The sequence below is a fragment of the Pseudomonas sp. Root569 genome (assembly GCF_001427465.1).
Lineage (GTDB): Bacteria > Pseudomonadota > Gammaproteobacteria > Pseudomonadales > Pseudomonadaceae > Aquipseudomonas > Aquipseudomonas synxantha.
In genome coordinates, this window is record NZ_LMGQ01000026.1 from 171,303 (window position 1) to 284,723 (window position 113,421).

The 113,421-nt window shown below is 59.5% G+C and carries 106 protein-coding genes and 1 pseudogene (1 of these 107 cut by a window edge); 58 read left to right on the plus strand and 49 right to left on the minus strand.

Translation table 11 applies throughout. The features are described 5' to 3' along the window. Positions 1–1,584: the 5' portion of a tRNA uridine-5-carboxymethylaminomethyl(34) synthesis enzyme MnmG gene (gene mnmG, locus ASD70_RS22995; RefSeq protein ID WP_046072612.1), read on the minus strand. Its footprint begins 309 nt before the window's first position; 1,584 of the gene's 1,893 nt are visible here — the first part of the coding sequence; the start codon lies at positions 1,582–1,584; its stop codon lies beyond the left edge, outside the window. 564 nt (positions 1,585–2,148) lie between these two features. Here mnmG and ASD70_RS23000 point away from each other — a divergent pair. The 3 genes from ASD70_RS23000 (at position 2,149) to ASD70_RS23010 (ending at position 6,121) form a co-directional block, all read left to right on the plus strand. Further along, positions 2,149–2,655, plus strand: coding sequence for a sigma-70 family RNA polymerase sigma factor (locus ASD70_RS23000; RefSeq protein WP_056847518.1), 507 nt, complete (start codon positions 2,149–2,151; stop codon positions 2,653–2,655). Continuing rightward, complete coding sequence (locus tag ASD70_RS23005) at positions 2,655–3,599, plus strand: FecR domain-containing protein (protein WP_056847519.1); 945 nt, start codon at positions 2,655–2,657, stop codon at positions 3,597–3,599. Before ASD70_RS23000 ends, ASD70_RS23005 begins: the two co-directional genes overlap by 1 nt. An 83-nt stretch (positions 3,600–3,682) precedes the next feature. Beyond that, complete coding sequence (locus ASD70_RS23010; RefSeq protein ID WP_046070214.1) at positions 3,683–6,121, plus strand: TonB-dependent siderophore receptor; 2,439 nt, start codon at positions 3,683–3,685, stop codon at positions 6,119–6,121. Between the two features lie 19 nt (positions 6,122–6,140). On the opposite strand, the gene mnmE is transcribed toward ASD70_RS23010, so the two are convergent. From mnmE to rpmH, 5 genes are all read right to left on the minus strand, one after another. After that, positions 6,141–7,511 carry a tRNA uridine-5-carboxymethylaminomethyl(34) synthesis GTPase MnmE gene (mnmE, locus tag ASD70_RS23015; RefSeq protein WP_056847520.1) on the minus strand — a complete coding sequence of 457 codons (1,371 nt, stop codon included), beginning with the start codon at positions 7,509–7,511 and terminating at the stop codon, positions 6,141–6,143. A gap of 79 nt (positions 7,512–7,590) precedes the next feature. Beyond that, positions 7,591–9,276 carry a membrane protein insertase YidC gene (gene yidC, locus ASD70_RS23020; RefSeq protein WP_043048230.1) on the minus strand — a complete coding sequence of 562 codons (1,686 nt, stop codon included), beginning with the start codon at positions 9,274–9,276 and terminating at the stop codon, positions 7,591–7,593. 2 nt (positions 9,277–9,278) lie between these two features. Continuing rightward, positions 9,279–9,524: a membrane protein insertion efficiency factor YidD gene (gene yidD, locus ASD70_RS28645; RefSeq protein ID WP_019816912.1), complete on the minus strand. Its 246-nt coding sequence runs from the start codon at positions 9,522–9,524 to the stop codon at positions 9,279–9,281. Then, complete coding sequence (gene rnpA / locus ASD70_RS23025) at positions 9,517–9,921, minus strand: ribonuclease P protein component (RefSeq protein WP_056847560.1); 405 nt, start codon at positions 9,919–9,921, stop codon at positions 9,517–9,519. The genes yidD and rnpA overlap by 8 nt, the downstream gene beginning before the upstream one ends. Positions 9,922–9,937: 16 nt before the next feature. Further along, complete coding sequence (gene rpmH, locus ASD70_RS28650; protein WP_003213577.1) at positions 9,938–10,072, minus strand: 50S ribosomal protein L34; 135 nt, start codon at positions 10,070–10,072, stop codon at positions 9,938–9,940. A 585-nt stretch (positions 10,073–10,657) separates the two neighbouring features. Here rpmH and dnaA point away from each other — a divergent pair. Genes dnaA through gyrB form a run of 4 tightly spaced genes read left to right on the plus strand, consistent with a single transcriptional unit; the run spans position 10,658 to position 16,863 of the window. Then, positions 10,658–12,175, plus strand: coding sequence for a chromosomal replication initiator protein DnaA (dnaA, locus tag ASD70_RS23030; RefSeq protein ID WP_046070216.1), 1,518 nt, complete (start codon positions 10,658–10,660; stop codon positions 12,173–12,175). A gap of 38 nt (positions 12,176–12,213) precedes the next feature. After that, positions 12,214–13,317, plus strand: a complete 1,104-nt coding sequence (dnaN, locus tag ASD70_RS23035; RefSeq protein ID WP_005783345.1) for a DNA polymerase III subunit beta — start codon at positions 12,214–12,216, stop codon at positions 13,315–13,317. 20 nt (positions 13,318–13,337) lie between these two features. Next, entirely contained in the window at positions 13,338–14,441 is a 1,104-nt protein-coding gene (gene recF, locus ASD70_RS23040) for a DNA replication/repair protein RecF (protein WP_003187251.1), read from the plus strand. Between the two features lie 4 nt (positions 14,442–14,445). Beyond that, positions 14,446–16,863 carry a DNA topoisomerase (ATP-hydrolyzing) subunit B gene (gene gyrB, locus ASD70_RS23045; protein ID WP_046070218.1) on the plus strand — a complete coding sequence of 806 codons (2,418 nt, stop codon included), beginning with the start codon at positions 14,446–14,448 and terminating at the stop codon, positions 16,861–16,863. 97 nt (positions 16,864–16,960) lie between these two features. Here gyrB and ASD70_RS23050 read toward each other — a convergent pair whose 3' ends face one another. Next, the gene (locus ASD70_RS23050) at positions 16,961–17,683 is read right to left on the minus strand and encodes a response regulator transcription factor (RefSeq protein ID WP_046070219.1); all 723 of its coding nucleotides are present in this window, start codon (positions 17,681–17,683) and stop codon (positions 16,961–16,963) included. A 391-nt stretch (positions 17,684–18,074) separates the two neighbouring features. On the opposite strand from ASD70_RS23050, the gene ASD70_RS23055 reads away from it, so the two are divergent. Then, the gene (locus ASD70_RS23055; RefSeq protein ID WP_056847521.1) at positions 18,075–20,354 is read left to right on the plus strand and encodes a CHASE2 domain-containing protein; all 2,280 of its coding nucleotides are present in this window, start codon (positions 18,075–18,077) and stop codon (positions 20,352–20,354) included. Between the two features lie 181 nt (positions 20,355–20,535). Here ASD70_RS23055 and ASD70_RS23060 read toward each other — a convergent pair whose 3' ends face one another. From ASD70_RS23060 to glyQ, 4 genes are all read right to left on the minus strand, one after another. Then, positions 20,536–21,306 (minus strand): lysophospholipid acyltransferase family protein, encoded by a 771-nt coding sequence (locus tag ASD70_RS23060; RefSeq protein WP_046070221.1) that lies wholly within the window; start codon positions 21,304–21,306, stop codon positions 20,536–20,538. Between the two features lie 82 nt (positions 21,307–21,388). Next, entirely contained in the window at positions 21,389–21,928 is a 540-nt protein-coding gene (gene gmhB, locus ASD70_RS23065; protein ID WP_162252760.1) for a D-glycero-beta-D-manno-heptose 1,7-bisphosphate 7-phosphatase, read from the minus strand. Further along, positions 21,928–23,982, minus strand: coding sequence for a glycine--tRNA ligase subunit beta (gene glyS / locus ASD70_RS23070; RefSeq protein ID WP_046070222.1), 2,055 nt, complete (start codon positions 23,980–23,982; stop codon positions 21,928–21,930). The genes gmhB and glyS overlap by 1 nt, the downstream gene beginning before the upstream one ends. Next, a complete protein-coding gene (gene glyQ / locus ASD70_RS23075) occupies positions 23,979–24,932 on the minus strand; it encodes a glycine--tRNA ligase subunit alpha (RefSeq protein ID WP_003187265.1) in 954 nt (317 codons plus the stop codon). Before glyQ ends, glyS begins: the two co-directional genes overlap by 4 nt. Before the next feature lie 81 nt (positions 24,933–25,013). On the opposite strand from glyQ, the gene ASD70_RS23080 reads away from it, so the two are divergent. Together ASD70_RS23080 and ASD70_RS23085 are read left to right on the plus strand one after the other, a co-directional pair. Then, positions 25,014–25,571 (plus strand): DNA-3-methyladenine glycosylase I, encoded by a 558-nt coding sequence (locus ASD70_RS23080; protein ID WP_043048256.1) that lies wholly within the window; start codon positions 25,014–25,016, stop codon positions 25,569–25,571. A gap of 40 nt (positions 25,572–25,611) precedes the next feature. After that, a complete protein-coding gene (locus tag ASD70_RS23085) occupies positions 25,612–26,499 on the plus strand; it encodes a lysophospholipid acyltransferase (protein WP_014716285.1) in 888 nt (295 codons plus the stop codon). Positions 26,500–26,633: 134 nt separating this feature from the next. On the opposite strand, the gene ASD70_RS23090 is transcribed toward ASD70_RS23085, so the two are convergent. The 5 genes from ASD70_RS23090 to def form a co-directional block, all read right to left on the minus strand. Next, a complete protein-coding gene (locus ASD70_RS23090) occupies positions 26,634–26,945 on the minus strand; it encodes a hypothetical protein (RefSeq protein ID WP_046070223.1) in 312 nt (103 codons plus the stop codon). An 18-nt stretch (positions 26,946–26,963) separates the two neighbouring features. After that, entirely contained in the window at positions 26,964–28,337 is a 1,374-nt protein-coding gene (trkA, locus tag ASD70_RS23095; protein WP_005783380.1) for a Trk system potassium transporter TrkA, read from the minus strand. A gap of 22 nt (positions 28,338–28,359) precedes the next feature. Then, entirely contained in the window at positions 28,360–29,670 is a 1,311-nt protein-coding gene (rsmB, locus tag ASD70_RS23100; protein WP_056847522.1) for a 16S rRNA (cytosine(967)-C(5))-methyltransferase RsmB, read from the minus strand. Further along, positions 29,667–30,620: a methionyl-tRNA formyltransferase gene (fmt, locus tag ASD70_RS23105; protein WP_046070225.1), complete on the minus strand. Its 954-nt coding sequence runs from the start codon at positions 30,618–30,620 to the stop codon at positions 29,667–29,669. Before fmt ends, rsmB begins: the two co-directional genes overlap by 4 nt. A 69-nt stretch (positions 30,621–30,689) precedes the next feature. Then, positions 30,690–31,196: a peptide deformylase gene (gene def, locus ASD70_RS23110; RefSeq protein ID WP_046070226.1), complete on the minus strand. Its 507-nt coding sequence runs from the start codon at positions 31,194–31,196 to the stop codon at positions 30,690–30,692. Positions 31,197–31,331: 135 nt separating this feature from the next. Here def and ASD70_RS23115 point away from each other — a divergent pair, with 135 nt between their 5' ends. The 3 genes from ASD70_RS23115 to ASD70_RS23125 all read left to right on the plus strand — a co-directional run bounded on the left by ASD70_RS23115 (position 31,332) and on the right by ASD70_RS23125 (position 33,907). Beyond that, positions 31,332–32,108 (plus strand): hypothetical protein, encoded by a 777-nt coding sequence (locus tag ASD70_RS23115; RefSeq protein ID WP_046070227.1) that lies wholly within the window; start codon positions 31,332–31,334, stop codon positions 32,106–32,108. Positions 32,109–32,171: 63 nt separating this feature from the next. Continuing rightward, positions 32,172–33,275 (plus strand): DNA-processing protein DprA, encoded by a 1,104-nt coding sequence (gene dprA, locus ASD70_RS23120; RefSeq protein ID WP_056847523.1) that lies wholly within the window; start codon positions 32,172–32,174, stop codon positions 33,273–33,275. A 74-nt stretch (positions 33,276–33,349) separates the two neighbouring features. Further along, on the plus strand, positions 33,350–33,907 hold the full coding sequence (locus ASD70_RS23125) for an L-threonylcarbamoyladenylate synthase (protein WP_043048265.1): 558 nt from the start codon (positions 33,350–33,352) through the stop codon (positions 33,905–33,907). Positions 33,908–34,012: 105 nt separating this feature from the next. Here ASD70_RS23125 and ASD70_RS23130 read toward each other — a convergent pair whose 3' ends face one another. Then, positions 34,013–34,990 (minus strand): quinone oxidoreductase family protein, encoded by a 978-nt coding sequence (locus ASD70_RS23130; protein ID WP_056847524.1) that lies wholly within the window; start codon positions 34,988–34,990, stop codon positions 34,013–34,015. Between the two features lie 160 nt (positions 34,991–35,150). On the opposite strand from ASD70_RS23130, the gene hemF reads away from it, so the two are divergent. Together hemF and aroE are read left to right on the plus strand one after the other, a co-directional pair. Continuing rightward, complete coding sequence (gene hemF / locus ASD70_RS23135) at positions 35,151–36,083, plus strand: oxygen-dependent coproporphyrinogen oxidase (protein ID WP_056847525.1); 933 nt, start codon at positions 35,151–35,153, stop codon at positions 36,081–36,083. Continuing rightward, positions 36,083–36,901, plus strand: a complete 819-nt coding sequence (gene aroE / locus ASD70_RS23140) for a shikimate dehydrogenase (protein WP_046070230.1) — start codon at positions 36,083–36,085, stop codon at positions 36,899–36,901. Before hemF ends, aroE begins: the two co-directional genes overlap by 1 nt. A gap of 114 nt (positions 36,902–37,015) precedes the next feature. Here aroE and ASD70_RS23145 read toward each other — a convergent pair whose 3' ends face one another. The 3 genes from ASD70_RS23145 to betC all read right to left on the minus strand — a co-directional run bounded on the left by ASD70_RS23145 (position 37,016) and on the right by betC (position 41,190). Next, entirely contained in the window at positions 37,016–38,584 is a 1,569-nt protein-coding gene (locus tag ASD70_RS23145; RefSeq protein WP_056847526.1) for a SulP family inorganic anion transporter, read from the minus strand. A gap of 158 nt (positions 38,585–38,742) precedes the next feature. Continuing rightward, positions 38,743–39,657 carry a choline ABC transporter substrate-binding protein gene (gene choX, locus ASD70_RS23150; protein WP_046070232.1) on the minus strand — a complete coding sequence of 305 codons (915 nt, stop codon included), beginning with the start codon at positions 39,655–39,657 and terminating at the stop codon, positions 38,743–38,745. An 18-nt stretch (positions 39,658–39,675) separates the two neighbouring features. Beyond that, positions 39,676–41,190 (minus strand): choline-sulfatase, encoded by a 1,515-nt coding sequence (betC, locus tag ASD70_RS23155; RefSeq protein ID WP_056847527.1) that lies wholly within the window; start codon positions 41,188–41,190, stop codon positions 39,676–39,678. 103 nt (positions 41,191–41,293) lie between these two features. On the opposite strand from betC, the gene ASD70_RS23160 reads away from it, so the two are divergent. From ASD70_RS23160 to ASD70_RS23185, 6 genes are all read left to right on the plus strand, one after another. Next, positions 41,294–42,244 (plus strand): choline sulfate utilization transcriptional regulator, encoded by a 951-nt coding sequence (locus ASD70_RS23160; protein ID WP_056847528.1) that lies wholly within the window; start codon positions 41,294–41,296, stop codon positions 42,242–42,244. Between the two features lie 30 nt (positions 42,245–42,274). After that, on the plus strand, positions 42,275–42,601 hold the full coding sequence (locus ASD70_RS23165; RefSeq protein ID WP_043048273.1) for a DOPA 4,5-dioxygenase family protein: 327 nt from the start codon (positions 42,275–42,277) through the stop codon (positions 42,599–42,601). Positions 42,602–42,777: 176 nt separating this feature from the next. Next, the gene (locus ASD70_RS23170) at positions 42,778–43,737 is read left to right on the plus strand and encodes a 2-dehydro-3-deoxygalactonokinase (RefSeq protein WP_056847529.1); all 960 of its coding nucleotides are present in this window, start codon (positions 42,778–42,780) and stop codon (positions 43,735–43,737) included. Position 43,738: 1 nt separating this feature from the next. Further along, the gene (locus tag ASD70_RS23175; RefSeq protein ID WP_056847530.1) at positions 43,739–44,359 is read left to right on the plus strand and encodes a 2-dehydro-3-deoxy-6-phosphogalactonate aldolase; all 621 of its coding nucleotides are present in this window, start codon (positions 43,739–43,741) and stop codon (positions 44,357–44,359) included. A gap of 48 nt (positions 44,360–44,407) precedes the next feature. Next, entirely contained in the window at positions 44,408–45,556 is a 1,149-nt protein-coding gene (gene dgoD, locus ASD70_RS23180) for a galactonate dehydratase (protein WP_046070237.1), read from the plus strand. 198 nt (positions 45,557–45,754) lie between these two features. After that, positions 45,755–47,059: an MFS transporter gene (locus tag ASD70_RS23185; protein ID WP_046070238.1), complete on the plus strand. Its 1,305-nt coding sequence runs from the start codon at positions 45,755–45,757 to the stop codon at positions 47,057–47,059. A 33-nt stretch (positions 47,060–47,092) separates the two neighbouring features. On the opposite strand, the gene ASD70_RS23190 is transcribed toward ASD70_RS23185, so the two are convergent. The 3 genes from ASD70_RS23190 to trpB form a co-directional block, all read right to left on the minus strand. Next, on the minus strand, positions 47,093–48,751 hold the full coding sequence (locus ASD70_RS23190; protein WP_056847531.1) for an FAD-dependent oxidoreductase: 1,659 nt from the start codon (positions 48,749–48,751) through the stop codon (positions 47,093–47,095). Positions 48,752–48,943: 192 nt separating this feature from the next. Next, positions 48,944–49,753 (minus strand): tryptophan synthase subunit alpha, encoded by an 810-nt coding sequence (trpA, locus tag ASD70_RS23195; protein ID WP_046070240.1) that lies wholly within the window; start codon positions 49,751–49,753, stop codon positions 48,944–48,946. Further along, positions 49,754–50,980 carry a tryptophan synthase subunit beta gene (trpB, locus tag ASD70_RS23200; RefSeq protein ID WP_046070241.1) on the minus strand — a complete coding sequence of 409 codons (1,227 nt, stop codon included), beginning with the start codon at positions 50,978–50,980 and terminating at the stop codon, positions 49,754–49,756. 110 nt (positions 50,981–51,090) lie between these two features. Here trpB and ASD70_RS23205 point away from each other — a divergent pair, with 110 nt between their 5' ends. Next, a complete protein-coding gene (locus tag ASD70_RS23205; protein ID WP_056847532.1) occupies positions 51,091–51,987 on the plus strand; it encodes a LysR family transcriptional regulator in 897 nt (298 codons plus the stop codon). Between the two features lie 8 nt (positions 51,988–51,995). Here the strand turns inward: ASD70_RS23205 and ASD70_RS23210 are convergent, their stop codons facing one another. Beyond that, positions 51,996–52,322, minus strand: coding sequence for a DUF883 family protein (locus ASD70_RS23210; protein ID WP_003170746.1), 327 nt, complete (start codon positions 52,320–52,322; stop codon positions 51,996–51,998). A 157-nt stretch (positions 52,323–52,479) separates the two neighbouring features. Here ASD70_RS23210 and ASD70_RS23215 point away from each other — a divergent pair, with 157 nt between their 5' ends. Together ASD70_RS23215 and ASD70_RS23220 are read left to right on the plus strand one after the other, a co-directional pair. Continuing rightward, a complete protein-coding gene (locus tag ASD70_RS23215; protein WP_005783406.1) occupies positions 52,480–52,695 on the plus strand; it encodes a dodecin in 216 nt (71 codons plus the stop codon). Positions 52,696–52,810: 115 nt separating this feature from the next. Further along, positions 52,811–53,035 (plus strand): DUF1161 domain-containing protein, encoded by a 225-nt coding sequence (locus ASD70_RS23220; RefSeq protein WP_043048282.1) that lies wholly within the window; start codon positions 52,811–52,813, stop codon positions 53,033–53,035. Between the two features lie 58 nt (positions 53,036–53,093). Here ASD70_RS23220 and ASD70_RS23225 read toward each other — a convergent pair whose 3' ends face one another. Continuing rightward, positions 53,094–54,095: an LLM class flavin-dependent oxidoreductase gene (locus tag ASD70_RS23225; protein ID WP_056847533.1), complete on the minus strand. Its 1,002-nt coding sequence runs from the start codon at positions 54,093–54,095 to the stop codon at positions 53,094–53,096. A gap of 218 nt (positions 54,096–54,313) precedes the next feature. Here ASD70_RS23225 and ASD70_RS23230 point away from each other — a divergent pair, with 218 nt between their 5' ends. Beyond that, positions 54,314–54,745, plus strand: coding sequence for an OsmC family protein (locus tag ASD70_RS23230; RefSeq protein ID WP_043048284.1), 432 nt, complete (start codon positions 54,314–54,316; stop codon positions 54,743–54,745). A gap of 206 nt (positions 54,746–54,951) precedes the next feature. Beyond that, positions 54,952–55,191, plus strand: coding sequence for a DUF1161 domain-containing protein (locus ASD70_RS23235; RefSeq protein ID WP_046070244.1), 240 nt, complete (start codon positions 54,952–54,954; stop codon positions 55,189–55,191). On the opposite strand, the gene ASD70_RS23240 is transcribed toward ASD70_RS23235, so the two are convergent. After that, a complete protein-coding gene (locus ASD70_RS23240) occupies positions 55,192–55,614 on the minus strand; it encodes a PA0061/PA0062 family lipoprotein (protein WP_046070245.1) in 423 nt (140 codons plus the stop codon). It abuts the gene before it with no gap. Positions 55,615–55,724: 110 nt separating this feature from the next. On the opposite strand from ASD70_RS23240, the gene ASD70_RS23245 reads away from it, so the two are divergent. Continuing rightward, positions 55,725–56,768, plus strand: coding sequence for an aminopeptidase (locus ASD70_RS23245; protein WP_046070246.1), 1,044 nt, complete (start codon positions 55,725–55,727; stop codon positions 56,766–56,768). Positions 56,769–56,801: 33 nt separating this feature from the next. On the opposite strand, the gene ASD70_RS23250 is transcribed toward ASD70_RS23245, so the two are convergent. Together ASD70_RS23250 and ASD70_RS23255 are read right to left on the minus strand one after the other, a co-directional pair. Then, the gene (locus ASD70_RS23250) at positions 56,802–57,461 is read right to left on the minus strand and encodes an HAD family hydrolase (RefSeq protein WP_046070247.1); all 660 of its coding nucleotides are present in this window, start codon (positions 57,459–57,461) and stop codon (positions 56,802–56,804) included. Next, complete coding sequence (locus ASD70_RS23255; RefSeq protein WP_056847534.1) at positions 57,458–58,000, minus strand: gamma carbonic anhydrase family protein; 543 nt, start codon at positions 57,998–58,000, stop codon at positions 57,458–57,460. The genes ASD70_RS23250 and ASD70_RS23255 overlap by 4 nt, the downstream gene beginning before the upstream one ends. 54 nt (positions 58,001–58,054) lie before the next feature. Here ASD70_RS23255 and prlC point away from each other — a divergent pair, with 54 nt between their 5' ends. From prlC to ASD70_RS23295, 8 genes are all read left to right on the plus strand, one after another. Beyond that, on the plus strand, positions 58,055–60,154 hold the full coding sequence (gene prlC, locus ASD70_RS23260; RefSeq protein WP_177342330.1) for an oligopeptidase A: 2,100 nt from the start codon (positions 58,055–58,057) through the stop codon (positions 60,152–60,154). Continuing rightward, positions 60,151–60,426: a YheV family putative zinc ribbon protein gene (locus tag ASD70_RS23265; RefSeq protein ID WP_017528719.1), complete on the plus strand. Its 276-nt coding sequence runs from the start codon at positions 60,151–60,153 to the stop codon at positions 60,424–60,426. Before prlC ends, ASD70_RS23265 begins: the two co-directional genes overlap by 4 nt. A gap of 227 nt (positions 60,427–60,653) precedes the next feature. Then, complete coding sequence (locus tag ASD70_RS23270) at positions 60,654–61,406, plus strand: gluconate 2-dehydrogenase subunit 3 family protein (protein ID WP_046070251.1); 753 nt, start codon at positions 60,654–60,656, stop codon at positions 61,404–61,406. A 2-nt stretch (positions 61,407–61,408) separates the two neighbouring features. Continuing rightward, on the plus strand, positions 61,409–63,193 hold the full coding sequence (locus tag ASD70_RS23275; RefSeq protein WP_056847535.1) for a GMC family oxidoreductase: 1,785 nt from the start codon (positions 61,409–61,411) through the stop codon (positions 63,191–63,193). A gap of 12 nt (positions 63,194–63,205) precedes the next feature. Further along, complete coding sequence (locus tag ASD70_RS23280) at positions 63,206–64,504, plus strand: cytochrome c (protein WP_046070253.1); 1,299 nt, start codon at positions 63,206–63,208, stop codon at positions 64,502–64,504. Positions 64,505–64,585: 81 nt separating this feature from the next. Beyond that, the gene (locus ASD70_RS23285; protein ID WP_056847536.1) at positions 64,586–65,644 is read left to right on the plus strand and encodes a PA0069 family radical SAM protein; all 1,059 of its coding nucleotides are present in this window, start codon (positions 64,586–64,588) and stop codon (positions 65,642–65,644) included. A 226-nt stretch (positions 65,645–65,870) separates the two neighbouring features. Continuing rightward, positions 65,871–66,599 (plus strand): carbonic anhydrase, encoded by a 729-nt coding sequence (locus ASD70_RS23290; RefSeq protein WP_043048302.1) that lies wholly within the window; start codon positions 65,871–65,873, stop codon positions 66,597–66,599. 85 nt (positions 66,600–66,684) lie between these two features. Next, positions 66,685–68,232 (plus strand): SulP family inorganic anion transporter, encoded by a 1,548-nt coding sequence (locus ASD70_RS23295; RefSeq protein WP_056847537.1) that lies wholly within the window; start codon positions 66,685–66,687, stop codon positions 68,230–68,232. A gap of 68 nt (positions 68,233–68,300) precedes the next feature. Here ASD70_RS23295 and ASD70_RS23300 read toward each other — a convergent pair whose 3' ends face one another. Then, positions 68,301–68,948, minus strand: a complete 648-nt coding sequence (locus ASD70_RS23300; RefSeq protein WP_046070261.1) for a hypothetical protein — start codon at positions 68,946–68,948, stop codon at positions 68,301–68,303. Positions 68,949–69,317: 369 nt separating this feature from the next. Between ASD70_RS23300 and coxB the strand changes: the two genes are divergently transcribed. The 4 genes from coxB to ASD70_RS23320 are packed head-to-tail and all read left to right on the plus strand — an operon-like array spanning position 69,318 to position 73,607. After that, positions 69,318–70,445, plus strand: coding sequence for a cytochrome c oxidase subunit II (gene coxB / locus ASD70_RS23305; protein ID WP_056847538.1), 1,128 nt, complete (start codon positions 69,318–69,320; stop codon positions 70,443–70,445). A 58-nt stretch (positions 70,446–70,503) separates the two neighbouring features. Further along, positions 70,504–72,087 carry a cytochrome c oxidase subunit I gene (ctaD, locus tag ASD70_RS23310; protein ID WP_043048306.1) on the plus strand — a complete coding sequence of 528 codons (1,584 nt, stop codon included), beginning with the start codon at positions 70,504–70,506 and terminating at the stop codon, positions 72,085–72,087. 45 nt (positions 72,088–72,132) lie between these two features. After that, positions 72,133–72,684 carry a cytochrome c oxidase assembly protein gene (locus tag ASD70_RS23315; RefSeq protein ID WP_046070263.1) on the plus strand — a complete coding sequence of 184 codons (552 nt, stop codon included), beginning with the start codon at positions 72,133–72,135 and terminating at the stop codon, positions 72,682–72,684. A 35-nt stretch (positions 72,685–72,719) separates the two neighbouring features. Beyond that, positions 72,720–73,607 (plus strand): cytochrome c oxidase subunit 3, encoded by an 888-nt coding sequence (locus tag ASD70_RS23320; protein ID WP_043048310.1) that lies wholly within the window; start codon positions 72,720–72,722, stop codon positions 73,605–73,607. 3 nt (positions 73,608–73,610) lie between these two features. Here the strand turns inward: ASD70_RS23320 and ASD70_RS23325 are convergent, their stop codons facing one another. After that, positions 73,611–73,814: a twin transmembrane helix small protein gene (locus ASD70_RS23325; protein WP_046070265.1), complete on the minus strand. Its 204-nt coding sequence runs from the start codon at positions 73,812–73,814 to the stop codon at positions 73,611–73,613. Positions 73,815–73,846: 32 nt separating this feature from the next. Between ASD70_RS23325 and ASD70_RS23330 the strand changes: the two genes are divergently transcribed. The 5 genes from ASD70_RS23330 to ASD70_RS23350 are packed head-to-tail and all read left to right on the plus strand — an operon-like array spanning position 73,847 to position 77,770. Next, complete coding sequence (locus ASD70_RS23330) at positions 73,847–74,611, plus strand: SURF1 family protein (protein WP_046070266.1); 765 nt, start codon at positions 73,847–73,849, stop codon at positions 74,609–74,611. Continuing rightward, entirely contained in the window at positions 74,577–75,161 is a 585-nt protein-coding gene (locus ASD70_RS23335) for a hypothetical protein (RefSeq protein ID WP_056847539.1), read from the plus strand. Before ASD70_RS23330 ends, ASD70_RS23335 begins: the two co-directional genes overlap by 35 nt. Before the next feature lie 10 nt (positions 75,162–75,171). Continuing rightward, on the plus strand, positions 75,172–76,251 hold the full coding sequence (locus ASD70_RS23340) for a COX15/CtaA family protein (RefSeq protein ID WP_056847540.1): 1,080 nt from the start codon (positions 75,172–75,174) through the stop codon (positions 76,249–76,251). Beyond that, on the plus strand, positions 76,239–77,138 hold the full coding sequence (gene cyoE / locus ASD70_RS23345; protein WP_056847541.1) for a heme o synthase: 900 nt from the start codon (positions 76,239–76,241) through the stop codon (positions 77,136–77,138). The genes ASD70_RS23340 and cyoE overlap by 13 nt, the downstream gene beginning before the upstream one ends. Next, complete coding sequence (locus ASD70_RS23350) at positions 77,135–77,770, plus strand: SCO family protein (protein WP_046070269.1); 636 nt, start codon at positions 77,135–77,137, stop codon at positions 77,768–77,770. Before cyoE ends, ASD70_RS23350 begins: the two co-directional genes overlap by 4 nt. Before the next feature lie 184 nt (positions 77,771–77,954). Here ASD70_RS23350 and ASD70_RS23355 read toward each other — a convergent pair whose 3' ends face one another. From ASD70_RS23355 to ASD70_RS23365, 3 genes are read right to left on the minus strand one after another with little or no spacing between them, the layout of a single operon-like run. Next, positions 77,955–78,725, minus strand: a complete 771-nt coding sequence (locus ASD70_RS23355) for a MetQ/NlpA family ABC transporter substrate-binding protein (RefSeq protein WP_046070270.1) — start codon at positions 78,723–78,725, stop codon at positions 77,955–77,957. 51 nt (positions 78,726–78,776) lie between these two features. Further along, positions 78,777–79,451 carry a methionine ABC transporter permease gene (locus tag ASD70_RS23360; protein WP_005783435.1) on the minus strand — a complete coding sequence of 225 codons (675 nt, stop codon included), beginning with the start codon at positions 79,449–79,451 and terminating at the stop codon, positions 78,777–78,779. Then, positions 79,451–80,458 carry a methionine ABC transporter ATP-binding protein gene (locus ASD70_RS23365; protein WP_046070271.1) on the minus strand — a complete coding sequence of 336 codons (1,008 nt, stop codon included), beginning with the start codon at positions 80,456–80,458 and terminating at the stop codon, positions 79,451–79,453. Before ASD70_RS23365 ends, ASD70_RS23360 begins: the two co-directional genes overlap by 1 nt. 265 nt (positions 80,459–80,723) lie before the next feature. On the opposite strand from ASD70_RS23365, the gene katE reads away from it, so the two are divergent. Next, a complete protein-coding gene (gene katE, locus ASD70_RS23370; protein WP_056847542.1) occupies positions 80,724–82,865 on the plus strand; it encodes a catalase HPII in 2,142 nt (713 codons plus the stop codon). A 114-nt stretch (positions 82,866–82,979) separates the two neighbouring features. On the opposite strand, the gene ASD70_RS23375 is transcribed toward katE, so the two are convergent. Genes ASD70_RS23375 through zur form a run of 4 tightly spaced genes read right to left on the minus strand, consistent with a single transcriptional unit; the run spans position 82,980 to position 85,770 of the window. Next, a complete protein-coding gene (locus ASD70_RS23375) occupies positions 82,980–83,699 on the minus strand; it encodes a PA5502 family lipoprotein (RefSeq protein WP_046070273.1) in 720 nt (239 codons plus the stop codon). Positions 83,700–83,736: 37 nt separating this feature from the next. After that, on the minus strand, positions 83,737–84,525 hold the full coding sequence (znuB, locus tag ASD70_RS23380; protein ID WP_056847543.1) for a zinc ABC transporter permease subunit ZnuB: 789 nt from the start codon (positions 84,523–84,525) through the stop codon (positions 83,737–83,739). After that, complete coding sequence (znuC, locus tag ASD70_RS23385) at positions 84,518–85,288, minus strand: zinc ABC transporter ATP-binding protein ZnuC (protein WP_046070275.1); 771 nt, start codon at positions 85,286–85,288, stop codon at positions 84,518–84,520. Before znuC ends, znuB begins: the two co-directional genes overlap by 8 nt. Then, positions 85,288–85,770 (minus strand): zinc uptake transcriptional repressor Zur, encoded by a 483-nt coding sequence (gene zur / locus ASD70_RS23390; RefSeq protein WP_043048330.1) that lies wholly within the window; start codon positions 85,768–85,770, stop codon positions 85,288–85,290. Before zur ends, znuC begins: the two co-directional genes overlap by 1 nt. Positions 85,771–85,828: 58 nt before the next feature. Here zur and ASD70_RS23395 point away from each other — a divergent pair, with 58 nt between their 5' ends. Next, complete coding sequence (locus ASD70_RS23395; RefSeq protein ID WP_056847544.1) at positions 85,829–86,758, plus strand: zinc ABC transporter substrate-binding protein ZnuA; 930 nt, start codon at positions 85,829–85,831, stop codon at positions 86,756–86,758. A 36-nt stretch (positions 86,759–86,794) separates the two neighbouring features. Here the strand turns inward: ASD70_RS23395 and ASD70_RS23400 are convergent, their stop codons facing one another. Continuing rightward, positions 86,795–87,748, minus strand: coding sequence for a homoserine kinase (locus ASD70_RS23400; protein ID WP_056847545.1), 954 nt, complete (start codon positions 87,746–87,748; stop codon positions 86,795–86,797). Between the two features lie 56 nt (positions 87,749–87,804). Beyond that, positions 87,805–88,095: a DUF2782 domain-containing protein gene (locus ASD70_RS23405; RefSeq protein ID WP_016978788.1), complete on the minus strand. Its 291-nt coding sequence runs from the start codon at positions 88,093–88,095 to the stop codon at positions 87,805–87,807. A gap of 74 nt (positions 88,096–88,169) precedes the next feature. Here ASD70_RS23405 and polA point away from each other — a divergent pair, with 74 nt between their 5' ends. Continuing rightward, positions 88,170–90,965, plus strand: a complete 2,796-nt coding sequence (gene polA, locus ASD70_RS23410) for a DNA polymerase I (protein WP_046070278.1) — start codon at positions 88,170–88,172, stop codon at positions 90,963–90,965. Positions 90,966–91,232: 267 nt separating this feature from the next. Here polA and yihA read toward each other — a convergent pair whose 3' ends face one another. Next, positions 91,233–91,874: a ribosome biogenesis GTP-binding protein YihA/YsxC gene (gene yihA, locus ASD70_RS23415; RefSeq protein ID WP_043048336.1), complete on the minus strand. Its 642-nt coding sequence runs from the start codon at positions 91,872–91,874 to the stop codon at positions 91,233–91,235. A gap of 303 nt (positions 91,875–92,177) precedes the next feature. Here yihA and ASD70_RS30040 point away from each other — a divergent pair. The 6 genes and pseudogenes from ASD70_RS30040 to ASD70_RS23445 form a co-directional block, all read left to right on the plus strand. Next, positions 92,178–92,288: pseudogene (locus tag ASD70_RS30040) on the plus strand (cytochrome); the annotation flags it as partial. A 33-nt stretch (positions 92,289–92,321) separates the two neighbouring features. Further along, entirely contained in the window at positions 92,322–92,948 is a 627-nt protein-coding gene (locus ASD70_RS23425; protein WP_046070280.1) for a c-type cytochrome, read from the plus strand. Positions 92,949–93,117: 169 nt separating this feature from the next. Continuing rightward, complete coding sequence (gene dsbA / locus ASD70_RS23430) at positions 93,118–93,753, plus strand: thiol:disulfide interchange protein DsbA (protein ID WP_046070281.1); 636 nt, start codon at positions 93,118–93,120, stop codon at positions 93,751–93,753. A gap of 10 nt (positions 93,754–93,763) precedes the next feature. Beyond that, positions 93,764–94,642, plus strand: a complete 879-nt coding sequence (locus tag ASD70_RS23435; protein ID WP_046070282.1) for an endonuclease/exonuclease/phosphatase family protein — start codon at positions 93,764–93,766, stop codon at positions 94,640–94,642. Next, a complete protein-coding gene (locus ASD70_RS23440; RefSeq protein ID WP_056847547.1) occupies positions 94,639–96,702 on the plus strand; it encodes a GGDEF domain-containing protein in 2,064 nt (687 codons plus the stop codon). Before ASD70_RS23435 ends, ASD70_RS23440 begins: the two co-directional genes overlap by 4 nt. A gap of 88 nt (positions 96,703–96,790) precedes the next feature. Continuing rightward, complete coding sequence (locus tag ASD70_RS23445; protein ID WP_056847548.1) at positions 96,791–97,567, plus strand: N-acetylmuramoyl-L-alanine amidase; 777 nt, start codon at positions 96,791–96,793, stop codon at positions 97,565–97,567. A gap of 94 nt (positions 97,568–97,661) precedes the next feature. On the opposite strand, the gene ASD70_RS23450 is transcribed toward ASD70_RS23445, so the two are convergent. Together ASD70_RS23450 and algB are read right to left on the minus strand one after the other, a co-directional pair. After that, positions 97,662–99,449 carry an ATP-binding protein gene (locus ASD70_RS23450; RefSeq protein ID WP_046070285.1) on the minus strand — a complete coding sequence of 596 codons (1,788 nt, stop codon included), beginning with the start codon at positions 99,447–99,449 and terminating at the stop codon, positions 97,662–97,664. A gap of 10 nt (positions 99,450–99,459) precedes the next feature. Beyond that, positions 99,460–100,806 (minus strand): sigma-54-dependent response regulator transcription factor AlgB, encoded by a 1,347-nt coding sequence (gene algB / locus ASD70_RS23455; RefSeq protein ID WP_046070286.1) that lies wholly within the window; start codon positions 100,804–100,806, stop codon positions 99,460–99,462. Between the two features lie 391 nt (positions 100,807–101,197). Here algB and ASD70_RS23460 point away from each other — a divergent pair, with 391 nt between their 5' ends. The 5 genes from ASD70_RS23460 to ASD70_RS23475 all read left to right on the plus strand — a co-directional run bounded on the left by ASD70_RS23460 (position 101,198) and on the right by ASD70_RS23475 (position 105,572). Further along, positions 101,198–101,482, plus strand: coding sequence for a hypothetical protein (locus ASD70_RS23460; protein WP_056847561.1), 285 nt, complete (start codon positions 101,198–101,200; stop codon positions 101,480–101,482). A gap of 78 nt (positions 101,483–101,560) precedes the next feature. Beyond that, on the plus strand, positions 101,561–101,725 hold the full coding sequence (locus ASD70_RS28655; protein ID WP_003187386.1) for a DUF1328 domain-containing protein: 165 nt from the start codon (positions 101,561–101,563) through the stop codon (positions 101,723–101,725). A gap of 2 nt (positions 101,726–101,727) precedes the next feature. After that, positions 101,728–102,195 (plus strand): inhibitor of vertebrate lysozyme family protein, encoded by a 468-nt coding sequence (locus tag ASD70_RS23465; RefSeq protein WP_046070287.1) that lies wholly within the window; start codon positions 101,728–101,730, stop codon positions 102,193–102,195. 717 nt (positions 102,196–102,912) lie between these two features. Next, positions 102,913–104,244, plus strand: a complete 1,332-nt coding sequence (gene gltP, locus ASD70_RS23470) for a glutamate/aspartate:proton symporter GltP (RefSeq protein ID WP_043048349.1) — start codon at positions 102,913–102,915, stop codon at positions 104,242–104,244. A 98-nt stretch (positions 104,245–104,342) separates the two neighbouring features. Continuing rightward, positions 104,343–105,572 (plus strand): nucleoside recognition domain-containing protein, encoded by a 1,230-nt coding sequence (locus ASD70_RS23475; RefSeq protein WP_046070288.1) that lies wholly within the window; start codon positions 104,343–104,345, stop codon positions 105,570–105,572. A gap of 92 nt (positions 105,573–105,664) precedes the next feature. On the opposite strand, the gene ASD70_RS23480 is transcribed toward ASD70_RS23475, so the two are convergent. The 7 genes from ASD70_RS23480 to ASD70_RS23510 form a co-directional block, all read right to left on the minus strand. Then, on the minus strand, positions 105,665–106,276 hold the full coding sequence (locus ASD70_RS23480; protein ID WP_056847549.1) for an ABC-type transport auxiliary lipoprotein family protein: 612 nt from the start codon (positions 106,274–106,276) through the stop codon (positions 105,665–105,667). Beyond that, positions 106,273–107,211, minus strand: a complete 939-nt coding sequence (locus ASD70_RS23485; protein ID WP_056847550.1) for an MlaD family protein — start codon at positions 107,209–107,211, stop codon at positions 106,273–106,275. The genes ASD70_RS23480 and ASD70_RS23485 overlap by 4 nt, the downstream gene beginning before the upstream one ends. A gap of 1 nt (position 107,212) precedes the next feature. Then, entirely contained in the window at positions 107,213–108,016 is an 804-nt protein-coding gene (locus tag ASD70_RS23490) for an ABC transporter ATP-binding protein (RefSeq protein ID WP_014716351.1), read from the minus strand. Beyond that, positions 108,013–109,161, minus strand: coding sequence for an MlaE family ABC transporter permease (locus ASD70_RS23495; RefSeq protein ID WP_056847551.1), 1,149 nt, complete (start codon positions 109,159–109,161; stop codon positions 108,013–108,015). Before ASD70_RS23495 ends, ASD70_RS23490 begins: the two co-directional genes overlap by 4 nt. Before the next feature lie 54 nt (positions 109,162–109,215). Beyond that, positions 109,216–110,247, minus strand: a complete 1,032-nt coding sequence (locus ASD70_RS23500) for a DUF5924 family protein (RefSeq protein WP_043048357.1) — start codon at positions 110,245–110,247, stop codon at positions 109,216–109,218. A 67-nt stretch (positions 110,248–110,314) separates the two neighbouring features. Continuing rightward, positions 110,315–111,700 carry a M16 family metallopeptidase gene (locus ASD70_RS23505; RefSeq protein ID WP_056847552.1) on the minus strand — a complete coding sequence of 462 codons (1,386 nt, stop codon included), beginning with the start codon at positions 111,698–111,700 and terminating at the stop codon, positions 110,315–110,317. Between the two features lie 58 nt (positions 111,701–111,758). Continuing rightward, on the minus strand, positions 111,759–113,417 hold the full coding sequence (locus ASD70_RS23510; protein ID WP_056847553.1) for a Na/Pi cotransporter family protein: 1,659 nt from the start codon (positions 113,415–113,417) through the stop codon (positions 111,759–111,761). Positions 113,418–113,421 lie beyond the last annotated feature (4 nt).

Here is a 113,421-nt window from a genome sequence, read left to right on the forward strand (position 1 = left end):
GCCTGTTACTTCGACCAAGCCAGCGTAGTCGATTTCCGGACGGGACAGCAGGTTCAGCAGGTTGTACTCATGGGTCAGAGGCGTGCCGAATTTTTCCGCAATCGCATCGCCTTGTTCGGTGCCCGGGCGAACCCAGGTACTTTTCAGGCGTTGCTCTTCGAGCGTGATGCTTTCGCGTTTCTTGCAGAACGCAGCCCAACGCGCGTCATCAACCAGGCCCAATTCACGACCTTTTTCGGTCAAGCGCAGGTCCGCGTTGTCCTCGCGCAGGATCAGGCGGTATTCGGCCCGGGAAGTGAACATCCGGTACGGTTCCTGGGTACCGAGGGTAATCAGGTCGTCGACCAATACACCGATATAGGCTTCATCGCGACGCGGGCACCAGCTGTCTTTGCCTTGTGCGCGCAATGCAGCGTTGGTTCCGGCCAGCAAACCCTGGGCCCCGGCTTCTTCGTAACCGGTGGTGCCATTGATTTGCCCGGCAAAGAACAAGCCGCCAATTACCTTGGTTTCCAGGCTGTATTTCAAGTCACGCGGGTCGAAGTAATCGTACTCAATGGCGTAGCCCGGCCGCACGATGTGCGCATTTTCCATACCGCGGATCGACTGCACGATCTGGATTTGCACGTCGAACGGCAAGGAAGTGGAAATCCCGTTCGGGTACAGCTCATGCGTGGTCAGGCCTTCGGGCTCGATGAAGACCTGGTGGCTTTCCTTGTCGGCAAAGCGGTGGATCTTGTCTTCGATCGACGGGCAATAACGCGGGCCAATGCCTTCGATCACCCCGGAATACATTGGCGAACGGTCGAGGTTCGCGGCAATGATTTCGTGGGTCCGTGCGTTCGTGTGGGTAATCCAGCAACTGACCTGCTTCGGATGCTGCTCCTTGGAGCCCATGAACGACATGACCGGAATCGGCGTGTCACCGGCTTGCTCGGTCATCACCGAGAAATCCACAGAACGCCCGTCAATACGTGGCGGGGTCCCGGTTTTCAGGCGACCAACTCGCAGAGGCAATTCACGCAAGCGTTTTGCCAGGGCGATCGACGGCGGATCACCGGCGCGACCACCGGAATAGTTCTGCATGCCAATGTGGATAAGCCCACCGAGGAAGGTACCGGTGGTCAGCACGACGGATTCTGCGAAGAAACGCAGGCCCATTTGGGTGACCACGCCTTTCACGACGTCCTGTTCGACGATCAGATCATCGGCGGCTTGCTGAAATATCCACAGGTTCGGCTGGTTTTCCAGGGTTTCACGTACGGCCGCCTTGTACAGGATGCGGTCAGCTTGAGCCCGGGTTGCACGCACCGCCGGGCCTTTGCGGCTGTTGAGTACGCGAAATTGAATACCACCTTTGTCGGTAGCCATGGCCATCACGCCGCCAAGGGCGTCGATTTCCTTGACCAGGTGGCTTTTGCCAATCCCGCCGATAGCGGGGTTGCAACTCATGGCACCGAGGGTTTCCACGTTGTGCGTGAGCAACAGGGTTTTTACGCCCATGCGTGCTGACGCCAGTGCTGCCTCGGTACCGGCATGACCGCCGCCGATGACGATCACTTCAAAACGGGAAGGGAAATCCACCACGCACCTCGTGCCTGCTTATGTAGGTAATCAGGAATTGTTTGTTGAAAGAGTTTTGGAGCTTTGGCGGCAAGTATAGGGACTTCGCCCTTCCTAAAGAACCCTTTGCACAAAATTTAACCAGCTGTGGATAATCACAGGCAATAGAGATTAAAAGAGAGAAATTTATTAAATCTTTGTTTTTATGTTTATTTCTACTGAGCTACTTTTCTGTGGATAGATTTCCACAGGCCTTTATTTTCAATGTGTACAGAGCTTCAAAAGTCTGTGGTCATGTGCCAATGAGGCCCTTGGATAAGTGCTTTAAGCCTGTGGATTAAACAGGTTGTTATCCACAGAGGGTTTTTTGCTCAGGTTTCAGGCCCTGTTATCAACTGGGCACAAGGGCGGTTATTCACAGGGCTTAATCCACAGAAAACCGCAGATCCGCTGGTATTTCCTCCTGCACGAAGGCAGCCGCATCCTTTACCCGGGGTGGTGAGTGCTTCAAAAAGAGATCTATTGTGAGAAAACGGCTGGGCAGTTAATAATAGCGATTATCATTAACCTGCCTTGTCATACCCTATGTCCCTTCCATCACACACGGCTGCGGTCCAGAACATCTATGAGCAACACCATTCCTGGTTGCATGGGTGGCTCAAAGGTAAGTTGCATAACGCCTGCGATGCGGCCGATGTTGCGCACGATACGTTCGTGCGTATTCTGGGTGGGCGACATGCAGCGCAGATCATTGAGCCGCGGGACTATCTGGCGACCATCGCCAGGGGCCTGGTGATTGATCGTTACCGTCGACACGCCATTGAGCAGGCCTACAAGCAAACCGTGGCTGAACGTCCTGAAGCCAACGCCATCAGCGAAGAAGACAAGGCCATCATCATTGAGACCCTGGTGGCTGTGGATAAAGCCTTGGCCACACTCGGCGAGCGAGCACGGCGAATCTTTATGCTGTCGCAGCTCGAGGGGCTGACTTATCAACAGATCGCAGATCAGCTGCAGGTCTCACTGACCACAGTGAAGAAGCACATGATCCGTGCATTGACTGAATGTTCGCTGATCGTGGCCAGCCTGTAATGGCGGTCCCCGATCGCAAGACCTTCGAAGCCGCTGCCAGCTGGTATGTACAGTTCCAGTCCCAGACACCTACAGCCGCTGACCGCCTGGCCTGGCAACAATGGCTGAACGGCGATCCGTCCCACCAGGCTGCGTGGGACCAGATGGAGCAATTGCAGCGCAGCCTTGGCGCGCTGCCCCAGGATTTAACCCGCCGTGCATTGTCGACCACGCAACAACGGCGCCAAGTACTGAAGTGGATGCTGGTGTTGGGCAGTACCGGCTATCTAGGCTGGAATGTTCAGCAACGCACGCCCCTGGCCCATGTATGGGCTGATTACCGGACTTCCGTGGGTGAGCGCCGGCGTGTCGAACTGGCTGACGGTACGCGGGTTGATCTTAATACCAGCACCGCTATTGACGTGGTTTTTGATGGGCGCCAGCGCTTGATCCGTTTGCGCGAAGGTGAAGTACTTATCCACACCGGCAAGTTCGGCGGGCAAACGCCTTTTTATGTCGAAACCCTTCAAGGCCGGGTCCAGGCATTGGGTACTCGGTTCAGCGTGCGCCAGTTGCCAGGCTCCACACGTGTCGGCGTCCTGGAGGATCGGGTGAGCGTGTATCCAGGTGACCAGCCCAACCACGCGCGGCTGCTCGGTGCCGGTGAGAGCGCTGACTTTGATCGCCAAAACGTGGGTCCCAACACGAGTTATCGCGGCTCCCAGGCTGCCTGGGTCGATGGGCAGTTAATCGTATTGGATGCTCGCCTCGCAGAGGTGATGGACGAACTCGCCCGCTATCGCCCAGGTGTCCTGAAATACGATTCGGCTTCGGCGCGCTTGCCTATCTCCGGCACGTTCCGACTGGATTCAACCGATGCAGTACTGGCTAACCTACAGGCAACCCTGCCGATTCAGGTGAAGTACTTCACGCGCTATTGGGTTTCAGTGACGCGAATCGGTTAAAAAATTCGCACACGGGGGTTATCTTTTTTTCACCTGATGCGGCCCTACAGGTAATCACGACCACCTTCAGGGCTTACCCACCTATGCGCCTCCCCACCAAGCTCCGCTTGCGACTTTCCTGCCACGGTATGATGTACGGCCTGCTGCTCGGTACCGCAAACATCGCCAGTGCCTTGCTTGCCCCTGGCGCCATGGCCGCCAATGGGGTGCAGCACTTCGTCATCGCGGCTGGCCCGCTGGACAATGCCTTGAGTCAATTCGCTGCCAGAGCGAATGTGATTCTGTCTTTCTCGCCTCAGCAAACCGCGCAGCTGACTACAGCAGGGCTGGAAGGCGATTATTCTGTGGAACAAGGCTTTGCGCTGTTGCTGCAGAACTCGGGGCTACAAGTGCTATCCCAGGCGCCAGGCAGTTATGTTCTGCAGGCCATTCCCGCAGGGCAACTAGTGCTCGCCCCTACCACGGTCAGCGGTTATCAACAGGCAGGGTTCAACCAAGACATCGCCGGGGATGTGGGCTACAAGGCGCAAAACAGTCGCATCGGTACCAAAACCAGCACGCCTTTGTCCGAAACGCCACGCTCGGTATCGGTCGTCACCGGCCAGCGCATAAAGGACCAGAAGTCGCAAACCCTGACTGAAGTGTTGGGGTATGTGCCGGGAATCTTCGCGCCACCTTTTGCCGCCGGTGACGGCCTGGCAGGCGACCTGTTCTTTATTCGCGGCTTTAATGCCACGGATTACGGCTACGGCCTTCTGCGAGATGGGCTACGGGTACAAGGCAATCGCTACGATACGACCAGTGAGCCTTATGGCTTGGAACGCGTCGAAATCTTTCGCGGCCCCTCGTCCCTGCTCTACGGTGAGAACGCGCCTGGCGGCTTGGTGAATCTGGTGAGCAAACACCCCACCGCCACCCCGCAAGGTGAGGTGCAAGTGGGGTATGGCTCGAATAATCGGCGTCAATTGGGTGTGGATATCTCGGGTCCGCTGAACGACAGCGACAACATCCTTGGGCGCGTGGTGATGCTCGGCCGCAAATCCGACACGCAAACTGACCATGTTCCAGATGATCGCCTGTATATCGCGCCCTCCCTGACCCTGAATTTCGACGATTACAACAACCTGACCTTGTTGGCCAATTACCAAAAAGACCACACTAATCTCGAGCTAGGCCTACCCGCCGCCGGCACCTTGCTTACCAACCCCAATGGCAAACTGTCCAAGCACACCATGCTCGGCAACCCGGACTGGAATACGTTCGAACGTGAAGCCTGGAGCACTGGCTACGAGTTCAGCCATAGTTTCAACGACGATTGGCAGTTCCGCCAGAACTCACGCTATATGCAGTCGCGCATCAACCGCCATGAAACCTGGCCTGGCGCGCTGAATAACCGTGGCTTCGGTACTCAGTTGAACATGACTGCCTATGACCGCTACAACAAGTCGATGGTCTATTCCCTGGATAACCAGGTGGAAGGCAAATTCCAGCTCGGTGGTCTCGACAATACTGTGCTCCTCGGCGCCAGCTACGACCGCACCTCGTTCAATCAGGATTGGGACGCTGGCTCTGCCGGCACCATCAATGTGTATAACCCCGTCTACCTGCGTGATCCACTGACCCCGATTGCCGTGCAAAACACCTTGCTCGAACAACAGATGAAAGGCGTCTATGCACAAATCCAGAGCAAGTACGACCATTGGCTGTTCCTGCTCGGAGGCCGCCAGGACTGGGTGGACAGTCATTTCCGTGACAAGGTCAACAAGGCCAGCAATACCGACGCCGAGGACCGCAAGTTCACTTACCAGGGCGGGGTGATGTACCAGTTCGACAACGGTCTGACGCCGTATGTCAGCTATTCCACCGCCTTCGTTCCCGTGCAGCAAATCTCCAACGCCGGTTCACCCTTGAAGCCGATCACCAGTAGCCAGTACGAAGTGGGGGTGAAGTACGAGCCGATCGGCTGGGATACCGCGATGACCCTGTCGTTGTATGACTTGCGCAAGCAAGACGATACCTACCTGGACGCCACCACCAACAGCTACCGCCAGGTGGGCGAGAGCCGGGCCAAGGGTGTAGAAGTCGAGGTGAACAGCAATCTCACGCCCAATCTCAATGTGACGGCGGCTTACACCTATACGGACGCTCGAATTACCAAGGATTCGGCTACCTCACTGGTCGAGGGGCACCAGATGACGGGAGTGCCGCGCAACCAGGCCTCGATCTGGGGCAAGTACCGTTTCCTCGATGGCCAACTCAAGGGCTTATCCCTGGGTGGCGGTGTGCGTTATTTCGACAGTACCTTTTCTTACACCGCACCTACGCTATACGGGAAGTTGGACGCAGGTAGCGTCACCTTGGTGGACGCAGCGGTTGGCTATCAGATCGATAAACACTGGTCAGTCGACCTGAACGCCAAGAACCTGTTCGATAAGGAATATGTAGCCGGCTGCAACGACGCCGGCCGTTGCTACTGGGGGGACAGCCGTACCCTGCTCGGCACGGTGTCGTACAACTGGTAGAGGCCTGTGGATAACCAGGCTATTTGCCGATACAGAAACTGGAAAAGATCCGCCCCAACAAATCATCGGAGCTGAATGCGCCGGTGATTTCCCCCAAGAGCTGCTGCGCCTGACGCAGATCCTCTGCCAGCAGCTCTCCCGCCCCCGCTAGGGTCAGCTGCGCACGACCGTGTTCCAACGCCGCGCTCGCATGGCGCAACGCCTCCAAATGCCTGCGGCGTGCACTGAAGCTGCTTTCCGAGGTCTGTTCGTAGCCCATGCAGGCCTTGAGGTGCTCACGCAGCAATTCCAGGCCCTCACCTGCCGATTTGGCGCTCAAGCTGATCGTGACATGCCCTTCCTCACTGGTTTCTAGGGCGATTGCTTCACCTGTCAGGTCGGCCTTGTTACGAATCAGAGTGACTTTGGCCGGGTCCGGGCGTTGCTCGAGGAATTCAGGCCACAGTGCAAAAGGATCCACAGCTTCCGGTGCTGTGGCATCAACTACCAGCAACACCCGATCTGCTTCGCTGATAGCCTTGAGCGCACGCTCCACGCCGATTTTTTCCACTTGGTCATCGGTGTCGCGTAAGCCGGCGGTGTCGACCACGTGCAGCGGCATGCCGTCGATGTGGATATGTTCGCGCAGGATATCCCGGGTAGTGCCGGCAATCTCGGTGACAATCGCCGCCTCGCGTCCTGCCAAGGCATTGAGCAGGCTGGATTTACCGGCATTGGGCCGGCCGGCAATCACCACTGTCATCCCATCGCGCAACAGCGCACCCTGCCCTGCTTCACGCAACACTGTGGATAATTCCTCGCGGACTTTATCCAACATGGCTAAGACGTGGCCATCCGCGAGGAAGTCGATTTCTTCTTCCGGAAAATCAATTGCCGCTTCGACGTAAATACGCAGACTGATCAGTTGCTCGGTCAAGTTATGCACACGCAGGGAAAAAGCTCCCTGTAACGAGCGTAATGCATTGCGCGCAGCCTGGGCAGAACTGGCTTCGATCAAATCGGCGATCGCTTCGGCCTGGGCGAGGTCGAGCTTATCGTTCAAAAACGCGCGTTCGCTGAACTCCCCAGGTCGCGCCAAGCGGCAACCCAGTTGCAGGCAACGCTGCAAGAGCATATCCAGCACGACAGGGCCGCCATGGCCCTGTAACTCCAGAACGTCTTCTCCGGTGAAGGAGTTCGGCCCAGGGAAGTAGATAGCCAGCCCTTCATCCAATACGCTTTGGTCGGCATCCAGGAACTGGCCGTAATGGGCATAGCGGGGTTTCAGCTCTCGGCCATTGATAGCCTTGGCTGCTACACCCGCAAGCGGCCCGGAAATTCGAACGATACCCACACCGCCTCGACCTTGAGCGGTAGCCACAGCAGCGATGGTTTCACGGGGAGCACTCATCAGCAGGTTCCAGAACAAAAGTGACGGAAAGCAAAACGCCCCACTAGGGGGCGTCTTGAGTGGTTACCCACAGAGTAAATTACGCCTCGGCTTTTTTGGTAGCCGCTTCGATTTTACGTGTGATGTACCACTGTTGAGAGATCGACAACACGTTGTTGACCACCCAGTACAGTACCAAACCGGCTGGGAACCACAGGAAGAAGAAGGTGAAGATGATTGGCATCATTTTCATTACCTTGGCCTGCATCGGATCCGGCGGGGTTGGGTTCAGACGCTGCTGGATGAACATGGTCGCGCCCATGATGATCGGCAGGATAAAGAACGGGTCTTTGATCGACAGGTCAGTTATCCACAGCATGAACGGCGCCTGGCGCATTTCCACGCTTTCCAGGAGTACCCAATACAGCGACAGGAATACCGGCATCTGCACCAGAATCGGCAAGCATCCACCCAGCGGGTTGATCTTCTCTTTCTTGTACAGCTCCATCATGGCCTGCGACATTTTCTGCCGGTCGTCACCATGTTGTTCTTTCAATGCGGCCAGTTTCGGGGCCACGGCACGCATACGCGCCATCGATTTGTAGCTGGCAGCCGACAGAGGGAAGAAGATCCCCTTGATCAGCATGGTCAGGAAGATGATCGACCAACCCCAGTTACCGACGATGCTGTGGATATGTTGCAGCAACCAGAAGATCGGCTGGGCAATGAACCACAGAATGCCGTAATCGACAGTCAGTTCCAGCCCTGGGGATAACTCTTTCAGGACGGCCTGGCTTTTCGGGCCGGCGTACAGTGTAGCGCTGGTTTCAGCCTTGGCACCCGGAGCGACGTTCAACGCCGGGCCAGTAAAACCAATGATGTAGTTGCCTTGGCTGTCTTTACGGGTCTGAACCAGGTTGGCTTCACCCTTGTTCGGGATCCAGGCGGTCACGAAGTAGTGTTGCAACCAGGCAACCCAGCCGCCTTGCACGGTTTCTTTCAGCGAACCCTTGTCGATATCTTTCATCGACACTTTTTTGTACGGCTCACCACTTGTCCACAGGGCTGCGCCCAGGTAAGTCGCGGTGCCGGTGGCAGTGCTGGAAGAAGGATCGGAGCTGCCATCACGCTTGAGCTGGGCAAACAGGTTGCCACTCCAAGGCTTGTCGCTTTCGTTGTCGATCAGGTAAGTGACCTTCAAGTCGTACAAACCACGGGTAAAGCTGAAACGCTTGATGTAGTTGACGCCGTCGAGGCTGAATTTCAGGTCGACGTTCAACTGGTTCTGGCCGTCAGCCAGTTGATAAGTCTTCTGTTCGGTCGAATAAACCGGACGACCGGTAGCACGTGCATCCGGACCGTTGGTGCCGGTCAGGCCACTTTGTGCCAGATAAACACGCTCGCCACCGTTATCAAACAGTTGGAACGGAACATCCGGATGGTCTTGGCGACGTGGATACAGCGGCAGTTTCAACTGCGCGATATCACCACCTTGCGGGTCGATGGCCAGGTCGAGCACATCCGTTTTCACGTGGATGAGGTCTTTATTGGTGACCACTGGCGTTTCTAAAGGGGCGCTGGTCTCGCCATTCGCGCTGGGAACATCGGCACTCGCGGACGCATTATTATTACCCAGCGGGGCGTCCGGAATAGCCGGCGCGGCCTGATTGGTAGCAACATTCTGAGTCGGCAGGGCAGCCTGGCCGTAGTCCTGGTTCCACTTAAGAACCATGACGTAGGACACGATTGCCAGGGCGACGATCAGGATCGTGCGTTTAATATCCATGATTACTCGGCCATCGAAGAAGAACGGGAGGTAGGGATAGGTGGAACCGGGTCATAACCACCGGGATTCCACGGATGACAGCGACCTAAACGACGAAAGGTCAGCCAGCCACCGCGCAGAAGACCATGATTTTCTATGGCTTCTAACGCGTAGCAGGAACAGCTGGGGTAGAAACGACAGTGGCTGGCCATCAGGGGACTAATGGCATAGCGATAAAACTGGATCGGAACGATTGCCAGTTTACGCATCAAGACTGTCTACCCCTACAGTTTCGGTGCTGACTGCTGGTGTTGGCTTGTTGGTACGCGCCAAACGTTTCCAGAGCTTGCCGAAATGCTGAATCAATTCGGGGTTTTCTAAATCACCCAAGCCTTTGCGCGCGACGATAACAATATCCCAACCAACCAGAGTGTCCTGGTGGAGGCGAAACGATTCGCGCATCAGACGCTTGAGGCGATTGCGCTCAACGGAGAGCTTTACGCTCTTCTTGCCGATCACCAACCCGAGACGAGGGTGATCAAGATCGTTGTTACGCGCAAGGAGCAGGAGATTTTTCCCCGGAACCTTGCCGGTGGGGGAGTCAAAGACTGCCTTGAAATGCCGGGGGGTTAGCAGACGCTTTTCCCGACTGAAGTCCTGACTCACCACCAGTACCGGATTATCAAACTGCCAGACGCGCACGACCTTTGGCGCGGCGACGCGACAGGACAGCACGGCCGTTCTTGGTAGCCATGCGAGCACGGAAGCCGTGAGTACGGGCGCGTTTGATGGTGCTTGGTTGGAAAGTACGTTTCATGGCGTTGTTACCTGGTTCGTCCACAACGGGCCGGAATGGCCCCCGTTTTAAGAGACCGGCGATTCTAGAGAAAGCAAGCCTCTAGGTCAATTTCCAACCAGCTTTTCCTTTAATTAGTTCTTCATGGCGTCACGACGCACTTCGGGTCGTCCGGCTTCCATCAGCCTTGCGTTAGATATAAAAATAAAGAAGGAAGTTATTTAAAGCTTTTCTGTAAAGCTTATAAAAGCTAGGGCCGCGATCTTCTGTGGATAACTACCTTTAGCCCTTGTTCTACGTGATGTACAGAGAATGACAACACGGGGGAGAAGCGGTGCTCTGCCTGTGCTGCGCTGTCGGATAAGCTGTGCGTGGAATGGGTTGTTATCCACAGGCTAGTTACCCACAGAGTTTCGACCCCACTTGTACAACGAGCTCAGGGTGGCTTATCCACAGAGCTTATGCACAGACCATTGGTCGCCTTTTTTGCAGTTAAGACGTTGATTTTGGCTGGGCTGTGAGCAACCTACATGTGGATAAGTGGGCGGCTGGCCGCTACAATGGCGGCTGTTTTTGCCTCACCGGCTTTCAACTTAGGGGATATCCGTGTCAGTGGAACTTTGGCAGCAGTGCGTGGAGCTTTTGCGCGATGAGCTGCCTGCCCAGCAATTCAACACCTGGATCCGTCCGCTACAGGTCGAAGCCGAAGGCGACGAGTTGCGTGTCTACGCACCCAATCGTTTTGTTCTCGACTGGGTCAACGAGAAGTACCTGAGCCGCGTTCTCGAATTGCTCGATGAACATGGCAACGGCCTCGCGCCCGTGCTCTCCTTATTAATAGGCAGCAAACGTAGCTCGGTACCACGGGCCGCGCCGAATGCGCCTTTGGCTGCCGCGGCGTCGCAAGCCCAGGCCGCAGCGGCGCCGGTTGCCGCTTCCCCGGTGCCTGCGGCGACGCCTTCCAAATCCTCAGCGCAAAAAAATGCGCCAGAGAATGAAGAGCCATCCCGTGACAGCTTCGACCCGATGGCGGGTGCCAGCTCCCAGCAGGCGCCGATCCGCGCCGAACAGCGCACTGTTCAGGTTGAAGGTGCGCTCAAGCACACCAGCTACCTGAACCGCACCTTCACCTTTGAAAACTTCGTCGAAGGTAAGTCGAACCAGCTGGCTCGGGCGGCCGCCTGGCAGGTCGCCGATAATCCCAAGCACGGGTACAACCCGCTCTTCCTTTATGGGGGCGTTGGCTTGGGTAAGACGCACTTGATGCACGCCGTGGGTAACCACCTGTTAAAGAAGAACCCGAATGCCAAGGTCGTGTACCTGCACTCGGAGCGCTTCGTGGCGGATATGGTCAAGGCCTTGCAGCTCAATGCAATCAACGAATTCAAGCGCTTCTACCGTTCCGTTGACGCCTTGCTGATCGATGACATTCAGTTTTTCGCGCGCAAGGAACGCTCCCAGGAGGAGTTTTTCCATACCTTCAACGCCCTGCTTGAAGGTGGCCAGCAGGTCATCTTGACCAGTGACCGTTACCCGAAGGAAATCGAAGGCCTTGAGGAACGTTTGAAGTCGCGCTTCGGTTGGGGCCTGACCGTTGCGGTGGAACCGCCGGAGCTGGAAACCCGCGTCGCGATCCTGATGAAGAAGGCCGACCAGGCCAAAGTCGACCTGCCCCACGACGCCGCGTTCTTCATTGCCCAACGTATTCGTTCCAACGTGCGTGAGCTGGAGGGTGCGCTCAAGCGGGTCATCGCTCACTCGCACTTCATGGGCCGCGATATCACCATCGAGTTGATTCGCGAATCCCTGAAAGACTTGTTGGCCTTGCAGGACAAACTGGTGAGTGTGGATAACATCCAGCGCACCGTGGCCGAGTACTACAAGATCAAGATTTCCGACCTGCTGTCCAAGCGTCGGTCGCGCTCGGTTGCGCGCCCCCGTCAGGTAGCCATGGCTCTCTCCAAGGAGTTGACTAACCACAGCCTGCCGGAAATCGGTGATGTATTTGGCGGACGCGACCACACCACGGTCCTGCACGCATGCCGCAAGATCAACGAACTTAAGGAATCCGACGCGGATATTCGCGAGGACTACAAGAACCTGCTGCGTACACTGACTACGTGATGACACCAGCGCAGCTTATTAAGGCAAGGGACTAGACCATGCATTTCACCATTCAACGCGAAGCCCTGTTGAAACCCCTGCAACTGGTCGCAGGCGTCGTCGAGCGCCGACAGACCTTGCCGGTGCTTTCCAACGTATTACTGGTAGTCGAAGGCCAGCAGTTGTCCTTGACCGGTACCGATCTGGAAGTCGAGCTGGTGGGTCGCGTACAGCTCGAAGAGCCCGCCGAACCCGGCGAGATCACCGTACCGGCGCGCAAGCTGATGGATATCTGCAAAAGCCTGCCGAACGACGCGCTGATTGATATCAAGGTCGATGAGCAAAAGCTGGTGGTCAAGGCTGGCCGCAGCCGTTTTACCCTGTCGACCTTGCCGGCCAATGATTTCCCTACCGTGGAAGAAGGCCCGGGCTCGCTGACCTGCAGCCTGGAGCAGAGCAAGCTGCGTCGCTTGATCGAGCGCACCAGCTTCGCCATGGCCCAGCAGGACGTGCGTTACTACCTCAACGGCATGCTGCTGGAAGTGTCGGAAGGCATCATCCGTGCCGTGGCCACTGATGGCCACCGCCTGGCAATGTGCTCGATGCGCGCCGATATCGGCCAGCCGGATCGCCACCAGGTGATCGTGCCGCGCAAAGGTATCCTCGAATTGGCCCGCCTGCTCACCGAGCCGGACGGCAACGTAAGCATCGTGTTGGGGCAGCATCACATCCGCGCAACCACTGGCGAGTTCACCTTCACTTCCAAGCTGGTTGACGGCAAGTTCCCGGATTACGAACGCGTGTTGCCTAAAGGTGGTGACAAGCTGGTAATCGGTGATCGCCAGGCGCTGCGTGAGGCGTTCAGCCGTACTGCCATTCTATCGAACGAAAAGTACCGCGGTATTCGCCTGCAACTGGCCAACGGCCAATTGAAAATCCAGGCCAACAACCCGGAACAGGAAGAGGCGGAAGAAGAAGTCGGCGTCGACTACAACGGCGGTTCACTGGAAATCGGCTTCAACGTGAGCTACTTGTTGGACGTACTGGGGGTGATGACGACTGAACAGGTTCGCCTGATTCTGTCTGACTCCAACAGCAGCGCCCTGGTGCAAGAATCCGACAACGACGACTCGGCTTACGTTGTCATGCCGATGCGCCTGTAACCATGCTCAGCAGAAGCTAGATGTCCCTCAGTCGCGTCTCGGTCACCGCGGTGCGCAATCTGCACCCGGTGACTTTCTCCCCTTCCCCTCGCATCAATATCCTCCATGGCGCCAACGGCAGTGGCAAAACCAGCGTGCTGGAAGCGATCCACTTGTTGGGGCTTGCTCGTTCTTTCCGCAGTGCCCGCCTGCTACCCGTAATTCAATACGAACAACTGGCTTGCACAGTGTTTGGCCAAGTTGAACTGGCTGAGGGCGGTCATAGCAGCCTGGGGATATCCCGTGATCGTGGCGGTGAGTTTCAAATCCGAATTGACGGGCAAAATGCTCGCAGCGCAGCGCAATTGGCGGAAATATTGCCATTGCAGCTAATCAACCCAGACAGTTTCCGATTGTTGGAAGGCGCACCGAAAATTCGGCGGCAATTCCTCGATTGGGGCGTGTTCCACGTGGAACCACGCTTTATGGCCACCTGGCAACGCCTGCAGAAGGCCCTGCGGCAGCGGAACTCATGGCTGCGGCATGGTACACTTGACGCCGCTTCGCAAGCAGCCTGGGACCGGGAGCTGTGCCTGGCCAGTGATGAAATAGATGAGTACCGTCGCGCCTATATCAAAGCCTTGAAACCAGTCTTTGAGCAGACCTTGAGCGAGTTGTTGGATCTCGAGGGGCTGACGCTGAGTTACTACCGCGGCTGGGACAAAGAACGCGAGCTGAGCGCAGTGCTCGCCACCTCTTTGCAGCGGGATCAGCAAATTGGCCACACCCAGGCCGGACCCCAACGCGCTGACTTGCGTCTTAGATTAGGCGCACACAATGCTGCGGATATCTTGTCCCGCGGCCAGCAGAAATTGGTGGTCTGTGCATTGCGTATCGCGCAGGGGCATCTGGTTAGCCAGGCCCGTCGCGGCCAGTGTATTTATCTGGTGGATGACCTGCCGTCGGAACTCGACGAGCAGCACCGCCGTTCGCTATGCCGCTTGTTGGAAGACTTACGCTGCCAGGTGTTTATCACCTGTGTAGACCACGAATTATTGAGGGAAGGCTGGCAGACGGAAACGCCAGTCGCTTTGTTCCACGTGGAACAAGGCCGTATCACCCAGACCCACGACCATCGGGAGTGAAGGCATGAGCGAAGAAAACACGTACGACTCGACCAGCATTAAAGTGCTGAAAGGTTTGGATGCCGTACGCAAACGTCCCGGTATGTACATTGGCGACACCGATGATGGTAGCGGTCTGCACCACATGGTGTTCGAGGTGGTCGATAACTCCATCGACGAAGCACTGGCCGGTCACTGCGACGACATCAGCATTATCATCCACCCGGATGAGTCTATTACCGTGCGTGACAACGGTCGTGGCATCCCGGTAGACGTACACAAAGAAGAAGGCGTTTCGGCGGCAGAGGTTATCATGACCGTGCTCCACGCTGGCGGTAAGTTCGACGACAACTCCTATAAAGTATCCGGTGGTTTGCACGGTGTAGGTGTGTCGGTAGTGAACGCGCTGTCCGAAGAGTTGATTCTCACCGTTCGCCGCAGCGGCAAGATCTGGGAACAGACCTACGTCCACGGTGTGCCACAGGAGCCGATGAAAATCGTTGGCGACAGTGAAACCACTGGCACCCAGATCCACTTCAAGCCATCGGCTGAAACCTTCAAGAACATCCACTTCAGCTGGGACATCCTGGCCAAGCGGATTCGTGAACTGTCCTTCCTCAACTCCGGTGTCGGTATCGTCCTCAAGGATGAACGCAGCGGCAAGGAAGAACTGTTCAAGTACGAAGGCGGCCTGCGTGCATTCGTTGAATACCTGAACACCAACAAGACTGCGGTCAACCAGGTGTTCCACTTCAACATACAGCGTGAAGATGGCATTGGCGTGGAAATCGCCTTGCAGTGGAACGACAGTTTCAACGAAAACCTGTTGTGCTTCACCAACAACATCCCGCAGCGCGATGGCGGTACTCACTTGGTGGGTTTCCGTTCTGCGCTGACGCGTAACCTGAACACCTACATTGAAGCGGAAGGCCTGGCGAAGAAGCATAAAGTCGCCACCACCGGTGACGACGCCCGTGAAGGTTTGACCGCGATCATCTCGGTCAAGGTGCCGGATCCGAAGTTCAGTTCCCAGACCAAAGACAAGCTGGTGTCTTCCGAAGTGAAGACCGCTGTTGAACAGGAAATGGGCAAGTACTTCTCCGACTTCCTGTTGGAAAACCCGAACGAAGCCAAGCTGGTCGTTGGCAAGATGATCGATGCTGCCCGTGCCCGTGAAGCCGCACGTAAAGCCCGTGAGATGACCCGTCGTAAAGGCGCGTTGGATATCGCCGGCTTGCCAGGCAAACTGGCTGACTGCCAGGAGAAGGACCCTGCCCTCTCCGAACTGTACCTGGTGGAAGGTGACTCTGCTGGCGGTTCCGCCAAGCAGGGACGCAACCGTCGCACCCAGGCCATCCTGCCGTTGAAGGGTAAGATCCTCAACGTCGAGAAGGCTCGCTTCGACAAGATGATTTCCTCCCAGGAAGTCGGCACCTTGATCACTGCACTCGGCTGCGGTATTGGCCGTGATGAGTACAACATCGACAAGCTGCGTTACCACAACATCATCATCATGACCGATGCTGACGTCGACGGTTCGCACATTCGTACCCTGCTGCTGACGTTCTTCTTCCGTCAGCTGCCAGAGCTGATCGAGCGTGGCTATATCTACATCGCCCAGCCTCCTTTGTACAAAGTGAAGAAAGGCAAGCAAGAGCAATACATCAAAGACGACGACGCCATGGAAGAATACATGACGCAGTCGGCCCTGGAAGATGCCAGCCTGCACCTGAACGACGAAGCCCCGGGCATCTCCGGTGAGGCGCTTGAGCGCCTGGTCAACGACTTCCGCATGGTAATGAAGACGCTCAAGCGTTTGTCGCGCCTGTACCCTCAGGAGTTGACCGAGCACTTCATCTACCTGCCTTCCGTGAGCCTGGAACAGTTGGGTGACCATGCACACATGCAGGATTGGCTGGCCCAGTACGAAGTGCGCCTGCGTACCGTCGAGAAGTCTGGCCTGGTGTACAAAGCCAGTCTGCGCGAAGACCGTGAACGTAACGTCTGGCTGCCAGAGGTCGAACTGATCTCCCACGGCTTATCGAACTACGTCACCTTCAACCGCGACTTCTTCGGCAGCAACGATTACAAGACGGTAGTTACCCTCGGTGCGCAGCTGAGCACGCTGCTGGACGACGGTGCTTATATTCAACGTGGTGAGCGTAAGAAGGCAGTTAAGGAGTTCAAGGAAGCATTGGACTGGTTGATGGCTGAAAGCACCAAGCGCCATACCATTCAGCGATACAAAGGTCTGGGCGAGATGAACCCGGACCAGCTGTGGGAAACCACCATGGACCCAGCTCAGCGTCGCATGCTGCGCGTGACCATCGAAGACGCCATTGGCGCAGACCAGATCTTCAACACCCTGATGGGTGATGCGGTCGAGCCTCGCCGTGACTTCATCGAGAGCAATGCTTTGGCGGTGTCTAACCTGGACTTCTGATCAGGCAAATCGGCTAAAACCAAAAAGGCCAACGCTTAGCGTTGGCCTTTTTTATTGGGTGCATTCTGAAAATGCTCCACGTGGAACATCAAGAAATTTAACTTTGGGAGTTCGTTGCCACACTCTCCAACCGATACCCGTATCCATAAATCGTCAACAGCTGCCATCCGCGATCCGCCGTCAGCCCCAGCTTATTGCGCAGACGGTAGATGTGCGTATCCAAAGGCCGCGAAGAAACCATTTCTTCGTGGCTCCAGAATCGCTCATACAGGTACTCGCGAGACAGCGGTCGGGCCAAATTGGCGAACAGGCAACTGGCAAGGCGGTATTCCCGTTCCGTCAGGTTGATAGGTTTGCCTGCGCGGGTGACGGTCAATTCAGCATCGTCGAATGTCAGATCGTTGAAGCTCTGCACTTCCTGAGTAGCCGACTTCTGCAGGCCATGGCGCCGCAAGACTGCACTGACTCGGGCTTTGAGTTCATTAGGTCGAAAGGGCTTGCTGACGTAATCGTCCGCGCCGCTATTTAACGCTGTGACGATATCGCTCTCCGCATCACGACTGGTGAGCATGATGACAGCGGGAGGGGATTCCATATGTTCGCGGGTCCAGCGTAACAGTGCGATCCCCGAGATATCCGGCAGTTGCCAATCGAGTATCAGCAGGTCAAAGGTTTCCCGGCGCAGTTGGCGCAACAGGTCCTCACCGCGCTCGAAGAAATGCAGGGACCAGGGCTGTTCCGCTTGGCTGGGGATCTGTCGCAGTGTCTGTTCCACCCGTCTCAATTCGGCGGGCTCGTCATCCAATATTGCGACACGCATGGGTGGGTCCTTCCTACAAAAATACAAGCGCTTGAATGGGAGGCACTGCTGTGCAAATGCCGGCCTCTGAATCTGAATAATTATGGACGGATTCTACGCTTCGGGAATCTCTCGATACGCTGATATCAAAGGGCTGTTAACTTGACGCACTCTTGATGCTCAATGGAAAGATACCGGCTCCTGTGTATAAGGAAAAGCCGCGATGCCGATAGCCTCCCTGGTACGTCTGTTTGGCGGGCCTACACAAAGCCCTCCGATGAGACCGAAATAAGCTTCACTGGTTTCAGAGCATTGTATGCGCTTCATCGTAACCACCTGAGAGGGAGCCTGGGCCTATGGCAGCTTTACCTGCAAACCATCTTCGCTTTTGTATAAGTGCGGCGGTAGCCCTGTGAAACTATGGCGCAAAGCCGAGAAACGCCAACCTACCCGAGCACAACTGTTGTTCCATGGGCTGGTGCGGGAATGGCTGCTGATCGGCTTGGTACTGCTGCCCTTCACCGTGTACTTGTCCTTGAGCCCAGGCCTGGCCCTCAATAACCCGCTCTACGATAGCTTGCGTCGGCTGGCGCCTTTGCCGGTAGATCCACGGATCCTGCTGGTGACCATTGACGCCCACAGCCTTGAAGCACTCGGCCCATGGCCTTGGCCGCGCAACGTGCATGCCGACCTGATTGGACGCCTGAGTGCCGCCCAGCCTGCAGCCATTTTGTTTGATGTCATTTTCAGTGAGTCCGGCGAGGACGCCGATGGCCGGCGATTGGCTGATGCCGTGTGTAAAGCCGGAAATGTATTGTTGCCTATCATCGGTGATAGCAGCGGGAGCCCGAGCTCGCCGCAAGAGCCGTTATCGCCATTGCTCAAATGCGCCAAAGGTGTCGGGCATATCAACGTCGAGGCGGATAACGACGGCGTGGTGCGCAGTGTGTATCTGCGTGAAGGCCCCCCCGGAAGTACGCTTGAGCAATTGGCCTGGCTGGCATTCACGCTGAGTGGGCAAGCCCCGACCATGCCTGGATTGTCTCAAGCGCCCAGCAATGTGCGATGGCACCAGGAGCATGAGATTCGTGTTCCGTTCACCTCCGAGGCCGAGCACTTTCCCAGTGTCTCCTATGTCAGCGTATTACGCGGTGAAGTACCTCCAGAGTCGCTGCGTGGACGGTTGATTCTGATAGGTGCCACAGCCTACGGAATGGCCGATCGTTTCGTGACGCCGCTCTCCTCCACCGTTGGTACTACAGCGGGTGTGGAGATCCAAGCCGACGTGCTCAATGGCTTATTGCAGGGCCGCAGCATTGTCGACTTGCCCGGATGGCAGGCAGCGCTGTTGGCAACATCATTGGTAACGCTGCTGTTGGGTCTTTTGCTTTATCGCCCACGTTACGCCCTATGGATGACCTTGGCAGGCATGGCCGCCGCGTTGCTGGGGTCTTGGGCGTTGTTGCGCTTGGGACATTGGTGGTCCCCTGCGGCCTGCCTGATTGGTTTGTTGCTCAGTTATCTGATCTGGAACTGGCGACGCTTGAGCGTGATCCTCGCCTACTTTGGCTGGGAATTGGCCCGCCTGGATAACGAACCGAAGGTGCTTCCTGAGCGTCGCCGTGCGCCTGCCAGTAAGGGCGATGTACTGCAGGGACGGATCTTTGCCCTTGAGCAAGCCGTCAGCCGCACGCGAGATACACGGCGCTTTATGGCTGACGGACTCGAATGCCTGCCGGTCGCGACGCTGATCACCGACCCCCAGGGTAATATTCTGTTGGCCAACCGTGTGGCCCGTGACGTATTCGGCAATGACCTGGTGGGCGAAAACCTCGTCGAACAACTCGCCGAATTGGGTTATCCCCCGTTGCATAACGGCGTACGCCCTGCCCTGTCAGCACTGGAACTGGTGGAATTCCGCGACATCCACCAACGCAGTCTGCGCATGGAGCTTGCTCCTTTGCTTCCTGCCGAAGGTGATTTTGCCCTCGGCTGGTTGCTCAGCCTGACTGATCTGAGCAAAGAGCGCGAAGCCCAGCAGCACCGCGAGACCATGTTGCGTTTCCTTTCCCATGATTTGCGTGCACCGCATTCGGCGATCCTTGCCTTGCTGGATGTGCATAACGGCGAATCGCCGGTTTTTGCCCAGATCGAGCAGCAGGTCCGCCGGGCCTTGAGCCTTACCGAATCCTTTGTGCAATTGGCCAAGGCCGAGGCTGACGGGTATCAGTTCCAACCGACCCTGTTCGCCATGCTGGTGATGGATGCCTTTGATCAGGTAGCGGTGATTGCGCAGCTCAAGGGCATTCATCTGGTCCACGATCTGGATGAGGCCGATGAGGCCATGGTCTACGCCGACCAATCACTGCTCACGCGGGCGTTGTTCAATGTGCTGGAGAACGCGATCAAATATTCCCCATCCGGTACTACCGTCAGACTGAGGCATGCCAGCGCACAAGGTTGGTTGGAATGCCATATCAGCGACCAGGGGCCGGGGATTGCACCTAAGGATTTACCGGAGCTGTTCAGTCAATACCGGCGTTTCGATTCCGCCCAGGGCAGTGACGGTCTTGGGCTTGGCCTGAGCATGGTCAAAGCCGTGGTAGAACGGCATGGCGGGCGCATCGTTTGTGAAAGTGAACAAGGCAAAGGCTCCACGTTCATCCTGCAACTGCCGCAGTTGGACGATTGAAAAACGGAATTTCCTGCTGTGCATAAAAAACCGGTCACAAGGACCGGTTTTTTTATGAAGAAAAAACTTATGCACGTTTTTCCTGATTTTATGAGGTCAAGAAATATGTAGTCAAATCAGCATGTTATGCATCAAAAAAGCTAATTCGCCAACAAAGCGTACACAGGTTATCCACAGATGCTCAAACGACGGGCGTCTCTACAACTACGGGTTCCGGAGGCAAGGAGCCCATGGCCTGCTGTTGCGCTTGGTTCCACGCTGCAGCGCGGTCATTCAGCGCGGCAATGGCACGCGGCCCTTCGCCTTCTGCGTACATGGGTTCGCCGATTACCACGGTGATGGTGCCTGCGCGTTTAGCCCAGCCGGTCTTGGGCCAGAACTTGCCGGCGTTATGTGCAATAGGCAAAACAGGCAAGTTGGCGTTGACCGCCAGTGCGGTGCCGCCACGTGAGAATTTGCCCACCGTACCGTAGGGCACCCGCGTGCCCTCCGGGAAGATCAGTACCCATACGCCATCCTTGAGCAGCTCATCACCCTTCTTGGCGACATGCTTGAGCGCTGCCTTGGGGTTGTCGCGGTCGATGGCGATCGGCCGGAGCATAGCCATGGCCCACCCGAAGAACGGCACATACAGCAGTTCGCGCTTGAGCACTTGGCTCAACGGCGAGAAATAGGCCGAGAGGAAGAACGTTTCCCAGGTGCTCTGGTGGTTCGACAGAATCACACAGGGCTGCTCCGGGACGTTTTCAGCGCCCTTGATCTCGAAACGGATATTGAGGAATACCTTGCTCAGCCACAACGCGCAGCGGCACCAATAAACGTTGATGAAACGATAGCGCGCCTTGAAAGGCAGGAACGGTGCGATAAAAAAGCTCAGGGTGCACCAGAGAAACGAACTGGTGCCCAGCAGCAGGTAAAAGAAAAAGGTTCTGATGGCCTGCAAGATCGACATGGCGGCATTTACCGTTGCGGGACACGGCCCGCCTGTTAAAAGCGCACTCCCGAACAATCCTTGGTCAGGAAGTCGAGGGCGGCTAGTTGTTGATAAGTTCTGCGGCAACGGCCGCCAGATCGTCAAAAATCAAAGTGCCAACCGGCAAGGCTTTCGCCTGGGTCTTTTCGCCTTTTCCGGTCTTAACCAAAACTGGCTGAGAGTCGACGGCCTTGGCCGCCTCCAGGTCACCGAGGCTGTCCCCGACGAACCATATCCCAGCTAACGGCACCTTGTAATGTTCTGCAATGATTTTCAACATGCCAGGCTTGGGCTTGCGGCAATCGCAGCCCTCATCCGGCCCGTGGGGGCAGTAGACCACCAACCCCACCTCACCGCCCTGCTCGGCCACCAACGCGCGCAGGCGCGCGTGCATGGCGTCCAGGGTGGCGATGTCGTAATAACCCCGGGCGATGCCGGACTGGTTGGTGGCAATGGCCACCGTCCAGCCGGCTTTGCTCAACTGCGCGATGGCCTCGATCGAGCCAGGCAGTGGGATCCACTCATCCACCGATTTGATGTAAGCGTCGGAGTCGTAATTGATCACCCCGTCCCGATCAAGAATCAGCAGTTTCAACATCATCAGCCCAGTACGGAAATGTCAGCGATATTGATGAACAGACCACGCAGGCGCGCGAGCATGGCGTAGCGGTTTTTCCGCACGCCGGCATCGTCGGCATTGATCATCACTGCTTCGAAGAACGCATCCACCGGCTCACGCAACGACGCCAGGCGGGCCAACGCTTCAGCGTAGTTACGCTCTGCGATCAGCGGCTTCACGGCGTTTTCGGCCTTGGCAATGGCCGAGTTCAGCGAGAACTCCTTGGCATCGGCAAACAGGCCAGGGTCGACTTCGGCGTTGCCGAGGTTGTCGGCCTTGCTCAGCAGGTTCGACACGCGCTTGTTCACGGCGGCCAGGGCATCAGCTTCCGGCAGCTTGCGGAATGCCTGTACGGCTTGTACACGCTGGTCGAAGTCCAAGGCAGAACCCGGTTGCAGGGCACGCACCGACAGGTAGACCGAAACGTCCACGCCTTCGTCTTCATAACGCGCACGCAGGCGGTCGAACACGAACTCCAGCACTTGCTCGGCCAGGCCGGCTTGCTTGACCTTGGCGCCGAACTGGCCGACGGCGAACACCACGGCCTGGGTCAGGTCGAGGTCCAGCTTCTTGTCGATCAGGATGCGCAACACGCCCAAGGCCGCACGACGTAGGGCATAGGGGTCTTTACTGCCGGTGGGCAGCATGCCGATGCCGAAGATGCCAACCAACGTATCCAGCTTGTCGGCGATGGCCACTGCCGCACCGGTCAGGGTGGTCGGCAGCTCTGCACCGGCACCGCGCGGCATGTACTGCTCGTTCAGGGCCAGGGCGACTTCTTGCGGCTCACCGTCGTTGAGGGCGTAGTAATAACCGGCAACGCCTTGCATCTCGGGGAACTCGCCGACCATCTCGGTGGCCAGGTCGCACTTGGACAGCAAGCCGGCACGTGCGGCCCAAGCTGCGTCCCCACCAATACGCGGGGCGATGTAGGCCGCCAGCTTGGAAACCCGTGCGGCCTTGTCATAGACACTGCCGAGTTTTTCCTGGAACACCACGTTTTGCAGGCGCAGGTTGAAGTCTTCGAGCTTCTGCTTCTTGTCTTGTTTGAAGAAGAACTCGGCGTCGGTCAGGCGCGGGCGAACGACTTTTTCGTTACCGGCGATGATCTGCTGCGGGTCCTTGCTTTCGATGTTGGCCACGGTGATAAAACGCGGCAGCAACTTGCCGTCCGCGTCGAGCAGGCAGAAGTACTTCTGGTTGTCCTGCATGGTGGTGATCAACGCTTCTTGCGGCACCTCAAGGAAACGCTCTTCGAACGAGCACACCAGCGGCACCGGCCATTCCACCAGGGCGGTCACTTCGTCCAGCAGGCTTTGCGGGACGATGGCGGTGCCTTCCTGCAGGCGCGCCAGCTCTTCGGTGCGCTTGCTGATCAGCTCGCGACGCTCATTGGCATCGGCGAGCACATAAGCAGCGCGCAGGTCGTTGAGGTAGTTGGCCGGCGAGGTGATACGCACGCTTTCTGGATGGTGGAAGCGGTGTCCACGGGAATCACGACCGGCTTTCTGGGCGAGGATAGTGCAGTCGATGACCTGGTCACCGAGCAGCATCACCAGCCATTGGGTCGGACGCACGAACTCTTCCTTGCGCGCACCCCAGCGCATGCGCTTGGGGATCGGCAGGTCGTTCAGGGAATCTTCGACGATGGTCGGCAGCAGGCTGGCGGTCGGCTTGCCGGTGATGACCTGGCTGAAACGCAGTTTCGGACCGCTCTGGTCGATCTCGCTCAGCTCTACGCCACATTTCTTGGCAAAGCCAAGGGCGGCCTGGGTCGGGTTGCCTTCGGCATCGAAAGCCGCCTGGCGCGGCGGGCCGTCGAGGTTGATGCTGCGGTCCGGCTGCTGGGTTTCCAGCGCGGTCAGCAACACGGCCAGGCGACGTGGCGCGGCGTAGACTTTTTTCGCTTCGAACTTCAGGCCAGCGCTGTGCAGGCCTTTTTCGATACCGGCCAGGAACGCATCGGCCAGGGTATTGAGTGCCTTGGGTGGCAACTCTTCGGTGCCCAGTTCAACCAGGAAATCTTGAGCACTCATTGTGCAGCCTCCAGCTTAGCCAACACTTCATCACGCAGGTCCGGGGTTGCCATCGGGAAGCCCAGCTTGGCGCGAGCCAGCAGGTAGGCTTGGGCGACGGAACGCGCCAGGGTGCGTACACGCAGGATGTATTGCTGACGCGCAGTTACCGAGATGGCACGGCGCGCGTCCAGCAGGTTGAAGGTATGGGACGCCTTCAACACCATTTCATAGCTTGGCAACGGCAGCGGCTGGTCGAGTTCGATCAGCCGCTTGGCTTCGCTTTCATAGAAGTCGAACAGTTCGAACAGCTTGTCGACGTTGGCGTGCTCGAAGTTATAAGTGGACTGCTCCACTTCGTTCTGGTGGAACACATCGCCGTAGGTGACTTTGCCGAACGGGCCGTCGGCCCACACCAGGTCGTAGACCGAGTCCACGCCTTGCAGGTACATGGCCAGGCGCTCCAGGCCGTAGGTGATCTCGCCGGTCACCGGGTAGCACTCGATGCCGCCGGCTTGCTGGAAGTAGGTGAATTGCGTCACTTCCATGCCATTGAGCCAGACTTCCCAGCCCAGGCCCCAGGCGCCCAGGGTTGGCGATTCCCAGTTGTCTTCGACAAAACGGATGTCGTGCACCAGTGGGTCGAGGCCGACGTGTTTCAGCGAGCCCAAGTACAGCTCCTGGAAATTATCCGGGTTGGGCTTCAATACCACCTGGAACTGGTAGTAGTGCTGCAGACGGTTCGGGTTTTCGCCGTAGCGGCCGTCAGTCGGGCGACGACTGGGCTGCACATAAGCGGCGTTCCAGGTTTCCGGGCCGATGGCCCGCAGGAATGTAGCGGTGTGGAAAGTGCCGGCGCCTACTTCCATATCGTAGGGCTGAAGTACCACACAACCTTGCTCGGCCCAGTATTGCTGGAGGGCGAGGATCAAGTCTTGGAAGGTACGCACGGCTGGCGTAGGCTGGCTCACGAAATTCACCTGTTACTTGGGCTGCGATTTAAAGAGCGGGAGTATACCCGATTCGGCCCTGCCACCACCCCCTGGAGCCTTATGCCACGCTGCTTTTGGTGTTCTGAAGATCCGCTGTACATGGCTTATCACGATCAGGAGTGGGGAACGCCGCTGCGCGATGCGCAGGGTTTGTTCGAGTTGCTTTTGCTCGAAGGGTTCCAGGCAGGCCTGTCCTGGATCACCGTTTTACGCAAACGCGAGCATTATCGAAAGGTGTTGTTTGGCTTTGATGCGCAGCGTCTGGCGCAACTGAGCGATGACGAGATCGAGGTGTTGATGCAGGATCCAGGCATCGTGCGCAATCGCTTGAAGCTCAACGCTACTCGGCGCAATGCCGCGGCCTGGCTGGCGTTGGAGGATCCGGTGGGTCTGCTCTGGTCGTTTGTCGGCGGCAAACCCAAGGTCAATCACTTCAAGGATCGCAGCGAAGTCCCGGCGATTACCGCCGAGGCCGAAGCCATGAGCCGCGCCTTGAAAAAAGCCGGCTTCACTTTCGTCGGCCCGACCATCTGCTACGCCTTCATGCAGGCCTCGGGCATGGTCATGGACCACACCCAAGACTGCGACCGCTACGCGGACTTGGCCAACGCCGGTTAGAATGCCGGTTTTGCGCACCACACACGATCAGGAGTGACCTGTGGAAAAGTTTAAAGGCGCCTTGCTGGTAGGCGCTCTCCGGTTGTTTGCCCTGCTGCCCTGGCGCGCCGTACAGGCCGTCGGCACGGGCATCGGCTGGATCATGTGGAAAACGCCCAATCGTTCCCGCGACACGGTGCGGATCAACCTCTCCAAATGCTTCCCGGACATGGACCCGGCCGAGCGTGAGCGCCTGGTGGGCCGCAGCCTGATGGACATCGGCAAATCCCTGACCGAAAGCGCCTGTGCGTGGATCTGGCCGGCGCAGCGTTCCATCGACCTGGTACGCGAAGTCGAGGGCCTTGAAGTGCTGCACGAAGCCCTGGCCTCCGGCAAAGGCGTGGTGGGGATCACCAGCCACCTGGGCAACTGGGAAGTGTTGAACCACTTCTATTGCAGCCAGTGCAAGCCGATCATTTTCTATCGCCCGCCCAAGCTCAAGGCAGTGGACGAATTGTTGCGCAAACAGCGTGTGCAACTGGGTAACCGCGTGGCAGCGTCGACCAAGGAAGGTATCCTCAGCGTGATCAAGGAAGTGCGCAAAGGCGGCCAGGTGGGCATTCCTGCCGACCCGGAGCCGGCTGAGTCGGCCGGCATCTTCGTGCCATTCTTTGCCACCCAGGCACTCACCAGCAAATTCGTGCCGAACATGCTCGCCGGCCACAAGGCGGTGGGCGTATTCCTGCATGCCCTGCGCCTGCCGGACGGCTCGGGCTACAAGGTCATTCTGGAAGCGGCGCCGGAAGACATGTACAGCACAGACACCGCCACCTCCTGCGCGGCGATGAGCAAGGTGGTGGAGCGCTATGTTGGCGCCTACCCGAGCCAGTACATGTGGAGCATGAAGCGCTTCAAGAAGCGCCCGCCGGGTGAGGCGCGGTGGTACTGATTTACACCTGACTCAAGACCGATATAGAAACAATGTGGGAGGGGGCTTGCTCCCGGTAGCGGTGGTTCAGTCAAATATGCATTGGCTGACACACTGCCATCGGGAGCAAGCCCCCTCCCACATTTAGTCCTGTATCAAGCCTGGCGGTCGAGTTTTTTCAGGAACACGGTCATCTCTTTTTCGGCTTGTTTGTCGCCATGGGCCTGGGCCGCTTCGATGCCCCTCTCCCAAGCCAGTCGTGCTGCGGCGTTATCACCCAACCCTTGCTGCGCCTTGCCCAACAGCTTCCACGCTGCCGAATACTTCGGATCGAACTCGACGCATTTGCCTAGATGCTCCGCCGCTTTGACATTGTCCTTCAAGTCCAGATAACCCTTGCCCAATCCAAAGCGCAGCAGCGAATTATCCACACCCTTGGCGAGCATTTTTTCCAGGGATTCGAGCATGTCGGTCACTCCGTCTGATCAGAAAAAGCTCAGGCCCACGTGGAACAGTTTCTCCACGTCGCGGATATGTTTTTTATCCACAAGGAACAGAATCACATGATCACCGGTGGCGATCACCGTGTCGTCGTGGGCAATGATCACTTCTTCATCACGAATAATTGCGCCAATAGTGGTGCCCGGCGGCAGGCCAATATCGCGGATGGCCTTGCCGATCACCTTGCTCGACTTCGAGTCACCGTGGGCGATCGCCTCGATGGCTTCCGCCGCGCCCCGGCGCAATGAGTGCACGCTGACGATATCGCCACGGCGCACGTGGGCGAGCAAGGTGCCGATGGTGGCCAGCTGCGGGCTGATGGCGATATCGATATCGCCGCCCTGGATCAGGTCGACGTAGGCCGGGTTGTTGATGATGGTCATCACCTTTTTCGCCCCCAGCCGCTTGGCCAGCAGCGACGACATGATGTTGGCTTCGTCATCGTTGGTCAGGGCCAGGAAGATGTCGGCGTCGGCGATATTCTCTTCCATCAGCAGGTCGCGGTCCGAGGCGCTGCCTTGCAGTACGACGGTGCTGTCGAGGGTGTCGGACAAATGCCGGCAACGCGCCGGGCTCATCTCGATGATCTTCACCTGGTAGCGGCTTTCGATGGCTTCGGCCAGACGTTCGCCAATCTGCCCACCGCCAGCGATAACAATGCGTTTGTAGCTTTCATCGAGCCTGCGCATTTCGCTCATGACGGCGCGAATATTCGCTTTGGCGGCGATGAAAAACACTTCGTCGTCGGCTTCAATCACCGTATCGCCCTGGGGCAGGATCGGCCGGTCACGACGGAAAATTGCCGCTACGCGGGTTTCCACATTCGGCATGTGTTCGCGCAGCTGGCGCAGTTGCTGGCCCACCAACGGCCCACCGTAGTAAGCCTTCACCGCCACCAATTGCGCCTTGCCTTCGGCGAAGTCGATCACCTGCAAGGCGCCCGGAATCTCGATCAGGCGCTTGATGTAGTGGGTCACTACCTGTTCCGGGCTGATCAGTACGTCGACGGGAATGGCATCGTTATCGAACAAGCCGGCGCGGGTCAGGTAGGCCGCCTCGCGCACACGGGCGATCTTGGTCGGGGTATGGAACAAGGTATGGGCCACCTGGCAGGCGACCATGTTGGTTTCGTCGCTGTTGGTCACCGCGACCAGCATGTCGGCATCGTCGGCACCCGCCTGACGCAGCACCGTCGGAAACGATGCGCGGCCTTGCACCGTACGGATATCCAGGCGGTCGCCCAGGTTACGCAGGCGCTCGGCATCAGTGTCGACCACGGTAATGTCGTTGGCTTCGCCGGCCAGATGCTCGGCCAGCGTGCCACCAACCTGCCCTGCCCCAAGGATGATGATTTTCATCCGGTCACTCCCTTAAAACCATTCAGCCGCGCGCGGCGGCGATCTTGATCAGTTTGGCGTAGTAGAAACCATCGTGCCCGCCTTCCTGCGCGAGCAGTTGGCGGCCGTGGGGCTGCTTGATGCCTGCGGTAGTCGCGAGGTCAAGCTCACGCGCGCCGCTGGTGCGGGCGAGGAAGGCCTGGATGACCTCGGTATTCTCGGTGGGCAAGGTGGAGCAGGTGGCGTAAAGCAGGATGCCACCGACTTCCAGGGTAGGCCACAGTGCGTCGAGCAGTTCGCCTTGCAGCACGGCCAGGGCGGCGATGTCGTCGGGCTGGCGGGTCAGCTTGATGTCCGGGTGCCGGCGTATGACCCCGGTGGCAGAGCACGGTGCGTCCAGCAGGATGCGCTGGAACGGCTTGCCGTCCCACCAAGTGGCGGTTTCGCGGCCGTCGGCGGCAATCAGTTCGGCGCTCAAGCCCAGGCGTGCGAGGTTTTCCCGTACGCGTACAAGGCGCTTGGCTTCAAGATCCACGGCCACTACATCGGCCAGATCTTTTTCGACTTCAAGGATGTGGCACGTCTTACCGCCCGGTGCACAACAGGCGTCGAGTACACGCTGGCCGGGCGCCAAGTCGAGCAAGTCGGCGGCCAATTGCGCGGCCTCGTCCTGCACACTGATCCAGCCTTCGGCAAAGCCCGGCAGGCTGCGCACATCGGCGGCGGCTTCCAGCACGATGCCGTCCGTGCTGTACACGCACGGGGTGGCGTTGATGGCCGCGTCGGCGAGTAATTGCAGGTACACGTCACGGCTGTGGTGGCGACGGTTGACCCGCAGGATCATCGGCGGGTGCGCGTTGTTGGCCGCGCAGATAGCCTCCCATTGCTCGGGCCAGAAGGCTTTAAGGGACTTTTGCAGCCAGCGCGGGTGGGCGGTGCGCACCACCGGATCATGTTCCAGCTCGGCCAGCAGTGCTTCGCTTTCACGCTGGGCGCGGCGCAACACGGCATTGAGCAGGGCCTTGGCCCAGGGCTTTTTAAGTTTGTCGGCGCACCCGACGGTTTCACCGATGGCTGCGTGGGCTGGTACCCGGGTGTAGAGCAATTGATAAAGGCCCACCAGCAACAGCGCCTCGACATCAGCGTCTGCCGCTTTGAACGGCTTTTGCAGCAGCTTGGCCGCCAGCGCAGACAACCGAGGCTGCCAACGGGCGGTGCCAAAGGCCAGGTCCTGGGTGAAGCCGCGGTCGCGGTCTTCGACTTTGTCCAGTTGCGTCGGCAATGAGCTGTTCAGCGAAGCCTTGCCGTTGAGGACAGCAGCGAGAGCCTTGGCGGCGGCCAGACGCGGGTTCATTGAGCGGCCACCCCAAGGATGGTGCCCAGGGCAAATTTCTCACGACGACTGTTGAACAAATCGCTGAAGTTCAGCGCTTTGCCGCCGGGCAATTGCAGGCGAGTCAGGCACAGCGCCTGTTCACCACACGCCACCAGCAGGCCATCTTTGCTGGCGCCGATGATTTCGCCGGGAGTGCCTTTGCCGTCGGCCAAGGATGCGGCGAGTACTTTCAAGGCTTCGCCGTTGAGGCTGCTGTGGCAGATCGGCCACGGGTTGAACGCACGCACCAGGCGCTCTAACTCCACGGCGGGGCGGCTCCAGTCGATGCGCGCTTCGTCCTTGTTCAGCTTGTGGGCGTAGGTGGCCAGGCTGTCGTCCTGTACTTCGCCTTCCAGGGTGCCCGACGCGAGGCCGGCGATGGCCTGGATCACGGCGGACGGCCCCAACTCAGCCAGGCGGTCATGCAGGCTGCCGCCGGTGTCTTGGGCGGTGATGGGCGTGGTGACCTTGAGCAGCATCGGGCCGGTGTCCAAACCCGCCTCCATGCGCATCACGGTCACACCGCTTTCCCCGTCGCCCGCTTCAACGGCGCGCTGGATAGGCGCCGCACCGCGCCAGCGAGGCAGCAGCGACGCATGGCTATTAATGCAACCCAGGCGCGGGATATCCAGCACCGCCTGGGGCAGGATCAAGCCGTAGGCCACCACCACCAGCAAGTCCGGCTTCAGCGCAGCCATTTCGGCCTGGGCCTCGGCATTACGCAGGGTCGGTGGCTGCAGCACCGGGATATTGTGCTCCAGTGCCAATTGCTTGACCGGGCTCGGCATCAGTTTTTGCCCGCGACCGGCCGGGCGATCCGGCTGGGTGTACACCGCGACGATGTCATAAGGGCTGGCAAGCAGCGCCTTGAGGTGTTCGGCGGCGAATTCAGGGGTGCCGGCAAAAACAATGCGCAATGGCTCGGTCATGGGCGTTCTCGGTTAAAAGCAGTCACAAAAGAAAAAGGCTTGCCGCAGCAAGCCTTTGGAAGAAGGGTATCAAGCTTGCTGGCGATGCTTTTTTTCCAGCTTCTTCTTGATCCGGTCACGCTTGAGCGTGGACAGATAATCGACAAACAGCTTGCCGTTGAGGTGGTCGCATTCATGCTGGATGCATACCGCCAACAGGCCTTCGGCAACCATTTCGAACGGCTTGCCATCACGGTCCAAGGCCTTGATCTTCACGCGCAGCGGGCGTTCGACGTTCTCGTAGAACTCCGGCACCGACAGGCAGCCTTCCTGGTATTCACCCATCTCGTCGGTCAGCGGTTCGAACTCGGGATTGATGTATACCCGGGGTTCGCTGCGATCTTCAGACAGGTCCATGACCACGACGCGCAGGTGCACGTTGACCTGGGTGGCGGCGAGACCGATCCCCGGGGCTTCATACATTGTTTCAAACATGTCATCGACCAACTGACGAACCTTGTCGTCCACTACGGCCACCGGCTTGGCGATCGTGCGCAGGCGCGAGTCGGGAAATTCGAGGATGTTCAAAATAGCCATAAGCGTAATTGCTGCACATGTGAAGTAGAGACCAATCGGCGGTGGGATGGACCCACACGGCCGGTGTGAAACGCTCGGAAGCCGCGAAGGCCATGACATTTCACGCGAACGCACATAATAAAGGAGATTGACCCCATGAGGAAATCGCTACTCGTCTTGCTGCTATGGGCCCCACTTGCCACGGCACTGATTGCGCAGCCCACCGAGCGCCTGGGCCAGGCGCCGCAACAGGCCATCCAGCACTTCCTGCTGCATAACCGTATTCTCGATTCACCCCAGGACCTGGATAACGCACCTTACATTGTCGCAGTACAAGGCGGTCGTGTGCTGGGCGCCAACGGCGAGCGTATACATGCTCGCGGTAGCTTGGACCCGGCCCAGCCCAGCTACGGGATCTTTCGTCGGGGCAAGGCTTACATCGACCCTGATACCCAGGAACTACTGGGAATCAACGCCAATGACATCGGCACCGCGCGCTTTTTGCTCGCCGACAACCTCACTACCTTGGCTGTGCAGAGGGTTACCCAGGAAATCCGCCCGGGCGACCGTTTGCTCCGTGCCGAACCGCCTGTCGAGCTGGCCAACCTGCAAGCAGCCAAATCAGCACCCTTCATCGAAGGGCACATTATTGATATTCCCAGGGGCATCACTCAGTTCGGCGTGCTGGATGCCGTGACCCTGAATAAGGGGCGCCGCGATGGCCTGGTAGAAGGTCAGTTGCTCACGGTGATCAAGGCTGGCGCCACTGTGCGAGACGCCCTTACCGACATGCCGAGCCAGCTTCCCGATGAGCGGGCCGGCACCCTGCAGGTCTTTCGCACCTATGAAAAGCTCAGTTACGCCTTGGTGCTCAGCGCTTCACGCGCCTTGGCAGTGCAGGATCGTTTTGAGACAGCTCAACAAGCGCAATAAATAGCCTGCTAAATAAGTTACCAACAGAGTTATCCACAGCTTGTTCCGGTCAAGGATGATCAAATGAATCCGATAAACAGCAGTGAAATTTCTCCGGCAGAGCTGGAAGCCCGACTACGCTTGCACAGGCTGCCGGAACTGGGCCCCAAGCGTTTTCATACGTTGATTGAAGCCTTCGGCAGCGCCTCCAAGGCCATCAGTGCCCCCGCCAGTGCCTGGCGTTCCCTCGGCTTGCCCGCCATCAGTGCCGATGCCCGACGTAGCCCGCAAATCCGTGATGGTGCCAGTGAGGCGTTGGCGTGGCTGGGCCACCCGGCCCAGCATTTGCTGATGTGGGACCAGCCTGACTACCCTGCACTGCTCGCCCAGATCGATGACGCGCCGCCGCTGTTATTTGTCGCGGGCAATCCAGGCATTCTGGAAAAACCCCAGTTGGCCATGGTCGGTAGTCGGCGGGCGTCGCGCCCGGGAATGGACACGGCCGCTGCGTTTTCCCGCAGTCTGGCGAGCGCCGGTTTTGTCATCACCAGCGGTCTCGCACTGGGCATTGACGGCGCGGCGCATCAGGCGGCACTGGAGGTGGGCGGTCATACAATCGGCGTGCTCGGCACTGGCCTGGAAAATTTTTATCCACAGCGCCATAGCAAGCTCGCGGCGGCGATGATTGCCCAGGGCAGCGCGGTGGTTTCCGAGTTTCCGCTGGATGCGCCGCCCCAGGCCGGCAATTTCCCACGGCGCAATCGGATCATCAGCGGGCTCTCGCTGGGCGTCCTGGTGGTGGAAGCCAGCATGGCGAGCGGTTCGCTGATCACTGCACGGCTGGCGGCGGAACAAGGGCGTGAGGTGTATGCGATCCCGGGTTCCATCCATCATCCCGGAGCCAAGGGCTGTCATCAGCTGATTCGCGATGGCGCAGTGCTGGTGGAAACCATCGAACACATTCTTGAAGGCTTGCGCGGTTGGCAAGCGTTGTCGTGCCCCGCTCCGCTGCCGGTTATTCACCCATTGGTGGCGCTGCTGCATGCAGCGCCGCATAGCAGCGAAGCCCTGGCGATTGCCAGCGGCCGGCCGTTGTCTCAGGTGCTGGCAACCCTTACGGAACTGGAGCTGGAAGGCCAGGTGACCTGCGAAAGCGGACGCTGGCTTGCGCGTTGCCAGCTTTTGTAGCTGCCAGTTCTTTGGAGCTGGGTTTTGTAACGAAGATCGGTAAACTGCCCAGAGCTTTAGTCGGAGAGTAAACAATGGTCAACAGGTGGCGTGTGCTGGAAGCCGCACGGGAAATTCGCGCAGGCGCGGTGATTGCCTATCCGACCGAAGCGGTCTGGGGCCTGGGCTGCGACCCGTGGAATGAAGAAGCGGTGGATCGGCTGCTGGCGATCAAGAACCGGTCAGTGGACAAGGGCCTGATCCTGGTGGCGGACAATATCCGTCAGTTCGACTTTCTGTTTGAAGACTTCCCGGACACTTGGATCGAACGCATGGCCAGCACCTGGCCTGGGCCTAACACCTGGCTGGTGCCCCATCAGGACTTGCTGCCGGAATGGGTCACAGGCATGCATGACACCGTGGCCTTGCGGGTCACGGACCACCCGTTGGTGCGGGACTTGTGCGCACAGGTCGGGCCGCTGATTTCCACGTCGGCCAATCCTCAGGGTCGTCCGGCGGCGCGCACGCGGATTCGCGTGGAGCAGTATTTCCGCGGGCAACTGGACCTGGTGTTGGGTGGTGCCCTGGGTGGGCGCAAGAACCCGAGCCTGATTCGGGACCTGGTAACGGGGGATGTGGTGCGGCCCTCCTAAGACCGAGGTGCGGCCATCGCGGGCAAGCCCCCTCCCACATGTTGACCGCGTTGTCATGACGGACACAGATCAAATGTGGGAGTGGGCTTGCCCGCGATGACTCGCTTAAGGCAACAGGATTGTTGAGCCGGTTGTACGGCGCCCCGACAACTCTGTCTGCGCCTTGGCTGCATCCGCCAACGAAAACCGCTGGTTGATATCAATGCGCACCTTGCCGCTCTTGATCATCGAAAACAGGTCATCGGCCATCGCCTGCAAGGCCTGCGGGTTGCTGGCATAGGTCGCCAGCGTCGGCCGCGTCACGTACAGCGAGCCCTTGGCCGACAAGATGCCCAGGTTCACGCCATCTACCGCGCCTGACGCGTTGCCGAAGCTGACGACCAAACCTCTTGGCGCCGTGCTGTCCAGGGAGGTCAGCCAGGTGTCCTTGCCGACGCCGTCGTACACCACTGGGCACTTCTTGCCGTCAGTTAATTCCAGCACGCGTTGTGCGACATTTTCCTTGCTGTAGTCGATGGTCTCCCAGGCGCCGAGGGATTTGGCCAGGGCGGCCTTTTCCGGGGAGCTGACCGTACCAATCAACTTCACACCCAGGGCCTTGGCCCACTGACAGGCCAGGGAACCGACGCCACCGGCAGCGGCGTGAAACAGGATAGTCTCGCCGCCTTTCAACTCGTAGGTCTGGCGCAGCAGGTACTGCACGGTCAGGCCCTTGAGCATGGCGCCGGCGGCCTGTTCAAAGCTGATGTCCTCCGGCAAGTGCACCAGGTTGGCGGCGGGCAGCACATGCAACTCGCTGTAGGCCCCCAGTGGGCCGCTGCCGTAGGCAACGCGGTCGCCGACCTTGAACTGGGTGACTTCACTGCCAACGGCATCCACCACCCCGGCGCCTTCCGCGCCCAGGCCCGATGGCAGGGCGGGCGGTGCGTAGAGGCCACTGCGGAAATAGGTGTCGATGAAATTCAGGCCGATCGCCTCGTTACGCACGCGAACCTGCTGCGGGCCAGACTCTGCCGGCGTGTAGTCCACATATTCGAGAACTTCGGGGCCGCCATGGGCGCTGAACTGGATACGTTTGGCCATCTGCACTTCTCCTGAGGTTGCATTCGCGTAGCCCCCTATCCCACTCCTAAGCTTGATCTTCGTCAACTGCGACGCAACGGAATGCAGTGGTATCCTGTGCGCCCATTTGCCGCCGACGCCCAGTGGCCTCGCGTAGCTTTGCCCGATTCAAGGTGATGCCATGACTACCCGCACCGAGGCTGTTAAAGCCTACCTGCTTGACCTGCAAGATCGTATTTGCAGCGCCCTGGAAACCTTCGAGACGGACACTCGCTTTATCGAAGACGCCTGGACCCGGCCTGCCGGCGGCGGCGGTCGCACCCGTGTGATCGAGAACGGTGCGGTGATCGAAAAGGGCGGCGTCAACTTTTCCCACGTGTTTGGCAGTGGCCTGCCACCGTCGGCCAGCGCCCATCGCCCTGAACTGGCCGGTCGCGGCTTCGAGGCTCTGGGCGTGTCGTTGGTGATCCATCCGCACAACCCGCATGTACCGACTTCCCACGCCAATGTGCGCTTTTTCATCGCAGAAAAAGACGGCGAAGAACCGGTGTGGTGGTTTGGTGGCGGCTTTGACCTCACCCCGTACTACGGCAATGAAGAAGATTGCGTCCACTGGCACCGCGTGGCCGAGCAGGCCTGTGCGCCGTTTGGCCCGGACGTCTATTCGCGCTACAAAGCCTGGTGCGACACCTACTTTCACATCAAGCATCGCAATGAGCCCCGTGGCATCGGTGGCCTGTTCTTCGATGACTTGAACGAGTGGGGCTTCGACACCTGCTTTGCCTTCATTCGCGCCATCGGCGATGCCTATATCGACGCTTACCTGCCGATTGTGCAGCGCCGCAAGGCCATGGCCTATACCGAGCAGCAGCGCCAGTTCCAGGAGTTCCGCCGCGGCCGCTACGTTGAGTTCAACCTGGTCTATGACCGTGGCACCTTGTTTGGCCTGCAATCGGGTGGGCGCACTGAGTCGATCCTGATGTCGCTGCCTCCCCAGGTACGTTGGAGCTATGACTGGAAAGCCGAGGTCGGCAGCGAAGAAGCGCGCCTTACCGACTACTTTTTGCAAGACCGCGACTGGCTCGGCGTTGTCGCGCCCAAGGCGGCGGTGTGATGGATCGGTATGTCGTGTTCGGCAATCCCATCGGCCACAGCAAATCGCCGCTGATTCACCGTATGTTCGCCGAGCAGACTGGCGAACAACTGGACTACAGCACCTTGCTTGCGCCGCTGGAGGATTTCACCAATTGCGCCCGTGAGTTTTTCCAACAGGGCCGTGGCGCCAACGTCACCGTACCCTTCAAGGAAGAAGCCTACCGTCTGGCCAACACCTTGACCGAGCGTGCCCAGCGCGCCGGGGCGGTGAACACCCTGAGCAAATTGGCTGACGGCACATTGCTGGGCGAGAACACCGACGGCGCCGGCCTGGTGCGCGACCTGACGGTGAACGCCGGGCTTAACCTGCACGGCAAACGCATCCTGTTGCTGGGTGCCGGCGGTGCGGTGCGCGGTGCGCTGGAGCCGTTGCTGGCGCAGCAACCCTCATCGTTGATCATTGCCAACCGCACCGTGGAAAAGGCCGAGCTGCTCGCTGAGCTGTTCGACGACCTGGGCCCGGTGTCTGCCAGTGGTTTCGACTGGTTGCGTGAGCCGGTGGATGTGATCATCAACGCTACCTCGGCCAGCCTGGCAGGCGATGTACCGCCGATTGCCGGCAGCCTGGTCGAACCGGGCAAGACGTTCTGCTACGACATGATGTACGCCAAAGAACCCACCGCGTTTTGTCGGTGGGCCACGGAACACGGCGCAGCGGTGGTAATGGATGGCTTGGGCATGCTGGTGGAGCAGGCGGCCGAAGCTTTCTTCCTGTGGCGCGGGGTGCGCCCGGATTCTGCGCCGGTACTGGCCGAACTGCGCCGTCAGTTGGCCTGATACAGATACAAAATATGGGAGGGGGCTTGCCCCCGATTGCTGCCTGTCAGCTACCGATATGTTGGCTGACACACCGCTATCGGGGGCAAGCCCCCTCCCACATTTTGATCGTGTTCAGTCTTCGAAATGGATGGGGCAACTGTTGGCCCCTTCCAATTTTCTTAACTCCTCGATTACCTGCGGCCTGGCCCGACGCAATGTCAGGCTGCGTCCCTGCCCCGCCAACCGCCGCGCCTCCTGATGCAGCATCTCCACCCCGGAATAGTCGATAAAGTTGATCTGCTGCGCCTCGATCACCACCCGTTCGCCCTGCAAGCTTTGCAGTCGCACTTGCAGGTAATGGCTAGCACCAAAAAAGATCGAGCCGCCCACTCGCAACACATCCTCCTCACCGTCGCGCCATTGCTGAACCCGTGGTTGCGAGGTGCGCTTGAGGTAGAAAAACAGCGACGCCAGCACCCCGGCATAAATGGCCGTTTGCAGTTCCAGCAGCAAGGTGGCGACACACGTCAGGCTCATCACCACGAATTCGGCGCGACTGACTCGGAATAATGCTCGAATGCCCCGGAGGTCTATCAGGCCCCAGCAAATCAGCAGGATGCTCGCCGCCATGCTTGGGATTGGGATATGTGCGATCAACGCCGCGCCAAATAACGCGAATAACGCCACCCACAGTGCCGAAAACACCCCCGCCAACGGCGAGCAGGCGCCCGCCTCGTAGCTGAGGCCCGAGCGGGTGAAGGAGCCCGCCGACAGGTAGCCGGAGAAAAATCCGCCGACGATGTTGGATAAACCCTGGGCGCGCACTTCCTGGTTGGCGTCGAGCAACTGTTGCGAGCGGGCTGACAGCGAACGGGCGATCGACAGGCTGGTCACCAACCCCAGCATCCCCACCGCTACAGCGCTGGGCAGCAAGCGCAAGATCAGGTCCAGGTCCATCGGCAACGGGCTGAACGGCGGCAGCTTGCCGATAAACGCACTGACCAATGCCACATGCCCGAACATTGCCGGCCACAGCCATGCTGCGACGCTGCCCAGGGTCAGGGCGATCAGCAGCGTTGGCCAGCGTGGCATCAGATACTTGAGCAATGCACCAGCCAGTAAAGTGCCAAGCCCCAGGGCGAGGGAAGCGTGGTCCCACTCTGCCCCATGGTCGATCAGCGCCAGCAGGCTATTGATGGCTGTGGCCTGGCTCGGCAAATCCAGCCCCATCAGATTGGGCAACTGCCCCAGGGCGATGACCACGGCCGCGCCCAGGGTGAAACCCAGCACCACCGAATGGGAGACAAAATTCACCAGCGCGCCGAAGCGCAGCAAGCCGAGCAGCCACTGGAAAACCCCGGCGAGGAAGGTCAGTAACAGGATCAGCGTGATGTAGTCCTGGGAGCCCGGCACGGCCAGGGGGCTGATGCTGGCGTAAAGCACAATGGAAATGGCCGCCGTAGGCCCGCAGATCAGGTGCCAGGACGAGCCCCACAGGCAGGCGATCAACACCGGGATGATCGCGGCATAGAGCCCGTATTCCGGCGGCAGGCCGGCGATCAGCGCGTAGGCAATCGATTGCGGCAAGGCAAGCACGGCGCCACTGAGGCCGACGATCGCATCCCGGCCGACGCTGGCGCGGGTTTGGCGCGGGAGCCAGCTGAGGAAGGGGAAGAGTGTATGGCGGTTGGGCCGGGGCATCGCAGGCTCGGGTAGGAGGTTTGGCTTAGAGTATCAGTACACACCGGCTCCCTGTGGGAGGGGGCTTGCTCCCGATAGCGGTGTTTGAGCCAATACATTCATAGCTGATAGGCCGTCATCGGGGGCAGTCCCCTACCACATTTGGATCGAGGCGCATCTTAGAGTTGAGCTTTTACCGCGGGCAACGCATCCTGGCCATCCAGGGTTTTCACGCCGTCGAGCCACTTGTCCAACACCGCCGGGTTGGCCTTGACCCACGCCTTGGCTGCCTCGGCATTGCTGACCTTGTTATTGGCGACCTCAGCCATGACGCTGTTCTCCATCTCCTGGGTAAAACTCAGGTTGGTGAGCAGTTTTCCCACATTCGGGCAGGCCTGTGCGTAACCCTTGCGGGTCAAGGTATACACGCTGCCGGTGTCGCCAAAGTACTTTTCGCCGCCCTTGAGGTAACGCATTTTCAACTGCACGTTCATCGGGTGCGGCGTCCAGCCGAGGAAGGTGACAAAACGCTGTCTCTTCACCGCCCGCGAGACTTCGGCGAGCATCGCCTGTTCGCTGGATTCGATCAGTTTCCACTGGCCAAGATCAAAGTCATTTTTCTTGATGATCTCCTGCAGCGAGAGATTCGCTGGCGCGCCAGAGCCGATGCCGTAGATTTTCTTATCGAACTTGTCGGCAAACTTGTTCAGGTCGGAAAACTCATGCACCCCGGCGTCCCATACGTAATCCGGCACGGCGAGGGTGAACTCGGTGCCGTCGAGGTTCTTCGCCAGTTGCACCACATCGCCGTTGACCACGAACTTGTCGTAGAAACCCTGTTGCGCCGGCATCCAGTTGCCGAGGAATACATCTACCTGGCCGTCCTTGAGGCCGCCAAAGATAATCGGCACCGCCAGAGTGTCTACCTTGGGTTTGTAACCCATGCCCGTCAGCAAAAAGCCAGTAATGGCGTTGGTGGCGGCAATGTCGCTCCAGCCTGGATCGGCCATCTTTACCGTGTCACAACTGGCGTCCGCGTATACGTTGGCGCTGGTCAGCGCCAGCATGCCCAGCACAACCGTCAACTTTTGCATGGCCTTCCCTCTGTCTATTTATTGGTTTTGGCAGGGTTGTGGATAACGTGCCTTGCGCTCCAGGTCGTCGAGGTCGATATGGTTGCGCATGTACTGCTGACTGGCGTCCACCAGTGGCTGGTGGTCCCAGCTCTTCAGCTTGCCTTGGGTCAGCGCCTCGAACACCAGGCGGCGACGGCGTTGGCTGGCGAGCACCTGCTGGTGGATCGCCGGGATGTCCCATTTAGCCCGCGCTTCACGCAAAAACGCTTCGAACAACGCCCGGTGTTCCGGTGACTCGCTGAGGTCCTCCCGCTCGTGCGGGTCGTTGTGCACATCGAACAGTAGACAAGGATCGTCTTCGCTGTAGATGAATTTGTAGGCGCCCCGGCGAATCATCATCAACGGGCTGATAGTGCCTTCGGCCATGTATTCGCCAAACACTTCGTCGTGCCCGCCCTGCCCCTGCAAGTGCGGGACCAGCGAACGGCCGTCCAGTGGCAGGCATGGGTCCAGCTCGCCACCGGCCAGTTCTACCAGGGTTGGCAACAGGTCAGCAGTGGACACGGCCTGAGTGACGCGGCCAGCGGCGAACTGCCCCGGCGCACTGATCAGCAGCGGTACGCGGGCAGCCATTTCGAACCAGTGCATTTTGTACCAGAGGCCGCGTTCGCCGAGCATATCGCCATGGTCGCCGGAGAAGATGATGAGGGTGTCGTCGGCCAGGCCGGTGTCTTCCAGAGTTTGCAAGAGCTTGCCGACATTGCTGTCGATGTAGCTGCACGCCCCGAAGTAGGCGCGGCGCGCATCGCGGATCTTGTCCACAGGCAGCGGTTTGTCCCACAAGTCATAGACCTTGAGTAAACGCTGGGAGTGTGGATCCAAATCTCCTTGCGCCGGCGCTGCAGGCAAAGGGATGTCGGCGTCTTCGTACAGATCCCAGAACGGCTTGGGAATGGTGTAGGGGTCGTGGGGATGGGTCATCGACACGGTCAGGCAGAACGGCTGGTCGCTGTCCTCGCGGATATGATCGAACAGGTACTGCTGGGCCTTGAACACCACCTCTTCGTCGAAATCCAGCTGGTTGGTGCGCACACACGGGCCGGCTTGCAGCACCGAGGACATGTTGTGGTACCAGGTGGGGCGTACGTCCGGTTCATCCCAGTTCACTGCCCAGCCATAGTCGGCCGGGTAGATGTCGCTGGTCAGGCGTTCTTCGTAGCCGTGCAATTGGTCGGGGCCGCAAAAGTGCATCTTGCCCGACAATGCGGTGCGGTAGCCGAGGCGTCGCAGATAGTGGGCATAGGTCGGCACATCGGCGGGGAAATCGGCGGCGTTGTCGTAGGCGCCGATCTTGCTCGGCAACTGGCCGCTGACCAGGGTGAAGCGCGACGGTGCGCACAACGGGCTGTTGCAGTAAGCGGCGTCGAATACCACACCTTGAGCAGCGAGGCGGCTGAGGTTGGGCAACTTGATCGGGGACGGCCCGTAGAACGGCAGCATTGGCGCGGCCATTTGATCAGCCATGATGAAAAGAATGTTCTTGCGCTTCATGGGTTCTCGGCATTCCATAGGCGATGTTTATGCGAATGATCATGCGGCCCAAGAAATATTGGGTAAAGCCCATGAAGAGCAATGTCTAGGATAAGTAAAGCTTATGTATGAAGCGCTGGGTGACCTTTCCCTCGATCTGCTGCGTGCCTTTGAAGCCGCGGCGCGCCACCGCAGTTTCACCGCCGCCGCGATGGAACTGGGCACCACCCAGCCGGCCGTCAGCCAGCAGATCAAGCGTCTTGAAGAGCAATTGGCAATCCGCCTGTTTGACCGCATTTATCGCGGTATCGAATTGACCGACGCCGGCGCGCTGCTGTTCGAGCATGTGCAAAGCGGCTTGCAGAGCATCAACCAGGGCCTTAGCGCCATTTCCCAGCAAGACCAGCATGAAGTGCTGCAGGTGGCCACCGACTTCGCCTTCGCGGCCTATTGGCTGATGCCGCGCCTGCACCGTTTCCACCAAGCCAACCCGCAGGTGGATGTCAGCCTGGTGACCAGTGAGCGCAACCATGCCACCCTGCGCAGCGATATCGATGTGGCGGTACTGTTTGGCGATGGCCGCTTCAAGCAGGGCGACAGCCTGTGGCTGTTCAACGAGGAAGTGTTCCCGGTGTGCAGCCCGCAATGGCTCAAGGGCCAGGCTGCGCCACTGACGGTGCAGACCTTGCAGGACTACCCGTTGCTGCACCTGCGCCAGGAAAACAACAGCCAGTGGTTCGACTGGAGCGGGGTATTCCGTGAACTGGGCATCACCGCTGCGCCGACTCCTGGCCAACTGCGTTTCGACAACTACACCTTGCTGATCCAGGCCGCGATTGCTGGTCAAGGTGTGGCCATCGGCTGGCGCCACCTGGTGGATAACCTGCTGGAGCAAAACTGGCTGTGTCGACCAATCAGCGACACCGTGACCTCGCGGTTCGGCTATTACGTGGTGCAGCCCCAGCGCAAGCGCCGGGGGCGATTGGTCGAGCGCTTTGTCGAGTGGCTGGTGGCTGAGCAGGCCAGCAGTGCGCAGTCGTTGACCGGGCTGGCCCTGCCATCGATTGCGGTCTAGGATCGGCGCATATTGGATCCGGAGTCCGTCATGCAACGTATCAAGGGCTACCACGCCCACATCTACTTCGATGCCAGCACTATCGAACAGGCCCGTACCCTGTGTGAAGACGCGGCCAGGCTGTTTCCCCTGCGCATGGGCCGTGTGCACGAGAAGCCGGTGGGTCCGCACCCGGATTGGAGCTGCCAGCTGGCGTTCGAGCCGGAATACATCGGTGTGGTATTGCCGTGGCTGGCGCTGCATCGCAATGGCTTGGTGGTGTTCCTGCACCCTGAAACCGGCGATGACTTGAAGGATCACACCGACTACGCGGTCTGGATGGGGGCCATGCGCGAATTGAATTTGTCGGTTTTTTAACCTTCCTTATCAGATAAAGCCTTGCGTCTCCGTCGCAAAAATCCGGGAGAGCTGTAGGACTTATCTTGTCTTGTCTCATTATGTGGGATTGATATTTATATATTGAGATATCCCTGGACGTAGGTTTATATTCGCCCATCTGCTTTTTTCAGCACCCACACATTTCAGGTGAAGCGATGCAGGCGCAATTGATCGCGCTCGATTGGGGGACCAGCTCCCTTCGTGCTTACAAACTCGGCCCCGCAGGCGTAGTGCTGGAACAACGCTCGCTGGCCTCGGGCATCATGCATTTGCCCAGCGAACCCCGAAGCATCGCCGGCGTTGACTGCACTAACGGCTTTGAGTTGGCGTTCGATACCGCCTGTGGCGATTGGCTCGACGCCCAACCGGGCTTGCCGGTGATCGCCTGCGGCATGGTCGGCAGCGCCCAGGGTTGGAGCGAAGCGGCTTATCGCAGCACCCCTGTAGATGTCGCCGGCCTCGGCCAAGCGTTGCACTGCGTACGCAGCTTGCGCGCAGTGGATGTGCATATCGTGCCGGGGGTGATTGAACAGGTTGGCCTGCCCAATGTGATGCGTGGCGAAGAAACCCAGGTGCTCGGCGTGTTGCAAGGCCTTGGTGCCCAGGTGTTGATTGGGCTGCCCGGCAGCCATTCCAAATGGGTCGAGGTGGTCGAAGGTCGCATTACTCATTTCGACACCTTCATGACAGGTGAACTGTTTGCGATATTGAGCAAGCACAGCATCCTGGGTCGCACCCAACAGCCGTGCGAGCAGTTCCAGGCCGAGGCTTTCGATCGCGGTGTGCAGGTGGCGCTTTCAAAAGACGGCGAGCGTGGCGTGCTGTCGACGCTGTTCAGTGCCCGTACCCTGGGGCTGACCGCTGAACTGGCGCCCGAGCAGCAGCCCGACTACTTGTCCGGCCTGCTGATTGGCCACGAACTCGCCGGCTTGCCAGACAGCGCCAAACATAAACCCATCATCCTGGTGGGCGCGGCACCCCTCTGCGTCCGCTATCAACGCGCCCTCGCCCTTTGCGGTTTTGCCCACGTGAGCCTGGCGCAGGAAGCCACCGAACGCGGCCTGTGGCAATTGGCCGTGGCGGCTGGGCTCATTCAACCTGTAACGGAGGCCTGACATGCTCAAGCAAGCACTCGCGCAAAACGGTTTGATCGCAATCCTGCGCGGCATACGCCCGGATGAAGCTCAGGCTATCGGTAAGGTGCTGTACGACGCGGGTTTTCGGGTGATCGAAGTCCCGCTCAATTCGCCCGACCCGTACACCAGTATCCGCACCCTGCGCGACAGCCTGCCCGCCGATTGCCTGATCGGCGCCGGCACGGTGTTGACGCCGGAACAGGTCGAGCAGGTCAAGGCTGCGGGTGGTCAGGTGATCGTCATGCCCCATAGCGATGCCAAGGTCTTGCGTGCCGCCAAGGCGGCGGGCCTGTATTTGTCGCCTGGCGTGGCCACTCCCACAGAAGCTTTTGCTGCACTGGCCGAAGGCGCCGATGTATTGAAGCTGTTCCCGGCCGAGCAAATCGGCCCGGCAGTGATCAAGGCATGGCTGGCGGTATTGCCGGCTGGCACCTTGTTGCTACCGGTGGGCGGCGTTACCCCGGACAACATGCAGGTGTTCATCGACGCCGGTGCCAAGGGGTTCGGGTTGGGTTCCGGGCTGTTCAAGCCGGGAATGACAGTGGATCAGGTCGCGAGTCATGCCCAGGCTTATGTCGCCGCCTGGAAAGCCCTGAGCTGATATCAAATTCCGCGCCCACAGGCGCTGCATCTATAAGAGAGACAAGAGATGAAAATCACCAAACTGACGACCTTTATCGTCCCGCCGCGCTGGTGCTTCCTCAAGATTGAAACCGACCAGGGTGTGACTGGCTGGGGTGAGCCTGTGGTCGAAGGCCGCGCTCACACCGTCGCGGCCGCCGTCGAAGAACTGTCCGACTACCTGATCGGCAAAGACCCACGCAATATCGAAGACATCTGGACCGTGCTCTATCGCGGCGGCTTCTACCGTGGCGGAGCCGTGCACATGAGCGCCCTCGCCGGCATCGACCAGGCCCTGTGGGATATCAAGGGCAAGGCCCTCGGCGTGTCGGTCAGCGATCTGCTGGGCGGCCAGGTGCGCGACAAGATCCGCGTGTACTCGTGGATCGGCGGTGACCGCCCCGCCGACACCGCCCGCGCCGCCAAAGAGGCCGTGGCCCGTGGTTTCACTGCGGTAAAAATGAACGGTACCGAAGAATTGCAGTTCGTCGACAGCTTCGAAAAAGTCGACCTGGCCCTGGCCAACGTCGCGGCCGTGCGTGATGCGGTCGGCCCTAACGTGGGTATCGGTGTCGACTTCCATGGCCGTGTGCACAAGCCCATGGCCAAGGTGCTGATGAAAGAGCTCGACCCCTACAAGCTGATGTTCATCGAAGAGCCGGTGCTCAGCGAAAACTACGAAGCGTTGAAAGAATTGGCACCGCTCACCAGTACGCCGATTGCCCTGGGCGAGCGCCTGTTCTCGCGTTGGGATTTCAAGCGCGTACTCAGCGAAGGTTATGTCGACATCATCCAGCCGGACGCTTCTCACGCGGGCGGTATTACCGAAACCCGCAAGATCGCCAACATGGCCGAGGCCTACGACGTGGCCTTGGCCCTGCATTGCCCGCTCGGCCCAATCGCGCTGGCGGCGTGCCTGCAGTTGGATGCAGTTTGCTACAACGCGTTTATCCAGGAGCAGAGCCTGGGTATTCACTACAACGAGAGCAATGACCTGCTCGACTATGTGCGTGACCCTGGGGTATTTGACTATGACCAGGGCTTTGTGAAGATTCCGAACGGGCCGGGCCTTGGCATCGAGATCAACGAGGAATATGTGGTTGAGCGCGCGGCTATCGGCCATCGCTGGCGTAACCCGATCTGGCGTCATGCCGATGGCAGTTTTGCCGAGTGGTGATTTCTGACTGACGCAACTGAGGTTCAAAAATGTGGGAGGGGGCTTGCTCCCGATAGCGGTAAATCTGCCACCGACGATGTCGACTGACACTCAGCCATCGGGGGCAAGTCGAATCGTCGCACCGCCCCTCCCACATTTCTAACCGCGTTTATTCAGTTAGACCTATCCTCAATAAACATAAGAAGAGGCACCCCCCCCATGCATCCTGAATCCCTCCCCGGGCAGGCTTCTTTAGTCACGCCCAGCCGAAAGCGTTTCTTCATCATGGTGCTGCTGTTTATCACCGTGGTTATCAACTACCTCGACCGCAGCAACCTGTCGATTGCCGCCCCGGCGCTGACCAGCGACCTGGGTATCGACCCGGTGCAGGTCGGGCTGATTTTCTCGGCGTTCGGCTGGACTTACGCGGCCATGCAAATCCCCGGCGGCTGGCTGGTAGACCGCGTGCCGCCGCGTATTCTGTATACGGTCGCCCTGCTGCTGTGGTCGATTGCCACCGTCATGCTCGGTTTCGCCGCCAGCTTCATCGCGCTGTTCGTGTTGCGCATGGCGGTGGGCGCATTGGAAGCACCGGCCTATCCGATCAACAGTCGTGTGGTCACCACTTGGTTTCCTGAGCGCGAGCGCGCGACCGCGATTGGCGTCTACACCTCCGGGCAATTCGTTGGCCTGGCGTTCCTCACGCCGGTCCTGGCCTGGCTGCAACACCAATACGGTTGGCACATGGTGTTTGTCGTCACTGGGGGTGTCGGCATCCTGTGGGCCGCGATCTGGTACGCGGTGTATCGCGAGCCGAAGGATTTCAAGGGCGCCAATGCGGCTGAAATCCAATTGATCCGTGACGGCGGTGGCCTGGTAGACATGCAGGCACAAACCGCCAAGGCGCCTTTCAGTTGGGTCGACCTGGGGATCGTGCTGAGCAAGCGCAAACTCTGGGGCATCTACCTGGGCCAGTTCTGCCTGAACTCCACGCTGTGGTTCTTCCTGACCTGGTTCCCGACGTACCTGGTGAAGTATCGCGGCATGGACTTCATCCAGTCAGGCTTGCTGGCATCATTGCCGTTCCTCGCCGCGTTTGTGGGCGTGCTGTGTTCGGGAGTGTTTTCCGATTGGCTGATTCGCCGTGGAGCCTCGGTGGGCTTTGCGCGCAAGCTGCCGATCATCAGCGGCCTGCTGATTTCTACGGCGATCATCGGCGCCAACTACGTAGACTCCATGGCGTGGGTCATCGCGTTCCTGGCGGTGGCGTTTTTCGGCAATGGCCTGGCATCGATCACCTGGTCATTGGTGTCGACCCTGGCGCCTGCGCGGTTGCTGGGGCTGACCGGGGGCGTGTTCAACTTCATCGGTAACCTGGCAGCGATTGCCACGCCTATCGTGATTGGCTTTCTAGCCAGCGGCGATTCGTTTGCGCCGGCGATTACCTATATTGCGGTACTGGCATTGCTTGGTGCGCTTTCCTACATATTGCTCGTAGGCAAAGTCGAGCGGATCGAGCTGTAAAAGCGGGCGACCTTAGGGTCGCCCTTTTTCGAGCTACGGCACCGACATCTCGTTACGAAAAATATGGCGTGGGTCCCAGCGCTGCTTGGTACGCCGTAATCGGCTTTCGATGATCAGGTCTGGGAAGAAGGTTTGGTACCACTGAGAGTTTTTACCGTTGGCCGGGTTGCCTCCCACGTAGGTCATATCGAGGTCGGGGTAGTTGATATAGCAACCTTCGAACTCATTGTTGATCGGTACGCCCTGGTCAGTGGCAAACGCGTTGAAATACAGCCCTTGGATCCAGTCGGCATGAGCTTGATCCGAGGCGGCGCTGTCATCGCGCCAGTAACATTGTGGCTGCCACTTGAGGTAGGAGGAGCGCTGTGCTGCTGAGGATTCCCTGCGCACAGGCCCGCTGGCGGCATTGATCTGGCCACCGAAAGACTGAATCTGGACAAGGCTTTGTGTCAGGTGCTTGTCTGGGTCTGGCCAGTTCAATGTGGACCAGATGGCGTCCAGTACCTGAGGGGTGAATGGGCCCTTTTGGTAAGCCGACTTATAGCGCCCGCGCTGGTTGTCCCCTGAGCCATTCAACGTCTGTTGGCACACCAGCCAATCCAGGCGCTGCTCGGCTGCCTTCGCGGTCGAGACTGAGTCGATGGTGCGACCAGTGGCGGTGCCGGGCGGCAGATGGATGACATGAAACGGCACCAGCGATTCGGTGGCGGGCAGGCCAATGGCGGTGAGCATCCTGCTCACAAAGTCATTGAAGGGTGCCCGGTCGTTCAGTTCCCCATCCTTGTCCACATAGTGAATGCCCAAGGTCATGTTGCCCGTGTGCCGGTGGCGCATCTCCAATTTGGTCGCCAGCCCCCAGGTGTCCGGGTTGGCTTGATTACTGGCGAACCATGACTGATAGGCCACCAGCAGGTTATCGAGTGCAGGCTTGGTCAGTACGGACCAGTCCCATTCCAGCACCAGCCACAGCACCTCCTTCGGTGCCGGTGGCAGGTCTTTGAAGTAGTAGCTGGTGATGATGCCGAACTGCCCGCCGCCCGCACCACAGCACGCAGCGAACAGGTCCAGTTCATCCTGGCTGGCGCTGTCCCTGGAAACGTGACGCGCTTCCAGGCCTATGCCTTGGCTGTCAGGCACCAGGATGTCCACACCGCTCAGCCAGTCACACACCAGACCATATTTGCGCGACAGCAGCCCATAGCCGCCCCCGCAAATGTGCCCGCCCAGGCCCACCGAATAACACGATCCCCCTGGCAGGGTCTTGTTGGCCAGTTTGTATAACGCCACGTAGACATCCCAGTTTTGGGCACCGGCTTCCAGGCGAAAGCTATAGCGTTCAGTTGCTGCGGGGTCCAGATCGGAACCGATTTGCCCGTCAGCGTCGTAGACCACTTGGTTCAGCGCACTGATGTCCAGGATCGACAGCACCTCATGGGGGCTGTCGGGCATCTTGTTGGCGACAAAACCTTCGTAGCAATGGCCCCCGCTGCGCACGGTAATGCGCCCGTCGGGTTGGGCCAATGCCTGTGCGGCGGCGTCAATGATGTCTTGCGGACTGTGACAGAGGTAGATCAGGTTGGCGCCGTTGGGCGAGGACTGGCCCTGCACGTTGCCGAGCGGCCAGCGCAGGTTGAAACCTTTTTGCAACGTTGAATGACGGCGGTCTGAAGGGGTGATGAGATCAAATGCCATGATGTACTCCTGAAGAGACAAAGATGACTTCTGATGCGGCTAACTTAACGACCGGGGGCAAGGACTGCGTGGCCTGCGAGGGTGGTTAGACGACAAAGGGCACGAAGCGCGTTAAAAGAAGGCGGGCAACATGCCCGCCTCCGTTGAAGCCTAGCTGATTAGCCGAAAGGCGCTCGGATGGAGGAATTACATTTACGTGCGGGCGTTACGCACACCTTCCGACAGCGCCGCGCACAGGCTCAATACGCCATCAATGGCTTGCTGGTCATTTTCGGCGTTGGCGATGTGATCAATCAGCGCCGACCCCACCACTACACCGTCGGCCAGGCGCGCAATGGCCGCTGCCTGGTCCGGCGTGCGTATGCCAAAGCCGATGCTGATCGGCAGGTCGGTATGACGACGCAGGCGCGTCACGGCTTCTTCGACGTGCTCCAGTGTGGCGGCACCGGCACCGGTCACACCGGCCACCGACACGTAATATACAAAGCCGGAGCTGCCGTTGAGCACTGTGGGCAGGCGTATGTCATCGGTGGTCGGGGTGGTCAGGCGGATAAAATCGATGCCCGCGGCCTGGGCCGGGTCGCACAGTTCGCCGTTATGCTCAGGCGGCATGTCGACCACGATCAGGCCGTCGACGCCGGCTGCCTTGGCATCGGCAATGAACTGCGGCACTCCGTATTTGTGGATCGGGTTGAAATAGCCCATCAACACCAGTGGGGTGTCGTTGTTGTCCTGGCGAAACTCGCGGACCATTTGCAGGGTTTTCACCAGGTTCTGCTTGGCGGTCAGCGCACGGATATTGGCCAGTTGAATAGCCGGGCCGTCAGCCATCGGGTCAGTGAAGGGCATGCCCAGCTCGATCACATCGGCGCCGGCGGCCGGCAGGCCCTTGAGGATCGCCAGCGAGGTGTCATAACCCGGGTCGCCGGCGGTGACGAAGGTCACCAGGGCGGCGCGGTTTTGTTCCTTGAGTTGCGCGAAGCGGGTTTGCAGGCGGCTCATTTAGTGTTTCTCCTGCTGAGACTGTTCCATGTGGTGCATCACGGTCTGCATGTCTTTGTCGCCACGGCCGGACAGGTTGACCACCATCAGGTGATCCTTCGGCAAGGTCGGTGCGCGCTTGAATACTTCTGCCAGGGCGTGGGCGCTTTCCAGCGCAGGGATAATCCCTTCCAGGCGGCAGCACTTGTGGAAGGCGTCCAAGGCTTCGTCGTCGGTCACCGAGGTGTACTGGACGCGGCCGATATCATGCAACCAGGCGTGTTCAGGGCCGATGCCTGGGTAGTCGAGGCCGGCGGAAATCGAGTGGGCGTCGATGATCTGGCCGTCATCGTCCTGCAGCAGGAAGGTGCGGTTGCCGTGCAGCACGCCCGGTACGCCGCCGTTGAGGCTGGCGGCGTGCTTGCCGGTTTCGATGCCATGGCCGGCCGCTTCAACACCGATGATCTCGACGCTGGTGTCATCCAGGAACGGGTGGAACAGGCCCATGGCGTTGGAGCCGCCGCCGATGCATGCCACCAGGCTGTCCGGCAGGCGGCCTTCCTGGGCTTGCAGCTGGGTACGGGTTTCCTTACCGATCACGGCCTGGAAGTCGCGCACCATCGCCGGGTAAGGGTGTGGGCCGGCCACGGTGCCGATCAGGTAGAAGGTGCTGTCGACGTTGGTTACCCAATCACGCAGGGCTTCGTTCATCGCATCTTTCAGAGTACCGGTGCCGGCGACCACCGGAATCACTTCGGCGCCCAGCAGCTTCATGCGGAACACGTTGGCCTGCTGGCGCTCGATGTCAGTGGTGCCCATGTAGATTACACATTGCAGGCCAAAGCGTGCGGCGACAGTGGCAGTGGCCACGCCGTGCATGCCGGCGCCGGTCTCGGCGATGATGCGTTTCTTGCCCATGCGCCGCGCCAGCAGGATCTGGCCGATGCAATTGTTGATCTTGTGCGCGCCGGTGTGGTTGAGCTCTTCGCGCTTGAGGTAGATCTTGGCGCCGCCACAGAACTCGGTCAGGCGTTCGGCGAAGTACAGCGGGCTGGGGCGTCCGACGTAGTCGCGCTGGAAGTAGGCCAGTTCTTCATTGAACGCCGGATCCACCTTGGCAGCTTCGTATTCACGGGCCAGGTCGAGAATCAACGGCATCAAGGTTTCAGCGACGTAGCGGCCACCGAACCCACCAAACAGGCCGTTGGCGTCAGGGCCGTTGCGTAGATCGGTCTGGGACTGAGTCATGGGACGCTCCAGGGAAGAATGTGTTTAAGAGGCAATGACGGCCACTCTACCCCTGACGCTGTAGCCTGAAAACCGATAAGATCGCCTCAACCTGTCAGGAAAACTCACAGATGAGCCGCGACCTTCCACCCCTCAACGCCTTGCGCGCATTTGAAGCCACCGCCCGCCTCAACAGCGTCAGCCAGGCCGCCGAGCAATTGCACGTGACACATGGTGCGGTGAGCCGCCAGTTAAAAGTGCTTGAAGAACACTTGGGGGTAAGCCTGTTCGTCAAGGAAGGACGAGGCCTCAAACTCACAGATGCGGGCGTGAGGCTGCGAGATGCCAGCGCCGAGGCGTTCGAGCGTTTGCGGGACGTGTGCGCTGAGCTCACCCAGAGCAGCGCCGATGCGCCTTTCGTGCTCGGTTGTTCGGGCAGTTTGCTGGCGCGTTGGTTTATTCCGCGCCTGGGGCGCTTGAATGCGGATTTGCCGGACTTGCGCTTGCACCTGTCTGCCGGCGAAGGTGACCTTGACCCTCGTCGCCCTGGGTTGGACGCGCTGCTGGTATTTGCCGAGCCGCCGTGGCCGGCGGATATGCAGGTGTATGAACTGGCCAGCGAACGCATCGGTCCGGTCATGAGCCCGCGTTATGACGGTTATAAACAGTTGCGCCAGGCACCAGCGTCGGCTTTGGCTGATGAAGGGCTATTGCACACCACGTCGCGGCCCCAAGCCTGGCCCAGTTGGGCGCGTCAACACGATATCGAACCCGGCGCGTTGAAATTCGGCCAGGGATTTGAGCATTTGTATTATTTGCTGGAAGCGGCAGTTGCAGGGTTGGGCGTGGCGATCGCGCCAGAACCGCTGGTGGCAGAGGACCTGCGTGCGGGTCGCCTGGTGGCGCCGTGGGGTTTCAGCGAAACCCCGGCGCACCTGGCGTTGTGGCTACCCAAGCGCGCCGCGGATGGGCGCGCCGGGCAGTTGGCGCAATGGCTCAAGGCCGAGCTGATGCGCCAACCGCTATAGCCGGTAAATCAGTCGCCGCGCTTGCACAGCAGGTAAGCCGCCAGCAGACCCAGCGCGCCAACGGCGACGCCGGCGGTGGTCCATGGATGCTCTTGTGCGTAGTCCCGGGTGGCAACACCGGTTTCGCGGATTTTGACTTTGCTTTCTTCATAGGCATCGCTGATCAGATGACGAGAGTGCTTGAGGGCGTTCTCGGCATTGCTTTTCAGGGCCTTCAGCGTTTTGCGCGACTCATCGGATGCATCATCCTTGAGGCTCTCAAGGGACTTGAGCAGGCTCGAGATCTCGGCTTCCATGCTTTCCAGCGACGCTTTGCGTAAAGAAGTGTTGGCCATGTGAACATCTCCTGAAGTGATTGAGTGGCGTGTGTAGATACCGACTGCGGCGGTTTCAGAAAGTGCAGTAATTCTGAACTTTCACCTCTCAACGGTCGCCAGAAGCAGTACGAGTATTCACTGCTAGTCTTGATTAACGACCCCTAGGAGAAACGCCATGAGTGATCATCACACCTACAAGAAAGTCGAACTGGTGGGTTCTTCCACCACCAGCATTGAAGATGCGATCAACAATGCCCTGGCCGAGGCAAATAAAAGCATCAAGCACCTGGAGTGGTTTGAGGTGACCGAAACCCGTGGTCACATCAAGGATGGCAAGGCCGCGCACTTTCAGGTCACGCTTAAGGTGGGATTCCGAATTGCCAGTAGTTAATCGGCTGAGTTGAACTTTGACCGCTGGCCGATTGCCATAACCTGCGCTACAAACAACGGGTGCCGACGCGATGAGCGTCGGCACGCTCTTTCGATCAGCGCAAGGAAAGTAACGGATGAAGAAGTTTCTGTTGGCGGTAGGTTTGTTGAGCATTGCGGGCACGGCCCTGGCGGCGGGCAAGCCTTGTGAAGAGCTGAAAAGCGAAATTGCAGCGAAAATCGACGCCAAGGGCGCGTCGGGTTATTCGCTGGAAGTGGTGGATAAAGGCGCTTCGACCGACGCTGAAGTGGTCGGCACCTGCGAAGGTGGCACCAAGGAAATCGTCTACAAACGCGGTTAATCCCGTGTTGCAGACATAAAAAACCGACGCAGGTGCGTCGGTTTTTTTTCGTCTGGGTTCAGCCTTTCATAACCTGTGCCAGCAACTCGTAGGAATGAATCCGGTCGGCGTGCTCGTACAGGTCACTGGTGAAGATCAGCTCATCGGCGCCGGTCTGCTCGATCAACACCTCCAGCTTGGCGCGGATCTTCGCCGGGCTGCCGACCATGGCCAGGCCGAGGAAGCTTGCGACCGCGTCTTTTTCATGGGGCAACCACAGGCCATCCATGGTTTTTACCGGTGGGCGCTGTACCAGGCTCTGGCCGCGCATCAGCGCGAGGATGCGCTGATACATCGAGGTGGCCAGGTAATCGGCCTGTTCATCGGTATCCGCCGCCACCAGAGGAATGCCGAGCATCACGTAGGGCTTGTCCAACACTGCCGACGGCTTGAAGTGATTGCGGTACACGCGAATCGCCTCATGCATCAAGCGCGGTGCGAAATGGGAGGCGAAGGCGTACGGCAAACCCCGCTCACCGGCCAATTGCGCGCTGAACAGGCTTGAACCCAGCAGCCACACCGGCACGTTGGTGCCGGTACCCGGTACGGCGATCACCCGTTGATCGGGCGTACGTGGGCCCAGGTAGGCCATCAATTCGGCCACATCCTCGGGGAAATCATCGGCACTGCCTGAGCGTTCACGGCGCAGGGCGCGGGCAGTCATCTGGTCGGAGCCGGGCGCACGGCCCAGGCCCAGGTCAATACGGCCGGGGTAGAGGCTTTCCAGGGTGCCGAACTGCTCGGCGATCACCAGCGGTGCGTGGTTAGGCAGCATGACCCCGCCGGAACCCACGCGGATGGTCGAAGTGCCGCCGGCCAGGTAGCCGAGCAGTACCGAGGTGGCCGAACTGGCGATGCCGTCCATATTGTGGTGCTCAGCTACCCAGAAACGGTGGAAGCCGAATTTTTCCACGTGCTGGGCCAGGTCCAGGGAATTGCGCAGCGACTGCGCTGGGTTGCCGTCGGCGCGCACGGGCACCAGGTCGAGGGTCGAAAATTTTACGTCGGACAGCGATTTCATAAGCCTGCTTCTCCAAAGGGGCGCACAGGCTTTTTTTATCGAGCCAAAACCTGCCGCGGCATGTGCATGCCCTATGCAATGAGGGCATATACCCGAGATTCAATAGTACGCGAGAAATTTCCTACTTAATCACTAGGTTTTTCTTACGAGTGAACTTTGCCGTGGCGTCTATCCTCAGAACCCTTACTGACACAAAACCACCGTTCGAGGAGAAAGCTATGAGCATCGTTAAAAAGGCATCCGCGCATTGGGAAGGTGATCTGAAGACCGGCCTGGGTTCCATTTCCACGGAAACCGGCGTACTGCGCGAAGCGCCCTACGGCTTCAAGGCCCGTTTCGAGGGCGGCAAGGGTACCAACCCTGAAGAACTGATCGGCGCGGCTCACGCCGGCTGTTTCTCCATGGCGTTTTCCATGATTCTCGGCGATGCAGGGCTCAAAGCCGACAGCATCGACACCCAGGCTGACGTAACCCTGGACCAGGTCGATGGCGGCTTTGCGATTACTGCAGTGCATCTGACCCTGAAAGCCAAGATCCCAGGCGCCAGCCAGGCACAGTTCGATGAACTGAGCAAAAAGGCCAAGGAAGGGTGCCCGGTTTCCAAGGTGCTGAATGCGACCATCACCCTGGATGGCACGCTGGTTAACTAACTCAGCACTGCCTGTGTGGGAGGGGGCTTGCCCCCGATAGTGGTGGGTCAGCCAATAGTTGGATGGCGGATACACCTTTATCGGGCACAAGCCCCCTCCTCATTTAGTTCTGCGTTAAATCAGAACTCGTGTTTCCCCTATGTGGTCCTATAGCCTATGCAGCCTTAGGCGCACACTCGTGCGCATGCATTCAGGGAGCTACACACATGAAACGTTTTGCCTTGGCGATCATCTGCGGTGTATTGGCCACTTCGGCCGTGGCCGCTCCAAAAGATTGTGAAGAGCTCAGGAAGGAAATTGAAGTACAACTCCAGGCCAAGGCGATTCCGTCCTATACCTTGGAAATCATCACTGCCGAAGAAGCCAAGAACCATGACGAAGCCATGATTGTCGGTTCGTGCGAAAACGGCACCAAGCGCATCATCTATCAGAAGAACAACGACTGATCAGATGCAGTTAACGCTGCGTTCTTCGGCCAGCAACTGCCGTGCTGAGTCATACAGCCGGATATTGGGCGTGAACGCCAGCGAGCGGCCTTCGAGCACATAGCGCTGGCCGGCCTGGAAATGGTCGTACTGCAAGGTCATGAAGCAGGTTCGATACATCATCTGGCTGAGGCCCCCCAAACCACCGCCGGCGGGCACTTCAAAATCAAAGCGCACCATCAGCTCGTGAGGGCCGGGGGGCATCTGGAAAAAGCGCCCGTCGTCGAGGTTCTTCCCATCCAGGCGCTGGGCCATGACCAACTTGGAGCCCGGGGTCGGCGTAGTGAAGTCGACCCAGGCCTGCTGCGGATCAACGGGTGGGATGGGCGTTGAAACGCAGGCGCTGAGCACCAGGGTGGCGACCGGCAACACAAACTGACGCATGGCAAGTACTCAACGCGAGGAGAGGCTTGAGTATAAACATGCAGCGCCGTGGAAAAATCCCCTTCAAGCGCGATAGTCTCGCGCATCAATCACCCAGGAGCAGTCGGGGCATGATCAGGCGTTTTCTTCCAGGGTTGATGGTTGTGCTACTCAGCGGTTGTTCCAGCGTCAGTTATTACAGCCAGTTGGCGAGCGGCCAGTGGCAGTTGTTACGCGCCAGGGAGCCGGTTGCCGAGGTCATTGCCGACCCCTCTCGCCCGCCATTGCTGCGCGAGCATCTGATTCAATCGCAGAAAGCCAGAGCCTTTGCCAGTGAGCACCTGCATCTGCCCGACAACCAAAGTTACCGGCTATATGCCGATATCGGTCGGCCCTATGTGGTGTGGAATGTCTTTGCCACGCAGGAGTTTTCTCTGTCTGCTGAAAACCACTGCTTTCCCATTGCCGGATGCGTCGCCTATCGCGGCTACTACAGCCAAAGTGCGGCGCGTGGCGAAGCGGCGTTGTTGCGGCAACGGGGCATGGACGTATCGATCGGTGGCGTCGAGGCTTATTCCACCTTGGGTTGGTTCAACGACCCGATCATGAGTTCGATGATGAGCTGGGGCGACGAGCGCCTGGCCACGCTTATTTTTCATGAACTGGCCCACCAGCGTTTTTACGTGAAAGACGACACCGAGTTCAATGAGTCCTATGCCAGCTTCGTCGAGCAGGAAGGCACTCGTCAATGGCGGGCGGTACGAGGCCTGGCGCCTGTCAGCGATGCGGCGTTGAAGCAACGTGATCAGTTTATCCGGCTGATTCTCGATACCCGCAAACGCCTGGAAGCGTTGTATGCGCAGCCGTTGGCAGCGGATGTGATGCGGCAGGCCAAAGCGGCGCAGTTCGAGCGCTTGCGCAGTGAATACCGGCAGATGCGTGATAGCCAATGGGGCGGCGACAAGCGTTATGACGCCTGGATCAACCAGCCGATGAATAACGCACGGCTGTTGCCGTTCGGGCTGTATGACCAGTGGGTGCCGGCGTTTGCGGCGTTGTTTGCCCAGGAAGGTGGGGACTGGGTGAAGTTTTATGCGGCTGTGGAAAGGCTGGGAGGGTTGCCAGTGGCGCAGCGTAAAGCGGCGTTGAGGCAGTTGGAGGGTGCTGGCCGTTAGGGCCTAATCGGGGGCTTGCCCCCGATAGCGGTTTCAAGCGCGCTGCAAAAACGCCTGATGCATCTGCGCCAACGTCTCGAAATGCCAGGTCGGCGCCTCGGCATTAAGCTCTTCAAAACTGCCAAACCCATACCCCACCGCCGCCGAATCCAGCCCGTTGCTGCGTGCGCCGATCAGGTCATGCTTGCGATCACCAATCATCAAGGTGGTGGCCGGGTCCAGCCCTTCCTCACGCATCAAGTGGGCGATCAACTCGATCTTGTTGGTGCGCGTGCCGTCCAGCTCGCTGCCGTAGATCACCTTGAAGTGCTTGGCGAAGTCGAAATGCCGCGCAATCTCACGGGCAAATTCCCACGGCTTAGAGGTGGCTACGTATAGCTGGCGGCCCTGGCTGTTCAGCTCTTCCAGCAATGGCATGACGCCGTCGAATACGCGGTTTTCATACAGCCCGGTGACCTTGAAGCGTTCGCGATAGAAATTTACCGCTTCCCAGGCCTTGGCCTCGTCGAAGCCGTAGAACTGCATGAACGCCTGCAGCAAGGGCGGACCGATGAAGTGTTCGAGCTTGGTCAGATCGGGCTCCTCGATGCCCAATTTGCCGAGGGCATACTGGATCGACCGGGTAATGCCCTCACGTGGGTCGGTCAGGGTGCCGTCCAGGTCGAACAGGACGGTGGAGTGGTTCAGATTCATTGATCGAAGCCTTCAGCCAGGTGCAGGTCCTTGAGCTTCACGTAGTTCGCGGCGCTGTAGGTGAAAAAGGCACGCTCCTTGTCAGTCAGGGCGCGGACCTGTTTAACCGGGCTGCCCACGTACAAGAAGCCGCTGTCGAGTTTCTTGCCTGGCGGCACCAGGCTGCCGGCGCCGATGATCACGTCGTCTTCGACCACGGCACCGTCCATCACGATGCTGCCCATGCCGATCAGGATGCGGTTACCCACGGTGCAGCCATGCAGCATGACCTTGTGGGCGATGGTCACGTCGTCACCGATCAGCAGCGGGAAACCGTCAGGATTGAACGGCCCTGCATGGGTAATGTGCAGCACGCAGCCGTCCTGCACGCTGGTACGTGCACCGATGCGGATGCGGTGCATGTCGCCGCGTATCACTGTCAGCGGCCATACCGAGCTGTCGGCGCCGATTTCGACATCGCCGATCACCACCGCCGAAATATCGACAAAAGCCCCGGCGCCCAGGGATGGCGTGTGGTTCTGATAGGTGCGAAGGGTCACGATAGTGTCTCTCTCTTCTGCTGATAGCTGCGGTGGGTGTTGATTGTAATTAAGATGGCCCCATCTTTGTTCTTACATGTTTCTTCAGCCAAGGTGCCAACCGTGAGCGCGAACAACCCTCTTTTGCAGTCCTACGACCTGCCGCCGTTCTCGGCGATCCGTGCCGAGCACGTCCAGCCGGCCATCGAACAGATCCTCGCCGACAACCGTGTGGCTATCGCAGACATCCTGCAAAGCCAGGGTAAAAATCCGACATGGGCCGGTCTGGTCCTTGCCATGGATGAACTCAATGATCGTCTTGGCGCTGCCTGGAGCCCGGTCAGCCACCTCAATGCCGTGTGCAACAGCGCCGAGCTGCGCGAAGCCTATGAGGCTTGCTTGCCGGCATTGAGCGCCTACTCCACCGAAATGGGCCAGAATCGCGAACTGTTCCAAGCCTTCGAAGCCTTGGCCAACAGCCCAGAGGCCGCCGGTTTCGACGTGGCGCAGAAAACCATCCTGGAACACGCCCTGCGCGATTTCCGCCTGTCGGGCATCGACCTGCCGCCGGAGCAGCAAAAGCGCTACGCCGAAGTGCAGAGCAAGCTTTCCGAGCTGGGCAGCAAATTCTCCAACCAGCTGCTGGACGCCACCCAGGCCTGGACCAAGCACGTCACCGATGAAACCACCCTCGCTGGGCTGACTGACTCGGCCAAGGCGCAGATGGCCGCTGCGGCCCAGACCAAGGGCCTTGATGGCTGGCTGATTACCCTGGAATTCCCCAGCTACTACGCGGTAATGACCTACGCCCAGGACCGCGCCTTGCGTGAAGAGGTGTATGCCGCTTACTGCACCCGTGCATCGGACCAAGGTCCGAACGCCGGCCAGAACGATAACGGCCCCGTGATGGAGCAGATCCTCGACCTGCGTCAGGAACTGGCCCAGTTGTTGGGTTTTGCATCCTTCTCCGAGCTGAGCCTCGCGACCAAGATGGCCGAGTCCAGTGACCAGGTGCTGAGCTTCCTGCGCGACCTGGCCAAGCGCAGCAAACCGTTTGCCGCCCAGGATCTGCAACAGCTCAAGGCCTACGCCGCGGAACAAGGCTGCGCCGACCTGCAGAGCTGGGACAGCGGTTTCTACGGCGAAAAACTGCGCGAGCAGCGCTACAGCGTGTCCCAGGAAGCCCTGCGCGCCTACTTCCCCATCGACAAGGTGCTGGGTGGGCTGTTTGCCATCGTTCAGCGCCTGTATGGCATTGAGATCGCCGAGCTCAAAGGCTTCGACACCTGGCACCCGGATGTCCGTCTGTTTGAGATCAGGGAAAACGGCGAGCACGTCGGGCGCTTCTTCTTCGACCTGTATGCTCGCGCCAACAAGCGCGGCGGCGCCTGGATGGACGGAGCCCGTGACCGCCGCCGCACCGTCGATGGCGTGCTGCAAAGCCCCGTGGCCAACCTGGTGTGCAACTTCACTCCGGCCGACAGCGGCAAGCCGGCCCTGCTGACTCACGATGAAGTCACCACGCTGTTTCACGAATTCGGCCACGGCCTGCATCACCTGCTGACCCGCGTCGAACATGCCGGCGTATCCGGTATCAACGGCGTGGCGTGGGATGCGGTGGAGTTGCCGAGCCAATTCATGGAGAACTGGTGCTGGGAGCCCGAGGGCCTGGAACTGATCTCCGGCCACTATGAAACCGGCGAGCCGCTGCCCCAGGACCTGCTGGAAAAAATGCTCGCCGCGAAAAACTTCCAGTCCGGCCTGATGATGGTGCGCCAGCTGGAGTTTTCGCTATTTGACTTCGAACTGCACGCCACCCATGGCGATGGTCGCAGCGTGGCGCAGGTGCTCGAAGGCGTGCGTGACGAAGTCTCGGTGATGCGTCCACCGGCCTACAACCGCTTCCCTAACAGCTTCGCGCACATCTTTGCCGGTGGTTATGCGGCGGGCTACTACAGCTACAAGTGGGCGGAAGTGCTGTCCGCGGACGCATTTTCCAAGTTTGAAGAAGACGGCGTGCTCAACGCCCAGACCGGTCGTGCGTTCCGTGAAGCAATCCTGGCCCGTGGCGGCTCCCAGGCACCGATGGTGCTGTTCGTCGACTTCCGCGGACGAGCGCCGTCGATTGACGCACTCTTGCGCCACAGCGGCCTGAGTGAGGACGCGGCAGCATGAGTGAAGGGCCTGTGATTACCAAAAAGCAATTTATCGCCGGGGCAGTCTGCCCGGCGTGCAGCGAGCCGGACAAGTTGAAGATGTGGACCGAAGACAGCGTGCCGCACCGTGAGTGCGTGGCCTGCGGCTATACCGATACGTTGAATGATCAAGGCTTGTCTGTGCCCAAGGAATTGGGCACGCGGGTCAATACGTCGGCGTTGAAAGCGCCTGCGGATCCAAAAGTGCAAGCTGTGCAGTTCTTTCCCAACCCCAAGTTGAAAAAAGACTAACAACCTGTACGCATACCGAAATGTGGGAGGGGCTTGGCCCCCCACTTTCTATGCGACTTAGGTCGCTGAATCTCTCCTCTACATCCTTAGCCTGCTATCATTTGTAACTATTGATTGCGGCTGCGCTCTATTTCATTGGATAGTTTGGATCCAATGTGCCGCTAAAAAAAGACAAACCGTTCTCAGAAGCGGCTGCCAAACCCGTGCCCACATGATGAGGTGTACCCATGTCTGATCAAGATCAAGACAACCCCCGGCGTGACTTTCTACGCAAATCCTTGACCTTGATCCCGGTGGTCACGGTTGCCAGCACCGGCCTGGGCGGTTCGATGCTGATGGCCACGCCGGAGCCTGCCCAGGCCGCACCGGTCAAGCCGGCCCCAAACGAAAAGACCTATGAGCCAAGCTATTTCACGGCTGAGGAATGGGCCTTTATCAACGCCGCCGTGGAGCGCTTGATTCCCGCTGACGCACAGGGCCCTGGCGCCTTGGAAGCTGGTGCGCCGGAATACATCGACCGTCAGATGAATACGCCATATGCCAGTGGCGCGCTGTGGTACATGCAGGGACCGTTCAATGCCGATGCGGCGCCGGAGATGGGCTGGCAGAGCAAATTAGTGCCCAAGGACATCTACCGCCTGGGTATTGCTGCGACGGATGCATGGTCGAAGGCGTTCAACGGTAAAGTTTTTGCTGCGCAAGACAGCGCTACCCGAGACGATATGCTGCGGCGCCTGGAGGCTGGCGGCAGTGAAGTCGCAGCGCATTTCGAGGCGGTGCCAGCGAAGATATTCTTCAACCTGTTGCTGCAAAACACTAAGGAGGGTTTCTTCTGCGATCCCATCCACGGCGGCAATAAAGGGATGGTCGGCTGGACCATGATCGGCTTCCCCGGCGCCCGCGCCGACTTTATGGATTGGGTGGAACGCAACGAGCAATACCCCTTCCCGGCTGTTTCCATTCGCGGCGAGAGGGCATAAACGTGGCGACCATCATGAAGAAAGTGGATGCGGTGATTGTTGGCTTCGGCTGGACCGGCGCGATCATGGCCAAGGAGCTGACGGAAGCGGGCCTCAACGTGGTAGCGCTGGAGCGCGGCCCGATGCAGGACACTTATCCGGACGGCAACTATCCCCAGGTCATCGACGAACTGACCTACAGCGTGCGTAAAAAGCTGTTCCAGGATATCTCCAAAGAAACGGTGACCATTCGCCACAGCGTGAATGATGTTGCCCTGCCCAATCGTCAGCTCGGTGCGTTTTTGCCGGGTAACGGCGTAGGGGGCGCGGGCCTGCATTGGTCAGGTGTGCATTTTCGTGTCGACCCCATCGAACTGCGCATGCGTAGCCATTACGAAGAGCGCTATGGGAAGAACTTTATTCCCAAGGACATGACCATCCAGGATTTCGGTGTCAGCTACGAAGAGCTGGAGCCATTTTTCGACTATGCGGAAAAAGTCTTCGGCACCTCCGGTCAGGCGTGGACCGTCAAGGGGCAGTTGGTAGGCGAAGGTCGTGGGGGCAACCCGTATGCGCCGGATCGCTCCAACCCGTTCCCGTTGGAGGCGCAGAAAAATACGGTCTCCGCACAGCTGTTTCAGAAAGCCGCGGCTGAAGTGGGATACAAACCCTACAACCTGCCGTCGGCCAATACTTCGGGGCCCTACACCAACCCTTATGGCGCGCAGATGGGCCCGTGCAATTTCTGCGGTTTTTGCAGTGGTTACGTGTGCTACATGTATTCCAAGGCGTCACCGAACGTGAACATCCTGCCGGCCCTTCGCCAAGTGCCGAACTTCGAGCTGCGACCGAACTCCCACGTGCTCAAGGTCAACCTCGACAGCACCCAGAAAAAAGCCACCGGCGTGACTTATATCGACGCCCAGGGCCGCGAATGCGAGCAGCCGGCAGACCTGGTGATTCTTGGCGCGTTCCAGTTCCACAATGTGCGCCTGATGCTGCTGTCGGGCATCGGCAAACCCTACGACCCGATCACCAATGAGGGCGTGGTGGGCCGCAACTTCGCCTACCAGAACATGGGCACCATCAAGGCGTTCTTCGACAAGGACACTCACACCAACAACTTCATCGGCGCGGGCGGCAATGGCGTGGCCATCGACGACTTCAACGCCGACAACTTCGACCACGGCCCCCATGGCTTCGTGGGTGGCTCACCGATGTGGGTCAACCAGGCGGGCAGCCGGCCGATTGCCGGTACCTCCAACCCGCCGGGCACGCCGGCCTGGGGCAGCGCCTGGAAGCGCGCCACTGCCGATTACTACACCCATCAGGTGTCGATGGATGCCCACGGCGCCCATCAGTCCTACCGCAGTAACTACCTGGACCTGGATCCGGTTTACCGCGATGCCTACGGCCTGCCGCTGCTGCGCATGACCTTCGACTGGCAAGAAAACGACATCAAGATGAACCGCTTCATGATCGAGAAAATGGGCAAGGTCGCCCAAGCCATGAACCCCAAGGCCATCGCGGTGTTGGGTAAAAAAGTCGGCGAGCACTTCAATACCGCCTCATACCAGACCACCCACCTTAACGGTGGCGCGATCATGGGCACCGATCCAAAAACCAGTGCGTTGAACCGCTACCTGCAGTGCTGGGATGTACACAACGTGTTTGTCCCAGGTGCCTCTGCCTTCCCACAAGGGTTGGGTTACAACCCTACGGGCCTGGTGGCAGCGTTGACCTATTGGTCTGCGCGGGCGATCCGCGAGCAGTACCTGAAAAACCCCGGCCCACTGGTTCAGGCATAAGGAGCGATGACCATGAAAGCATTCGTTATCGCCTCCCTGGCGCTCTTCAGCAGTTGCTCGGTCAGCGCTGCCGAAGCCGACTTGATCAAGCAGGGTGAATACCTGGCGCGTGCCGGTGACTGCGTGGCTTGCCATACCGCCAAGGGTGGCAAACCCTTCGCTGGCGGCTTGCCTATGGAAACCCCCATCGGCGTGATCTATTCCACCAACATCACTCCGGACAAGACTGGCCTGGGTGACTACAGCTTCGAAGACTTCGACAAGGCCGTGCGCCATGGCATCGCCAAGAACGGTAGTACGCTTTACCCGGCGATGCCCTATCCGTCTTACGCGCGTGTCAGCGACAGCGATATGCAGGCGTTGTATGCGTATTTCATGAAGGGCGTTGAGCCGGTTGCTCAAGAGAACAAGGACAGCGATATTCCTTGGCCCTTGAGCATGCGCTGGCCTTTGGCGGCTTGGCGCTGGATGTTCGCGCCAGCGGTCGAGGAGCATCAGGCGCAAACCGCTGCTGATCCGGTGATCAATCGTGGTGCTTATCTGGTTGAAGGCCTCGGCCACTGCGGCGCCTGCCATACGCCTCGTGCCCTTACCATGCAGGAAAAAGCCCTGAGTGCCGCTGATGGCAACGCCTTCCTGTCCGGCAGTGCACCGTTGGAAGGTTGGATCGCGAAAAGCCTGCGCGGTGACCACAAGGATGGCCTCGGCAGCTGGAGCGAGGAGCAATTGGTGCAGTTCCTCAAGACCGGTCGCAGTGACCGCAGCGCGGTGTTCGGTGGCATGAGCGATGTTGTCGTCCATAGCATGCAGTACATGTCGCAAGACGACCTGACCGCTATTGCCCGTTACCTCAAGAGCCTGCCGGCGGTCGACCCCAAGGACCAGCCACACCAGTACGACAAGCAGGTAGCCCAAGCGCTCTGGAAAGGCGATGACAGCAAGCCAGGCGCGTCGGTGTATATCGACAACTGCGCGGCCTGCCATCGTACCGATGGCCATGGCTATACGCGTGTGTTCCCAGCGCTGGCGGGTAACCCGGTATTGCAGACGGCGGATGCCACATCGTTGATTAACATTGTGTTGAACGGCGGTACTTTGCCTGCGACCCATACGGCGCCATCGACCTTCACCATGCCGGCGTTCGCCTGGCGCCTGTCGGACCAGGAAGTGGCGGACGTGGTCAGTTTCATCCGTGGCAGCTGGGGCAATAAAGGGACGCCAGTCAATGCCAGTGACGTGGCGGACCTGCGCAAAAGCAATATGCGCACGACCTCAGGGGATGACTTGGGGCAGGTGACGCAAAAGCACTGATCTCTCCCTCGCCGCCCAATGGCACTGGTCAGAAACCTCACGCCTCGGTACTGTATATAAAAACAGTATCGAGGCGTTTTCATGTCTACTGCGTTGCCGCCCCGTGGCCGGGGCACGGCCACCAACCTGCACAACCGGTTTGCACCTACTGTCAGCGTGACTGAGGACGACGGCTGGTATCAGGAGGTGCCCGAGACCCAAGGCACCGAGGTGCGTATTGAAACGGCCAAGTCCATCATCACGCGCAATAACTCGCCGGACTTGCCCTTTGATCGTTCCATCAACCCTTATCGCGGCTGCGAGCATGGTTGCATCTACTGCTATGCGCGGCCCAGTCATGCCTATTGGGACATGTCCCCGGGGCTCGACTTCGAAACCAGGTTGATCGCCAAGACCAACGCAGCTGATGTGCTGGAGCAGCAGCTGTCGAAGCCTGGCTATGTGTGTGCGCCGATCAACCTGGGCTCCAATACCGATCCGTACCAGCCTATCGAGCGTGAATACAAGATCACTCGGCAAACCCTGGAAGTGCTGCTGCGCTACCGGCACCCGGTGACTATCATCACCAAGGGGTCGTTAATATTGCGCGATCTCGACCTGCTGACCGAGCTGGCCCGCCAACGGCTGGTGGCGGTGATGATCAGCCTCACCAGCCTGGACGATGAACTCAAGCGCATCCTGGAGCCACGCACAGCGGCGCCCAAGGCGCGGCTGAGGGCGATTCGGGTGATGCGCGAGGCGGGTATCCCGGTGGGCGTGTTGTGCTCGCCGATGATTCCGATGATCAACGACAGCGAATTGGAGAGCCTGCTCGCCGAGGCTCACGCGGCCGGGGCACAAAGCGCGGCGTATATGATGCTGCGCTTGCCGTTGGAGGTTGCGCCGCTGTTCGAGGAATGGCTGGCGGCCCATTATCCTCAGCGTGCCGCCCATGTCATGAGCCTGGTGCGCCAGGTGCGCGGTGGTCAGGTGTATGACAGCCGCTTCGGTGTGCGAATGCGTGGTGAAGGGCCATTTGCGGACCTGCTGGCGCAACGCTTCAGCAAGGCGATCAAGCGCCTGGGGCTGAATCGTCGTGAAGGTTTCAATCTCGATTGTGCGGCGTTCTGCCCGCCGGGCAGGCAAATGGCATTGTTGTAGACTGATGAGTAAGACGGCACCATTAGTGTATGAGTGGTCGCGTTTTGATATCACTGAAAGCCCCGAGCTAGAGCGGTTCATTCAGTTTGAGTTAAGTTTCGACGGTTACCTTGTTCAGCGAGTGACTCATAAGTCGCCGCCGTGGGTTGTGGGGGGCTCAACTATTCCACTCGCCCGGCGTCGAATGGTGGTGAACACTCCCCTGCATTAATCAAGAGGATGAATCATGAGTGACAAGGATAAACAGCCGTTGGCTGCGTCGGCTTCAGCCCCTGGGGCGGAGTCCGCCGATGCAGCGTTGCAACATATCGTTGACGGCTTTTTGCATTTCCATCACGACGTCTTCCCCCAGCAGGAAGAACTCTTCAAGAAACTCGCCACGGCGCAGAGCCCGCGGGCGATGTTCATTACCTGTGCCGATTCGCGCATCGTACCTGAGCTGATTACCCAAAGCTCCCCCGGCGACCTGTTCGTAACCCGTAACGTTGGTAACGTGGTGCCTCCCTACGGCCAGATGAACGGTGGCGTGTCCACGGCCATCGAGTACGCGGTGCTCGCCCTTGGCGTACAGCACATCATCGTGTGCGGGCACTCCGACTGCGGCGCCATGCGCGCGGTACTCAACCCCGACAGCCTGGAAAAGATGCCGACTGTCAGGGCCTGGTTGCGTCACGCCGAGGTCGCCAAGGCCATGGTCCATGACAACTGCGACTGCGCCAATGAAGGCGAGAGCATGAAGGTGTTGACCGAAGAAAACGTCATCGCGCAGTTGCAGCATTTGCGCACCCACCCCTCGGTGGCTTCGCGCATGGCCAACGGTCATTTGTTTATCCATGGCTGGATCTACAACATCGAGACCAGCGAAATTCGGGCCTACGATGCGGAAAAGGCAGCGTTTCGACCGTTGAACGGCACCGAGCCGATCCCGTCCGCGACGCCTAGAGCGCGCTTCTAAACCACTTCCCCGCCGGGTAAAGCGGTGGCTGCCATGGATGCAGCCAGGCTTTGCCGTGCCCGGCGAATGCCTCGGGAGAGCCATCATGCGTGCTGCTCAATTGAAAGCTGTACTGCCGCGGGAGCTGCTCGCCTCCGTGGTTGTGTTTCTGGTCGCCCTGCCCTTGTGCATGGGGATTGCGATCGCGTCCGGCATGCCGCCGGCCAAAGGGCTGATCACCGGTATCATCGGTGGCCTGGTGGTGGGCTGGTTGGCGGGATCGCCGCTGCAGGTCAGCGGCCCGGCAGCGGGTCTGGCGGTGCTGGTGTTCGAGCTGGTGCGCCAGCACGGCATGCTGATGCTGGGGCCGATCCTGTTGCTGGCGGGCTTCCTGCAACTGATGGCCGGGCGTCTACGCCTGGGCTGCTGGTTCCGCGTCACGGCACCGGCAGTGGTCTACGGCATGTTGGCGGGGATCGGCGTATTGATTGTGTTATCGCAGATCCATGTGATGCTCGATGGGGCGCCCAAGCCGTCTGGGCTGGATAACCTTGCAGGTTTCCCGGCGGCTGTGGCTGAAGCAATTCCGACCTTCGGTGGCGGGCTGGGTTGGCAAGCCGGCCTGCTCGGTCTGTCGACCATGTTGGTGATGTACCTGTGGGATAAACTCCGTCCGCAACGGCTACGTTTCGTACCGGGCGCCTTGCTCGGCGTGGGCCTTGCGACCGTCACCAGCCTGGTGCTGGCGTTGCAGGTCAAGCGTGTGGAAGTCCCGGAAAATCTTGCGGATGCCATCGACTGGCTGCGCCCCAGCGACCTGCTCAACCTGGCTGACCCACAGCTGTTGATCGCGGCATTCGCCGTCGCGTTTATTGCCAGTGCCGAAACCCTGCTGTCTGCCGCCGCGGTGGACCGTATGCACAGCGGCCAGCGCTCCGATTTCGACAAAGAGTTGTCTGCCCAGGGTGTCGGCAACATGCTTTGTGGCCTGGTTGGCGCCTTGCCGATGACCGGCGTGATTGTGCGCAGCTCAGCCAACGTCCAGGCCGGTGCCACCACGCGTTTGTCGGCGATGTTCCACGGCCTGTGGCTGCTGGGCTTTGTACTCTTGCTGTCGAGCGTGCTGCAAAGCATTCCGGTCGCAAGCCTGGCGGGTGTGCTGGTGTATACCGGGATCAAGCTGGTGGACCTCAAGGCGTTCAAGGCATTGGGGCGTTATGGGCGGATGCCGATGTTTACCTATGCGGCCACGGCGCTGGCGATCATCTTCACTGACCTGCTGACCGGCGTATTGGTGGGCTTCGGACTGACTCTGGTCAAGCTGGCATTCAAGGCGTCACGATTGAAAGTCAGCCTGGTCGACCTGCCTCAGGAGGGTGAAATGGAGTTGCGCCTGACCGGTGCCGCGACCTTTCTCAAAGTGCCGGCGCTGACTCAGGTGCTGTCGGCGGTGCCTGCGGGTACCACGTTGCACGTGCCGCTGAGTAATTTGAGTTATATCGACCACTCTTGCCTGGAGTTGCTTGAGGAGTGGGGCCGGGCCAATGCGGCCAAGGGCTCGACGCTGGTGATTGAGGCGCGTGGGCTCAAGCGCCGGTTGGAAGGCCGGGTACGCACAACGGTGGGGATAGGTTCGGCGCCGTCCGTTACCTGACGAAACCGCATCAAAATGTGGGAGGGGGCAAGCCCCCTCCCACATTTGATCTTTGTAAACCGGACGATTTACGCCGGCTGATCCAGCGTCAGTTCAACCCCAAGCTGGCGCGACAGGCACGGCCAGCGTTTCCATGCCGCTTCGGTGCTCGGGCTCTTCAGTGTCTCGCGGTACGCCTCGACCGACTCCAGCGCAAAGCTGTCTTCGTTAAGCATTTCATCTACTGCGTGGTGTACGGCTTCATCCAACTGGTTGGCGAATGTTTCGCCGATCAATCGGTGAGCAATCACATTGGCCACGGTGGTATCCGCGGGAATCAACGGCTGGCCGAAATGTTTGATATACAGATCGTTGACCTCCTCCACCAGACGATGGGCCAGGTAAGCTTCGTCCAGCAGGCCGTCGAGGCCCTCGTGCCCAACCATGATCGCGGGCGGTTGCAGGAAGAAGTGTTCGGCGATTTTCAGCACCGGCTTGATTTGGCTTTCAATTCCGGCCTCGCGGGCTACGTCATTGGCGGCGTCCAGCAAATCGGGAACCAGATCGATATAAGCGGTGACAAAGCGCGTCATGACAATGTTGCTATCACCGTCAGCCAAGGAAATAGCCGAATGCAGGTGCGGCAATTGTTTTTCCAGCTGTGTGGCAAGCTGGCCAGTGCTGGCTTCGTGTTGATGGGCACGGGAAATCTGCTCGCGCAATGCGGCGGTGTTCATGAAGGCTCCAGTGAAACAGGTGTAGGAAAAGGGAGAGGATAAGGTAGTTCGTTTATACGAGCGCCTAAGACGCATTTGTCATAATTATTTCATGGTTATGCAGGTGTGTTATATCGAAATGCCATCGTTCGTCGGATAAACGTTTGCGCCCCCGGTTTTATTGGGCCCGCTGGTCTGTTTTCGCTCATTTGCCCCTACACATTGCGGGGTTGCCCTGGCTGTCTATACTCGGGTTTGTACGCAATTAGCTGATGACGCCCAACTGCATGACGCAGGCAAGGCTTGGCGGTTGTAAGCAGTATGGAAGCCGCTCCCTTCGCCGCAGGTGCAAACCGGCGGGATAACAAGAAACATAAAGGGGAACCCGCAATGACGCGACATCCACACGTTTGGATGGGCCTACTGTTGTGGTCGGTATTCGGCCAGGCGCACGCCGCCTGGACAACGAATATGGCGCCAGGGGCTACTGAAGTCAGTCACGCCGTGTTTGACCTGCACATGACCATTTTCTGGATCTGTGTGGTGATCGGCATCGTCGTGTTTGGCGCCATGTTCTGGTCGATGATCCTGCACCGCCGGTCCACGGGCCAGGTTGCGGCCAAGTTCCACGAGAGCACTACCGTTGAGATTCTCTGGACCGTGGTGCCCCTGCTGATCCTGGTGGCCATGGCCATTCCGGCGACCAAGACCCTGATCAACATCTACGACAGCAGTGAGTCGGATATCGATATCCAGGTCACCGGCTACCAGTGGAAGTGGCACTACAAGTACCTGGGCCAGGATGTGGAGTTCTTCAGCAACCTGGCCACACCCACCGAGCAGATCCATAACCAGGCGACCAAAGGCGAACATTACTTGCTGGAAGTCGATCAGCCGCTGGTGTTGCCGGTGGGCGCCAAGGTGCGCTTCCTGGTGACCGCCGCCGATGTGATCCACTCCTGGTGGGTGCCGGCCTTTGCGGTCAAGCGTGACGCCATTCCAGGCTTCGTCAACGAGGCTTGGACCCGCGTCGAGAAACCGGGGATCTACCGTGGCCAGTGCGCCGAACTGTGCGGCAAGGACCACGGCTTCATGCCCATTGTGGTCGAGGTGAAATCCAAGGCCGACTACGACACTTGGCTCGGCGAGCGCAAGGAAGAGGCCGTCAAGCTCAAGGAGCTGACCTCCAAAGAGTGGACGCTCGATGAGCTGGTAGCCCGTGGCGACAAGGTCTACCACACCACCTGCGTGGCTTGTCACCAGGCTGAAGGCCAAGGTTTGCCGCCAATGTTCCCGGCGCTCAAGGGCTCGAAAATCGCCACCGGCCCAGCAGCCGATCACTTGGGCATTGTCTATCACGGCAAGCCCGGTACCGCGATGGCAGCCTTCGGCAAACAACTTTCGGAAGTGGATATCGCCGCTGTCGTGACCTACGAGCGTAACGCCTGGGGCAATAACAAAGGCGACATGGTCACGCCCAAAGACGTGCTGGCTCTGAAACAGGCGGAAAGCAAATGACTACTTTCGTTGCGAATGCCCTGAATCGCCCCGCTGACTCGCTTGCAGGAGAACGGCCATGAGCACTGTGATCGACCATGGTCATGCCGACCATGCCCACGGCCCCGCCAAAGGCTTGATGCGTTGGGTGCTGACCACCAATCACAAAGACATCGGCACGATGTACCTGTGGTTCGCCTTCACCATGTTCCTGCTCGGCGGCTCGTTCGCCATGGTGATCCGTGCCGAGCTGTTCCAGCCGGGCCTGCAGATCGTCGAGCCGGCGTTCTTCAACCAGATGACCACCATGCATGGCCTGATCATGGTGTTCGGCGCGGTGATGCCGGCCTTCGTCGGCCTGGCCAACTGGATGATCCCGTTGATGATCGGCGCGCCGGACATGGCCCTGCCGCGCATGAACAACTTCAGCTTCTGGCTGCTGCCGGCGGCATTCCTGCTGCTGGTGTCCACCCTGTTCAGCCCCGGTGGCGGGCCGAATTTCGGCTGGACCTTCTATGCGCCGCTCTCCACCACCTACGCACCGGAGAGCGTGACGTTCTTCATCTTCGCCATCCACCTGATGGGCATCAGTTCGATCATGGGCGCGATCAATGTGGTTGCCACCATCCTCAACCTGCGCGCGCCGGGCATGACCCTGATGAAGATGCCGCTGTTCGTGTGGACCTGGCTGATCACCGCGTTCCTGCTGATTGCGGTGATGCCGGTGCTGGCGGGCTGCGTGACCATGATGCTGATGGATATCCACTTCGGCACCAGCTTCTTCAGTGCTGCCGGCGGCGGTGACCCGGTGCTGTTCCAGCACGTGTTCTGGTTCTTCGGCCACCCCGAGGTCTACATCATGATCCTGCCGGCCTTCGGTGCCGTCAGCTCGATCATCCCGACCTTCTCTCGCAAGCCATTATTCGGCTACACCTCGATGGTCTACGCAACCGCCAGCATTGCGTTCCTGTCGTTCATCGTGTGGGCGCACCATATGTTTGTGGTCGGTATCCCGCTGGTGGGTGAGTTGTTCTTCATGTATGCCACGCTGTTGATCGCCGTGCCCACGGGGGTGAAGGTGTTCAACTGGGTCAGCACCATGTGGCAGGGATCACTGACGTTCGAGACGCCGATGCTGTTTGCCGTGGCGTTCGTGATCCTGTTCACCATTGGCGGTTTCTCCGGGCTGATGCTGGCGATTGCCCCGGCGGACTTCCAGTACCACGACACCTACTTCGTGGTGGCGCACTTCCATTACGTGCTGGTGCCTGGGGCGATCTTCGGGATCTTCGCCTCGGCCTACTACTGGCTGCCGAAATGGACCGGCCACATGTACGACGAAACCCTGGGCAAATTGCACTTCTGGCTGTCCTTCGTGGGCATGAACCTGGCGTTCTTCCCTATGCACTTTGTGGGGTTGGCCGGTATGCCGCGCCGGATACCGGACTACAACCTGCAGTTCGCCGACTTCAACATGGTCTCTTCCGTGGGCGCCTTTATGTTCGGTGCTACGCAGATATTCTTCCTGTTCATTGTGATCAAGTGCATCCGTGGCGGCACACCGGCACCCGCCAAGCCGTGGGATGGGGCCGAAGGGCTGGAATGGAGCGTGCCCTCGCCCGCGCCTTATCACACCTTCACCACGCCGCCGGAGGTCAAATGAACAAGCCCCCTCCCACACTTTCCTGGTTCGTCTCGGGTGATCGTCATGTCTGACTCTGTGCCGATCAAACGCCTGGTCACCCGCCTGCTGATCCTGGTGCTGGCGATGTTCGCCTTCGGCTTCGCCCTGGTGCCGATCTACGACGTGATGTGCAAGGCATTCGGCATCAACGGCAAGACCGCCGGGCAATACGAGGGTGAGCAAATCGTTGACCCGTCGCGCCAGGTGCGGGTGCAGTTTCTGTCAACCAATGCCATCGACATGGTCTGGGAGTTTCATTCCAAGGCCGATGAGATTGTGGTCAACCCCGGGGCGGTCAACGAGATGCTGTTCGTGGCCCACAACCCCACCAATAAGCCGATGACGGCCCAAGCGATCCCGAGCATTTCCCCGGCCGAAGCGGCGATGTATTTCCACAAGACCGAATGCTTTTGCTTTACCCAGCAGGTGCTGCAGCCAGGCGAGCGTATCGAAATGCCGGTGCGTTTTATCGTCGACCGCGCCATGCCCAAGGATGTGAAGCATTTGACCCTGGCGTACACGCTGTTTGACATCACTGCGCGGCAAGCGCCGGTGGCCGCGAACAGCGGCGGCTAGCTACTGTTTGCCCCCTCAATCAGGAGAGCGAATACATGTCGACTCATGATACGTACTACGTACCAGCGCAAAGCAAATGGCCGATAATTGCCACGATTGGCCTGCTGGTCACGGTGTATGGCCTGGCCGTATGGTTCAACGACTTAAAGGCGGCGCGCCCGGAATCACATGGCCCGTGGATCTTTTTCGTCGGCGGGTTGTTGCTGGCCTACATGCTGTTCGGCTGGTTCGGCGCGGTAATCAAGGAAAGCCGCGCCGGGTTGTACAGCGCGCAGATGGATCGCTCGTTTCGCTGGGGCATGACCTGGTTCATCTTTTCCGAGGTGATGTTCTTCATCGCCTTTTTTGGTGCGCTGTTCTATGTACGCGTGTGGGCGGGCCCCTGGCTGGCGGGCGAAGGCCCCAAAGGCATCGCCCATATGCTGTGGCCGAATTTCGAATTTGCCTGGCCGCTGCTCAACAACCCCGATCCCAAGCTCTACCCTGCGCCCAAAGGCACCATCAGCCCTTGGGGCCTGCCCTTGGTGAACACCATTTTGCTGGTGAGCTCCAGCGTGACCATCACCATCGCCCACCATGCCCTGCGTAAAGGTCATCGCGGTGCGCTGAAGATCTGGCTGGCGATCACCGTGCTGCTGGGCCTGGCGTTTCTCGGTTTTCAGGCTGAGGAGTACATCCACGCCTATAAAGAGCTGGGCTTGACCTTGGGCTCTGGCGTGTACGGCGCAACCTTCTTCATGCTCACGGGCTTTCACGGTGCCCACGTGACCATCGGCACCATCATTTTGTTTGTGATGCTGATGCGCATCCTGCGCGGGCATTTCAACGCCGAGCATCAGTTTGGTTTCGAGGCGGCCAGTTGGTATTGGCACTTTGTGGATGTGGTGTGGATCGGGCTGTTTTTCTTCGTCTATGTGCTGTGAGGTTTACCACGGCACATGAGAGACCAGTTGGCCGCTGAAAAAGCCCCAGGCGATCAAGCCCACGGTGATCACGGCCAGTACCACGCGCACGGTCAAGGCAGTGACGAGGCGGTTGGAATTGCCCTCGTCCTTGACCAGGAAGAACAAGCCACTGAACAGGCTCACGACAGTCGCGATCAGCATCAGGGCAATGGCTGCTTTGAGCATGGTTTGGCTCCAGGGCTATAGGGGGAGGGGCGATGAGATCCAGTATAGCCAGTGCCGTGCAGCGCTTTCGTCCGGGTATCGCGCCGACGCTGGTGGTGCTGGTGTTGCTGCCATTGATGGTGAGCCTGGGATTCTGGCAACTGGCTCGAGGGCATGAAAAACAGCTGCTGGTGGACAGCTATGCCGAGCGCCGCGCCGCCGAGCCGGTGAACAGCGTGCAGCTCAACGACATGGCCGATCCTGCCTTTCGCCGCGTCCATCTTCGTGGTCAATTCGATGCCGAGCACAGCGTGCTGCTGGACAACCGTATGCGCGACGGCAAGGCGGGTGTCGAGCTACTGCAGCCCTTCCACGACCAGGCCAGCGGCCTATGGTTATTGCTCAACCGCGGCTGGCTGCCATGGCCTGACCGGCGTACTCCGCCGGCTTTTTCCACCCCTGAACAGGCAGTGAATCTCGACGCCTGGGTGTACGTCGCCCCCGGCGAGACTTTCCAACTGCATGCCGACCCTGCGAGCGCGCAATGGCCACGTCTGCTCACCGCGCTGCATCCCGCCGCGCTGTGGGACGAGTTGGGGCGTAGCGGTTTTGCCTACGAACTGCGCGCTGAAGCGGGTCCTGGTACGTACGACACCACTTGGCCAATCGTCGCCATGGGCCCGGAAAAACACTTGGCCTATGCGGTGCAGTGGTTTGCCATGGCACTAGCGTTGCTGGTGCTTTACCTCTACTTCGGATGGCACAACAAAAAGGAGAAGCCCCATGGGAGCGGCCATGAATCCACCCAACATGTCTGAGGTGCCTGACCGCCGCAAAGGTCGCTGGCAACTGGTCCTGATCCTGCTCATGGTGGTCGGCCCGATGGTGCTGGCGACCCTGATGTACAAGCTGCAATTCTGGGTTCCAGACAGTCGCAGCTACCATGGCGAACTGATTGGCAACGGCCAGACCCGTGCCGACATCGGCGTACAGGCAGATGAAGATCGCTGGCAACTGCTGGTTACTGCCCCTGCCACGTGCGCTGCCGATTGCCAACAATTGGTCTACCTCGCTCGGCAACTGCAGATCGGCCTCGGTCGCGAAGCCTCCCGTGCCAGCCACGCCTTGGCCAGCGCGCAGCCTGTCGCTGCGCAATACGACGCCAAGCTCAAGGCCGAATACCCACAACTGCAGCGTTACCCGCTGGATCTGCCGACCTTTACCAAGAGCGCTGCCGCCCCCGGTGAGGCGCAGCTGTGGATCGTCGATCCCCATGGCAACCTGGTGCTGCGCTACGACGCCAAGGTCAAGGGCAAGGACTTGCTCAACGACCTGCGCCTGCTGCTGAAACTCTCGAATATCGGATAAGGGCATCGTCATGGCCAAGCCTGGATTTCGCCTCGCGCTGTTTGCCACGTTGCTGGCGCTGGTTGTCGTACTGCTCGGTGCCTACACGCGCCTGACTCACGCCGGCCTGGGCTGCCCGGATTGGCCGGGTTGCTACGGTTTTATCAGCGTGCCCATCAGCGAAGCCCAGCTGGCCCATGCCGAGCTGCATTTTCCCGACACACCGGTAGAGGCTGACAAAGGCTGGGCCGAGATGACCCATCGCTACTTCGCTGGCAGCCTGGGGCTATTGATTGCGCTGTTGGCGGCGCGCTCGTGGAGCCATCGGCGTGACCCGGGCCAGCCGGTGAAATTGCCCTTGTTTGTGTTGGCGGTGGTATTTGCCCAGGCCGCCTTTGGCATGTGGACGGTGACCTTGAAGCTGTGGCCGCAAGTCGTCACCGGGCATCTGCTGGGTGGCTTTGCGACCTTGAGCCTGCTGTTTTTGCTGACCCTGCGTTTATCTGGCGTGCTGCCGGCGCTGATCGTGCCCAAGCGCCTGCAATATTGGGCGACGGCGGGCTTGGTGCTGGTGATCGGGCAGATCGCGCTGGGTGGTTGGGTCAGTTCCAACTACGCGGCCGTGGCCTGTGTCGATCTGCCGACCTGCCACGGCCAATGGTTGCCGGCGGCGGATTTTGCCAATGGGTTTCACCTGACCCAGCACATCGGCCCCAATTACCTGGGCGGCCAGCTCGACAGCGAGGCGCGCACGGCGATCCACCTGACCCATCGCATCGGCGCCGTACTGGTGACCCTGGTGCTGCTGGGCCTGGCCTGGCAACTGCGTGTCGTGGGCATGACGCGGCTGGCGGGTTTGCTGTTGATCGCCCTGGCTGCGCAAATCAGCCTGGGGGTGAGCAATGTGGCTTTCGGCCTGCCGTTGCCCGTGGCGGTGGGGCATAACGCGGGTGGAGCGGCGTTGTTACTGACCTTGGTACTGGTCAATTACCACGCCCGTACCAGCCTGGTCCGGGTTCGCCACCCGCTACCGTTCGGCTGGCGTTTCAGTCCGCGCAAACGGGTTTCAGGCCTGATCACCCTTAAAGGAGAGATGCCATGGCGACCTTGATCGGCGCACGTCAGGATCAGGCGATCTGGCGTGACTACCTGGAGCTGACCAAGCCGAAGGTAGTGGTGCTAATGCTGATCACCTCGCTGGTGGGCATGTTCCTCGCCACCCGCGCCGGGGTGCCATGGACGGTGCTGGTGTTTGGCAACCTGGGCATTGCCCTGTGTGCGGGCGGTGCGGCGGCGGTGAACCATGTAGTCGATCGGCGAATTGATGCGGTGATGGCGCGAACGCATAAACGCCCGATGGCCGAGGGGCGTGTATCGCCAATTGCGGCGTTAGCCTTTGCATTGTTTCTGGCTGTTGCCGGATTGGCCCTGCTGCTGGCATTCACCAACCCGCTGGCGGCCTGGTTAACCTTGGCTTCGCTGCTTGGTTACGCGGTGATCTACACCGGTTTTCTCAAGCGTGCGACGCCGCAGAATATCGTTATCGGTGGCCTGGCCGGTGCTGCACCGCCGCTGCTGGGTTGGGTTGCCGTTACCGGGCACGTCAGCGCCGAACCCTTGCTGCTGGTACTGATCATCTTCGCCTGGACCCCGCCACACTTCTGGGCCCTGGCCATCCACCGAAAAGAGGAATATGCCAAGGCTGACATTCCGATGCTGCCGGTCACCCATGGCGAGCACTACACCAAGGTGCATATCCTGCTGTATACCTTTGCTTTGCTGGCGGTGAGTCTGTTGCCCTACGTCATTCATATGAGCGGCTTGCTCTACCTGGCTTGTGCCTTGGTATTGGGAGCGCGCTTTCTGCAATGGGCCTGGGTGCTGTACCGTGGCAGCAAGCCGCACGCGGCGATCAACACGTTCAAGTACTCTATCTGGTACCTGTTCCTGTTGTTTATCGCCCTGCTCGTAGACCACTACCTACTGTTGAACCTATGACTCGAACTCAAAAAACCGTCTTCATCCTCGTGGCCCTGGTGGCGTTGATCATGGGCCTGACCGTCAACAAAGTGCTCTCGGGCAAAGGCCAGGGCGATCCCACCGCGCTGATCGACGCTGGCATCATCCTGTTGCCGCAGAGCCGCCAGTTACCGCCGGTGAGCATGACCAACCAGGACGGCCAGCCGGTGCTGGTCAATGAGTTGAAAGGCAAGTGGAGCCTGCTGTTCTTCGGCTATACCTTCTGCCCGGATATTTGCCCGACCACCCTCGCCCAACTGCGCCAGATCAAGAGCGAGCTGCCCAAAGAGGCTGTGGATAAGTTTCAGGTGATCCTGGTCAGCGTCGATCCGAACCGCGATACCCCGACGCAGCTCAAGCAATACCTGGGCTACTTCGATCCGCAATTCGAGGGCCTGACCGGCGCTACTGTAGAGGATGTGCAGAAGGTCTCGAATGCCGTGAGCATTCCCTTCATTCCGGCGGATACCAGCAAGCCGAACTACACCGTCGACCACAGCGGCAACCTGGCGCTGATCGGCCCGGACGGTACCCAGCGTGGGTTTATCCGTGCGCCGTTGAACAACCAGAAACTGGTAGCGCAGTTGCCAGGCTTGCTCCAACGCAAGTAGCAGCCACATAAAGCCGATTTTGTAGGAGCGAGCTTGCTCGCGAAGAACTCAAAGCGCCGCGTTTATTCAGGCAGCACGCGTTATCGTTGACGTTTTTCGCGAGCAAGCTCGCTCCTACAGACCAGCATTGGGGCAAGCCCCCTCCCACATTTTTGATTTTCAGTGTTTTGGAGATCGAGGCGGATTAGAACGCTGGCTTGATCGCGCCTTTGTACTTCTCTTCGATGAATTTTTTCACTTCAGGCGTGTGCAGGGCTGCAACCAGCTTCTTCACTGCGTCCGAATCCTTGTTGTCTTCGCGGGTCACCAGGATGTTCACGTAAGGCGAGTCGCTGCCTTCGATTATCAGGGCGTCCTTGGATGGATCCAGCTTGGCTTCCAGGGCGTAGTTGGTGTTGATCAGCGCCAGGTCGACCTGGGTCAGCACGCGTGGCAAGGTGGCGGCTTCCAGTTCGCGGAATTTCAGGTTTTTCGGGTTCTCGGTGATGTCCTTGATGGTCGACAGGATGTCGGTCGGGTCCTTCAGGGTGATCAGGCCGTTCTTGGCCAGCAGTAACAGCGCACGACCGCCGTTGGTGGCGTCGTTCGGGATCACCACATTGGCGCCGCTTGGCAGCTCGTCCAGTTTCTTGTACTTGCTGGAGTAGGCGCCCAGAGGTTCCAGGTGCACGCCGCCAACGCTCACCAGGTGAGTACCCTTGGCCTTATTGAACTCATCCAGGTACGGCTGGTGCTGGAAGAAGTTGGCGTCCAGGCGCTTTTCGGCGACTTGCACGTTGGGTTGCACGTAGTCGGTGAAGACTTTGACCTGCAAGTCCACGCCTTCTTTGGCAAGGGCAGGCTTCACGAATTCGAGGATTTCCGCATGAGGCACCGGCGAGGCCGCGACCTTGATAGTCTCGGCGTGGGCGGAAAACGCGGCAACGGCAGCGAAGGCAACCAGTAGTTTTTTCATCCAGCAAGCTCCTTGTTCGGGCATCTGCCGGCTCTGGGCCGGCAATGGCCGTTATTTTCGAGAAAAGTGCACCACCAGCCTGTCGCCGACGGTTTGCAGAATTTGCACCAGGATCAACAGCATCACCACGGTAACCACCATCACATCAGTCTGGAAACGCTGGTAGCCGAAGCGGATCGCCAGGTCACCCAGGCCCCCGGCACCTACGACACCGGCCATGGCCGTGTAGGAAACCAGTGTAATCGCCGTGACGGTAATCGCTGCGAAAATGCCGGGGCGGGCTTCGGGCAGCAGGGCGTTAGTGATGATTTGGCGCGTGCTGGCGCCCATGGATTGGGTGGCTTCGATGATGCCACGGTCCACTTCACGCAGGGCGGTTTCCACCAGGCGCGCAAAGAATGGGGTGGCACCCACGACCAGTGGCGGAATTGCTCCGGCGACACCCAGCGACGTGCCGGTGATCAGTACGGTGAACGGGATCATCACGATCAGCAGGATGATGAACGGCAGCGAGCGCAGGATATTCACGATCAGCGACAGCAGCGCATACAGGCCTTTCTGTTCGAACAGTTGGCGCGGGCTGGTCAGGAACAGCAGTACGCCCAGGGGCAGGCCCAGCAGCACGGTGAAGAACAGCGAGCCGAACAGCATGGTCATGGTGTCGCCGGTGGCGAGCCAGATTTCCGACCAGTCGATGTTGGCAAAGAAACTCAGGAAAACGTCCATCAGCGCAGGACCTCCATGTGAACGTCCGCGGCGGTGAAGCGCGCAAACGCGGCTTCCATATCACCACCGGTGACAGCGAGGGTCAGTTGCCCGTAGGGGATGTCTTTGATGCGGTCGATACGGCCAGCAAGAATGCTGTAGTCCACGCCTGTTTCCCGGGCGACAGTACCCAGCAGTGGCGCGTAGGTTGCTTCGCCCTGGAACGTCAGGCGCACGATACGGCCCGGTACGTGGGCGAAGTCATCGCGCTGCTCGCCTTCGTCAACCTGCTCGGCTTCCTGTACGAAGCGCTTGGTGGTCGGGTGCTGGGGATGCAGAAACACATCGGCCACCGAGCCTTGCTCGACGATCACGCCCGCGTCCATCACGGCGACCTGGTCGCACACGCGGCGGATCACATCCATTTCATGAGTGATCAGCACGATGGTCAGGTTCAGCTCGCGGTTGATTTCGGCCAGCAGTTGCAGGACCGACGCGGTGGTTTGCGGGTCCAGGGCACTGGTGGCTTCGTCGCACAGCAGGATTTTTGGTTTGGTCGCCAAGGCACGTGCGATGCCGACGCGCTGCTTCTGGCCACCGGACAACTGCGCCGGGTACTTTTTGGCATGGTCCGACAGGCCGACGCGCGCGAGCAGTTCGGCGACGCGTTGGTCGATGGCCTTGCGCGACAGCTCACCGGCCAGGGTCAGCGGCAGCGCCACGTTGTCGGCGACGGTCTTGGACGCCAGCAGGTTGAAGTGCTGGAAGATCATGCCGACCTGCTGGCGGAAACGGCGCAGGCCGTTGGCGTCCAGGGCGGTGACTTCTTCGCCATCCACGGTGATCTGACCACCGCTGGGCTCTTCCAGGCGGTTTATCAGGCGCAGCAGGGTGCTTTTACCTGCACCCGAATGGCCAATCAGGCCAAACACCTGGCCGTTCTCGACGCGCAGGCTGGTGGAGTGCAGTGCGGGGATATCCTTACCGGCGACGCGGTAGGTTTTATGAACGTTTTGAAACTCGATCACGTAGCGAACCTTGTGGGGCGCATTGAAAAGGGATCAGCGGTTAGCCGGGCGCGCATTTTAGCCTGTCCGTATAGCGTTTCTTAGCATTTATTTCGCATTCATCCAGTCATTTGGCAATAACGCGATCAAAGGTCATAAAAAAGGAACGGTGCAAAACCGCGTCAGTCATTACTTAAGCAACTCGATTTCCCAGGTGCCGTGCCTGGGGTTTTGCTCAAACGAGCCGGGGACCGCTCTGGCCACTTTGAATAAGGAGTTTTGACTGATGAGTATCAACAAGCCAGCCACCCCGGCAAAGAGTGAAGTCGCGGGTACTGATACCCCGGATCGTGGCAACACCAACGCCAAGCTGCAGGCCCTGGAAGAATTCCGTTCCGATGCGACCGGCCAGGCCTTGCGCACCAACCAAGGCGTAAAGATTGCCGATAACCAGAACACCCTCAAAGTCGGCGCCCGTGGCCCTTCGTTGCTGGAAGACTTCATCATGCGTGAAAAAATCACGCATTTTGACCATGAACGTATCCCGGAGCGCATCGTGCATGCTCGCGGTACGGGTGCTCACGGTTATTTCCAATCCTATGGGGACCATTCGGCACTGACCAAGGCGGGTTTCCTACGTACCCCGGAGCACAAGACCCCGGTGTTCGCGCGATTTTCCACGGTGCAGGGCCCGCGTGGCTCTGGTGATACCGTACGTGATGTACGTGGCTTTGCCGTGAAATTCTTCACCGAGGAAGGCAACTTTGATCTGGTCGGCAACAACATGCCGGTATTCTTCATCCAGGACGCGATCAAGTTTCCCGACTTTGTACATGCGGTAAAACCTGAACCCCACAACGAAATTCCTACCGGCGGCTCGGCCCACGATACGTTCTGGGATTTCGTTTCGCTGCAGCCGGAGTCGGCGCACATGGTGATCTGGGCCATGTCTGACCGGGCCATTCCGAAGAGCCTGCGGGCCATGCAGGGATTTGGCGTGCACACCTTCCGCCTGATCAATACCGAGGGCAAATCCAGCTTCGTCAAATTCCACTGGCGGCCGAAGGTGGGCACCTGCTCCCTGGTGTGGGACGAAGCGCAGAAGCTTGCCGGTAAAGATACCGACTACCACCGTCGTGACCTATGGGAATCGATTGAAAGCGGCGACTATCCCGAGTGGGAACTGGGTGTACAGATCGTGGCGGAAGAAGACGAACACAAGTTCGATTTCGACCTGCTCGACCCCACCAAGATTATTCCCGAGGAGCTGGTGCCGATCACGCCGCTGGGCAAGATGGTACTCAACCGCAACCCGGATAACTTCTTCGCTGAGGTAGAGCAGGTCGCGTTCTGCCCAGGCCATATCGTGCCGGGCATCGACTTTACCAACGACCCGCTGCTGCAAGGCCGTCTCTTCTCCTACACGGATACCCAGATCAGCCGTCTGGGCGGCCCGAACTTCCACGAGATTCCGATCAACCGGCCTGTGGTGCCTTTCCATAACGGCCAGCGCGACGCACAGCATCGTACGGTCATCGACAAAGGCCGTGCTTCGTACGAGCCGAACTCGATCGACGGCGGTTGGCCGAAAGAAACCCCGCCTGCGCCACAGGATGGTGGTTTCGAAACCTATTACGAGCGTGTCGACGCCAACAAAGTACGTGAGCGCAGTGAATCGTTTGGTGATCACTTCTCCCAGGCCACGCTGTTTTACAACAGCATGAGTCATCACGAGAAGGAGCACATCATCGCGGCCTATAGCTTCGAGTTGGGCAAGGTGGAGCGTGAGTTCATCCGTGCCCGCCAGGTGAATGAAATTCTGGCCAATATCGATCTGGAACTGGCCAAGCGCGTTGCGCAGAACCTGGGCGTGCCGGTGCCGACTAAAGGCACAGTCCCTGCGCGTGAGACATCGCTGAAGGAATCACCAGCGTTGAGCCAGGTGAACTTGCTGTCGGGTGATATCAAGACGCGCAAAGTGGCGATTCTTGCCGCCAATGGCGTGGACGGCGCAGCGATTGCCGCGTTAACCAAGGCGCTGGAGGCTGAGGGCGCACACGCCAAGCTGCTGGGGCCTACCTCGGCGCCGGTGACGACTGCCGATGGCAAGAGCCTGAAAGTGGATGCATCGATGGAAGGCATGCCGTCCATTGCCTTTGATGCGGTGTTTATCCCAGGCGGCGCAGAGTCGGTCAAAGCACTGAGCGGTGATGGTGTGGCGTTGCATTACGTGCTCGAAGCTTACAAGCACCTGAAGGCGATTGCGGCGGCCAGCGACGCGAAGCCATTGCTGGACCTGCTGAAACTGGAGGCGGATGCGGGGTTGATCGTGGGGGCGGATGCCAAGGCGTTCAAGGCGTTCTTTGCTGCGATTGCTCAGCATCGGGTTTGGGAGCGGGAGCCTAAGGCCAAGGCGATTCCGGCTTAAGTTATCTGCTGTAGGTTAGACCGCTATCGTCGCACCGCCCCTCCCACACTTGAATGTATTCACAATTCAAATGTGGGAGGGGCGGTGCGACGATTCGACTTGCCCCCGATGCTTTTAGTCCGCCTTGCGCGGAATCAGCACAACTTGCGCCGGAATATGTTTCAAAATCTGCCGGTGAATCTTTAGGTCATACCCCGAATCAATCCGCTTCACCCGCTTGGTCAATAACGTGGCCAACCACGGGTAATCCTGGGTGCGCGGCACCTGAATGCTGACGTCGCACTGGTAATTCACCACGTCGGTAGCGATGGCATCCAATTGATGACGCATGTCGTCGATATCCGCGAGGTTCAGCGCCACAGTGGTGCTGGGCGCCGCCGGGTCGATGACCTTGGCCGCGGGCTTGGCTTCGGCGGCTTTCAGCGCGGCTTCTGCCTGATCCAATTCAGCTTTGCGCGCATGGCTGATGGCGCTGTTGACGCCACCGGTCAGTGCGGGCGCCTTGGGCATCAGCGCACGGGCACGACTCAGGGCTGTTGCGGCGGCGTTGACGTCGCCTTTTTGCAGCACGATCTGGCTGCGTTGCAAGTAGGCTTCGGCCAGTTGCCGTTGGTAAGGCTCAAGGGCTGGGTCGTTGGGCGACTGCGCCTGCAAAGCCGCGAGCTGGTCTTCGGCGGTGGCCAGCTCGTTGCTGGCCAGGTTTTGCTCCAGCTGTGCGATAGCCGCAGCGCGTGCGTCCGGCGCCTCGGGGGCGGCGGGCGGTGTGCTTTGACAGGCGCCCAGCAGCAGGGAAAATGCGGCAAGGAGCAGATAACGGGAGGTGAACGGCTTCATTCCTGCGACTCTCTATTTGCGCAAAAAGCGAGCAAGTCTACACCCCTCGACGGGGCAGGACAAAACTCAGCAGAAACAGGGCGGCCGCCGTCACCACAATCGACGGTCCGGCCGGGGTGTCCTTGAACCATGACAGCGCCAGGCCCCCGCACACTGCCAGCATCCCCAGGAAGCTGGCGCCGATTGCCATCTGCTCCGGGGAGCGAGCATGGCGCTGGGCGGCGGCGGCGGGAATGATCAGCAGCGACGTGATCAACAATACGCCGACTATCTTCATCGCGACAGCAATCACCACCGCAATCAACAACATCAGGGCCATGCGCAGGGCAGGCACCGGCAAGCCTTCTACCGTGGCCAGCTCTTCATGCACGGTGATCGCCAGCAACGGTCGCCACAGGGTCAGCAGCAGGATCAGCACGGCCGCGCTACCGCCGAGGATCCAGGCCAGGTCGGTCGGGCTGATCGCCAGCAAGTCCCCGAATAGATAAGCCATCAGGTCTATGCGCACTTCATGCATGAAGCTCAGCACCACCAGGCCCAGGGACAGGGTGCTCGGCGCGAGGATGCCCAGCAACGTGTCGGAGGCCAGTGGCTGGCGCTGTTGCAGGGTTACCAGCAGCACCGCCAGCAATAGGCAGCCCACGGTCACGGCGATGGTCGGGCTTACATCCAGCAAGAAGCCCATGGCCACGCCCAGCAGCGCGGCATGGGACAAGGTGTCGCCGAAATAGGCCATGCGCCGCCAGACCACGAACGAGCCCAATGGGCCCGCCACCAGCGCCAGAGCCAAGCCTGCCAGCAGGGCGTAGAGCAGAAAATCAGCCATGCTTGCAGCTATCTCCGTGAACGTGGGGAGTATCGACGACGGCACCATGCAGGTCATGAGCGTGGTCGTGATGGTGGTGGTAGATCGCCAGGCTCTGGGCATTCTTGCCGAACAGCTCGACGAAAGCCGGGTCGCTACTGACCTGCTCCGGGTGCCCGGAGCAGCATACGTGGCGGTTGAGGCAGACAACCTGGTCGGTGGTGCTCATCACCAGGTGCAGGTCGTGGGAGACCATCAGCACGCCGCAGCCATGGCGGTCGCGCAGGCGGGTGATCAGGCTGTACAGCTCGGCCTGACCGGCGACGTCGACGCCTTGTACGGGTTCATCGAGCACCAGCAACTCTGGCTCGCGCAACAAGGCGCGGGCCAGCAGCACACGCTGCATTTCGCCGCCTGAGATGCTTTGTACCGGGCTGTCGATCACTTGCTCGGCACCCACTTCCTTGAGCGCGGCCTGTGCTCGGGCGCGGTCGACACCGGGCACCAGGCGCAGGAAGCGCAATACGGACAGCGGCAATGTCGGGTCCACATGCAGCTTTTGCGGCATATAGCCCACGCGCAGCTTTGGCTTGCGCCACACACTTCCGTTGTCGGGCTTGAGCAAGCCGAGTACGGCGCGCACCAGGGTGGTCTTGCCGGCGCCATTGGGGCCGATCAAGGTGACGATTTGCCCCGGCTCCACGCTCAGTGCGATGTTGTCCAGCACCTTTTGCCCGGCGAATGTGACGCCGACCTGCTCCAGGCGGATTAAGGCGTTGCTCATCAAGCCCCCTGGCAGCCCGCGCACAGGCCGACTACTTCGACCGTTTGCCCTTCGACCTTGAAGCCGACCTCGGCAGAACTTTTGATAATGGCGTCACTGATGCTTTTTTGTTCAAGCTCGATGGCGGCGTGGCATTCGCGGCAGATCAGGAACTGACCCTGATGCGCGTGCTCCGGGTGGTTGCAACCGACGAAGGCGTTGAGCGAGGCGATACGGTGCACCAGGCCGTTTTCCAGCAGGAAATCCAGCGCGCGGTATACGGTAGGCGGCGCGGCGCGACGGCCGTCCTGCTCGCTGAGTACGCCAAGAATGTCGTATGCGCCCAGCGGCTTGTGGCTCTGCCACACCAGCTCCAATACCCGGCGACGCAAGGCGGTCAGGCGCAAGCCCTTCTGCGCGCACAGGGTATCGGCCTCCGACAATGCGGTGTGCACGCAGTGAGAGTGGTCGTGGGGACGGCTGGCAAGCGGTGTTTTAGGCATGAGCGGCGACAGATATTTGATAGAGACGTTATTATGTTACCCGTTCCTACGCCATCGAGTGGTCATCGTGTCCCGACTTTTTGCCGTTTTTGTCGTATTTGTCACCAGTTTGTTCGTCGCGAGTGCCGCCCAGGCCGAGGTCAAGGTGCTGACGAGCATCAAGCCGTTGCAGCTGATTGCCGCTGCCGTGCAGGATGGAGTAGCCGTTCCAGAGGTGTTGCTGCCGCCGGGCGCATCGCCGCATAACTTCGCTTTGCGCCCATCCGACGTACGGCGCGTACAGTCGGTGGACCTGTTGTATTGGATCGGGCCGGATATGGAGACCTTTCTGCCCCGCGTGTTGAAAGGCCGTACGACCGCTACCGTGGCCGTCCAGGACCTGCCAGGGATGAAATTACGTATTTTCGGCGAAGATAGCCATTCCCACGCCGACGATGCCGACGAGCATGACCATGATCATCGACCTGGCAGTGTCGATGCGCATTTATGGTTGTCAACGGTGAACGCGCGGGTAATCGCCACGCGCATGGCTGCGGACCTCAGTGCGGCTGATCCTGCAAACGCCGAGCGTTATCAGGGCAACGCCAAAGCTTTTGGTGAGCGCCTGGATGCGTTGGATGCGCGCTTGAAAAAGCGACTGGCGAGCGTCGATGGCAAGCCTTACTTCGTATTCCATGAGGCGTTTGACTACTTCGAAGAGGCTTACGGCCTCAAGCACACCGGCGTATTCAGCGTGGCCGCCGAAGTGCAGCCAGGCGCCCAGCATGTAGCGGCGATGCGCACGCGCTTGCAGGAGGTGGGTAAGACCTGCGTGTTCAGCGAGCCGCCGTTGCGGCCGCGATTGGCCGAGACGCTGGTTGCCGGGTTGCCGGTGAAGTTGGCGGAGCTGGATGCGTTGGGTGGCTATACCCCGGCTACGGCCCAGGGCTATGAGCAGGTGTTGGAAAAGTTGGGCAATGACCTGGCCGGCTGCCTGGAATCGCTTTAAATGTGGGAGGGAGCTTGCCCCCCCTCCCACATTTCTTTAGAGCGCGAACGGCAGGTGGACGGTGACCTGCTGGCGTTGCAGCAGCCGGTGCTCGAACTCCGCCGGGTCATGGATCAACACATCCTGCCCGGCAAACGATTCGGCTGCGATCAACCGCGACAACCAGAACCGTACGCACGCCACGCGCAGCATGGTCGGCCATAGCTCGGCTTCCTTCGCAGTAAACGGCCGCAGCCCTGCATAAGCGCCCAGCAGCGCCCGGGCGCGTTGCCCGTCGATCGCGCCATCGGTGTCCGAACACCAGTCATTCAAGGCAATCGCCACGTCGTAGAGCATCGGCCCCGAGCAGGCGTTGTAGAAGTCGATCAAGCCCGTCAAGTGCGTGCCTTCGAACATCGCATTGTCGCGAAACAGGTCGGCGTGCACGTTAGCCCGTGGCAGGGCGAGGATGTCGGCCTTGTGGGTTTCGATCTCGCTCAACGCGTCCTGCAGCAAGCGCTGTTGTGCGTCGTTGAGGTGCGAAATCAGCTGCGCGCCCTCACTGAGCATCCAATCCAACCCACGGTCGGTCTTGCGCTCCAGCACCTTTGCGCCCTGGGTGGCCAGGTGCAGGTGGCCGAGCAGCTCGCCGACCTGGACGCAATGCTGGGCGTTGGCGTCCTTGATGTGCTTGCCGGCCAGGCGAGGTTGCAGCAGTGCCGGCTTGCCCTTGAGCTCGCGCAAAGCGATGCCATCGGTGGTGCGCAGAGCGTAAGGCACGGGCAGGTCAGCATCGTGGAGCACGTCAAGCAGTTCGATGAAGAACGGCATTTCCGCCACCGGGCCGCGTTCAACCAGGGTCAGGACGAACTCGCCCTGTTCCAGGCTGATGAAGAAATTAGTGTTTTCGCTGCCGGCGGCAATCCCCTGGAAATCAAGCAGGCGACCGAGCCCGTAGGGTGCGAGAAAAGTTTCCAGCTCGGGCCGAGCCAGGGGGGTAAACACAGACATGGTTAAAACTGCCGTTACGGGCGCGGCCGTGGGCGGCGCCGGTTAAAATTAAGAAATCATTTCCATTCGAAGATCTTCCATGACGGGATCAGCATATCCGGCTGGTCAGAACGGATGAAGTTCGCATCGGTTCCGTCGGCGCGTACCAGGAAGTACGGCGGCGCTCCTTTGGGCGTGACCTTGATCGCGTATAGGAAGCCGTTCTGGCGGTATTCCTGGATCGTCTTGTCGCCTTCCGTGCGAATGGTAACTTCCGGATCACCTCCAGGGGCACTGTCTGCCGCCATGGCAGCCATCGGAGCGAGTGCAATCAAACCGGTCAACAGCAGGCGATTGAATGTACGCATGATAACCTTGTCCCTTTGTTTTCATTGGTCCGGCTATTCTAGCGCCTGACCCGCCGAAAAGGTTGATCCTGCTCATGAGCCAATCGCCCCTCGTCCTGGTGGACGGTTCTTCTTATCTGTACCGCGCCTTCCATGCGCTGCCACCGCTGACCACCTCCAAAGGCCTGCCGACCGGTGCGGTCAAGGGCGTGTTGAACATGCTCAAAAGCCTGCGCAAGCAGTACCCGGACAGCCCCTTCGCGGTGGTGTTCGACGCCAAGGGCGGGACCTTTCGCGATGAGATGTACGCCGAATACAAGGCCAACCGCCCGAGCATGCCCGATGACATGCGCCTGCAGATCGAGCCGCTGCACCAGAGCGTGATTGCCCTGGGCTTTCCTTTACTGTGCGTCGAAGGCGTCGAGGCCGATGACGTGATCGGCACCCTGGCCCGCAGCAGCGCGGCCGCCAGCCGCCCAGTGGTGATTTCTACCGGTGACAAGGACATGGCGCAGCTGGTCGACGGGCACATTACCTTGGTCAACACCATGACCGGTAGCTCGATGGATGTTGAGGGCGTAAAGGAGAAATTCGGCGTCGCTCCGGAGCAGATCATCGACTATCTGGCGCTGATGGGCGATTCGTCCGACAACATCCCAGGCGTTCCGGGCATTGGCCCGAAGACCGCTTCCGGTTTGCTGGTGGGGGTCAATGGCGGCCTCAAAGAGCTTTACGAACAATTGGATATCGTGCCGACCTTGCCTATCCGTGGGGCCAAGACCCTGCCGGCCAAGCTGGAAGAGCACAAGGAGATGGCATTCCTGTCCTATCAGTTGGCGACGATCAAGGTCGATGTGCCGCTGGAAGTGGGCCTGGATGATCTGCATCTGATCGAGCCGGATCGCGAGAAGCTGCTGGAGCTGTACACGCTGCTTGAGTTCAAGAGCTGGTACGAAGAGATCCTGCGCGATGCCAAGCGCGTGGAGCTCAAGTCGGCGAGCGAGGTTGTGCCTGTCGCCGAAACGCTGGTTGAGGCTGTTATATCGGTACCGGTAGAGGCGGTTTACACCACCATCCTGGACCAGGCCACGTTCGACGTATGGCTGAAGAAACTCCACGATGCGCCGTTGTTTGCCTTCGACACCGAAACCACCGGTATCGATGCCCAGCAGGCGCAATTGGTCGGGCTCTCGTTTGCTGTGCGGCCCCACGAAGCCGCCTACATCCCGCTGACCCATTGCTATATCGGCGCGCCGGATCAATTGGACCGGGACACCGTGCTGCTGGCCCTGAAACCGCTGCTGGAAGACCCGACCAAACTCAAGGTTGGCCAGCACGCCAAGTTCGATATGAACATCCTCGCCAACTGCGCCATCGGTGGCGACCCTGCACAGGGCATCACTGTGCGTGGTATCGCCTTCGACACCATGCTCGAATCCTACGTGCTGAACTCCACGGCGACCCGCCACGACATGGACAGCCTGGCGAAGAAGTATCTGGACCACGACACGGTCAGCTTCCAGGACATCGCCGGCAAGGGTGCCAAGCAGTTGACCTTCGACCAGATTGCCCTCGAGCAGGCCGGCCCTTACGCCGCCGAAGATGCCGATGTGACCTTGCGCCTGCATCAGGAACTGCACGCGAAGCTGACCGCGATCCCGAGCCTGGCCAGTGTACTGACGGATATCGAGATACCGTTGGTGCCGGTACTGGCGCGTATCGAGCGCCAGGGCGCATTGGTGGACAAGGAGTTGCTGGGTATCCAGAGCATTGAGCTGGGTAACAAGATGGTTGAACTGGAGCGCCAGGCGTTCGAGATCGCCGGTGAAGCGTTCAACCTGGGTTCACCCAAGCAGCTTGGGGCGATCCTCTATGAAAAACTGGGCTTGCCGGTGTTGAAGAAGACCGGCAAGGGCCAGGCGTCCACCGCCGAGGAAGTGCTGGCCAAGCTGGCCGAAGATGATTTTCTGTTGCCCAAGGTGCTGATGCAGTACCGCAGCATGAGCAAGCTCAAAAGCACCTACACCGACCGCCTGCCTGAACAGATCAACCCGCGTACCGGGCGCATCCACACCTCTTATCATCAGGCCGTGGCGGCGACCGGGCGGTTGTCCTCCAGTGACCCGAACTTGCAGAACATCCCGGTGCGCACTGCCGAAGGACGGCGGATTCGCCAAGCGTTTGTCGCGCCTAAGGGCTACAAACTGCTGGCGGCGGACTATTCGCAGATCGAACTGCGGATCATGGCGCACCTGTCCAAGGACGAAGGCTTGATGAATGCCTTCCGCAATAATCTGGATGTGCACACGGCCACGGCGGCCGAGGTGTTCAAGGTCGAGCTGGGCCAAGTCACATCCGATCAGCGCCGTAGCGCCAAGGCCATTAACTTTGGCCTGATCTATGGCATGGGCGCCCAGAAGCTCGGCAAGGACATTGGCGTCGATACCAAGACAGCCAAGGCTTATATCGATGTCTACTTTGCCCGTTATCCCGGAGTTCGCGAGTACATGGAGCGCACCCGTGCCCAGGCTGCCGACCAGGGGTATGTGGAAACCTTCTTCGGGCGCCGGTTGTACTTGCCGGATATCAACTCCAACAAGCCTCAGGAGCGCGCAGCGGCAGAACGCACAGCGATCAACGCGCCGATGCAGGGCACGGCGGCGGACATCATCAAGAAAGCCATGGTATTGGTGGATAGCTGGCTGACCGAATCGGGCCTGGATGCCAAGGTGATCCTGCAGGTGCACGATGAACTGGTACTTGAGGTGCGGGAAGACTTGGTGGCGCAGGTCGGCGAGAAGATTCGCGAACATATGAGCGCCGCGGCACAGCTGGATGTGCCGTTGGTGGTGGATGTGGGCGTGGGCGACAACTGGGACGAAGCACACTGATCCTGCAGCTGCACCACTACTGCGTGGGGCGGTGCAGCGCTTTAGATCGGAAATCGGCGTCAGTTATTTCCAATAGTTTTCGGGCCTGCCGGAACTTAACCCGTGAATTGCGACTCAGAGTTACTGAATGGGTGGTGAAGCCCTTCAATGCTCCTATGTTGTGTTAAGTGTTGGCAGATATCTGGACCCCGCCCTAGCGGTCCGGAACTTGGACCCCGAACTTCCCTCCCCATACGAAGTCCGGGGTTTTTTTTGCCCGCAGGAAAGTTACTCGGTAACTTCTGCGCCCTTGTCCGCCAATTCCATCCAGTCGGCCAGTACGGTGTAAGCCTCTTCCAGCCCCATGCGTTTTGGCGCTGAGAACAGCTGGATACTGATCGCGTCGCCCCAGCCCTTACGGATTTCGGACTGCACTTTGAGCAAGGTGTTCTTGGCTGCGCCGTAGGTGAGCTTGTCGGCCTTGGTCAGCAGAATATGCATCGGCATGCCGCTGGCGACAGCCCAGTCGAGCATCAGTAGGTCGAAATCGGTCATTGGATGACGGATGTCCATCATCAGGATCAAGCCCTTCAAACTCTCGCGACCACCCAGGTAAGCCTCGAGGTGACGCTGCCAGTGCAGCTTCAGCGGGATGGGTACTTTTGCATAACCGTAGCCCGGCAGGTCGACCAGACGCCGATCATCGTCTAGCTTGAAGAAATTGAGCAGTTGCGTGCGGCCCGGGGTTTTCGAGGTGCGTGCCAGGCTGGCGTGGGTCAGGGTGTTCAGCGCGCTGGATTTACCGGCGTTGGAGCGGCCCGCAAAGGCGACTTCAAAGCCCTCGTCATCGGGGCATTGGTCCACTTTGGCGGCGCTGAGCATAAACGTGGACTGTTGGCACAGGCCGAGGATGGGATTCTTGAGTTGCATGAGATTTCCGATGTGGGCGGTGCCGAAAAAGGGTGCGGCAAGCGGTGTCGTTTCCGTTTCAGTAGCGCCAGTATATAATGCCGCAGATTTTGTGTGTGCTTTGTCCCAGCGAAGGATGAAGTTCACGGGAGCGATAGACCTTTATTGCGCATTAGAACGCAAAACGCTCTCAAACCCTGAAAAGGTCGATGTATGGCCTCAATGGTTGCCGCTTCTGGTGTCCTGGACCCGCTTTATGGCGCTCAGGCTACACAGGATCCGGAAGCGCTGTACAACCGAGTTTGCGTGGTCGCGCTGTTGGCACGCATGACCCAGGGTTTCAAGGCAATGCCGCCGCGTGGTTTGTGCATGGACTGCAGTACTGAGGATTACCAGGCCGTCATTGAGTTGATGGTGAGTAAACCCGGTAGATAACTCTTAAACCCTTAGCCGTAGTTGGATTAGCTGATGAACAAACTGATCGTGAGTCTGCTGTTGACCTTGGGCATCACAGGCGCTGCCGTCGCTGCAGAGGGCCCCGTAAAAGGTGATGCCACTGCCGGTCAAGCGAAGGCCGCCGTGTGTGGTGCTTGCCACGGGCCGGATGGCAACAGCCCGGCGCCGAACTTTCCCAAACTGGCAGGCCAGGGTGAACGCTACCTGAGCAAGCAGATGCACGACATCAAGGATGGCAAGCGCACGGTGCTGGAAATGACCGGTTTGCTGACCAACCTCAACGATCAGGACCTGGCGGACCTCGCGGCGTATTTTGCCAGTCAGAAAGGCAGTGTGGGAGCTGCTGATCCTAAACTGGTCGCGCGTGGAGAGAAGCTGTTCCGTGGCGGCGATCTGGAAAAGGGCCTGCCTGCCTGCACGGGTTGCCACTCGCCGAACGGCGCTGGTAATGCGGCAGCTGGTTTTCCGCATTTGAGTGGCCAGCACGCTCAATACATTGCCAAGCAGTTGACCGATTTCCGTAAGGAAGAAGCCGGCCGGGCCAACGATGGCGACGCGATGACCATGCGTACCATCGCTCGCAAGCTGAGTGACGAAGACATTGCAGCCGTCTCCAGCTACATCCAGGGTCTGCATTAAGTTGCACGCAACGTTAACACTCGATTAATCCCGCGATGCAAGCATAAAAAGGGTGGCCCAGGCCGCCCTTTTTTGTGGCCGGTGCCGTTACACTAACGAACTCATGCCCGCGCAGACCTGTCACACCTAAAGGTCGCGTGAGGCGACTTTATTTGTCCAGGAGTAAAGCATGCGTAATCTGATCCTCAGCGCCGCTCTCGTCACTGCCAGCCTCTTCGGCATGACCGCGCAAGCAGCCGATGTGCCGCTTGAAGCCGGTAAAACCTATGTCGAACTGAGCAATCCGGTTCCAGTATCGGTGCCAGGCAAGATCGAAGTAGTAGAGCTGTTCTGGTACGGCTGCCCGCATTGCTACGCCTTTGAGCCGACCATCAATCCCTGGGCTGAGAAACTGCCTTCGGACGTGAACTTCAAGCGCATTCCTGCCATGTTCGGCGGCCCATGGGATGCCCACGGCCAACTGTTCCTGACCCTGGAAGCCATGGGTGTGGAGCACAAGGTCCACAACGCCGTCTTCGAAGCGATCCAGAAACAAGGCAAGCGCCTGACCAAGCCAGAAGAAATGGCTGACTTCGTCGCCACCCAGGGTGTCGACAAGGACAAGTTCCTGGCCACCTTCAATTCCTTCGCCATCCAGGGCCAGATCAAGCAGGCCAAGGAACTCGCACAGAAGTACGGCGTGCAGGGCGTTCCGACCCTGATCGTCAACGGCAAGTACCGTTTCGACCTGGGCTCTACTGGTGGTCCTGAGCAGACCCTCAATGTCGCCGACCAGCTGATCGCCAAAGAGCGGGCAGCCAAGTAAGGGGCTCGTTATGCGCCGCTGGCGTACCGAACGCGCTGTTGGCCTGCATGACCCGCAGGTCAACGAGCACCACCTGGAGTCCACGGGGCTGCCGCCGGACAGCCGTCTGCGCCTGCTTAGCTTCAATATCCAGGTCGGTATCAGTACCGAGAAGTATCGGCACTACCTCACCCGGGGCTGGCAACACCTGCTACCCCACAACGGTCGGGCCGGTAACCTGCAGAAAATCGGCACCCTGCTCAACGACTTCGACCTGGTCGCCTTGCAGGAGGCCGATGGCGGCAGCATGCGCTCCGGTTATATCAATCAGGTGGAACACCTTGCCCAGCTCGGTGCTTTCCCTTATTGGTACCAGCAACTCAACCGCAACCTTGGGCGCCTGGCGCAGCACAGCAATGGCGTGCTCAGCCGCCTGAAGCCCACCGCCATCGAAGATCATCCGTTACCAGGCCCGAAAGGCCGCGGGGCGATCCTTGTGCGTTTCGGCGAAGGCCCGGAGGCCTTGGTGGTGGTGATGATGCACCTGGCGCTCGGCGGGCGCACGCGCAACCTGCAACTGGCCTACGTGCGTGACATGATTGGCAACTACAAGCATCAGGTGCTGATGGGTGACATGAACACCCATGCCAATGACCTGTTGCAGAATTCCCCGCTGCGCGACCTCGGACTATTGGCGCCGCAAGTCGAGGCCACGTTCCCCAGCTGGCGCCCACAGCGTTGTCTTGATCATATTTTGCTCAGCCCGACCCTTACGCTCGAAAGCGTGCAGGTACTGGCGCAGCCTATTTCCGATCACCTGCCGGTCGCGGTAGAGATTCGTCTGCCGGGTTCGCTCACGGCTGATGCGTTCCCCGCGTTGAGCCCAGGCACCAGCGGACCCCTTGCATGAGCGACGACGCCCAGCGTTGGAAAGAGAAATACCTCAAGAGCATCGAGCAGCAAGACAAGCTCGAACGCCGCTGGGCTGCCCGCCTCGACCTGCTGCGCCGCGGGCTGGTACGCAGCACGCTGGCCGCTGAAGGCACCGATCGCGCCGTCGATCAATGCATGAAGGAAATGCGTGACGTCGTGCGTACCGACGATATGGACGCTGCCCTCGCCGCCTTGCTGCCACGCCTGGAAAAGGCCGTGCTCGATTCCGAGCAGCGTCGCGAAACCCGGGTCGACCAGATCAGCACCGCGCTCACCGCCTTGGTTGCCCAGTTGCAAAAGCTCCCGCTGCCCCGCGAGGTGGCGCGGCCGCTGAAAACCTTCGCCAAGCAGCTCGATGGCCGCGTCGGGCAAGCGCGGGAGATACCACTGCTGCTCAGTGAGCTGAGCAGCCTGCAAGGGCAGGCGCTGAATAACCTGGAGCCTGAGAGCGAAACCGCGCGTTCGGGGCCGGGCCTGCTGCAGCGTTTGTTTGGTAGTAAAGATGCCTCGAGTGAAGCCCCAGAGGCTGACGTCGCGCCACTGTTTCCACCAGAAGTGTCGCCGTCAAAGCCTGTTGTGCCAAAACCGGTGCCTGAGCCCCAAGAGCCCGCGCAATCGGAAGAATTGACACAAGCCTTGCGTGCCTTTGCGCCAGCGCCGCAAACACCCGTCGCCTTTAAGCCAGAGGCTGTTGCGCAGGCCAAGGTGGAAGAGGCCACCAGTGACACATTTGTATTCGAGGCCTCTGCTCAAGGGCAACCTACGGTAGCGCCTGCGCCAGTAATTGAGCCCGACGTGCAGGAGCCTCCGAGTGCGGAGCCTGCGCATGAAAGTGCACTCGCCGCCTTTATCGAAGCACCGCAGGTTCAAGTAGACATACCCGATGAAACCACCATCGGCAGCCTGTCTCTGCCGCCCGTACTGGAAAGCCCCGAGCCAGACGACCTGCAATCAGGCGGGATATACGCGCTGCCTGATTCGCCCGAACCGTCCTACAGCTCGGTGGCCAAGCACATCGAAGACACTTTACTCGGCTTGCTGGAAGACTTGTCGCTGCCCGAGCGTCACCGGCCCCAGGCCGAGGCCATGCGTGAGCGCCTCGCCCATGGCCTGAACTGGTACGAACTGCTGCCGATCCTCGATGACTTGGCGGTGCTGATGCTGGCGATCACTGACAGCGGCCAGCATGAGTTCGAGGCTTATCTCAAGCAGCTCAACGAGCGCCTCGAGGCATTCCAGGGCCATCTGCAGGTCGCCAGCGAAGACCACACCGATAGCAGCCTGGCTGCGCGGGAACTGGATACGCAGATCCGTGAACAGGTCGACGGGCTGCAAAGCAGCGTGCAGGAAGCCGCCGATCTGGACAGCCTCAAGCAAGTGCTCGAAAGCCACCTCGAAGGCTTGCTCGGCACCATGGACGCCCATCAGCAGCAGCGCGACCAGCGCGAACAGGAAGTGGCTGCACGCCTCAAAGGCCTGGCGGAGCGGGTGGCCAACATGGAACAGGAAGCCCTGGGTTACCGCGAGCACTTGGAAGTGCAGCGCCAGAAGGCCTTGCTCGACCCGCTCACTGGCTTGCCCAACCGAGCCGCGTGGAGCGAGCGCCTCGATTATGAGGTCAACGCCTGGCATCAGCGTGGAAACAGCCTTTCGCTCGCCATGCTCGACCTGGATCACTTCAAGCCTATCAACGACGGCTACGGACACCTGGCGGGCGACAAGGTCTTGAAGATCATTGCCAATGTGCTGAGCAAGCGCCTGCGGCCCACCGACTTCATCGCACGCTTCGGCGGCGAAGAGTTCGTGCTGTTGATGCCCGATTCAACGTTGGCGGATGCCTTGGCCGTGGGTGAGGTGTTGCGCGGCGCCATCGCCGCCTGCCCGTTCCACTTCAAGGGCGAACCGGTGACGATCACGGTGTCCATGGGCGTGGCGCAGTTTCAGCCCGGCGAGCGCAGCGACCTGGCACTCAAGCGCGCCGACGGAGCGCTGTATAAGGCGAAGGCGGCGGGACGCAACCAGGTACAGGCGGCATAAAAGATGTTCCATTTTGTAATTTGACGGCCTGGGCATACACGTTACGTTACACTGTTGCATTATCGACTTTCAGTGTAATGCTTCTGCCATGAAATCTTTGTATATCGCTTTTGCGTTTCTGCTACTCACCGGCTGCGCCAGCGGCCCGCGGCTGAACACCAGCCATCCTTCGGTGAACCACGACAACCGCATACAGTTCGTTGTCGTGCATTACACCTCCGCCAACCTTGAACGCTCCCTGGCGTTGTTGACCCATGGCCAGGTCAGCAGCCATTACCTGATCGGCGACGACGCCTCAGGCACCATCTACAAGCTGGTGGATGAAAGCCAGCGCGCCTGGCATGCCGGTGAAAGCGAGTGGATGGGGCGCACCTGGCTCAACTCCAGCTCCATCGGCATTGAGATCGTCAACCCAGGGTTCAGCGATACGCCGGCGGGCCGTGTGTGGTACCCGTATTCCGAAGCGCAGGTAAAGTCACTGATCGTGCTGCTCAAGGACATCAGCAAGCGTAATGGCATCGACCCCAAGAACATCATTGGGCATAGCGACATTGCCCCGCTGCGCAAGCTGGACCCGGGCCCGTTGTTCCCTTGGAAGCGCTTGGCCGCGGAAGGCCTCGCTGTCTGGCCGGATGCCCAGGCGGTGGCCCGATTCCAGGTGCAGTACGCCGCACAGCTGCCGAGTATTACCTGGTTCCAAGAAGAATTGGCTCGCCTGGGCTACCAGACACCGCAGACCGGAGAGTTGGATGTAGCCACGCGTCATGTGATCGCAGCGTTCCAGATGCGCTTTCGTCCATCATTGTTCGATGGCACCCCGGATGCTGAAAGCGCCGCGATCCTGCGGGCCCTGAATCAGCGCTGATCGTGTACATGTAGGAGCGAGCTTCCTCGCGAAGAATCTCAACGCTGTCAGGCAGCCCGCGTCGTTCATGCCTTTTTCGCGAGCAAGCTCGCTCCTACAACGGCAGCGCCATATAGAACTGCGTGCCCTGCCCCGGCCGTGAATACACACCCATGCGGCCGCCATGCAGTTGCACGATCTCCTTGCACAGTGCCAACCCGAGGCCCGCCCCGCCTTTCTTGCGGCCGACCTGCACAAAGGGCTCGAAGATGCGCCCTTGCTGGCCATAGGCGATGCCTTCGCCGTTATCTTCAACGCTGATAATCACCCGCTCGCCATGACGTCGCGCCTGCAGGCGAATCTGCCCGCCTTCGGCGGTATGGCGCAGGGCATTGCCCAGCAGATTGTCGAGCACGCGCTCCAGTTGGACCTGGTCGGCATACAGGCGCGGTAAGTCTGGCTGGGTTTCCACCAGCAACTCAATGCTCTGCGCGTTGGCAGGCTCGACGAACCGGGCCCGTGCGTGCTCCAGCAGGTCGGTCACATCGCAGGCCCCAAGGGTGAGCTTTTGCAGGCCGTTCTGGTAGCGCGAGAAATTGAGCAGGTCGTTGATCAGCTGCATCAGGCGCTGCATTTCTTCATTGACCGTATCCAGCAGGTCCGCTTCGCGGGAATCCGCCGGGAATTTGGCCCGTTCGCGAAACAGGCCGAAGGCCATGTGCATACCGGTCACCGGCGTGCGCAGCTCATGGGAGGCGCGCAGCACAAACTCGCTGCGCACCCGCTCAAAGGCGCGTTGTTCGGTGACGTCATGCAGCACCATCACCGCGCCGAGAATATGCCCCTGTGTATGGCTGACAGGCGTCAGGCTGTAGGTCAGCAGACGCAGCTCGCCCTCGACTTCCACCTCCAGGTCGTCCGGCGCCCGCTCCAGATTACCGCCGCGCAGCACCAGTTGCAGTTGTTCATCCATTTCCGCACGGCCCAGGGCTTCCCCCAGACCTTGTCCGAGTCGTTCCTCATCCCAGCCCAGTTGGCGCTGTGCGACGGGGTTGAGGTGCTCAAGGCAGCCTTGGCGATCAATCATCAGCAAGCCGTCATCGATACTGTCGAGTACCGCTTGCAGGCGCTGCTGACCGGCCAGCAACTCATCAACATTGGTGGCCTGATGTTGGCGCAATGCTTCGGCCATGATGCCGAAACGGCGGGTCAACTGGTTCATTTCCGCCGCCGAAGAGATAGGCAGCGTAACCTCGAAATCGCCCTGACCGATCTTGTCGGCGGCCTTGGCGAGCGCCTCGATGGGGCCACCGAAACGCCGCGCGATGCCGTGGGCGGTGACGAAGCCGATAATCAGCACCGCAAGCCCCACCAACCCGAGAAGGCCGGCGATCAATAACGCCCGCTCGCGGGATTTATGCTCGCTGGTGCTGATGTTTTCCAGCGCCCGCTTGTGATCGGCGATCAGGCCGTTGCGCAACACGTTGAAAGTTTCAGTCAGCTTTTCCTTGCTGCCTGCAGGCGGCGAGGCTTGTTGAGATTGGTCGAACGCCTCGAGAAGGTTCTGGTAATCAGCCTTTGCCTGGCTGAAACCATGGCTTCTTCCATCGAGCTGCTCATGGGCGACGCCTTCGTCCAGCAGCTCGAAATAGTGACGCTTGGAGGCTTGCAGGGCCTCGGGGTCGGGTCGTTTTTCCAGCATCATGATCAGCTGGTCGCCCAGGCTCTGGCGCAACTTGAGCCCCAGGTCCAGGGTGATGAAATTGCTGCGGATCAACGATTCCTGGGTCTTGGCCATTTGCATGACGCTGACCAGGCCCAGGATCAACCCCAGCAAGGCCACGGTGATCAGCGCTGAGATGCTCAGGAATAACCGAGTGCGCAGTTTCATCGCGAGCTTCATAAAGTCCTGCTCACAGGTTGTACTGTTTGCGTTTGCGGTACAGGGTCGACGCGTCGATGCCGAGAGTGCGGGCTGCTTGGTCCAGGGTGTCACTGGTAGCGAGTACCGCGCCGATGTGGGCTTTTTCCAGTTCGTCCAGGCTCAGTGCGGCGCCGATACGCGGCGCATTGTTGGTCGGTTGTTCGGCCATCCCCAAGTGGCTGATCTCGACCTTCTCCTGCGGGCAAATAATGCTGGCGCGCTCCACCACGTTGCGCAGCTCGCGGATATTGCCGGGCCAGCGATAGTTGAGCAGCGCTTCTCGAGCGTCATCACTGAAGCCGCGAGCGGGACGGGCGTATTCCTTGACGAAGCGCGCCAGGAAGCGGTCGGCCAGGGCCAGGATGTCCTCACTGCGTTCGCGCAACGGCGGCAGGTGCAAGGTGATGACGTTGAGGCGGTACAGCAAGTCTTCACGGAAGCGGCCATCACGCACCATGTCTTCCAGATTCAAGTTGGTGGCTGCAAGGATACGTACATCGGCGCGACGGGTGACCGGGTCGCCCACACGCTCATACTCTTTATCTTGAATGAACCGCAGGAGTTTTGGCTGCAACGTGAGCGGAAAGTCGCCGATTTCGTCGAGAAACAGTGTGCCGCCGTCCGCCTGGTTGACTCGGCCCAGCGTGCTTTCACTGGCGCCGGTGAACGCGCCGCGGCTGTGGCCGAACAGCTCACTCTCCATCAGTTCGGCGGTCAGCGATGGGCAGTTGATGGTTACGCAGGATTTTTTCGAGCGTTTGCTCCAGCCATGGATAGCCCGGGCCAGCTCCCCTTTACCGGTGCCGGACTCGCCGAGGATCAGAATGTTGGCATCGGTGCCAGCCACTTGGCGCGCGGTCTCCAACACCACCATCATTGATGGGCTGTGGGAGTCCAGGCCATCCTTGGACTGGCGCACCGCACCTTCCAAGGCTTCCAGGCGCGCCGAAAGCTGGCGCACTTCCAGTTGCTTGGCGGTGGCCAGGCGCAATTGATCCGGGCTGCAGGGCTTGACCAGATAGTCGGCGGCACCGGCCTGGATCGCGTCTACGGCGGTATCCACGGCGGAATGAGCAGTGACAATCACCACACGCATCCACGGTGCCTGGATACGCATCTGTGCCAGTACATCCAGGCCGTTATCTTCGCCAAGGCGCAAATCGAGAAAGCACAGGTCGAACACCTGGCGCTGCATCAGCGCGTCAGCCTGGGCCGCGCTGTTGGCGGTGGCTACGGTGTAGCCCTCATCCTCCAGGCAATAACGGAAGGTGCGCAGGATCGCGGACTCGTCATCCACTAAAAGAATGCGGCCTTGAAGTTCCTTGGCTGATCCCATCTGTCCCGCGCTCCTTAACTATAAATGTGATGGTGTTTAGTCCCGGAATAATCGGGCAAGTTGCATGGTTTATTCTGATTCATAAAAGGCATGTCCGTGCAGGTATCTGCACACTCCCGACACAAGTACCGGCTGATGGCGTTTTCATACCCTGCTGCCACTTCGGCAACGAGGTCTGCGGATTTGATCCGTCGATCCGACCATTGGCCATCGTGCATTTCGCACGGGTAACGCAGGGGCATCGTGCAGGATGCTAGGTGATAGATCTGTGTGTGGCATTTAACTCGTTGATTTTATTGAGTTTTATTTTGCAATAAAGCTGGCATGCAGTCTGCAATATCTCTCCCAAGAGTGTCATGAACGAATAAACAGAATGCGGGAGAAAAGCAGCATGACTCGCCAAAGCCTCAGCCAATTGCGTGTATCCCCGCTTCGTGTGCAGCAGGGCTTGTTTGCCAGTTTGGCATTGATGGTCACGTTGATTGCCGGCCAGCAAATGCAGCATTGGCAAGAGAGTGCGCAGCAAACCCCGCAATTTGAACGTCCGGTCATGACCCAGACCCACTTCCGTTCCATTGGCAGCGCCAGCACTAATGGAACTGCCCCGCAATTGAGCTTGGTCGACCAGGATTCCACTCTGGACGAACTGCCAACCCAAGAGCGCTGGGTGTTCTAGGCAAGACAAGGTCGCTTGAATTGAGCGGCTGTACGGCACTACCGCTGTTACCCCTATAGAAGCATAAGGAGAATCACCATGTTGAGTTGGGCAATCACATTTCTGATCATCGCCATTGTGGCTGCAGTCCTGGGCTTTGGTGGTATTGCGGGCACCGCCACGGGTATCGCCAAGATTCTCTTTGTCGTCTTCCTGGTGATGTTTATCGCTTCGTTCTTCTTTGGTCGTAAAGGCCGAGGCTGAATATGACCACTCTGCCGTTTAAAGCCATTGCTGCCGCCCTGCTCTTGGGCGGCAGCAGCCTGGCGATGGCCGCCAATGACGGCCAGTCCCGGGCTAACCAATTGCTCAGTGCGGACCCGCAGTACCGTGAGACCTGGCAAGACGTGGTGAAGAAAGAACAGCGCCTGCCGGAATGGGTGATGAACCTGTCGGGCACCGCCGAACAAATGAATGCTGTTGAAGAGGACGGTGACAAGTATCTGGTGGGCCCGCTTTGCGAAACTGCGGATACCTGCTTGAACAAGCGCCTCATTGTGGCCTTCAGTTTCGATAAGGAAGATGCCTACGCGATGTTGGTGGAAGTCCCAGCCGGTCTGCCGGCCGACAAGTCCCCGACACGGCATGCCGATTACCGTTTCCTCGGTAAGCCGGATGAAGGCATGCAAAAGCTGTTGATGGAACAACTGAAGAAAGATCCGAATTGGTACTAGGTTCCGTCTGAAACGGAGCCTGCGTCCATAGAAAGAAGCCCCTGCGCTTCTTTCTGTTTGCATCGCTCGCCAACAGTGATGCATGACCAGGGGGCCGGGTTGCTCTGATCCACCGAGATCGGCGTGACCTACGGGCACAGGGAGTGCCTGCGCAAGGGCCGGGTCAGGCGAAAAGCTGCGACGCAAGTTCACAAGCCCTCAAGCTTGCTGAACTTGCGGCGGGCTTATGACTCTCATCCCCCGCGCTTCATGCCTTTCATAGCCGTCATTTCAGTTTTTGCCTTACACCAACCATTACTGGGTATGTCAGCGTGACCATCTATCTAGAAATTTTCGTCCTCGCCAGAGGACTTTTCTGGCGCTAGGTGGTGGATTTCTCACGCATTTCTGCCAATCACTTCAAGTCGTCCTGCTTCGCTAAGCGAGCCTGATTTGGCAGCTTCACGGCATATTCACCCGCCTCAATGGCGTATTCGAACTGACCGTTCGGACAATTATTTTCAAAAAAAGCCATGCCGATTCGGCATAGGGTAGGCGTTTACGGCATTAGACGTCGCCCCCTTGCATGGGAATAGTTGCGCCTTTTTTCGCCTGCCAGTAAGCCATTTCGGCCACGCTGCGGTGACCTTCCATGGAGGCTGATGCTCACACTTTTTCGCTTTCGGGCGTTCCAGCTGGCGCATTCGCCTTAAGTCCACTTGAAGTAAGGGTAATGACATGAAGAAGGCAAAGCTAAGCCTCGCCTGGCAGATCCTCATCGGTTTGGTACTGGGGATCGCAATCGGTGCAGTGCTCAACCATTTCAGTGCTGAAAAGGCCTGGTGGATCAGCAATGTGTTGCAGCCGGCAGGCGATATCTTTATCCGCCTGATCAAGATGATCGTGATCCCGATTGTGATTTCCTCGCTGATCGTCGGCATTGCCGGTGTAGGCGATGCGAAAAAGCTCGGACGTATCGGCGTCAAAACCATCCTTTACTTCGAAGTGGTCACCACCATCGCCATCGTGGTCGGCCTGTTGCTGGCCAACCTGTTCCACCCGGGCGCCGGCATCGATATGAGTACCCTGGGTACCGTCGATATCTCCAAGTATCAGGCGACCGCCGCCGAGGTACAGCATGAACACGCGTTCATCGAAACCATCCTCAACCTGATCCCATCGAATATTTTTGCAGCGGTGGCCCGTGGCGAGATGCTGCCGATCATTTTCTTCTCCGTGCTGTTCGGCCTGGGCTTGTCGAGCCTCAAGCCTGAGCTGCGCGAGCCTCTGGTGACCATGTTTCAGGGCGTTTCCGAGAGCATGTTCAAAGTTACCCACATGATCATGAAGTACGCCCCTATCGGCGTCTTTGCCCTGATCGCGGTGACCGTCGCCAACTTCGGCTTTGCCTCATTGCTGCCGCTGGCCAAGCTGGTGATCCTGGTTTACGTGGCCATCCTGTTCTTTGCCTTTGCGGTACTGGGCTTGATCGCTCGCCTGTTTGGCTTCTCGATCCTGAAAGTGATGCGCATCTTCAAGGACGAGCTGGTGCTGGCGTACTCCACTGCCAGTTCCGAAACCGTGTTGCCACGTGTGATCGAGAAAATGGAAGCCTACGGTGCGCCGAAGGCGATCTGCAGCTTCGTGGTGCCGACCGGTTACTCGTTCAACCTCGACGGTTCGACCCTGTACCAGAGCATCGCCGCGATCTTTATCGCACAGCTGTATGGCATCGATCTGTCGATCGGCCAGCAACTGATGCTGGTCCTGACTCTGATGGTGACCTCCAAAGGTATCGCCGGCGTGCCGGGCGTGTCCTTCGTGGTATTGCTGGCCACCCTGGGCAGTGTGGGCATCCCGCTGGAAGGCTTGGCGTTCATTGCCGGTGTCGACCGTGTAATGGACATGGCGCGTACTGCACTGAACGTGATCGGTAATGCCTTGGCCGTACTGGTTATCTCCCGCTGGGAAGGCATGTACGACGATGCCAAGGGCGAGCGCTACTGGAATTCCCTGCCGCACTGGCGCAGCAAGGAAGCGCTGCCGGCCGGCGAGATCACTCGCGGCTGATCGCTCGATTGCGCTGACACAAACCCCGGATAATTCCGGGGTTTGTCGTTTCTGCCAGCCCCGTTATCATTCGCCCCATCTTTCGGGGGATTTAACTGATGCTCAATGGCCTGTGGCTTGGCTTCTTTGTCGTGGCAATGGTGTCAGCACTGGCGCAATGGCTGGTGGGCGGTAACGCCGGGATTTTCGCAGCGATGGTGGAAAGCATTTTCGCCATGGCTAAATTGTCGGTGGAAGTCATGGTGCTGCTGTTCGGCACCCTGACCTTGTGGCTGGGCTTTTTGCGCATCGCCGAGAAAGCCGGGATCGTCGACTGGCTGGCCAAGGCCCTTGGCCCGTTGTTTCGCCGCCTGATGCCGGAAGTGCCCGCCGGCCACCCCGCCATCGGCTTGATCACCCTCAACTTCGCTGCCAACGGCCTGGGCCTGGACAACGCCGCCACGCCCATCGGGCTGAAGGCCATGAAGGCGCTGCAGGAACTCAATCCGATCCCCAATACGGCGAGTAACGCACAAATCCTGTTCCTGGTGCTTAACGCGTCGTCGCTGACGCTGTTGCCGGTGACCATCTTCATGTACCGCGCCCAGCAAGGCGCCGCAGACCCGACCCTGGTGTTCCTGCCGATCCTGCTGGCCACCAGCGCGTCGACCCTGGTGGGCCTGCTGTCGGTGGCGGTGATGCAGCGCCTGCGGTTGTGGGACCCGGTAGTGCTGGCCTACCTGATCCCCGGAGCATTGATACTGGGCGGCTTCATGGCGCTGCTGGCGACCCTGTCTGCCACGGCGCTGGCCGGCTTGTCGTCGATCCTGGGTAACCTCACACTGTTTGGCTTGATCATGCTGTTCCTAGTGATCGGTGCCCTGCGCAAGGTCAAGGTGTACGAAGCCTTCGTCGAAGGGGCCAAGGAAGGCTTCGACGTGGCCAAGAACCTGTTGCCCTATCTGGTGGCGATGCTGTGTGCGGTGGGTGTGCTACGTGCCTCGGGAGCTTTGGACTTCGGGCTGGAAGGGATTCGCCATGTGGTGGCCTGGACCGGCATGGATACGCGTTTCGTCGACGCGCTGCCAACGGCGATGGTCAAGCCATTCTCCGGCAGTGCGGCGCGGGCGATGCTGATCGAGACTATGCAGACCCAGGGGGTGGATAGCTTCCCTGCGTTGGTGGCGGCGACGATTCAGGGCAGTACTGAAACGACGTTTTATGTGTTGGCGGTTTATTTCGGCTCGGTGGGCATCCAGCGGGCGCGGCATGCGGTGGGCTGTGCGTTGCTGGCGGAGTTTGCCGGTGTCGTGGCGGCTATTGCGGTGTGCTACTGGTTCTTCGGTTAAGCCTTAGATTGCTATCGGGGGCAAGCCCCCTCCCACACTTGATCTGCGAATGCATTCAAAATGTGGGAGGGAGCTTGCCCCCGATGAGGCCGTCAGCGTTTTAAGGCAGCCTTGCCCTGCTGCACCACCCAATTCACCACCTGCCCATTCAACTGATCCCCCGCCTTACCAAAGGCTGCCACCACCGCGGGCACCTTGGTGTCACCCACCGGCTGCCTTACCTCAAACCGCCGGCTGGCGATAATCCGCTGGTCACTGCCGCGCACCAACCGTGCGTCGAGGCGAATCACGACATCTACCGCTTTGCCACTGTACTCACTCTGAAACGCCTGCAATTGCCCGCCCAGCTCATAGTCGGCTTGCAGGTTGGTCTCGTCGGTACTCAACAACGTCACTCGCCCGTCCCGTTGGAAGCCGTCCAGCAGGCGGTTGCGTAAAAGCACTGGCGCCGGGTCGCTCCAGCGTGAGTTTGCATAACTGCTGATCAGGTTGCCGTCAGGCACCACGGCAATGCGTGGGCTGTCGAGGAATTCGCTGGTCTGGGGCTTGCTCACCCGCAATGACCAACTTACCGGTGTGCCTTGAGTGGTTGGCTGTGCAGATACCAGGCGGTATACGTCCGATGGATCCGGCTTGGGCAGGATTGAACACGCACTGACCAGTGCCAGAGCCACAGGGGCGATCATTTGGTAAGCACGCTTCATGGCGTGAACTCCTTGTTCTTGTCACTGCCCAGCAGGTAACCGCTGGGGTTGGCTTCCAGGCGACGAGAGATGGCGCGCAGCGAACCAAGGGTTTCACGCAATTCGCGCACCGCCGGCGCCAGTTCGTTAAGGCCCTGCATGCCGCTGTTCACCGAGTCCTGGTTGTTGGTCAGCAAGCTGTTGATGGTGGCGGTGCTTTGCTCCAGAGATTTCATCGCCTGCTCGGCGCTGCCGAAGGCTTGCTTGCCTTGCTCGTTGAGCAGGCCATTGGCGCTACGCATCAGTACGGTGGTTTGCTCGAGAGCGGCACCGGCCTGTTTGCTCACCTGCATCAGTTGCTGCATCACCACCTTGATATCGCCTCGTTGCTCGGCGATGGCCCCGGTGGTTTGTTGCAGGTTGTCCAGGGTGTTGCTCAGGCGTTCGACGTTTTCCCGGGAGAACATGTGGTTGGCGTTGTGCAGCAGCAAGTTGACGCTGGTCATCAGGTCGTTGCTGTTGTTGAGCAGGCGAGCGATGGGCGATGGGGATGCGATGATTTCCGGCAGGTTGCCGTCCTTGCCCTTGAGCTCCGGGCTCTGTGGGGTGCCGCCGCTGAGCTGGATGATCGAGGTGCCGGTGATGCCGGTCAGCGCCAGCTTGGCCTGGGTGTCTTCCTTGATCGGCGTCTGCCCGGCCAGGCGGATGCGCGCCAGGACGCGGCGCGGGTCTTTGGGGTCCAGGCGCAGGCTGGTGACGTCGCCGACCTTGATCCCGCTGTACTGCACCGCACTGCCCTGGGACAGGCCGCTGACCGCCTCGTTGAAGATCACTTCGTAATCCTGGAAGGCGCTGTCGACGCTGGACTTGGCCAGCCACAGGCCAAACAGCATCGCGCCGACCACCACTATTACGCTGAACAGTCCGATCATCACATGATGGGCTCGGGTTTCCATGTCATACCTCGTTGAGCGATTGAGCGGCATCCAATGCCGCACGGCCCCGGGGGCCGTGGAAATATTCGTGAATCCAGGCGTCGTCGGTTTCCGAGACGACATCGATGGCGTCGGCCACCAGCACTTTCTTCTGCGCCAGCACCGCCACGCGGTCGGTGATGGTGTACAGCGTGTCCAGGTCGTGGGTGACCAGGAACACACTCAAGCCCAACGCGTCGCGCAGGGTCAGGATCAGTTGGTCGAACTGCGCGGCGCCAATCGGATCGAGGCCAGCGGTGGGTTCATCGAGGAACAGGATGTCCGGGTCCAATGCCAGCGCACGGGCCAGGGCCGCGCGCTTGATCATGCCGCCGGACAATGAGGCCGGGTATTTGTCGGCCGCCGACAGTGGCAGCCCGGCCAGCGCCAGCTTGACCGCCGCCAAGTGCTCGGCGTCGGCGCGGCTGAGGCCGGCGTGTTCAATCAAGGGCAGGGCGACGTTCTCGGTGACGGTCAGCGAGGAAAACAGCGCGCCCTTCTGGAACAGCACGCCAAAGCGTCGTTCCACCAGCGAGCGTTCATGCTCAGGCAGGCTCGGCAGGTTCTTGCCGAACACCCGCACTTCACCCTCACTGGGGCGCCGCAGGCCGACGATGCTGCGCAACAGCACCGACTTGCCGCTGCCGGAGCCGCCGACCACCGCCAGGATTTCGCCCTTGTACAAATCCAGGTCGAGGTTCTCGTGCACGCTCTGGCTGCCAAAGCGGTTGCACAAGCCGCGCACTTCAATCACCGCCTCAGTGGGCGCACGGTGTAGACGACTCACCAGCCCATCTCCATGAAGAACATCGCGGCGACCGCATCCAGCACGATCACCACAAAGATCGATTGCACCACGCTGGAAGTGGTGTGCGCGCCGACGGATTCGGCACTGCCGCTGACCTTGAAGCCTTCCAGGCAGCCAATGGCCGCGATCAGGAAGGCGAAGATCGGCGCCTTCACCATGCCTACCAGAAAGTGCTGCACGCCAATGTCCGATTGCAACAGCGAGAGGAACATCGCCGGTGAAATATCCAGGGCCACCGCACACACCACGCCACCGCCGACGATCCCCGAGAGCATCGCCAGGAAGGTCAGCATCGGCAGCGCCACCAGTAGCGCCAAGACCCGCGGCAATACCAACAGCTCCATGGGGTCCAGGCCCAAGGTACGGATGGCGTCGATTTCTTCGTTGGCCTTCATTGAGCCGATTTGCGCGGTGAACGCACTGGCGGTACGGCCAGCAATCAGGATAGCAGTGAGCAATACGCCGAACTCCCGCAGGAAGGAGAACGCTACTAGGTCCACGGTAAAAATCGTCGCGCCGAAGCTCTTGAGCACCGTGGCGCCGAGAAACGCCACCACCGCGCCCACCAGGAAGGTCAGCAAGGCCACGATAGGCGCTGCGTCGAGGCCGGTCTGTTCGATATGCGCGACCATCGGCGTCAGGCGCCAGCGCTTGGGCCGCAGGATGCCACGGGCGAAAGTTTCGAGGATCAGGCCGATAAAGCCCAGCAGCTTCATCGCGTCTTGCCAGACGGTGTCCACGGCACTGCCAATGCGCGCCAGCACTTGGATGCCGACAGCCTCTTCCGGCTCTTTGGTCGGCACGCAGAAATCATTCAGGGAGCGGTAGACCGTCTTGAGCAATGCACGGTCTGCGGCTGGCAGGCTGCAATCGGTCTGCTCGGCGGAGTGTTCGATGCGCTCGGGGCCCAGCAGCTCCACCAGCAGCGAGGCGCCGGCGGTATCCAATGCGCCGAGGCCGTTGAGGTCGATGCGGGCGCCAGCGTCGTATTGGCCGTCGAGCTTGTCCGACAGCTTCTTCAGTGTGGTGTAGTGGGCAAGCGTCCAGTCGCCGGTAATCCGGAGCAAAGGTGGAGTGATGGACGTATCAAGGTGGGCCGCGCCGGCCGTCGTGCGAGTGGTCATAAGCTCCGAGCTTGTTTGGCTATCCACAATGGCTACGTAATAGCACACACTCGCCTACTTTGGGTTGTCCGCTTGTGCTGTGTCTATCACCTTGAAGCGCAATACACCGATGACTTGCCCGTCTTCGGTCAGCACCTGGACCTGCCAGCGCCCTGCTGAGTCACCCGGGAAATTCTGCTTGTGGGTCCAGGCGCGGTAACCCTCCTTGCGACCGCCATGGATATCCAGGGCAATGCGGTCGACTTCCTGGCCATTGAATTTCCACACATGGTAGATCCGTTCATCCAGCCCGCGCGGTGCGTTGATCGCGGTGTAGGCGTACAGCCCACCACTGCGCAACTGGGCGGCAGTGACTTCCTTGAGGTGGTCGCCAGGTGTGCGGTCTTGCAGCTGGGTGCTGATCGCCACTTCGGTCATCCACAGGGTAGCGGGCGGCACCCAGCTGCGCAGGAACCAGCCGGCGCAGCCGATGGCGGCGGTGACGCCCAGCAGCATCGCCCAGCCTTTGAGACTGCGCAGCGGCAGGCTGACGGCCAAGCTGGGAATCGACAAGGCCATCGCCACGCCCAGTGCCAGTTTGTAGCTCTCGGCAGTGGTCAGGTGCAGGATGATCGGCAACGCGGTCAACAGTGCGGCGAATAAGGTCAGGGTATGCAGCGCGAGGAACAGCGAACGCTTGGGCGCCAGCCACTTGTAGTACAGCGGGTCGATGATCGACACCAGCGCGGCCGCGCCGAGCAGGCCGGTAAACACCGATTGGCCGCTGTTCCAGGCTGTGGTGATGAAGAAGAACGGCAGTACGAAAAACAGACTTTCCTGGTGGATCATCTGGGTGGCGTAGCGCAGCAGCGGTTCGGGGATTTCACGCTTGAAGAGCTTGGTGAACAGCTGCGTGAAGCTGTTTTCCAGCATCAGCCACAGCCAGCTCACCAGCATGATGACTGCGATCCAGCTGGCCATGCCCTGCTGGCGGTCCACCAGGATAAAGCTGCCCACGCCCGAGATGAAACCGCCGAGTGCGATTACCCCTGGGTAGCGCTTCATCAGTTCGAGGATGCGCTGGATTAAGTGGGTCAGGTTTGGCATCGGCGGTTCGCAGTCTTTATATGAAAAATCCCAGACAGAATAACGTCTTAGCCCTGGGTCCGGTGCCTCATTCCACGATCCGTTTGCGATAACGCCGAACGCCAATCAACACTATGACGATCAGCCCCAGCACGCCCGCACCGATCCACGTCAGGGCGTCATAGCTCAACAGTGGCTTCTCGATGCGCCAATAGCCCGGTTGCTTGAGCACTTCGCGCATGGCCTGGTTGGTTTGCGCCAGGTTCACGGCCTTGATGCGTTTGACCGGGTCGCTGAAATGACCATCGGCGTAGTCACCGGAAGCACTCCAATAATAGTCCGCCAGCGCGCTGTTGCCCTGCACAGCCCAGGCCTGGCGCGCGATAGCCGCGTGTTGCAGGCGGGCAAATGCCGTTGGGTCCAGCCCATCCTTGAGCAGTTGTGCCTTGAGGTCTTGCAGGACGTGCTCCGCTTCAGGGAGATTTTCCCGTTCGAGGTCGGCGTTCAGGCTCAGGAAACCGACACCGCCGAGCACTTCGCGCTCAGTCCAGGGGCCGTAGGACAAGCCGTGCTTGAGGCGCAGTTGCCGGTACAGCGCCCAGTCCAGGTAATCCTTGAGCAGGTCGTAGGTTTCGTCATGCTGGTCATCCAGTACCGGCTCGGGGAACAGCCAGTGCAGCTTGGCGCCATCGCCGACCCAGCCGTGGATCAGGTCGCGGTGGCTGGCGGCAGTGTGCCGGATTTCCGGCAGCGGCCGATGTTCGCTGGGCTCCACCGGGTCGAGTTGGCCGTAGGTGCGTTCCAGATAGGCGGGCAGCAGTTTGTCGAGGTCACCGACGATGATCAGGGTCATGTTGTTCGGCGCGTACCAGTTCTTGCGCACCGCTTCCAGCTGATCGCGGGTCAGGTGATTGGCCTCGGCGCGTTCGGCGCATTTGAGGCCCAGCTCGACAGCCAGTTGGTTGCTGGCGTTGTGGCCGAGGTCCTGGCGGTCCAGCAGGCGTTGCAAATGGGAGTAATGGCCCCCGTCTTCACGTTCGACCACCCGCTTGGCCGCATCGATATTGGCGTCGGTTAGTTGCGTGCGGGTGAGGATGGCTAGTAACAGGTCCAGTACCTTGCGTTGGTTTTGCGCAGGGGCCTCGATCACGAAAGTGGTGTCGGCGTTGCTGGTGTAGGCGTTCCACTCGCCGCCCAGGGCTTGCATGCGGTCTTCCAGATCGCCTTCTCCGCCACCGTCGATACCGCTGAACAGCAAGTGTTCGAGCAGGTGCGGCAGTTCCTTGTCTTCGCAGCCGAAGTCATCCAGGCCCACGCCCACCACCAGGCGAATCGCTACGTGCCCGCGTTCGGTGCCCGGCTTGAGCAGCAGTTGCAGGCCGTTGGGCAAGGTATAGCCTTCGACTTGCAGGCGGTCAAAGGCAAAAGTATGTGCCGAGCCCAGGAGCAGGCAGGCGAGTAACAGGCGACGCATAACGAGCTTCCTGGCGAATGAGGTCCATTGTTAACTGACTTCACTCGCCGTCGTACGTTCAGGGTGAATGGGTGATGTCGGCAATATCTTCGGCGGAGAGTGCGCCAGTGTCGGATGTTTCCAACACTACATAAGCGCTGCTACAAAACAACGAATTCAAGCGTTTCATGTCGGCAATCAGCTCCAGATGCAGTGAGCTGGTCTCCAGGCTCTGCACGATCTTGCGTTGCAGGCGGCTGACGTGTGCGTGGGCCAGGCGACGCTCCTGGGCGCGAAAGCGGCGTTTTTCACGCAGTAATTGACGGGCGCTTTCCGGGTCGCCGCTGAGGAACACCGAGAGACCCAGGCGCAGGTTGGCAATCAACTGGCTGTGCAGGCCGCTGAGTTCTTCCAGGCCTACTTCGGAAAATTGTCGGCGCTGCGAGGTTTTCTGCTGCTGGACTTTACGCAGCATGCGCTCGATCAGGTCACCCGCCAGTTTCAGGTTGATCGACAGCTCGATGATTTCTGCCCAACGGCGGTTGTCTTGTTCGCCGAGGTCTTCACGGGGCATTTGCGCGAGGTAGAGCTTGATCGCGCTGTAGAGCGCCTCGACGTCATCGCTGAGGCTGCGCATTTGCTGGGTGATTGCAGTTTGATTGCCGCGCAGGACCTCTTGCATCGAAGTGAGCATATTGTCGATCAGGTCGCCCAGGCGCAGGGTTTCTCGCGCGGCGTTGGCCAGGGCCAGGCTCGGCGTGGTGAGCGCGGCCAGGTCAAGGTGGCGAGGTTTGGCCTTGCCATTGGTTTCTTCGCGCTCGGGCAGCAGCCAGGCGCACAGTCGCGCCATAGGGCCAATGGTGGGCAGTAGAATCAAGCAGCGCGTGACGTTGTAGAGCAGGTGGAAGGTGATGACCATGCCTTGGGCGCTGTAGTCCAGGCCGTCCATCCAGAGGACGAGTGGGTCAAGCACAGGAATGATAAGCAACAGGCCGATCAATTTGTACAACAGGCTGCCCAGGGCCACTTGGCGCCCGGCAGTGTTTTGCATGCTGGTGCTGAGGAAGGCCAGTACGCCGCTGCCGATGTTGGCGCCGATCACCAGGCCGATAGCCACATGCAACCCGATCACGCCGGCGCCGGCCAGGGTTGCCGTGAGCAGCACAGCCGCAAGGCTGGAGTAGGAAATCATGGCGAACAGCGCGCCGACCAGGGCGTCCAGCAAGATATCGCCGGTCAGCGAGGCGAAGATGACTTTGACACCCTGGGCATGGGTAATCGGCCCGGCGGCTTCGACGATCAATTGCAGCGCGAGGATGATCAGCCCCAAGCCGATTCCGACCCGGCCCAGTTGCCCGGCGCGCGTCTGTTTGCGCGACAGGAAGAAAATCACCCCGAGGAAGATCAGCAGCGGCGACAGCCAGGACAAGTCGAAAGTCAGCACCCGGGCCATCAACGCAGTACCGACGTCGGCGCCAAGCATGGTGGCCAAGGCCGGCGTGAGGCTCATCAGCCCTTGGCCGACAAAGGACGTCACCAGCATCGCGGTAGCGTTACTGCTTTGCACCATGGCCGTCACCAGGATACCGGCGACAAAAGCCAGCCAGCGCTTGGACATGTTCTGCCCGATGACTTGGCGCAAATTGGACCCGTAGACCCGCAGGATGCCGGTACGGACGATATGCGTGCCCCAGATAAGCAGGGTCACGGCGGAAAGCAGATTGAGCAAGGTCAGCATGCTC

What these genes read in the sequence shown, in the direction of transcription:
- ASD70_RS23000 (WP_056847518.1), top strand. Translation starts at nt 2,149, where the DNA reads ATGTCCCTTCCATCACACACGGCTGCGGTCCAGAACATCTATGAGCAA.
- ASD70_RS23005 (WP_056847519.1), top strand. Translation starts at nt 2,655, where the DNA reads ATGGCGGTCCCCGATCGCAAGACCTTCGAAGCCGCTGCCAGCTGGTAT.
- ASD70_RS23010 (WP_046070214.1), top strand. Translation starts at nt 3,683, where the DNA reads ATGCGCCTCCCCACCAAGCTCCGCTTGCGACTTTCCTGCCACGGTATG.
- mnmE (WP_056847520.1), bottom strand. Translation starts at nt 7,511, where the DNA reads ATGAGTGCTCCCCGTGAAACCATCGCTGCTGTGGCTACCGCTCAAGGT.
- yidC (WP_043048230.1), bottom strand. Translation starts at nt 9,276, where the DNA reads ATGGATATTAAACGCACGATCCTGATCGTCGCCCTGGCAATCGTGTCC.
- yidD (WP_019816912.1), bottom strand. Translation starts at nt 9,524, where the DNA reads ATGCGTAAACTGGCAATCGTTCCGATCCAGTTTTATCGCTATGCCATT.
- rpmH (WP_003213577.1), bottom strand. Translation starts at nt 10,072, where the DNA reads ATGAAACGTACTTTCCAACCAAGCACCATCAAACGCGCCCGTACTCAC.
- dnaN (WP_005783345.1), top strand. Translation starts at nt 12,214, where the DNA reads ATGCATTTCACCATTCAACGCGAAGCCCTGTTGAAACCCCTGCAACTG.
- recF (WP_003187251.1), top strand. Translation starts at nt 13,338, where the DNA reads ATGTCCCTCAGTCGCGTCTCGGTCACCGCGGTGCGCAATCTGCACCCG.
- gyrB (WP_046070218.1), top strand. Translation starts at nt 14,446, where the DNA reads ATGAGCGAAGAAAACACGTACGACTCGACCAGCATTAAAGTGCTGAAA.
- ASD70_RS23050 (WP_046070219.1), bottom strand. Translation starts at nt 17,683, where the DNA reads ATGCGTGTCGCAATATTGGATGACGAGCCCGCCGAATTGAGACGGGTG.
- ASD70_RS23060 (WP_046070221.1), bottom strand. Translation starts at nt 21,306, where the DNA reads ATGTCGATCTTGCAGGCCATCAGAACCTTTTTCTTTTACCTGCTGCTG.
- gmhB (WP_162252760.1), bottom strand. Translation starts at nt 21,928, where the DNA reads ATGATGTTGAAACTGCTGATTCTTGATCGGGACGGGGTGATCAATTAC.
- glyS (WP_046070222.1), bottom strand. Translation starts at nt 23,982, where the DNA reads ATGAGTGCTCAAGATTTCCTGGTTGAACTGGGCACCGAAGAGTTGCCA.
- ASD70_RS23080 (WP_043048256.1), top strand. Translation starts at nt 25,014, where the DNA reads ATGCCACGCTGCTTTTGGTGTTCTGAAGATCCGCTGTACATGGCTTAT.
- ASD70_RS23090 (WP_046070223.1), bottom strand. Translation starts at nt 26,945, where the DNA reads ATGCTCGAATCCCTGGAAAAAATGCTCGCCAAGGGTGTGGATAATTCG.
- trkA (WP_005783380.1), bottom strand. Translation starts at nt 28,337, where the DNA reads ATGAAAATCATCATCCTTGGGGCAGGGCAGGTTGGTGGCACGCTGGCC.
- rsmB (WP_056847522.1), bottom strand. Translation starts at nt 29,670, where the DNA reads ATGAACCCGCGTCTGGCCGCCGCCAAGGCTCTCGCTGCTGTCCTCAAC.
- fmt (WP_046070225.1), bottom strand. Translation starts at nt 30,620, where the DNA reads ATGACCGAGCCATTGCGCATTGTTTTTGCCGGCACCCCTGAATTCGCC.
- def (WP_046070226.1), bottom strand. Translation starts at nt 31,196, where the DNA reads ATGGCTATTTTGAACATCCTCGAATTTCCCGACTCGCGCCTGCGCACG.
- ASD70_RS23115 (WP_046070227.1), top strand. Translation starts at nt 31,332, where the DNA reads ATGAGGAAATCGCTACTCGTCTTGCTGCTATGGGCCCCACTTGCCACG.
- dprA (WP_056847523.1), top strand. Translation starts at nt 32,172, where the DNA reads ATGAATCCGATAAACAGCAGTGAAATTTCTCCGGCAGAGCTGGAAGCC.
- ASD70_RS23125 (WP_043048265.1), top strand. Translation starts at nt 33,350, where the DNA reads ATGGTCAACAGGTGGCGTGTGCTGGAAGCCGCACGGGAAATTCGCGCA.
- ASD70_RS23130 (WP_056847524.1), bottom strand. Translation starts at nt 34,990, where the DNA reads ATGGCCAAACGTATCCAGTTCAGCGCCCATGGCGGCCCCGAAGTTCTC.
- hemF (WP_056847525.1), top strand. Translation starts at nt 35,151, where the DNA reads ATGACTACCCGCACCGAGGCTGTTAAAGCCTACCTGCTTGACCTGCAA.
- aroE (WP_046070230.1), top strand. Translation starts at nt 36,083, where the DNA reads ATGGATCGGTATGTCGTGTTCGGCAATCCCATCGGCCACAGCAAATCG.
- ASD70_RS23145 (WP_056847526.1), bottom strand. Translation starts at nt 38,584, where the DNA reads ATGCCCCGGCCCAACCGCCATACACTCTTCCCCTTCCTCAGCTGGCTC.
- choX (WP_046070232.1), bottom strand. Translation starts at nt 39,657, where the DNA reads ATGCAAAAGTTGACGGTTGTGCTGGGCATGCTGGCGCTGACCAGCGCC.
- betC (WP_056847527.1), bottom strand. Translation starts at nt 41,190, where the DNA reads ATGAAGCGCAAGAACATTCTTTTCATCATGGCTGATCAAATGGCCGCG.
- ASD70_RS23160 (WP_056847528.1), top strand. Translation starts at nt 41,294, where the DNA reads ATGTATGAAGCGCTGGGTGACCTTTCCCTCGATCTGCTGCGTGCCTTT.
- ASD70_RS23165 (WP_043048273.1), top strand. Translation starts at nt 42,275, where the DNA reads ATGCAACGTATCAAGGGCTACCACGCCCACATCTACTTCGATGCCAGC.
- ASD70_RS23170 (WP_056847529.1), top strand. Translation starts at nt 42,778, where the DNA reads ATGCAGGCGCAATTGATCGCGCTCGATTGGGGGACCAGCTCCCTTCGT.
- ASD70_RS23175 (WP_056847530.1), top strand. Translation starts at nt 43,739, where the DNA reads ATGCTCAAGCAAGCACTCGCGCAAAACGGTTTGATCGCAATCCTGCGC.
- dgoD (WP_046070237.1), top strand. Translation starts at nt 44,408, where the DNA reads ATGAAAATCACCAAACTGACGACCTTTATCGTCCCGCCGCGCTGGTGC.
- ASD70_RS23185 (WP_046070238.1), top strand. Translation starts at nt 45,755, where the DNA reads ATGCATCCTGAATCCCTCCCCGGGCAGGCTTCTTTAGTCACGCCCAGC.
- ASD70_RS23190 (WP_056847531.1), bottom strand. Translation starts at nt 48,751, where the DNA reads ATGGCATTTGATCTCATCACCCCTTCAGACCGCCGTCATTCAACGTTG.
- trpA (WP_046070240.1), bottom strand. Translation starts at nt 49,753, where the DNA reads ATGAGCCGCCTGCAAACCCGCTTCGCGCAACTCAAGGAACAAAACCGC.
- trpB (WP_046070241.1), bottom strand. Translation starts at nt 50,980, where the DNA reads ATGACTCAGTCCCAGACCGATCTACGCAACGGCCCTGACGCCAACGGC.
- ASD70_RS23205 (WP_056847532.1), top strand. Translation starts at nt 51,091, where the DNA reads ATGAGCCGCGACCTTCCACCCCTCAACGCCTTGCGCGCATTTGAAGCC.
- ASD70_RS23210 (WP_003170746.1), bottom strand. Translation starts at nt 52,322, where the DNA reads ATGGCCAACACTTCTTTACGCAAAGCGTCGCTGGAAAGCATGGAAGCC.
- ASD70_RS23215 (WP_005783406.1), top strand. Translation starts at nt 52,480, where the DNA reads ATGAGTGATCATCACACCTACAAGAAAGTCGAACTGGTGGGTTCTTCC.
- ASD70_RS23220 (WP_043048282.1), top strand. Translation starts at nt 52,811, where the DNA reads ATGAAGAAGTTTCTGTTGGCGGTAGGTTTGTTGAGCATTGCGGGCACG.
- ASD70_RS23225 (WP_056847533.1), bottom strand. Translation starts at nt 54,095, where the DNA reads ATGAAATCGCTGTCCGACGTAAAATTTTCGACCCTCGACCTGGTGCCC.
- ASD70_RS23230 (WP_043048284.1), top strand. Translation starts at nt 54,314, where the DNA reads ATGAGCATCGTTAAAAAGGCATCCGCGCATTGGGAAGGTGATCTGAAG.
- ASD70_RS23235 (WP_046070244.1), top strand. Translation starts at nt 54,952, where the DNA reads ATGAAACGTTTTGCCTTGGCGATCATCTGCGGTGTATTGGCCACTTCG.
- ASD70_RS23240 (WP_046070245.1), bottom strand. Translation starts at nt 55,614, where the DNA reads ATGCGTCAGTTTGTGTTGCCGGTCGCCACCCTGGTGCTCAGCGCCTGC.
- ASD70_RS23245 (WP_046070246.1), top strand. Translation starts at nt 55,725, where the DNA reads ATGATCAGGCGTTTTCTTCCAGGGTTGATGGTTGTGCTACTCAGCGGT.
- ASD70_RS23250 (WP_046070247.1), bottom strand. Translation starts at nt 57,461, where the DNA reads ATGAATCTGAACCACTCCACCGTCCTGTTCGACCTGGACGGCACCCTG.
- prlC (WP_177342330.1), top strand. Translation starts at nt 58,055, where the DNA reads ATGGCCCCATCTTTGTTCTTACATGTTTCTTCAGCCAAGGTGCCAACC.
- ASD70_RS23265 (WP_017528719.1), top strand. Translation starts at nt 60,151, where the DNA reads ATGAGTGAAGGGCCTGTGATTACCAAAAAGCAATTTATCGCCGGGGCA.
- ASD70_RS23270 (WP_046070251.1), top strand. Translation starts at nt 60,654, where the DNA reads ATGTCTGATCAAGATCAAGACAACCCCCGGCGTGACTTTCTACGCAAA.
- ASD70_RS23280 (WP_046070253.1), top strand. Translation starts at nt 63,206, where the DNA reads ATGAAAGCATTCGTTATCGCCTCCCTGGCGCTCTTCAGCAGTTGCTCG.
- ASD70_RS23285 (WP_056847536.1), top strand. Translation starts at nt 64,586, where the DNA reads ATGTCTACTGCGTTGCCGCCCCGTGGCCGGGGCACGGCCACCAACCTG.
- ASD70_RS23290 (WP_043048302.1), top strand. Translation starts at nt 65,871, where the DNA reads ATGAGTGACAAGGATAAACAGCCGTTGGCTGCGTCGGCTTCAGCCCCT.
- ASD70_RS23295 (WP_056847537.1), top strand. Translation starts at nt 66,685, where the DNA reads ATGCGTGCTGCTCAATTGAAAGCTGTACTGCCGCGGGAGCTGCTCGCC.
- ASD70_RS23300 (WP_046070261.1), bottom strand. Translation starts at nt 68,948, where the DNA reads ATGAACACCGCCGCATTGCGCGAGCAGATTTCCCGTGCCCATCAACAC.
- coxB (WP_056847538.1), top strand. Translation starts at nt 69,318, where the DNA reads ATGACGCGACATCCACACGTTTGGATGGGCCTACTGTTGTGGTCGGTA.
- ctaD (WP_043048306.1), top strand. Translation starts at nt 70,504, where the DNA reads ATGAGCACTGTGATCGACCATGGTCATGCCGACCATGCCCACGGCCCC.
- ASD70_RS23315 (WP_046070263.1), top strand. Translation starts at nt 72,133, where the DNA reads ATGTCTGACTCTGTGCCGATCAAACGCCTGGTCACCCGCCTGCTGATC.
- ASD70_RS23320 (WP_043048310.1), top strand. Translation starts at nt 72,720, where the DNA reads ATGTCGACTCATGATACGTACTACGTACCAGCGCAAAGCAAATGGCCG.
- ASD70_RS23325 (WP_046070265.1), bottom strand. Translation starts at nt 73,814, where the DNA reads ATGCTCAAAGCAGCCATTGCCCTGATGCTGATCGCGACTGTCGTGAGC.
- ASD70_RS23330 (WP_046070266.1), top strand. Translation starts at nt 73,847, where the DNA reads ATGAGATCCAGTATAGCCAGTGCCGTGCAGCGCTTTCGTCCGGGTATC.
- ASD70_RS23335 (WP_056847539.1), top strand. Translation starts at nt 74,577, where the DNA reads ATGGGAGCGGCCATGAATCCACCCAACATGTCTGAGGTGCCTGACCGC.
- ASD70_RS23340 (WP_056847540.1), top strand. Translation starts at nt 75,172, where the DNA reads ATGGCCAAGCCTGGATTTCGCCTCGCGCTGTTTGCCACGTTGCTGGCG.
- cyoE (WP_056847541.1), top strand. Translation starts at nt 76,239, where the DNA reads ATGGCGACCTTGATCGGCGCACGTCAGGATCAGGCGATCTGGCGTGAC.
- ASD70_RS23350 (WP_046070269.1), top strand. Translation starts at nt 77,135, where the DNA reads ATGACTCGAACTCAAAAAACCGTCTTCATCCTCGTGGCCCTGGTGGCG.
- ASD70_RS23355 (WP_046070270.1), bottom strand. Translation starts at nt 78,725, where the DNA reads ATGAAAAAACTACTGGTTGCCTTCGCTGCCGTTGCCGCGTTTTCCGCC.
- ASD70_RS23360 (WP_005783435.1), bottom strand. Translation starts at nt 79,451, where the DNA reads ATGGACGTTTTCCTGAGTTTCTTTGCCAACATCGACTGGTCGGAAATC.
- katE (WP_056847542.1), top strand. Translation starts at nt 80,724, where the DNA reads ATGAGTATCAACAAGCCAGCCACCCCGGCAAAGAGTGAAGTCGCGGGT.
- ASD70_RS23375 (WP_046070273.1), bottom strand. Translation starts at nt 83,699, where the DNA reads ATGAAGCCGTTCACCTCCCGTTATCTGCTCCTTGCCGCATTTTCCCTG.
- znuB (WP_056847543.1), bottom strand. Translation starts at nt 84,525, where the DNA reads ATGGCTGATTTTCTGCTCTACGCCCTGCTGGCAGGCTTGGCTCTGGCG.
- znuC (WP_046070275.1), bottom strand. Translation starts at nt 85,288, where the DNA reads ATGAGCAACGCCTTAATCCGCCTGGAGCAGGTCGGCGTCACATTCGCC.
- zur (WP_043048330.1), bottom strand. Translation starts at nt 85,770, where the DNA reads ATGCCTAAAACACCGCTTGCCAGCCGTCCCCACGACCACTCTCACTGC.
- ASD70_RS23400 (WP_056847545.1), bottom strand. Translation starts at nt 87,748, where the DNA reads ATGTCTGTGTTTACCCCCCTGGCTCGGCCCGAGCTGGAAACTTTTCTC.
- ASD70_RS23405 (WP_016978788.1), bottom strand. Translation starts at nt 88,095, where the DNA reads ATGCGTACATTCAATCGCCTGCTGTTGACCGGTTTGATTGCACTCGCT.
- polA (WP_046070278.1), top strand. Translation starts at nt 88,170, where the DNA reads ATGAGCCAATCGCCCCTCGTCCTGGTGGACGGTTCTTCTTATCTGTAC.
- yihA (WP_043048336.1), bottom strand. Translation starts at nt 91,874, where the DNA reads ATGCAACTCAAGAATCCCATCCTCGGCCTGTGCCAACAGTCCACGTTT.
- ASD70_RS23425 (WP_046070280.1), top strand. Translation starts at nt 92,322, where the DNA reads ATGAACAAACTGATCGTGAGTCTGCTGTTGACCTTGGGCATCACAGGC.
- dsbA (WP_046070281.1), top strand. Translation starts at nt 93,118, where the DNA reads ATGCGTAATCTGATCCTCAGCGCCGCTCTCGTCACTGCCAGCCTCTTC.
- ASD70_RS23435 (WP_046070282.1), top strand. Translation starts at nt 93,764, where the DNA reads ATGCGCCGCTGGCGTACCGAACGCGCTGTTGGCCTGCATGACCCGCAG.
- ASD70_RS23440 (WP_056847547.1), top strand. Translation starts at nt 94,639, where the DNA reads ATGAGCGACGACGCCCAGCGTTGGAAAGAGAAATACCTCAAGAGCATC.
- ASD70_RS23445 (WP_056847548.1), top strand. Translation starts at nt 96,791, where the DNA reads ATGAAATCTTTGTATATCGCTTTTGCGTTTCTGCTACTCACCGGCTGC.
- ASD70_RS23450 (WP_046070285.1), bottom strand. Translation starts at nt 99,449, where the DNA reads ATGAAGCTCGCGATGAAACTGCGCACTCGGTTATTCCTGAGCATCTCA.
- algB (WP_046070286.1), bottom strand. Translation starts at nt 100,806, where the DNA reads ATGGGATCAGCCAAGGAACTTCAAGGCCGCATTCTTTTAGTGGATGAC.
- ASD70_RS23460 (WP_056847561.1), top strand. Translation starts at nt 101,198, where the DNA reads ATGACTCGCCAAAGCCTCAGCCAATTGCGTGTATCCCCGCTTCGTGTG.
- ASD70_RS28655 (WP_003187386.1), top strand. Translation starts at nt 101,561, where the DNA reads ATGTTGAGTTGGGCAATCACATTTCTGATCATCGCCATTGTGGCTGCA.
- ASD70_RS23465 (WP_046070287.1), top strand. Translation starts at nt 101,728, where the DNA reads ATGACCACTCTGCCGTTTAAAGCCATTGCTGCCGCCCTGCTCTTGGGC.
- gltP (WP_043048349.1), top strand. Translation starts at nt 102,913, where the DNA reads ATGAAGAAGGCAAAGCTAAGCCTCGCCTGGCAGATCCTCATCGGTTTG.
- ASD70_RS23475 (WP_046070288.1), top strand. Translation starts at nt 104,343, where the DNA reads ATGCTCAATGGCCTGTGGCTTGGCTTCTTTGTCGTGGCAATGGTGTCA.
- ASD70_RS23480 (WP_056847549.1), bottom strand. Translation starts at nt 106,276, where the DNA reads ATGAAGCGTGCTTACCAAATGATCGCCCCTGTGGCTCTGGCACTGGTC.
- ASD70_RS23485 (WP_056847550.1), bottom strand. Translation starts at nt 107,211, where the DNA reads ATGGAAACCCGAGCCCATCATGTGATGATCGGACTGTTCAGCGTAATA.
- ASD70_RS23495 (WP_056847551.1), bottom strand. Translation starts at nt 109,161, where the DNA reads ATGACCACTCGCACGACGGCCGGCGCGGCCCACCTTGATACGTCCATC.
- ASD70_RS23500 (WP_043048357.1), bottom strand. Translation starts at nt 110,247, where the DNA reads ATGCCAAACCTGACCCACTTAATCCAGCGCATCCTCGAACTGATGAAG.
- ASD70_RS23505 (WP_056847552.1), bottom strand. Translation starts at nt 111,700, where the DNA reads ATGCGTCGCCTGTTACTCGCCTGCCTGCTCCTGGGCTCGGCACATACT.
- ASD70_RS23510 (WP_056847553.1), bottom strand. Translation starts at nt 113,417, where the DNA reads ATGCTGACCTTGCTCAATCTGCTTTCCGCCGTGACCCTGCTTATCTGG.